Here is a 110816-nt window from a genome sequence, read left to right on the forward strand (position 1 = left end):
GTGAGGCGGGCAGAGGCGACGTAAGCACCGCAGGAGCGAGTGAAACGAGCGACGAGGAGCGCAGAGAGCGTCTGCCCGCCTCACGGCTGGGGCTTCGGAGGCGTTCGCCGCCGATTGGCGGGCAGCTATTCACTACAGAACGGCGACATCACTGGGGACGGTTCCCTCCCTAGAAACGTATTAGTCCGCGATCGCTTCCGACTCGGCGGTCATCGCAGACGGGTCCTTCACCCAGAGATCGCCGAACAGGTCGTCCTGCTGGAGGCGGACCGAGCCGCGGTGGGCCATGAACAGCAGCGCGAGGTACGTCATGAACGGGCGGCCGCCGGCGCTCTCGATCTCCGCGAACAGCACTTCCGTGCGCCCGCGGTCGAAGTGCGTCCGAAGGACGCTGTCGATCTCCACGATCACCTCCTCGATGTCCTCGTCGTGGGTGCGGTCGGTCGCCTCGCCCGCGGTCGGCTCGCCGTCCTGCCGGAACTCGTCGCCGGCGCGGTAGTCGAGCGTCTGCGTGCCGCGGGCGTGGCCGTGCGGCGACTCCGAGGTGTCGTACTCCCGGGAGTCCTTCCACCACGAGCCGCGCTCGGCCTCGCGCAGTTCCCGCACGAGCTCGTCGAGCGTCTCCGGCGACCCGCGAGTGTTCTTCCGGTCGAGCCGGCGGTCGATCTCGGCCTCCAGCTTGTCGACCGGGTCGAACCCGTCGGCGGCCGGGTCGGGCGCGCCGCCCTCCATCGCGACCTCCCACGGCTCTGGCTCCGGCTCCTCGTCCTCGTCGTCGTCCGCCAGCATGCCGTCGCTTTTCATCCGGAGGAGGACGCTGGCGTAGAACAGCGCCCGGCCGGTCGTTCGGAGGTCCGTCTCGTCGAGTTTCTCCAAGAAGGCGTCCGTCACTTGGACGATGTCGATGTCCCACGGTTCGATCTCGCCCTCCTCCGCGAGCTGGACGAGGAGCTCGACTGGCTCGACCTCGTCGTCGTCGGTCTCGTCCGGCGGTGCGACATCGGGCACGTCCGACGGTGAGACGTCGGGCACGTCCAAATCGGGCGCGCCGGTCGACTCCGCCTCGTCTCCGGACGCGTCGTCCGTGAACGGGGCCGCGCCGTCGCGGTCGCTCGTCAGGTCGAGGTCCGGGACGCCGCCGGCGGCCCCGTCGCCCTTCTCAGTCATCCGCACTCACCTCCTCGTCGGCGTCGTCGCCGAACTGCATCCCGGTCACCGCCGAGAGGTTGTCGCCCTGCATCGTGACGCCGATGGCGCGGTCTGAGCGCTCCAACAGCGCCGCGCGGTGGCCGACGACGACGAACTGCGCCTCCTCGGCCAGCTCCTCTATCATCTCGCCGACGCGCTCGGCGTTGACGGCGTCGAGGAAGGCGTCGATCTCGTCAAGCGCGTAGAACGGCGCGGGGTTGTGGCGCTGAACGGCGAAGATGAAGGACAGGGCGGTGAGCGACTTCTCCCCGCCGCTCATCGCATCGAGCCGCTGGACCGGCTTGTCCGCGGGCTGGGCCTTCATCGTCAGCCCCTCCTCGAACGGGTCCTCGGGGTTCTCCAAGACGAGCTCCCCCGTCCCGGCCGAGAGGCGTGCGAAGATGTCCTCGAAGTGGTCGTTGATCGACTCGAACGTCTCCATGAACGTCTCCTTCTTCGCCGCCTCGTACCCCTCGATGCGTTCCTCGATGGCGTCGCGCTCCTCGACGAGCACGTCCCGGCGCTCCCGGAGCTCGTCGAGCGCGGCCTCGACCTCCTCGTACTCGTCGATCGCGAGCATGTTCACCGGCTCTAACGCCTCCATCTCGGTCTCCAGCTCCTCGATCCGCGACTCGACCTCGTCGAGGTCGGGGATCTCGTCGGCCTCGTAGGCGCCGACCTGCGACTCTAACTCGTCGATCTCCCACTCCAAGCGGTCGCGGCGGTCGGTGAGGTCCGACAGGTCCGACTCGGCCTCGGCGACGAGCGACCGCTGCTCGTCGCGCGCCTGCGTCGCCTCGCGGATCTCCTCGCGGAGTTCCTCGCGGTCGCTTTTCAGCGCCGAGAGCTCTTCTTCGAGGTCGGCGATCGCCTCCTTCTTCGCTTCGAGCTCCGCCTCCCTCTCCTCGATCGCCGCCTCGTGGTCGGCGATCGCCTCCTCGGCCTCCGCCTTCGCGTTTTGGGCCTCCTCGACGTCGTCGTGGAGGTCGTCGAGCGCGTCCTCGGCGTACCCCTTCTCTAACTCCAGTTCGTTGATCCGGCCGTCGAGCGAGCTCATGCGGTCGTCGAGGTCGCCGATCTCGGCGCGGATCTCGTCGGCGCGCTCGGAGAGCTCGGGGATCTTCGAGTCGGCGAGTTCGGCCTCGATCTCGTCGATCTCGGCCGCGAGCTCGTCGATCTCCGCGTCCGTCTCCGCCAGCTCCTCGTCTAACGCGGTCATTTCCGCGTCGACCGACTCGCGTTCCGCCTCCAGCTCCTCCAGTTCGGCCTCTAGCTCCTCGATCCGGGCTTCCGCCTCCGCGAGGTCGTCTTCTGCGCGCTCGACGTCCGCCTCCAGCGACCGGACGCGCTCGGCCGCGTCGGCCTTCCGGTCGCGCGCGTCCTCGATGTCGTCGTCGAGCGCGTCGATCTCGGACTGGACCGACCGGCGCTCGTCTTCGAGTTCCGAGATCTCCGTCGCGAGCCGTTCGATCTTGCCGCCGCCGGACTTCGTGAACGAGTAGCGGGAGCCGCCGCCGGAGCCGCCGGTCATCGCGCCCGACTTCTCGACGAGGTCGCCGTCGAGGGTGACCATCCGGTAGTCGCCCATCAGATCGCGGGCGGTCGCCATGTCCTCGACGACGAGCGTCGAGCCGAGCACGTACGAGAAGATCGACTCGTACTCGGCGTCGTAGTCGACGAGGTTCCGCGCGAAATCGACGACGCCCGGCAGCGAGGGTTTCCGCGGCAGGCTCCGGTCGTCCATCTCCGTGACGGGGAGGAACGTCGCCCGGCCCGCGTTGCGCCGCTTGAGGTAGTCGATACAGGTCGAGCCGACGCCGTCGTCGTCGACGACGACGTTCGCCAGCCGCCCGCCGGCCGCGGTCTCGCAGGCTTCGGCGTACTGGGCTTCGACAGAGGCGAGTTCGCCGACCGCGCCGTGGACGCCGTCGATGCCGCCGTTCTTCACCTCGGTGACCGCCCGGGGCCACGAGGCGTCGCCGCGCTGGTCGGCCGCCGCCTCCAGCTTGGCGTACTCGTTCTGCTTCTCGCGGAGGGTGTCCTCGATCGCCTCGAGGCGCTCCTCTGCTTCCGCCTTCTCGGCGAACAGGTCGGCGACCGCGTCCTCGATGGTCGCCTGATTCTTCTCGGCCTTGTCGAGCTCCCCTTTCAGCTCGGAGATCCGCGCTTTGTGTTCCGGGAGCGACTCCCGGGCCTCCTCCAGCTCCTCGCGAGCCTCGCTCACCGCGTTCGAGCGGCGGCGGGCCTCGTCGAGCAGCCGGTCTTTCTCGCGTTGCGTCTCGTTTTTTTCCGCGCGGAGCGACTCGATCGCCTCCTTCTTCTCCGACAGCTCGGCCTTCAGCTCGTCGAACTCGGTGTCGGCACCCTCGATCTCCGCCTCGACGTCGGCCAACTCGGAGCGCTTCGTCGCCAACTCCGATTTCACCGAGGCCTTCTCCACTTTCGTCTCGCGGATCTCGCCTTCCAACTCCTCGATTGTCTCCTCCTTGCGGTCGATCTGGACGAACGCCTGCCGGCGGTCGTTCTCGGCGGACTCGGCGCGCGACTCCGCCGACTCGATCCTGTCTTCCAGCCGCGAGATCCCGCCTTTGATCTCCTCGATCTCCGAGCGGATCTCGATCTGCTCGTCTTCGCCCTTCGTCTCGATCTCGTGGTTGAGGTCTTCGAGGTCCTCCTCCAGCCGGGTGAGCTTCCCCTGTCTGGCGTCGAGTTCCGCGCGGAGCTCACCGAGGTCCGCCTCGGCCTCGTCGATGTCGGCCTCGACGGTCGCGAGCGCGTCGCGCTTCTCCTCCAGCTCGGAGGCCTTGCGGAACCCGCGGTACTCCTCTAACTCGTCGCGGAGCTCCTGGTACTGGAGGGCGGTCTCGCGCTCGTCGGAGAGCCGGTCGAGCCGGTCCTCCTTCTCGCCGATCCGGAGGTCCGCCTCGCCGATGCGGTCCTCGACGGTGTCGAGCTCCTCGTAGGCGGCCTCCTTCTTTTCGTCGAACTCGGCGACGCCCGCGATCTCGTCGATTATTCCCCGCCGCTGGTAGGGGGTCATGTTGATGATCTCGGTGACGTCGCCCTGCATGACGACGTTGTACCCCTCCGGCGTCACGCCCGCGGCCGCGAGCAGATCCTGAACGTCCGAGAGGTTCACCGAACGGCCGTTGAGGTAGTAGTACGAGTAGTAGTTGTCCTCGGTCTCCTTGACGCGCCGCTTGATCGTGATCTCGGAGACGTCGCCGACGTTCTCCGTGCCGGCCGCGGAGACGACCTGCGACCGGTCGAGGGTCCCGTCCTCGTTGGAGAGAACCACCGTCACCGAGGCCTCGTTCGGCCCGTCGGCGGCCTCGCCGTCGTCGTGGCCGGGGTTGTAGATGAGGTCGGTGAGCTTCTTGGCGCGGATCCCGCGAGTGCGGGCGAGGCCGAGCGCGAACAGCACGCCGTCGATGATGTTCGACTTCCCCGAGCCGTTCGGGCCGGTGACGACCGTGAAGTCCTCGTAGAAGGGGATTCTCGTCGTTCGCCCGAAGCTCTTGAACCCGTCCAGAACGACTTCAGTGATGTGCATGTGGTCGGAGGCGACCGGTTACGCGACGATGATGTCGTCGCCCTCACTCGACTCGCCCTCGTCGTCCTCGGCGGGCTCCTCGGCCGCCGCGTCGGCGTCGGGCGTCGTCGCCGACTGCTCGGGCACGATGACGTCCTCACCGTCGCTCGCGGCGTCCGCGCTGGCCGCGTCCGCCCCGTCGGACGACTCCTCGACGGACTCGAAGACGTCGACGTGGTCGTCGGAGTGGGTCGTCCGCTCGCCGCCGGACGCCGAGTCGTCCCCGGCCTCCTCGGCCGCGGGGTCGTCTCCCGCCGAGCGATCGGCCGCGGGCTCGGCGTCGGACGCACTCGCCTCGGCGCCGGCCGCCGGGCCGGCGGCGTCGGCCTCGACCGCGACCGACCGCTCGTCTTCGAGCTGTCGGACGCGTTCCTTCATCTCGACGAGCTCCTCGGTGAGCCCGTTGACCGCCGCCTGTAGCTCCGCGACCTGCCGTTCGAGGTCCTCGACGCGGTTACTCATTATATTCACGCATGCTCGCGCGACGCGTATAAATCTGCGTCAGACACATGTGTGACCAAATACCACGATCGGGGGCGAACGCCGCGGCGTATCGACGTTCGGCCAAACATTTCGGATTCGGTAAACGTGTCAGACAACGGGGGAAGATACTTGTACCGACCGGCGGTACGAGTCCGGTATGAGCAAGATCACCTTCCGGGCGGACGACGACCTCGTCGACCGGCTGGAAGCGTGTGACGCCTCCAAGAGCGAGGTGATGCGGGAGGCGCTCCGGACGCACCTCGACGAGGTCGACGCGGAGGACGGCGCGTCCGACACGTCCGACGCCGCGGCCGGGAGCGTCGACGACGCCCTCGCGGACCGCGTCGACGAGCTGATCGCGGAGCGGCTCGACACGGCGCTCGACGAGCGGCTCGGCTCGGCGGACAGCGCCGGTCTACCCGCGTACGCGCCCGGCGGCGCCGGCGGCGCCGGCGACGTCAACGTAAACGTCACGCTCGACGCGCCGTCAGCCGGGTCGAGCGAGCCGGCGGAGGCCGTCAGTGTGGCGCGTGAGACGGCCGAGGCGGCGGACTCGGGCGGACGTAAGACGGAGGATAGCGTCGGTGCCCGGAACCGTGAGGCGCAGACGGGCGAAAGTGCTTGCGGTGGCTGCGGCGAGGTCGTCCCGCGAGAGCACGTGTACTGCCCGAACTGCGGAGAAAAGCAGTCGCACAGAGCGTTCTGCGAGTGCGGTGACGAGATCCGGACGGACTGGGCGTTCTGCCCTGGCTGCGGTCGGCGGACCCCGGCCGCAGACGTATTGAAAGACAGGTAACAGGTTGTAAGCGCTCAAATCCGTCGAAATCGACCGACTCAGCGGTCTGTCTTACAACGTCCGATAGTTTTATATTGGTAGCCTCGGTGATTTGAGTTGCGTAAGACGGTCGTCTTACAACGGGCGTCCGGCTCGGGGCACGGCCCCCTGCCCGGGCGGCTCCGAACTGTAAGACACACGCGTCGCGTGTTCGCCGTCTTACCGGGGGAATACAATGGAGCGTGTGACACTACGAATCCCGAAACAGCAGATCGACGAGGTCGAACAGATGGTGGAAACGGGCGAGTTCCCGAACCGGAGCGAGGCGATCCGGTCGGCCGTCCGAGACATGTTGAACGAACAGGACGGCGAGCGCGACGAGCGCGGCCGCAACCGCAGCTGGGCGAAGGTGTAAACTGATGCAAGATCTCGTTCAGGACGCCCTCGACAACGCGGAAGCGGAGAAACGCGACATGGACGTCGACATGGACGACGACGAGTTCGGGGACCCCCGGATCGTCATCGTCGGTGCCGGCGGCGCCGGGAACAACACGGTCAACCGGCTGTACAACATCGGCGTCGACGGCGCCGACACCGTCGCCATCAACACGGACAAACAGCACCTCAAGATGATCGAGGCCGACACCAAGATCCTCGTGGGCAAGTCGCTCACGCAGGGGCTCGGTGCCGGCGGCGACCCCAAGATGGGCGAGCGCGCCACGGAGATGGCGCAGGGGACGATCAAAGAGGTGCTCGGCGACGCGGACCTCGTCTTCGTCACCGCCGGCATGGGCGGCGGCACGGGCACCGGCGCCGCGCCCGTCGTCTCGAAGATCGCCAAAGAGCAGGGCGCCATCGTCGTCGGGATGGTGTCGACCCCGTTCAACGTCGAGCGCGCCCGCACGGTGAAAGCCGAAGAGGGGCTCGAAGACCTCCGGAACGAGGCCGACTCGATCATCGTCCTCGACAACAACCGCCTGCTCGATTACGTCCCGAACCTGCCGATCGGGAAGGCGTTCTCCGTGATGGACCAGATCATCGCGGAGACGGTGAAGGGGATCTCCGAGACGATCACCCAACCGAGCCTCATCAACCTCGACTACGCGGACATGTCGACGATCATGAACCAAGGCGGCGTCGCGGTCATGCTCGTCGGCGAGACGCAGGACAAGAACAAGACCCAAGAGGTGGTCAACGACGCGATGAACCACCCGCTGCTCGACGTCGACTACCGCGGCGCCTCCGGCGGGCTCGTCCACATCACTGGCGGCCCGGACCTCACGCTGAAGGAGGCCGAGGGAATCGCGAACAACATCACCGAGCGGCTGGAGGCGAGCGCCAACGTGATCTGGGGCGCACGCATCCAGGAGGAGTACAAGGGGAAGGTGCGCGTCATGGCGATCATGACGGGCGTCCAGAGCGCGCAGGTACTCGGCCCCTCCACCCAGAAGCAGGCCGACAAGTCACGGGCGGCGGTCAACGCCGACGACCTCGGCGACTCGCGCTCCCGGGCCGCCGAGGCGAACGAGGCAGCAGGCGGTGCGGGCGGCGCAGGCGGCGCGGGCAACAGGGGCGAGCCGGCGGTCTCCGGCGGCACCGACCGCGGCTGGGAGTCCGACGGCGGCAGCGACCAGATCGAGAAGAACAACGGACTCGACGTCATCCGCTGACCCTCGGTCGTCCGGGGATCGACCGCGGTCGACTTTTTCCGACGCGCCGGCGCGCGTCTTCCGCGCTCAGACGGCTTCGATCGATTCTAGCAGCCGGCACTTCCGACAGACGTCGCGACTCGTCTGCGAGCCGCAACGCTCGCACTCGCGGAGAGCGGAGCTCTCGCCGTCGGCGTCGTCTCCCTTCTCGCCGTCCCCGCGGTAGGCGTCGGCCGCGAGCGCGGACAGTTCCTCGTAGCCGGCCATGATCGAGTGGCGCGCGCCTGGGTGGTTCTCCTCTAAGGCGTGGATCGTCGACTGGATCTCGCCGCGGTACGCCTCCTCGGCGTGGGGGCACTCCGCCATGTGCGTGGGGAGGTCGCGGACGTGGCAGTACAGCGCGATCTCCTTTTCGGGCACGTCGCGGAGCGGCTTGGCACGCGGGACGAACGCGTCGGTGTCCCCGCGCTCGTCGAAGGGCCCGAGCGAGGCGTCGAAGTGTTTCGCGACCTGCCGCACGTCGCCTTCGAGGAAGTTCATCATGGCGGTCTGCGCCTCGTCGTCGAGGTTGTGTCCGGTGAGCAGCTTGTCCGCGTCGAACTCGGCGGCGTAGTTCTCCAGCAGGTCGCGGCGGAACACGCCGCAGTACGCGCAGGCCGCCATATTCTCGGGGTCGTCTTCGACCACATCGTCCATCCGCACGTCGAACTCCTCCTCGTAAGACACGAGTTCGTGGCGCATGGAGAGGTCGTCGGCCAGCTCCACGCAGGCGTCCACGCTCGCGTCGCGGTACCCCTCGATCCCCTCGTGGATCGTTAAGGCGAGCATCTCCACGCGGGGGTCCTTCCCGAACACGTCGTCCAGGATCGTCGTCAGGGCGACGCTGTCTTTCCCGCCGGAGAGGCCGATCACCCAGCGGTCGGGGTCGTCGGGGGTCGCGTCCGGGTCGAGGAGGCCGTCCTCGCGGACCCGACGCTTCACGCGCTTCTCGACCGACTGCCGGAGGTGTTCGCCGCAGAGGTGCGCCCCGGAGTAGGCGGCGTGGTGGATCGCGTCGGCCCCGCACTTGTCGCACTCCATCGGTGTCGGGTTGCGGTCGCGCGGGGATACCCGTTTCGGGCCAGCTACGCGAAGAGAGTAGTGAGACGGGGCGGCGGCGACGCCGGCGCAAACGATTCCGAGAGCCCGACCGTTCGCTCGGGAGTGGCGGAACACGGATTGGTCGAAACCGCCTCCGAAGCCCCAACCGCGAGGCCCCGCACCTCACGCCTCCCCAGCCTCGTCGCCGGCTGCCAGAGGCGCGTCGCGCCTCGCTCCCGCTCACGCCCCGCGGGCGTTCGCGGCGTCCCTCGGGCGTGCTCCTCGCGGCCTGTCGGCCGCTCGCAGGCACGCGCCGTCGAGATCCGCGTAAACGCGTGTTAGACGCCAGTGATCCACGACTGAAGCCGTGGGATTCCTCCCTGTTCCTCTGTGAAACCCCGGACGCGTTGTCGCCGGTTCCGACACCGGTTTGTCGGCGGAACCCCCCGAATCGGCGTGACCGATTCCCCGACCGGGGTCGACCGCGATCCCGACCCGCGACCGCTTCGCGAGGACCCGCCGGCGGAGAGCCGCCGGACCCGGCTCTGGCGGTACGGGTTCAACCTCCTGCCCGCGTACCGGGGGACCGGGGCGCGCGTCGACCACATCGCCGCCGGGTGGCGGTACGTCCGGATTCGGGTTCCGCTGAACTGGCGCACCCGGAACGCGGTCGGCACAATCTTTGGCGGCAGTATCTACGCCGCGATCGACCCGGTGTACATGATGATGCTCCGCCGCGTCCTCGGCGACGGGTTCACCGTGTGGGACAAGTCGGCGGCGCTGGAGTTCATCGAGCCGGGTCGCGACACGCTGTACGCGGAGTTCGAACTGCCGTCCAACGAAACCGAGGCGATCCGCGAGGAACTCGACCCGGGCGAGTCGACCGACCGCGAGTACCTCGTCTCGCTCGTCGACGAGGACGGGGGGGTCCACGCGGCCTGCGAGAAGACGCTGTACGTCCGCCGCGACGAGTGAGGAGCCGTCGCGAGGACTGCGAAGGCGTCAGTGAGAAGTCGTTGCGAGCCGGCGGCGGGTCGGCTCAGTCGTCGGCGGCGCGTCCGACGGCGTCGAGCGGCGACACCGAGATGACCAACCGGTCGTCCGCGGTGGTGCTCACCATCTTCGACTCGGCGAACCGGCTGCCGTCCGCCCGGAGCCCCGTGCTCGTCCCGCTCCACCGCTCGCCGCCGGTTACGGCCGGGATGATGTGGGTGCGGATGTGCTCGACTTCGTCGGCGGGGTGGAGCCGCTGCCACGGCTCACCTTCGAGCTCCTCGGGGTCGTACCCGTACAGTTCGCCGTACTCCTCGCCGACGAACTCGAAGGTGCCGTCCGGTCCCACGGTACAGACGCCGTCGAGCGCGACGTCCGAGGGACGGCCGTCGTCGAAGCCGGCGTCGAGGCGCCCGCGCTCGCCCGCCTCGGCGCGTTTGACGCGGCGGAGCAGTGCGGTGTAACCGTCCGCGCCCCCGTGTTTCGAGACGTAGTCGCTGACGCCTGCGCGGACCATCTCGGCCGCGATCTCGTCGGGACCGGTCGCCGAGAACAGCAGGAACGGGAGCTCCGGCTCGGCCTCGCGCGCCGCCGAGAGCAGTTCGACGCCGGTGAGGCCGGGCATGTCGTAGTCGCTGACGACGCAGTCGAACGACTCGCGCTCGACGCGGCGGAGCGCCTCGCGGGGGTCCGTCTCGGTCGCCGTCTCGCAGCCGAGGTCGTCGTCTCGTTCGAGGTGCGTCGCCACGAGCCGGGCCAGCCCCGGTTCGTCGTCGACGCACAGGAGGCGAAACGTGTCCGTCATTGCGAGTCCTCGGGGAGTGGCGTACTTATCCGTGACCGTTCGATATTCAGGGCTGAGAATCGCGGACGAGACCGGTCGTTACGCGGTCGCGCCGGCGACGAGCGCCTCCTCGACCGTCTCGACGAAGCGGTCGGGGTGTTCGACGTGCGGGAGCAGCCGCGCGCGGTCGAAGACGACGAGGCGCGCGTCGGCCGCGTCCGCGAGTTCGCGGCCGTCCGTCAGGGGGCTCACGGTCGCCTCTCGGCCCCAGACGATCGTCGGGGGCACGTCGAGGTCGGCGAGCGCGGCCGCGAGGTCGATCTCGCTGTTGAGCGTCCCGGAGACGAACGACGCGGGCGCGAAGCGCGCGTTCTCGACGTGGGTCGTGCGCCACTCGTAGTCGGTCCACTCCGCGCTCGGGTTCGCCGGGTCGTCGTAGCCGTGGTCGGCGTTGAAGTACCGTATCGACGGCTTCGCCGTGATGGCGTTGAACAGCGCCCGGCCGACGAGCGGCGCGCGGAGCAGTTCGCGGAGCCACCCCTTCGCCGGACTCGGCCCCGCGGTCGCGGTGGGACAGACGGCGAGGAAGCCGCTCAGCTCGACCCCGCCGTCCGCGTCGCCGTCGTCGACCGCGGCGGCCGCGTACGCCGCCGACAGCGAGGAGGCGACGACCGCGGGCTCGTCGAACTCGGCGAGGAAGTCGTGAACGAAGTCCTCGTACAGCGCCGCGGAGTACCGGAGCGGCGGCCGGTCGGAGCGGCCGTACCCCGGGAAGTCGGGCGCGACGACGTGGTACTCGTCGGCCAGGTCGTCGAACACCGCGCGCCACTCGCCGGAGGAACCGGCGGCGTTGATCCCGTGGAGCAACACGAGGTCGGGGTCGTCCGGATCGCCCGCCTCGGTGTACGCGACGTCCATCCCGCGCCAGCGGAAGAGGCCGTCGTCGCCGTCGAGCGGGGGCTCCAGTTCGCCCTCGTAGCGGAGGCCGGTGTTGAGCGCGGCGAGCGCGCCGACGCCGAGGACGGCGCCGCCGAGGAGGTTCCTGAGCTTCATACAAACTGTTGGTTCGCTGGCGACTTATACTCGTGGGACGCGGCGGAACGCCGCCCCTCGGAGCGGGCCGGGCGTTCGGGGAACCGCCCGTCAGTCGCCGGCGTCGCCGTCCGCGGCCTCGTCGACGCAGTCGGCGATCGGACCGACGATCGCCTCGGCGACCGCGTACGGGTCCGTCTCCCGGTCGCGGACGCGCTCCGCGAGCCGGTCGATCCCGCCGTGCCGTTCGATCTCGGCGGTCGCGAGCGACCCCACGTCCGCCCGCACGAGCGTGCGGATCTCCTCGGCGTACCGGCGCCGCTCCGTCGCCGCGATCCGACCGGACTCCCGGAGGTAGGCCGCGTGCGCGTCGAACGTCTCGATCAGCGCCGCCACGCCCTCGCCGGTGTTCGCGACGGTCTCTAACACGTCGGGCGTCCACGACCCGTCGGAATCGTCCGCGTGCGGATCGGACCCGCTGTGTCCGGACCCACCCGCGCGGTCGCCGTCGCCGTGATCGGACGACGAGCCCCCGGCGCCGGTCGGGGCCGTCGAGGTCGCGCCGTGGTGGCCGGCGTCGCGTCCGGTCGTACCGCCCTCGCGGCGGTGGACCATCTCCTCTAGCTCGGCGACGGTCCGCTGTGCGCCGTCCATGTCGGCCTTGTTGACGACGAACACGTCGCCGATCTCGAGGATGCCGGCCTTCAGCGTCTGGACGTCGTCGCCGGAGCCGGGCTGGACGAGCACCGCGACCGTGTCGGCCGTGCGGACCACGTCCACCTCGTTCTGTCCGGCGCCGACGGTCTCTAACACGACCAAGTCCTTCCCGAAGGCGTCGAGCGCCTTCACGGCGTCCGCGGTCGCCGTCGAGAGTCCCCCGAGCTGACCGCGCGCGCTCATCGACCGGAAGAACACGTCCATGTCGCCGACGTTCGACCCCATCCGGATACGGTCGCCGAGGACGGCGCCGCCGGTGTACGGCGAAGAGGGGTCGACCGCGATCACGCCGACCGTGTCGCCGCGCTCGCGGTAGGCGGCGGCGAGCTTGTCGACGAGCGTCGACTTCCCGGCGCCGGGCGAGCCCGTGATCCCGACCACGTCCGCGCCGCCGGTGTGCTCGTGGAGCGCGGAGACGATCGCCCGGTAGCCCGGCGTCCGGTTCTCGATCTTGGTGATCACGCGGGCGAGGGCGCGGTGGCTCCCCGCGAGGAGGTCCTCGACGAGCGCGGCGTCCGCCTCGGAGAGCGTCGGCGCGTCGGCGACCGCGGATGCGTCCGGCCCGGCCATCTACGCGCGCTCCGGAACGTTGTTCCGGATGAACTCGATCGTCTCCTCCATCGGCGTCCCGGGGCCGAACACCTCGGCGACGCCGAGCTCCTTCAGGTCGTCCTCGTCCTCGTCCGGAATGATCCCGCCGACGAGGACGAGGGTGTCGTCGAACGCGTCGTACTCCTCGAGCCCCTCGATCACCTTCGGGACCAAGGTGTTGTGCGCGCCCGAGAGAATCGAGATGCCGAGCACGTCCACGTCCTCCTGAACCGCCGCCTGAACGATGTCCTCGGGCGCCCGGTGGAGCCCGGAGTAGACGACCTCGAAGCCGGCGTCGCGGAACGCCCGCGCGATCACGTGTGCGCCCCGGTCGTGGCCGTCGAGCCCCACCTTCGCGACCAGACACCGGACGGCCCGCTCCTGCTGTTCGGCACTCATGCCCCATGGTGGGTCACGTGCCCGCTTGATTCTAACGGAAGATAGGGAAGGTCCGAGCGGGGGACCCCCTCCGGTCCGGATCCGCCACCGACGCGTTGAACGCGCGGACGACCGTAGATCGTCTCGTGACCGACACCAACGACGGCGATTCCGCTACCGCCGCGAGCGACCGCGGAGGCGGCCTTCCGCCCGAAACGCGGATCGGCCGCGGGGCGCTCCGGGTCGCCGACCTCGACGAGGCAGTCGCGTTCTACCGCGACGTGGTCGGGCTCTCCGTCCTCGACCGCAACGACGGGCGCGCGACGCTCGGGGCGGGAGGGGCCCCGCTGCTCGTGTTGGAACGCGACGCCGACGCGCCGGACCGAGAGCGGAGCGACGCCGGGCTCTTCCACACCGCGTTTCGTGTTCCCTCGCGGGCCGCGCTCGGCGAGGCGCTGGCGCGCGTCCGGGAGGGGTGGCGCCTCGACGGCGCCTCCGACCACCTCGTCAGCGAGGCGCTGTACCTCGACGACCCGGAGGGAAACGGGGTAGAGATATACCGCGATCGGCCGCGGGAGGAGTGGCCCCGCACCGGGAGCGGAACGGCGCAGATGGCGACCGAACCGCTCGATATCGAAGGAGTCGCCGAGGCCGCCGGCGACGGGAGCGACGGCGGCGGAGTCGGCTCCGCCGCCCTCGTCGATCGCGCTCCCGCCGACACCGATCTGGGTCACGTACACCTCGAAGTGACCTCGCTGTCGGCGTTCGAGGCGGTGTACGTCGACGGACTCGGCTTCGCGACGGGGATGAGCGGCCCTGACGTCCGGTTCGTCGCGGCCGGCGGCTACCACCACCACCTCGGCGCGAACACGTGGCGAGGGCGGACGACGCCGGCCGGCGGGCGCGGGCTGGCGTGGTTCGAGGTGGTCGTTCCGGGCGTGGCCGCGCTGGACGCGGTCCGAACGCGGCTCGACGCGGTCGCGGCCGAGGGCGACGCCGAGTTTGCGGTCGCCGAGCGCGACGACGGGATCGTAGTCACCGACACCGACGGCATCGAGGTCCGCGTTCTGACTGAGTAGTCGGTCCCGCGGGTCCGCTCAGTGGCCGGCCTCGGACCGGCTCACGAACCGCTCACCCGACGATCGTCCGGAGCGTCGACTCGGTCAGGAAGGCGGTGACCCCGAGCGCCTCGGTCGTCATCCACCCGAGGAACACCGCGTACATCGCGAGGAAGACGTACCCCTCCTCGGTCGATATCTCGAAGTCCGTCGCGGACAGCACCACGACGACGAGCGTCGTGTAAAACAGGAACAAAAGCAGCGGGACGGAGGTGAGGAAGCCGATCGACACCCCGCCGGCGAGGATGACGCCGATCGGCAGCGCCGCGACGAGGTTGAACGTGTTCGTCCCGAAGACGTTCGCGACCGCCGCCCGCTTGTCGCCCGCCTGCCCCATCTTCACGCCGACGAGGAGGTCCGGGAACGAGCTCATCACCGAGAGCACGGTCACGGAGATCAGGAACGGCGGCGCGCCGAGCGCGTCGGCGACCTGAAGCGTCATGCCGATCATCGACTCGACGCCGACGAGCACGACGGCCAGCCCGCCCGCGAACAGGCCGAGCTGCTTCGGGACGTTCGTCGACTCGGCCCGTTTCCGATCCGACGCGCCGCTCTTGCCGCCGACGAGCAGGATGACGTACACGCCGTACAGTACCAACAGCCCGACGCCCATCTGCGGGGAGATCCGGGCGAGCTCCCGCCCGTCGGTCCCGAGGACGCCCAAGGCGATCACGCCGAAGAGGGCGAGGACCGCGACCGTGTAGAAGATGGCGTCGCGGTAGACGATCCCTTGCGTCGTCGCCGTGTCGCCGCTCGTGATGGCGACCGCGGCCGGGATGACCAAGATGTTGAACACCGCCGTACCGATGAGCGCCCCGGCGCCGACGCCGAACTCGCCGAGGACCAAGACGGAGATCACGATGATCGCGAGCTCGGGGAACGACGTGGCGGCCGCGACGATCAGCCCGCCCTGTACCGCCTGCGAGACGCCAAAGTGGTCGCTGATCTTCGAGGTCGTGGACTCGACGACGTTCGCGCCCTTCCACGTCAGGAGGAACCCGATCACGCCGAGCGCGATCCAGACGGCGAGCGGCTGGTCGCCGATGAGCTCGTAGAGTATCGTCACCGTGCGATCGGTACGCACGGAGCCGATTAGTGATTCCGGAAGCGCTCGGGTGGTCCGGCCGTCGGTGCGTCAGTCCGCCGGACGGCGCCCGCCGCGCGCGGCGACCGCACCGCGTCGGCGGCCGTTCCGGATCCCCGGGCGAATTTCGAGGAACGTTATCCGAACTTGCCCGTGATGTAGTCCTCGACGCGCTGCGCTTCGGGGTCCTCGAAGATCTTCGCCGTGTCGTCGTACTCGACCAGCTCGCCGCCGGTGAGGAACACGGCCGTCCGGTCGGAGATCCGGGCCGCCTGCTGCATGTTGTGCGTGACGATGATGACCGTGTACTCCTCCGCGAGGTCGTCGATCAGGTCCTCTATCTTCGAGGCCGCGACGGGGTCCAACGCGGAGGTCGGCTCGTCCATCAGGATGACCTCCGGGTCGGGTGCGATGGCCCGGGCGATACAGAGGCGCTGCTGTTGCCCGCCGGAGAGTTCGAGGCCCGAGGAGTCCAGCTGGTCTTTCACCTCGTCCCACAGCGCGGCGCCCTTCAGCGACTCCTCGACGCGCTCGTCGACGTCGCCGTCGAACCCCTGGATCTTCAGCCCGTACGCGACGTTGTCGCGGATCGACTTCGGGAACGGGTTCGGCTTCTGGAACACCATCCCGATCTTCCGGCGCAGGGCGACGGGGTCGACGTCGGCGTCGTACACGTTTTTGCCGCCGAACTCCACGTCCCCCTCGACGCGGCAGATCTCGATCATGTCGTTCATCCGGTTAATACACCGGAGGAACGTCGACTTCCCGCAGCCCGAGGGGCCGATGAGCGCGGTGACGCGCTCTTCGGGGATCTCCATCGTCACGTCGTCGATGGCCTGCTCGTCGCCGTAGTAGACGTTCAGGTTCCGCGCCGCCACCGCGGTGCCCGCGGCGGGCGCCGCGCTGTCGTCGTTCGAGTCCGCCTGTACCTCCGTCGTGATGAGCGAGTCGTCTGATGTGGTGTTACTCATGTTAGCTCCCCCGTTCCGCGCGGTTCCGCAGCAGAATCGCCGTCCCGTTCATGCCGACGAGGATGAGAAGTAGCGTGATAACGCCTGCGGCGACGACGCCGTAACGGAAGTCGGCCTGCGGGAAGCCGGCCCACGTGTAGATCTGCATCGGCATGGCGCTGAACCGACTGAACAGGCTGTCCGGCGCCCTGAACACGGTCGTCGCCGCGCCGATCATGATCAGCGGCGCCGTCTCGCCGATCGCGCGGCCGAGCGCGAGGATCGTCCCGGTGAGGATGCCCGGCATCGCCTCGGGCAGCACCACGTTCTTCGTCGTCTGCCAGCGCGTCGCGCCCATGGCGTCGGAGCCGCGCCGGAGGTCGTCCGGCACCGACCGGATCGCCTCCTGCGCGGAGATGATCGTGATCGGGAGGATGAGCAGCGACAGCGTCAGCGCCGCGGTCACCGCCGTCCCGATGCCGAGCCCGAGGAGGTTCGCGAACAGTCCCAGCCCGAGGAGCCCGTAGACGACCGACGGCACCGCCGCGAGGTTCGCGATGTTGACCTGGAGGATCCGCGTCAGCGTCCCGAGCGGCCCGGTCCCCGGCGTGTATTCCTCCAGGAAGACGGACGTGCCGACCCCGAGCGCGAACGACAGCACGGCGACCAGCGCGATGATGATGACGGACCCGACGATGGCCGGATAGAGTCCGGCGTCCGACGGCGTCCGAGAGGGTGCCGCCGTGAGGAACGACCCGTCGAGCCACGGGTCGGGGGCCGGGAAGCCAAGTGCTCCGACGATCAGCGCGCCCAGGACCGCGCCCGCGGCGAGGAGCAGCGGGAGCCCGAGGCCGGCGAGACCCTCGCCGGCGTCGACGACGCGAGAGACGTACACCGCGGTCGGCACGCCGATCGAGACGAGCACGAGGAGGACCGTCGGGGAGGGCAGCCCGGCGCCGGGCGCCAGGAACCCCCCGGCAGTCGCGGCGGCGAGCGGGACGCCGCCGACGGCGGCCGCGGCGACGCGCCCCCGGCGGTCGGCGACGAGGAGCGCCCCCGCGACCGCGACCGGGACGGCGACCGTCCAGAGGTAGATGATCAGGTCCGACGGGTACGTCGGGATCACCTCGCGGAGGAACACCGCGGCGACCAGTCCGCCGAGGCCGACCGGCGCCGCCGCGGTCCGCGCTCGGGGCGTCGACCGTCGCCGCCCGAACGCGTACAGCCCGACGGCCGGGAGGACCCCGAGCGTGTACGCGAGGAACCACAGCAGCGGGTCGAACACGAGGAACAGCGTGCCGACCGCGAGCCCGACGGCGGCTCCGCCGACCAGCCGCCCGAGGAGTCCGAAGCCGACCGCGCCGACGCGGCCGCCGCTGCCGACGTACGCGAGGTACGCGGTGACCGGGGCCGCGACGACGAAGAGGTACGCGAGCTGCCAGTTGAGCCGCGGAATCGGCACGACGAGCGCCTCGATGGCGGTGAACAGCGCGGCGACGGCGACGAGGCCGCCGCCGAGCGCGCCGAGCGCGCGTCGGGTCACGGTCGGGTCGCTCGCGCTGTACAGGCAGAACGCGAGGAACGGGACGACGAGCGTGAGGAAGTACGTCAGCAGCCACTCCGGGCTCGCGTTCGCGAGATCGAAGGCGTCGATGGCGACGTACACGAGGAGCACGCCGAGCGCGACGAGGCCGAACACGCTCGCGCCCAGGGACAGGTACTCGAAGACGATTCCCCGGACTCGACTGACCTCGCCGAAGCCGTTCGCGTTCGCGTTGTCGGTCGCCATCAGTACTCCTCCCGGTAGCGTTGCGCGATGATATCACTGATCACGTTCATGACGAGCGTTACCGCGAACAGCGCGAGGCCGAGCGCGAACATGGAGTTGTACGGGAGCGTCCCGCCGGTGAGGTCGCCGCCGGTGATCTGGACCATCGCGACGGTGATGGTCATCCCGGACTCCAAGAGCACGTCGGCCGGGTTGACGAAGGGGATACCGAAGAGCGCCTCCCGGACCGCGGGCATCCGCGCCTGCGCGCCCATGGCGACGACGACGATCATCGTCTCGCCGATAGCGCGGGAGACGGCGAGGATGTACGAGGAGGCGATCCCGGAGATCGACGCCGGGACGACGATGCCGGTCGACACCTCGAACTTGGTCGCGCCGAGCCCGTAGCCGGCCTGCCGCAGCTCGTCGGGCACGGCGCTCATGGCGTCCTCGGAGATCGACGACACCATCGGGATCGTCATGATCCCGACCATGATCGACGCGGACAGGGCGTTGAACGTGCTCATCTCCGGGAACAGCGTCGCCTTCAGCGCCGGAGTGACGTACACGAGCGCGAAGTACCCGTACACGACCGTCGGGATCCCCGCGAGGATCTCCAACAGCGGTTTCAGGATCGACCGGGCGTTCGGGGTCGCGTACTCGCTGAGATAGATTGCCGTGAGCGTCCCGATCGGGATCGAGATGAACGCCGCGGTGATCGTCACCGTGATCGTCCCGATGAGAAGCGGGATGATGCCGAACGCCTGCCCGCCGCCGGCCGGGTTCGGGCTCCAGTTGGTGCCGGTGAGGAACTCGGCGATCGAGATCGAGCGGAAGAACACCACCGCGTCCGACAGGAGCGTGACGAAGATTGCGGCCGTGGTGAGCAGGGTTATCGCCGCACACGCCGCGAACAGGCCGCCGTAGGTTCCCTCTTTCAGTCGTGTGAGCCCGCCCCGCCGCGACAGGTCGGGACTCTCTGTGCTGTCAGTCACGAACGGTGGGGTATCGAACGCTGTCGTAAATCAATACACCGGTTCATCGCGCCGGCTCAGCCCTGCGCCTGCTCGATCGCGTCTTCGAGCGTCTGCATCTGTTCCTCCTGCGTCTCCTCGGTGGCGGGCACGTAGCCGACGTCGTTGGCGACGAGCTCCTCGTTCGTCGTCTGTTCGACGAAGTAGCGGGCGAACTCGGCGATGTGCTCCTCGCCGAGCGACTCGATCGACGGGTAGGTGAAGAGGGGCCGCGAGAGCGGCGTGTACTCGCCCGACGAGGCGGTTTCGAGGCTCGGCTCGACCGGCCCGTCGCCGTCGTCGATGCCGAGGGCCTTCAGCTGGTCGGGGTTCTGGAAGTAGTACGCGAAGCCGAAGTAGCCGATTGCGTACGGGTCGCCGGAGACGCCCTGGGCGATCGTGTTGTCCTGCTCAGTCGCCTGATAGTCGCTGGTGTGGCCCTCCTCTTCGAGGATCGCCTCGATGAAGTAGTCGTACGTGCCGGAGGTGTCGGCGGCGCCGAAGCGGTTTATCTCCTCGTTCGGGAACTCGTCGCGGACCTCGTCCCACGTCTGGACGGGGTCGGACTTCCAGATCTGGGCGAGCTCCTCGGTCGTGAGCGAGTCGATCCAGTCGGCGTCGGGGTTGACGACGACCGTGAGCGCGTCGGTCGCCGCGATCAGCTCGACGTACTCGACGCCGTTCTCCTCGCATAGCTCCTCCTCCTCGGGCTGGATCGGGCGGCTCGCGTTGTTGAAGTCGGTGTCGCCCGTACAGAAGAAGTTCGAGAATCCGCCGCCGGACCCCGTCGAGCTGATGTCGGGGTCGACGCCGGGGTGCTGCTCGGCGAAGTCCTCCATGACCGCGCTCATCAGCGGGAACACCGTGCTCGAACCGGCGATGTTGATCGGACCGGAGAGCTCGTCGCCGCTCGAGCCGCCGTCTCCGCTCTGCGTACAGCCGGCGAGACCGAGCGCCCCGGCGCCGGCGATCGCCGCGAGCGATTTCCGCCGCGTGATTCCCGTTGCGTCCGCGTCGTGACTGGACTCCATTACGTGTGGGTGGACGAGTTCCGGTTAAGTAGTATGCTATGAACGGTACGTGGTGTCGCATACTCCCCAGTACGGCTATATGCTTCCACATATTCTATATAGTAGTATATACTCCCGAAGAGCGACGGTCGGCGGGGAGAGACGGCGGCGCGCGGCTCCTCGGCGCCGGATCGGGGCGAAACCGGGACGTGGTTTTAAGTCCTCGTACCGGGAGAACCCGGACGAATGACGCCTCCCACGACCGACGGGCCGCCGGCGCCGACGACCTCCCGGGAGGAGGCGTGGGTGGCTCACGCCGCACTGCTCGACGCCGCGCGGAGCGCGACCGACGACGAGGCACCGTACCACCGCCCGATCGAGTCGTTAGAGCGGGGCGCGGCGCTCGACGACGAGGGCGTCGCCCTGCTCCGCGACGCGCTCGTCGACTACCTCGGCGACGCGCCGGTCCGCGACCGCGCCCCCGGGCGAGCGCTGTTGCGGCGCACGGACGAGGCGACGGACCGGCGGTCGCGGCGAGCGTAGTGACGGCGGTCGCGGCGAGCGTCTCGGTCCGGCGGCTCCGACGGACCGAGTCCCCACGCTACGATCCGACCTCCACCGCCTCGATCAGCAGCTCCGCCACGTCGACGATCTCGATCTGGTCCTCGAAGTCCCCCGTCTTCCGCCCGTCCTCGAACATCGTTGTACACATCGGACAGGCCACGACGAACTTCTCGATCGACGCCCCCGCGTCGGTGTCCTCGACGGCCTCACGGAGGCGCTCCTCGCTCGGCTTGACTTCCTCCTCGTGTTCGGTCCAGAGCCCGCCGCCGCCGCCGCCGCAGCAGAACGAGTCGTCCCGCGACCGGGGCATCTCGTGGAGGTCGGCGCCGGTCGCCCGGATGAGCTCGCGGGGCGCCTCGTACTCGTCGTTGTACCGGCCGAGGTGACAGGGGTCGTGGTAGGTGACGGTGTAGTCCAGCTCGTCGCCCGAGAGGCCGAGCCGGCCCGCCTCGACCAGCTCCTCGACCACCTGCGTCCAGTGGAACACGTCGACCGCGCCGTCAGCGTTCCACGGCTCCTCGCGCTCGAACGGCATCATCGGGTCGTCCGCGAACTCCGCGAAGTCGACCTCGGGGTACTCGTTTTTGATCGTGTTGTAGGAGTGCGGATCGGTACAGACGATGTTCTCGAACTCGCAGTCGGCGAACGTCTCGACGTGGTGGCCGGCGAGTTCGAGGTAGAGGAACTCCTCGCCGATCCGGCGGATGTCGTTGCCGTCCGTCTTCTCGTCGTCAAAGAGGATGCCGAACGACACGTCCGCCTCGTCGAAGAGGCGGGCGAGCGCACGCGCGACCTTCTTGTTCCGATCGTCGAAGCTCGGGTAGTCGCCGACGTACCAGAGGTACTCCACCTCGGTCTCGCGGGCGTCCGGGACCTCGACGCCGTCGAGGTCGTCGGCCCAGTCGCCGCGGGTCGCCTGGGAGTCGCCGAAGGTGTTCCCCTTCTGCATCACGTCTTGGAACACGTCTTGGAGGTTCGAGTCGACCGCCCCCTCGTCGACGAGCTGGCGGTTCATTTTCGTGAAGGAGGTGAGGTGCTCGATGTCGACCGGGCAGGCGTCCATACACGCCATACAGGACATACAGGACTCCATCGACTCGGCGTCGATGACGCCGCCCTCGTCGGCGACGATGGGGACCGTGCCGCCGTCGGTCGCCGCGGGACCGCCTCCGCCGCCCGAGCCGGCCACCGGGTCGTCGCTCACCGACTCGCGGTACGACTTCAGATCGAGGATGACGTTCCGCGGGTCGAGGTTGCGCCCGACCGTGTCGGCGGGGCAGGCGTCAGTACACCGGCCGCACTTCGTACAGGCGTCGCCGTCCATCAGCTCCTTCCAGGTGAAGTCGTCGAGCGACTCCGCGTTCGTGTGGTCGAGGTCCGCGGGGACGTTCGGGAGCCGCGCGCCCGCCTTCTCGTCGCGGGCGACGACGTTGGCGAACGACGAGATCATGTGGAACGGCTTCGCGTAGGGGATCCACGCCACGAACGCGAACGCCAGCAGCGAGTGGCTCCACCAGAGGACGCCGTATATCGCCTCGGCGCCCGCGGCCGTGAGCCCGGCCGACTCCAGCCCGGTCGCGAGCGCCATCCCGACGAAGCTCACCGTCTCGGTCGCCCGCCCCGGCTGGCCGACCATACTCACGCCCTCGACGACGAAGCCGCCGACGCCGAGCAGGAACAGCGTCCACACGAACGCGTCGTCCTCGAAGGAGGTGTGTTTGCCCCACAGCCGCCCCTCGCGCTGCCGGTAGCGGCGGTACGCGGCCATGCCGACGCCGACGACGAACAGCAGGCCGAACGCGTCGACGGCGAACTGGTACGCGAGGTAGAAGTCGCCGACCCAGAAGGACTCGCCCGTGAGCGGACGGTAGAGGTCGATGTCGATCCCGAGGATGGTCGTCGCGACGAGCAGGACGAGGAACCCCCACAGCACGAACGTGTGCATCACGCCGGTGTAGAGGTCCCCGTCGAACTGGTTCTCGTTCGCGAGGACGGTCTTCGTCGCCCCGATCACCCGTCCGGGGAGGTCCGACAGCCGGTCTCGCGGGTCTTCGCTCCCGCGCGCGTACGCCGCGAACCGCGCGTACACGCCGTACAGGAAGACGAGGATCGCGACGACGGCGAGCCAGTAGAACGCGGCCTTCCCCACCGGACCGATGGTCCAGAAGGTTTCGCGGGTGGCCGCCTGTAAGGGAGTCATGATCGATCACCGGGATACGGCCGGGTTAAAACTTGCCACAGCGCAGCGGTCGCCGCGCGGCGTTCGCGCGAATCGAAGGACTCCCGCCGCGGAGGAGATCCCGGTCCGCGCAAGCGACGACGGCTCAGACGGCCCGAAACAGCGCCGCCGCCAGCAGCGCTCCCGCGAGCGCCAGCGCCGGCGCGTCGATTCGGGTGAGCGTCAGCCGCGGCAGCGTCGGGTTCCACGCGAAACAGCGGGCCGAGAGCGCCGTGGAGAGGCGGTCCGCGCGCCCCAGCGTCCGGGTCGCGCCCGCGACGGCGACGCGCTCGATCCGGTCGACGAGCGGGCGTTCGGTGCCGAGCCGGGCCGCCGACGCCTCCCTGACCGCCGTGATCTCCCGCCGGAGAACCGGGAGGAACCGGAAGACGAGCGAGACGCCGACGCCGAGGAACACGCCGGGGCGACCCGGGACGGTCCGCTGGATCGCCGCGCGCGACTCCCGGACCGTCGTGGTACGGACGTACGCCGCGCTGACGACGACGACGAGCAGCACGCGGTAGCTCGACAGCGCCGGGTAGACGGCCGCTCCCGGGTCTATCGCCGGCGGAGACAGCTCGATCGTCGCGACGAGCGGCGCGGCGACGAGGAAGGGGAGGATGACCCTGAACGAGCGGACGACGCCGGCGAGCGACAGCGACGCGAGCCGGGCGACCGCGAGCGCGAGGACGGACAGGACGGCGAGCCCGCGGGGGGTCGTGTACGCGAACGCCGCGGCGGCGAACGCGACCTGAACGGCGATCTTCGCCCGGGGGTCGAGCCGGTGCGCGACAGTCGAGCCGGGGACGTAGCCGATCATCGCGTGTCGGACTCGCCCTCGAGGCGCTCGCTCGCCGGGACGTGGACGTCGAGCGCGGGGAGTTCGGCGCGCGCCGCCTCGGGCGGGGCGTCCAACGCGATCGACCCGTCGGCGAGCGCGATCACCCGGTCACACCGGTCGATCAGGCCGCGCAGGTCGTGAGTGACGACGACGATCCCCGTTCCGTCGGCCGAGAGCGACGCGAGGTGAGACAGCAGCGAGCGACGGGCGGGCTCGTCGAGCCCCGAGAACGGCTCGTCGAGGACGAGGTGGTCCGGCTCCATCGCCAGCGCGCCGGCGACCGCGACACGGGCCTTCTCGCCGCCGGAGAGCGCGTCGATCCGCTCGTCGCCCCGCCCGGCGAGGTTGACCGCGTCGAGGGCGGTCGCCACGCGTCGGTCGATCTCGTCGTGGGACAGACCGAGGTTCTCGGGGCCGAACGCCACGTCGGCCGCGATCGTCGCGGCGACGAAGCTGTCCGCCGGGCGTTGGAACACCATCCCGACCGCCGTCCGCGCCGCGACGAGGTCCGCCTCGGCCGGGACGCCGTTGATCCGGACCTCTCCCTCGGTGGGCGAGAGCAGGCCGTTGAAGTGACGGACGAGCGTCGTCTTGCCGGAGCCGTTCGGGCCGGTGACGAGGAGGAACTCGCCGTCGTCGACGGAGAGCGAGACCGAGTCGAGCGCGACCGCCCCGTCGAACGCGTGCGTGAGGTCGCTGACGGCGATCACGCCGGGTCAGGCAGCCGCGATCGCGTCGTTCTTGACGATGCCGACGGCGGCGGCGATCTTGACCGCCTCGACGGGGACGAAGGCGAGCGAAGAGACGAGGAACGCCTGCCACAGCGACGCGTACCACGGGTCGTACTGTATCACCGCGAAGCCGACCGTGCCGAACCCGTAGATGATCGCGGTCCCGGCGACCATCGCTCCCACGAGGACCGGCGTCGGGACCGCGTCGACCTCGGAGAGGCTCGTCCCGCGGTGGGCGACGAGCCCGATCACTCCCGCGGCGAAGGGGTACGACCAGAGGAACCCGAGCGTCGGGCTGGCGATCAGGTAGCTGATCCCCGCGGTGCCGCCGGAGAAGACCGGCGCGCCGACCGCGCCGGCGGCGAGGTACAGGACCATCGAGAGCGACCCCCACACCGGGCCGAGCATGATCCCCGCGAGGAACACGCCGAGGACTTGGAGCGTGATCGGTACCCCTGCCGAGAGCGGGTTCGGGAAGGAGACGTACGCGAACGCCCCGACGAGCGCCGCGAACAGCGCGGCGCGAGCGAGGTTCGTCGCCGCCTCGTCGCCGACGAGATCGACGGACTCCGTGTTCGTTGCCATGACTCAACGGACTCGTAAACCCACTTCAACGTAGCGGTTTACGAGCTCTGGGCGGGCGGGCAGCGCAGCCGGACGTCGAGTCGAGCACTTCGGGACTCTCTCGATAATCTCCGGATAATAACGTTCATCCCTACCCGGCGTCCACGACGCGAGTATGCCGAAGATAAGCGTCGAGATCCCGGCGGAGCTGCTCGCCGACCTCGACGACCACGTGGGCGACGACGGGAAGTTCGTGAACCGCAGCGACGCGGTGCGCGCGTCGATCCGGAAGACCCTCGACCTGCTCGACGAGATCGACGCCCGCCACGACCGGCTCGACGACGACCCGGGGACGGCGGCGGGGTTGGAGAGGAGCGAGTCAACGGAGGAGACCGATGAGTAGTCGGACGGCGGCCGGCGAGAACGGGCCCTTCCGGACCGACCCGCTGGACCGGACGGCGGTCGCGGCGGTGGCGCTTATCACGCTGTTCACGGTCGCGCTCGGGACCGCGCAGCTCACCGCAGCGAAGGTGCTCGCGCTGCCGCTCCCGTTCGCGCTGCCGGTGGTCGGCGCGGAGATCCTGCTGCCCGGCGCCGCGCTCGCGTACGCGCTCACGTTCCTCGCCTCCGACTGCTACGCGGAGCTGTACGGCCGGCGCGCGACGCAGGTGGTCGTCAACGTCGCGTTCCTCGCGAACTTCCTCGTGTTAGCGCTGGTGTGGTCGACGCTCGCGGCGCCCGGTGTCGACCCCGAGGTGTCCGCCGCCTTCCAGGCGGCGCTCGGACCGGCGGCGAACATCGTCGCGGGCAGCCTGCTGGCGTACGTCGTGAGCCAGAACTGGGACGTGTTCGTGTTCCACGCGATCCGCGACCGCACGGGCGAGGGAATGCTGTGGCTCCGCAACATCGGCTCGACCGCCACGAGCCAAGCGATAGACACCGCCATCTTCGTCGGCGTCGCCTTCTACGCCGCCCCGCTCTTGCTCGGGGTCGGGCCGGTGTTCGACCCGCCGGCGCTGCTCGCGCTCGGACTGGGTCAGTACCTGCTGAAGCTCGCGATCGCCGTCCTCGACACGCCGGTCGTCTACCTGATCGTCGGCGCGGTCCGAGACTGACTGCTTTCGACGGCGTTCGACCGCATTTCGTCGCTTTTCGCCTCGCTCGCTGCTCAAGCGACCGCCAGCGCCCGCGCCGGGCGGTCGGGGAGATCGACCGGGACCTGCTCGAAGGAGTCGCCGGCGTCGCGGGTCACGAAGAGCCCGCGGTTCGAGAGCGCCCAGATCTCGCCGCCGGACCGCCCGGCCGCGAGGACCGCTCGATACGTCCCCTCCCCGGTCGGAACGCCGCGGTCGTCGAGGCGCTCGAACGCGCCCGCGTCGCCCGTCGCCCCCGTCCCCTCGTCCTCCTCTTCCCCGCCGCGACGGTAGCGGTACAGGTGCGCCTCGCCGCGGCGGTGGGCGGCCGTCGCGCCCCGGGCCGCGCTGACCACGGCGGTGTCCGGGTCCCCGGGGTCGACCGCGAGCCCCCAGACGTAGCCGTGGTCGAGGCCGGCGTCGCGGACGCGCCACGAGTCGCCGCGGTCGTCGCTCTCGGCGAAGCCGTCGCCGGCGGCGGCGTAGACGCGGTCGGGGGCGTCCGGGTGCGTCGCCATCGCGTGGGTGTCGCGGCGCGACCCCGGCGGGCGGTCGGTCCACGTCGCGCCGCCGTCGGCCGTCACGGCGAGCGCACCCGCCTCGATCCCGAGGAGCCAGCGGTCCGGATCGGCGGGACAGGGTTCGATCCACCGGACGTGGTGCGTGTCGGGTCGCGGCGGGAACGACCACTCGGACGCCGAGGGGAGGTCGGTCAGCCCGCCGACCAGTGCCGCCGTCTCGCCGCCGTCGACGGAGCGGTACGCGCGCGAGGGCTCCGTGCCGATCCAGACGACCGAGGGGTCGTGCGGGCTCGTCGCGACCGCGGTGACCGCGTCCGGGCCGGACCCCTCGGGACCGAGCGTCGATGCGGCCGCGCCCGCGAACCGCTCGCCGCCGTCGACGGAGCGGAACAGCCCCGCATCGAAGGTCCCGGCGAGGACGCGCGGACCGCGGGTTCCGGCTCCCGCCGCGCCGTCGCCGGGGTCCGCGACGGAGAGACAGTCGACGCGCTGGCCGGAGAGGCGAGTCTCGACCGCGCCGGTCGCGGGGTCGACGATCCGGAGCCCGTCGTCGTACGCCGCGTAGATGCGCATGGTTCGACGTTCGCCGGGAGGGCTCAAAAGCGTACGCCGGTCGCCGAGAGGAACGAGTCGCCTAGGGAGGGCGAGAGTCGTCGTCGGAACCGGGCGCCGGCGCGCCGCGAACCGGGTCCGCGAGCGCAAGAGACTTACCGCCGCCACCCGTGTGAACTGTACGCATGGATCTTCGCGTTCAGGGGGACGTTCCTCCCGACCCGTTTCTCGGCGCCGCGGACCTCTTCGAAACCGAGCGCTCCGTGGAGGCGCCGGTCCGCGTCGTGGTCCGCGAGGACCCCGACGAGCGGACGTGGGCCGGCCACTACGACGACCACCACGTCCTGAACGTCTCCCGGCGGGCCGCCACGAGCGCGATGGCGCGCGAACTGGCGATCCACGAGCTCGCGCACATGGCCCGGTACGAGGAGGGACACCCCTCGCACCTTCAGTCCACGGAGGAGGCGTTGTACCTCGGTCTCTCCGGTGAGAAGGTCGAGCGCCGCAAGCTCGCGCACTGCTACCAGATCGCGAACCACATGAAAGACATCTACGCCGACGACATCACGCTCTCGGTGGCGCCCGCGAACAAGCTCCTCGGCTTCCTCGAATCGACGCTGGCGGCCGCGGTCGCGGACCGCCCCGACGTGTCTCGTACCGGTTCACCGCCGGTGACGGCGGGCGCCGACCCGGAGATCACCGCCGTCAACGCCGCATTCGCGCTCGCCCTCGTGGAGCGACACGACATCGCTGGTCCCGACCACCGCATCTACGACCTCGCGCGCGCGGCCGGCAGCGACACCGACGCCGTCGACGTGGACGCGTTCAAAGCACGGTTCCTGGACCTCGGTCACGACCCCTCGGAGAGCGACTACCGGAAGGCGCTCGTCGCGGCCGCCCGCGCCTACGCCGTTTGAAAGCCGGGGAGGCGTGGGGCTGTGGTGCGGCAGGAGGTTTGGCGGCGGTCTTCGCCGCTTCGGTGATGGCTGTTTATAAGTGAACGGCTGGATATTCTGACGTTCGTACTGACAATCGCGGTCAGCTACCCACAGACAATCGCATCGAACTCCGAAGATGTCGTAGGCCGCGACTATTCCGCGTCGTTCCGAGCGGGCCCGCCCTCGCCGTCCGTCTCCGCCGCCTCGGTCTCGTCGGTCAAGTCGGTGGCCTCGACCGGGGCGCTCGAGTCCGCCGCCCCCGCGTCGCCGTCGAGGACCGTCACGCGCGCGGACATGATGCGGGTGTTGTCGACGCGCTCGATACGGATCCGGATCTCGTCGAACTCGATCTCTTCGCCCTCCTCGACGAGGCGCCCGGCGCGGTTGAACACGAAGCCCGCGAGCGTCTCGAACTCCTCGCCCTCCGGGAGATCGATCCCGAGGATCTCGTTGACCTCGTCGATGTTCACCTCGCCCTGAACGACCGCGACGTTGTCGTCGACGAACTCCACCGGCGCCTCCTCGTCGCCCTCGAGGATCTCGCCGACGATCTCCTCGACCATGTCCTCTAAGGTGATGATCCCCTCCGTGGTGCCGAACTCGTCGATGACCGTCACCATCTGAAGGCGGTTCTCCTGCATCTCCGCGAGCAGCTCGTCCGCGTTCTTCGACTCCGGGACGTGGAGCGTGGGCTTGACGACGCGCTCGAGGGAGGGCTGGCCCTCGGAGTAGCGCAGTTCGCGGACCAGATCGCGCACCGTCACCACGCCGATGATGTTGTCGAGGTTCCCCTCGTAGACGGGGACGCGCTCGTGGTCGGCCTGGATACACGTCTCGATCGCCTCCTCGACGGAGTCCTCCTTCGCGACCGCGGTGACGTCGAGCCGCGGCGTCATCACCTCCTTGGCGATGGTGTTGTTGAACCGGAAGATGCGGTCGAGCATCTCCCGCTCCTCCTCCTCGATGACGCCCTCGCGCTCGCCCGTCTCGATGATGTCCTGGATCTCGTCGCGGGTGACGTACGTCGACTCGATGGCCGCCGAGCCGCCGATGACGCTGTTGACGCCCTTGACGATGTAGTCGAAGAGGACGACGAGCGGGTAGAGGGCGTACTCGGAGGCCTTCAGCGGGCGGGCGATCCGCAGCGCCCACGACTCGGTGTTCTCGACGGCGTACGACTTGGGCGCGCTCTCGCCGAAGATCAGCACGAGCGTCGTGATCCCGAAGGTCGTCGCCAGCACCGACTGCCCCCGCGAGAGGTAGATCCCGAACAGCGCGGTGGCGATGGAGGTCATCGCCACGTTGACGATGTTGTTCCCGACGAGGATCGTCACCAGCAGGCGGTGGGGGTTCTGTTTCATGTCGCGGATCGTCTTCGCCCCCGTCACCCCCTCGTCGACGAGGCTATCGATGCGGTGTTGCTGCAGCGAGAACATCGCGATCTCGGACGAGGAAAAGAACGCCGAGAGCCCGATGAGAAGCATAATCGCAACGACACCGAGGGCGGTCACGACCTCTTGACCCGGCATCGGTATCTGGAGGACATCGACCACCGGCGCACTAGACGACAAGCCCATGTTCGTTTGTCATCCGTCGGCCCGCGATTAAAGCGTTCCCTTCGACTAACCCGGAAGCGACCCGACCGCCGCGGAAACGGTCGCCGTGCCGCACACCCGAGCGCGCCCACCGGTGCGCGCGGTGCCCCGAATCGTCGCCGACTCGGATCCGCCGACACCGAGGGTGCCGCTGCCGACACGATTACCCGTCTCGCGGGCGAATCGCGAGGCATGACCGAGCCACAGATCACCCTGTACCGGCTCCAAGCGTGTCCGTACTGCGAGCGCGTGGTCCGGACGCTGAACGAACTCGACGTGGCGTACCGCTCCCGATACGTCGAGCCGATGCACTCGGAGCGCAACGTCGTCAAGCGCGTCTCCGGCGCGCGGAGCGTCCCGGCGATCGTCGACCGCGAGACGGGCGTGACGATGTCCGAGAGCGCGAACATCGTCGAGTACCTCCGCGGCACGTACGGCGACGCGGCGGCCGACGGCGGCCGCGCGGTCGACGCCGAGGGAGGTGCCTGAGATGCCCGACTTCGACGTCGTCTCTCTCCCGGAGACCGACCACGTCGAGGAGGGCGACGCGGCGCCCGACTTCACCCGCCCGCTCGTGAACGGCGAGTACTGGGAGGACCGCTCGCTCGCCGACGTCGTCGACGGGCCGACGCTCCTCCTCTTCCACCCGATGGACGGCGCGTTTCAGGGGACGTACCTCTACAACACGGTCGACGACCACGGGTGGAGCGACGAGGTCGACGTCCTCGGCGTCTCGATCTCGACGCCGTACGCCCACAAGCGCCTGCTCGCCGACCGCGGCGACGGCGTCCGCATCTTCTCTGACCCGGGCGCGGGCGTGATCGAGGAGTACGGCCTCGCGCACGACATCGACGGCATGACGGGGGTCACGGAGAGTCGTCCCGCCGTCTTCCTCCTCGACGCCGACCGAACCGTCGAGTACGCGTGGGTCGCGGGCGAACACCCCGCGTTCCCCGACGCCGAGGCGATCGACGACGCGGTCGCGAACCTCGTCGACTGATACCCTCGCGCTCCGCGGCCGCGTCGTCTCCCGGCGGGCGTCGGTGGGGGCGGCAACGTCCACTCGTCACGCTTTTTCAACTCGGCACCGAATAGCCGCACGTGACCGCCGATACGAGCGACGACGGACCGGACCGATCCGACGAGCTGCGCGCGGCGGCCGCCGCCGTCGACCGCGGCGACCTCGTCGTCTACCCGACCGAGACGGTGTACGGGCTCGGCGCGGACGCGCTCGATCCCGACGCCGTCGAGCGCGTCTTCGACCTGAAGGGCCGCGACCGGTCGAATCCGCTCTCGCTCGGCGTCGCGAGCGTCGACGACGCCCTCCGCCACACCCGCCCGACGGAGCGGGCGGTGGCGTTCGCCCGGGCGTTCCTCCCGGGGCCGGTGACCGTCGTCGTCGAGCGCGGCGACGGCGTGCCGGACGCGCTCACCGCCGGCCGCGACCGCGTCGGGATCCGCGTGCCGGACCACGACCTCGCGCGGGCGCTCATGGCCGAGACCGGTCCCCTCACGGCGACGAGCGCCAACGTCTCCGGGACCGGCAGCGTCACCGACCTCGGCGACCTCGACGACCGGGTCCGCGACGGGGTCGCCGCCGTGATCGACGGCGGCGAGACGCCCGGCACCGAGAGCACGGTCGTCGACCCCGAGGCGGGGACGATCCACCGCCGCGGGGCGATGGCGGGCGCCATCGAGGCGTGGCTGGCGGACCCGCCGGTAGACGGGTAGAAGCGCCGGCGAGAAGCGGTCGGCGCGTTAGACGGAGAGGTCGCCCTTCGCCTTGATCACGTCGAGGTCCCCGGCGTCGACCGTCTCGACGTCGAGCCAGTGGGGGACGTACTCGCGTTTGTCGTAGGCGTCGCGCTCGTCCTCGGTGCCGACGGTACACCATAGCTGGGGCTCGTCCGGGCCGTGCCAGCCCCCCTGGACGTTGATGCCGAAACAGACCAGCTCCTCGCCGTCGTGCTCGATCACCGCGTCCTTCCGGATGTCGGGGTCGCCGCGGATGATGAGGTGTTTCATGTGCCGGCGTTTGCGTGTTCCGGGCTTAATCGCTTCGATACCGCGAATCGACGGGCGTCGGGGCGCGACCGCGAACGTCGATTCCGATCAGCCGGAGTAGTAGTACTCGCCGTCGCGCTTCTGCTGGCTGTCGAGCTGTGAGCCCGGCTTATTGATCCGGGGGCGTCCGGTGCGCTCGTCGCGGCGGAAGGTGATCTCGAGGTCGGCGAGGAACTCGTTCATGCCGTCGCGCATGTCCTGCGGCGGCGCCGCGCGGCCGCGCTCGGCCGGCTCGCCGTCGAACACCATCAGCCGGTCGGCCAGCAGGTCGATCATGTAGATGTCGTGGTCGATCACCATCACCGTCGCGTCGTGGTTCTCGGCGTACCGGCGGATCGCCGTCGTCGCCCGGACGCGCTGCTCCACGTCGAGGTGGGCCGAGGGCTCGTCGAGCAGGTAGAGATCGGCGTCGTCGGAGAGACAGGCCGCGATGGCGACGCGCTGACGTTCCCCGCCAGAGAGATCCGAGAGGTTCTGCTCCATCACGCGCTCCAACTGGAGGGGCTGGGCGATCTCGGTGTTCCAGTAGGAGGAGCCGAACTCGTCGGTGATCGACGAGAGGAACGCGTCGACCCGCATGTGCTGGTCGATGTCGATGTACTGCGGCTTATAGGAGATGTCGAGCGCGAAGTCGAGCTCGCCCTCGTCGGGCTCCAAGTCACCCGTGAACAGCTGCGCGAGCGTGGACTTCCCGATCCCGTTCGGGCCGACGACGCCCAACACCTCGGAGCGGTTGATCTCGCCGCCCTCGACGCGGAGCTCGAACTCGCCGTCGCCGTACGACTTCCGCAGGTCCGGGTACTCGATCAGCGTCTCGCTCCGGGAGGCGACCCGCGGCGCGTGCTCCTCGAAGGTGATCGCCGACGGGCGGATCCGCATGTTCTCGTTGTCGAGGTACCCCTTCAGGTACTCGTTGATCCCCTTCCGCACCGACTTCGGGTCGGTGATGACCCCGTACGCGCCGGGCTCCCCGTACGCGACGTGGAGGGTGTCGGCGAGGAGGTCGAGGATGGCGAGGTCGTGTTCGACGACGAGCATCGACCGGTCGGCCGCGTCGTCGTCGGCGAGCTCGCGGATGAGCCGGGCGACGATCATCCGCTGGCCGATGTCGAGGTACGGCGTGATCTCGTCGAGGAAGTAGAAGTCGGCGTCACGTGCGAGGCACGCCGCGATGGCGACGCGCTGGAGCTCGCCGCCCGAGATGGAGTCGATATCCTGGTCCATCACCGGGCGGATGTTGAGGCGGTCGACGAGATCGTCGAGCGCGCCGCGCTCGTCGGTCCGCTCCAGGAGTTCGCGGGTGTTCCCGTCGAACTGGTTCGGGATCTGGTCGACGTACTGCGGCTTGCGCGCGACCGTCACGTCGCCGTCGCGGAGCGATTCGAGGTAGCTCTGGATCCCGGTGCCGCGGAAGCGGTCGAGGACGCGCTCCCAGTCGCCGTCGGCGGCGTGGTCGCCGAGGTTCGGGACCATCTCGCCGGCGAGCGCGTGGACGGCCGTGGACTTCCCGATCCCGTTCGGACCGAGGATACCGGTGACGCTGCCCGGCTCCGGCGTGGGGAGGCCGTACAGCGAGAAGGCGTTGTCGCCGTAGCGGTGGACCGGGTCGTCGTCGAGTTCGGAGGGGAGGTTGATGATCTCGATGGCGTCGAACGGGCAGGAGTTGACGCAGATGCCGCACGTCTCGCCGAGACAGATCTCCTCGGAGATGTGGATCTGGTCCGGATCGCCTTCTTCGGCGTCCTCGCCGCGCTCCGTGATACACTCCTTGCCCGTCCGGTTAGGCGGGCAGTCCTTCATACACTCGTAGTTACAGCGGTCGGGCTGACACCGGTCGAGGTCCACGACCGCGATACTGTCGTCCGCCATCTCAGACCCCCAGTTCGACGCCGGACGTCAGGAAGACGGTGTAGCTGATGAACCAGAGGGTGAACGTGAGAAACGCGACGTAGAGGTTGTCTTTGACGCCGAAGTCCCCGACGCCGACCGCTTTAAATATCGGGTACTGCGCGATGACGAACGCCCCGAGCACGAACACCGCGGTCGTGCTCGCGGCGGAGGCCGGATCGGTGCCGACGTAGACGGCCGAAACGACGCCGGCGGCGATCCCGGCGAGACAGCAGATGGTCGTGACGACCACGCCGCGCGCGTGGTCGGAGAGGCCCGAGTCGTCGCTCATGCCTTCGGATCCGCGAGCGCCCGTGAAAAGCCGTTCGTTCCCGCCGCCGGCCGCGACCGCGACGGGAGTACCGCGGGGACATCCGCCGGGTCGGTCCGGCGCGCGTCGCCCCGGCCGAGGCGCGCGCGAGCCGAATCGCTGACTGACTGGTCAGTCCAGCGGGGAGAAATAGGGCCATATTGCCGGTTTGTACCGCGAAAAGCGGCGTATATCTCCGGTATGCGGCGGTTCAGCGGCAATGCTCCATCAACATTTATGAGCGTGTGCGGTTTCGAATCGTAACGATGGAAGGAACTCAAACGGAGGGCCTCGACGACCTCCCGCCGAGCGCCAAACTCGTCTTCAAGGTGCTCGAGTACAACGGACCGTTGACCCAGAAGGGGATCGTCCAAGAGTCGATGCTGTCGGCCCGCACCGTCCGGTACGCGCTCGAACGGCTCGAGGGGATCGGCGTCGTCGACGAGGACGTCTACTTCGCGGACGCCAGGCAGAACCTCTACAAGCTCACGGAGCCGGCTCAGGAGTTCACCGCCGACGAGAGCGAGGCCTCCTGTACGGCCGACTGACGGGATCTTCCGATCGTCGGTGCGGTTCCGATCGCCCCCCTTCTCGCGGCGGCCCGATGCGGTCCCTATGACTCCGGACGCTCCGCGCCACGTGCGCCGCTGACGGCGGTCGCGATCGTGAGGACGACCGCGACCGACAGCGCCGAGGTCGCCGCCAGCACGAACGCCAGCAGGAGGAACCAGACGTCCGGTCCGAAAAGCGGGTACTCGCGCGTGTCGATCACGGGGCCGAGCAGTTCGAGGGTCCTGACGAGGTACAGCAGGACCGCGAGCAGCGCGCCAGCCGCCGCCCCCACTCGGACGTTGCGGTAGAACGACAGCGACTCAAGGAGAACCAGCATCGGGGGCTTCGAACTGTCCTCGCTCACGGGTAGCCGTACGGTCGGCGGCCGCAAAGAGTCATCGGAACGCGACCGAGGCCCCCGGAAGCGGGGGGCGACGAGGCCGATTCGAAGCGGACGGGCGGCCCGTTGACCGAGCCTCGACGACACGGGGAGAGGATATCCTACACGATCGAAACGGACGTATGAAGGCCTGACAGCGTCAGTGACAGTCGTAAAGTGGATCGGCGGGAGAGGAGGCGTATGGCCAAACTGGTGCTGTCCGCGTTCCCGATGATAGACCCGGAGACGTACCGCGAGGTGCTCGCGGACGCGGTCGACGAGCCGGTCGAGATCGAAGTCGCGGAGCTGGGCTCGACCGAGCGGCTGATCGACGCGGCCTCGGGGGCCGACGCTGTCGTCACCGACATCAACACGCCCGTCACGGAGGCGGCGCTCGACGCCACGGACCTCGACGTCGTGGTCCGGTCGGCGGTCGGCGTCGACAACATCAACGTGGAGGCGGCCGCGGAGCGCGGCGTCACCGTCACCCGCGTCCCGGACTACTGTACCGACGAGGTCGCGACGCACTCGGTGACGCTGCTCCTCGCGTGCCTGCGGTCGCTGAAGCCGTACGACGACGCCGTCGCGGGCGGCGGGTGGAGCTGGGAGGCCGGCGCGCCGATCCGGCGCGTGAGCGCGTCGACCATCGGGCTGCTCTCGTTCGGGCCGATCGCGCAGCGCGCCGCCGAGCAGCTCTCCGGGTTCGACGCGGACCTCGTCGCGTACGACCCGTTCGTCGGTGCCGACGAGATGGCCGAGTACGGCGTCGAGGAGGTCGATTTCGAGGCGCTGTTCGACCGGGCCGACCACGTCGGTGTCTACGCCCCCCTGACGGACGCGACCCGGGGAATCGTCGACGCTGACGCGCTGGCGCGCCTCGACGAGGACTCGGTCGTCGTCAACGTGAGTCGCGGTCCGGTCGTCGACGCCGACGCGCTGCTCGACGCCCTGGAGGCGGACGAGATCAAGGCCGCCGGCCTCGACGTGCTCGCCGAGGAACCGCCAGAGGACGACCCACTCGTCGGGCGCGACGACACGGTCGTCACGCCGCACGCGGCGTGGTACAGCGAGGAGGCGAAGGACGACCTCAACCGGAGCGGCGCGGCGGACGTGGCGGCCGTCCTCAACGGCGAGACGCCGGCCGGCCGGGTCGACCCCGACGCGGACTGGCTGTAGTTCGGCGCCGTCGACGGCGCAGGTGCTCCGTCTACAGGCGGTCGAGGGCGTCGAAGTCGTCGTCGTCCGAGTCGCCCGCCTCGTCGAGAACCGGCGAGTCGCTCCCGCCGTCACCGTCGGGGTAGTTCGCGTCGAGCCCCGCAGCCAAGCCGACCCCGAGGTCGTAGGTGTCGCGGACCGTCTGCGCGAGGACGCCGTCGCGGTCGAAGACGACGTAGACGGCGACGAACTCGTACTCCGCGGGGCGCAGCACGAACACCTCCCGCGGGTCGTCGTCGTCCCGCGAGTCGTTCACCCGCGCGACGAGCGGTTCGATCGGGAGCCGCCCGGTTCGGACCTCCTCGAAGGTGTCGCTGCCGGGCGCATCGGCGAAGAGGTAGAGCGCGCCGTTCGGATCGCCGTCGTTCGACCGGGTCGTGATCGAGCCGACGGGCTCGCCGTCCGCGCGGATCTGTCGCCACGTCTCGACGGCCGCCTCGAACATCCCCTCCACGTCGTCGGCGAAGCGGAACCGGGTCTCGCGGACGACCTCGACCTCGCGGAATCGCGCGGAGCCGTCGGTCCACGCCAGCGTCGCGTCGACGACGAAGCCGGGACGGAGCGCGTCGACGGCGTCCGCGAGGTCGCCGTCGTATCCCTCGGCCGTGGCGTACAGCGGGTCGTACCGGTCCGCGGCGTCGGGGTCCGTCGGATCGACCGGCTCGTCGGCGAGTTCGACGAGGACGAACTCCTCGGCGTCGTCGACGCCGCTCCGAGCCGCGTCGTCGTCGATGTCCGGCCGCTGGCGCCGGTCGTGGACGCGGAACCGGCCGCTCGTCGTCGGGTTCATGCCCGAGGGAACGGGTGGCGGGCGGAAAAGACGGTCGGAAGCGGGCGCCGAAACCGGCGTCGGCCGACCGCGGATCCGTGTCGTTATGGGGCGGGCGGCCCAATGAACCGGTAAATGGGGATCCTCGAGGACAAGTCGAACGCCCGGCTCTTCTACAAGTACCTCTCGAAGGTGTACGACCAGATCAACCGCTTCAACTGGAACGAGGAGATGCGCGCCGAGGCGCTCTCGTGGCTGGAGTTCGGCGACGACCCGACGGTGCTCGACGTCGGCTGCGGCACCGGGTTCGGCACCGAGGGACTGTTAGAGCACGCCGACGACGTCCACGGCCTCGACCAGAGCGTCCACCAGATGGAGAAGGCGTTCGAGAAGTTCGGGAAACACGACCGCGTCGACTTCTATCGCGGCGACGCCGAGCGGCTCCCGTTCCGCGACGACGCGTTCGACGTGGTCTGGTCGTCCGGCTCGATCGAGTACTGGCCGAATCCCGTCGAGGGGCTCCGCGAGCTCCGCCGCGTCGCGAAGCCCGGCGGACAGGTGCTCGTCGTCGGTCCGGACTACCCGAACAACCCGATCCTCCAGCGGGTGGCCGACGCGATCATGCTGTTCTACGACGCCGACGAGGCCGACCGGATGTTCGAGGCCGCCGGCTACGAGGAGTACGAACACCACATCCAGCAGGCGACGCCGCAGAGTCCGCGAGCGATCACGACCGTCGCTCGCGTTCCCGGCGGCGACGGAACGGACGACGGGTCGGGTTCGACCGCCGCCAACGCGGAACCCTCGGCGCCCGACGCCGAGTGAGAGCGCGGTTCCCGCGTCGCGCTCGCTTCAGCCCGCTTCGACGGACGCCTCCAGCGACGCGACCGGCTGCCCGTCGGCCGTGATGTCGACGGTGACCGTCCGGCCGGGTTCGAGCGTCGGATCGTTGGTGTCCGCGACGCGGAACGTCGCCGTCTCCCCGACGCGCAGCGTGTCGTCGCCGGCGGCGTTGAACGGACCGGTCGGCCCGGGGTGAAACCCGGCGGCCGAAAAGAACGGGAGCGGCGGCTGTTCGTCGAGCGGTTCGCCGTCGATGCTGACGCGGATCGTCACGGCCGAGACGTCGATCGGGTCGCCGCCGCGGTGATCGATCGCGATCCGATCGTCGGTCGCCGACAGCGACAGCACCGCCGACGGCGGCACCGTCGCGCTGGGACCGTCGAGCGCGGCGGCCGCGACACCGCCGGCCAGCACGACCGTGATCGCGATGAGCAGCACGCCCGCGACGGGCGCCATTCCCCGGCGGCGACGAGCGGCTGGTGGCACGGCGGTCCTGCGGCGGTTCCGTACAAAAGGGTCGGCCCGGGCGGCGGCGAGCGGGGGCGGAAACGCGGGCCGGAACGGGCGGTCCGGACCGGCGGAGACGATCCGGCCGACCGGTCACTCGTCGCCGACCGGCCTCGGGGTCGTCAGGGGTTCGATGTCGTCGAGAACGACGACGTACGGCTCGTCGACGACCGTGATCCGGTACGGCTCGGCGGGCGAGAGCGTCCGAACGACGCCGGCCCCGTCGGTGGTGCCGATCGCCCGACTGTCTCCCCCGCCGACGGACTTCGTGACGGTGACATCGGGGACCGGTTCGCCCGTCTCGTCGTCGAGGACGGTGACGGTCACCGGGCCGCCGGGGTAGGTCCGCTCGACGGTGACGTTGAACCCGTCGCCGGATGCGGTGACCGGTTCGCTGTCGGGGAACGCTGTCAGGCCGACCCGCTGGTGTTCGACGAACACCTGTTCCGTCCCGCCGCTGACGAACGTCTGGAGGGTGCCGAACTCGTGCGGGATCGTGATACGCTGGACCGAGCCCGCGCCGAACGCGTCGGGCTGGCGGAGCGCGGCCGTCTCAGGGTAGGCCGCCTCGGTCATCTCGATGGCCGCGTCGTTCGAGATGTCGCTGCCGCCGCGGTCCCAGCGGCCCGTGCGGAAGACCTCGCGGACGTACTCGTCCTCGACGACGGTCGCGAGCACGACGGCGCCCTGGCTCGACGCGACGTAGATGTCGCTCGGGGCGGACTGCCCGCGGGCGATGGCGAGGGCGCGGTCGCGGACCGGCCCCTCGTACACCTGTAGCGCCACCTGAAGCTCGTCGAGCCGACCGGGAGAGCTGAAGTCCTCCGTCGCGTCGGCGAGCGCGTCGATCGCGTCGAGCCGCTCGTCGTACTCCTTAGCGGTCGCCGCCACACGGACGAGTTCGTCGAGCAGTTCGCGGTCGGTGATCTCGCCGTCGGCGTGCGAGCTGAAGGCCTCCGACTGGCGGCTGTACAGCGCCACCTCGGCGCGCTCGACGCGGTTGATCTCCGCGAGGATCTGCTGTTGGCGCTCGACGTTCGTCTCGGTGCGCTCGATCCGGTCGACGACGGCCGCCGTCTCGAAGGCGGCGTCGGCGTCGGCGGTCGCGAACCCGAGCGACGATCCGAGGTCGGGGCCCCGGGTGGACGTGCTGACGCGCGTCGCCGCGCCCGACGGCGTCGAGAGCGTCCGGAGCGTGAGGTTCGCCGTTTCGATCTGCGGCGCGAGTTGGCTGGGGGTCGACGGGGAATCCGCCGAGGAGGCGAGATCGACGGACCGTGACGGGGATGTGGAGGGCGAGACGGGATCAACGGACTGCGCCGGGCCGGAAGGCGGGACGGAGGCGGCGGGCCGCGCCGGCTCTGAGGCGGGCGAAGCGCCGTCGGAGGCGGCGACGCCGGGGCCGGCGACGCCGGCGACCGGCGCCACGAGCAGCAGGACCGCGACCGCGGCGATCGGGAGGGCTCTCATCGTCTGCTGGTTCGCCCCGCGATACAAAAAATCCACCCACTGCGGTCGGTCACCGGCGCCGTGCGGGTCGGTGTCGCGGTCGACGGCGCGTCCGGCCGCGGACGTGAGTGGGAGTTCGACCGCGTTTCCCGTCGAAAAACAGCGTATGGAAAGCGTTTTGCCCGGCGCGCGAGTGGCCGGAGACGTATGCGGAACCCCGCCCTGCGCGCGTTCTTGGTCGCGATCGTCGCGCTCGCGTTGCTCGCGAGCGCCGGCGGCGCGGTCACCGGCGCGACGACGGCCCCCTCTCCCCTCGACGCGGAGGTCGCCCCGAACCACGCCGGGCCGCTCGACGGCTCGACCGACGTTCGGGGGTCTCTCGGCGGGGAATCAGCGGTTCGCCAACAGACCGACGACGCGATCACCTCGCCGTCGACGACCCGTATCCGACTCGCGTTGAACCCGGACCGGAGCGCCGACTGGACCGTCGCGGTGCGGTACTCGCTGGCCGACGAGAACGAGACCGACGTGTTCCGCACGGCCGGCGAGCGCTTCCGCGGCGGCGAGATCGGGCCGAACGCCGCGCTGTTCGAGGGATTCCGTCGGGAGGCGAGCCGCACCGTCGACCGGTCGATGTCTATCGAGGGCGTCGAGCGGGAGGTCGAGGTGTACGAGGACCCGAGCGAGTTCGACGTCGCCACCGAAGACGCCGTCGCCGTCGGTGAGTTCCGCCTGCGGTTCACCTGGACCGAGTTCCTCGCACAGGACGGCGAGAGCCTGATCCTCGGGGACGCGCTGACGACGCCGGGCAACGAGACGTGGCTGCGTAGCCTCGAGGCGAGCCAGACCCTGGAGGTGGCGACGCCGGAGGGGTACGCCGTCACCGGAACGCCGAGCACCGCCGTGACGCAGCTCTCCGACGGCGACGTGATAATCGAGGGCCCCCAGACGTTCGAGAGCGGCGACCCGGTACGGATCGTGTACGAGCCCGCCGGGGCGGGCGCTCCGTGGGGAATGCTGGCGGCCGCGATACTGCTCGGGGCCACGCTCATCGCCGGCAGCGTCGTCGGGTACCGCCGGATCACCGCCGAGGAGGACATCTCGGACGAGTCAGCCGCGACCTCCGAGACCGCGGACCCCGGCGGCGCCGACCGGAAGCCGATCGGTGCCGGCGACGGCGGTCCGGAAGACGACGGTTCGGGGGACGACCCCGGCGATTCCGTCGGAAAGGGGGAGGACGGCGACGACGGGCCGGACCTCTCGCTGCTCTCGGACGAGGAACGCGTCGAGCGGCTCCTCGACGAGAACGGCGGCCGGATGCGGCAGGCAGACATCGTCGCCGAGACCGGGTGGTCGGACGCGAAGGTCTCGCAGCTGCTCTCGGCGATGGCCGACGAGGGGCGCGTCGAGAAGCTCCGACTCGGCCGCGAGAACCTCATTTCGCTGCCCGACGGCGAGGACGAGACGGGCGGCGACGGCGAGGAGTAGGCGGAAGCGGCGACACCGAGGAGACAGCGACGGCGGCGACAGCGCCCGTTCGAGCGCCGAGCGCTGACCCGCGGAAGCGGAAACCGCCGGTCCGTCCTCGCCCGTTCCGAAAACCATTACAGGGCGAGCGACCGAGTAACGATCATGAAAGTTCTGGTGACCGTCAAGGAGGTCGCGGAGGCGGACGACGACTTCGCGATCGAGGGGACCGACATCGCCGAGTCCGACCTCGAGTACGATCTCAACGAGTGGGACGACTACGCCGTCGAGGCGGCGGTCCAGCTGGCCGAGGCCGGGATCGCGGACGAGGTCGTGACCGTCACCGTCGGGCCGGAGCGCTCGGAGGAGACAATCCGGATGGCGCTCGCGAAGGGCGCCGACCGCGCGGTCCGCGTCTGGGACGACGCGCTGGACGGCGGGTTCGCCGACGTCGCCTCGAAGGTCGAGCTGTTCGAGGCGGTCGTCGCGGAGGAGGAGCCGGACCTGATCCTCGGGGGGGTCCAGGCGGCCGACACCGGGTTCGGCGCGACCGGCGTCGCGCTCGCGGAGCGGATCGGCTTCGAGCACGCCGCGGTCGTCAACGACCTCGACGTCGACGCGGACGCGGGGGTGGCCCACGTCCACCGCGAGCTGGAGGGCGGGGTCGAGGAGCTGACCGACGTCGACCTCCCGGCGGTGTTGACCGTCCAGACCGGGCTCAACGAGCCGCGGTACGCGAGCCTCCGCGGGATCCGGCAGGCACAGCGGAAGGAGATAGCGGTGAAGGCGCTGTCCGACCTCGGGCTGACGGCCGAGGACGTCGAGAGCGCGCTGACGCTCACCTCGATGTACGAGCCGGAGAGCGAGTCGGACGCGGAGATCATCGAGGGGGACGCCGGGGAGTCCGCGGGTCGCCTTGCCGAGGTCCTCCGTGACAAGGGGGTGAGCGCGTAATGAGCGTGCTCGTCGCCGCCGAACACCGCCGGGGAGAGCTCCGCGACGTCTCGTACGAGGCGATCACCGCCGGCCGAGAGCTCGCCGACGCGCGGGGAGTCGACCTCCACGTGGCGGTCGTCGCGGGCGACGTCGACGCCTTCGCGGAGGAGCTGAACCGCGAGGGGGTCGACGCGATCCACGCCGTCGCCGACGGCGAGGAGTTCGACCACAACGCCTACCGAGCGGCGGCCTCGACGCTGGCCGACCGCGTCGACGCCGGGGCGGTGGTGCTGCCGAACTCCGTCAACGGGCTCGACTACGCGCCCGCCCTCGCCGAGAGCCTCGGCGTCCCGCTGGTGACCGACGCGGTCGGGATCGAGTACGACGACGGGCTCACCGTCACCCGCGAGATGTACGGCTCGAAGGTCGAGACGACGGTCGACGTCGAGGGCGACCGGTTCGTCCTCACGGTCCGGGGCGGCGAGTGGCCGCCCGCGGAGGGCGTCGGAGACGCGACGGTCGAGACGGCCGACATCGACCTCCCCGAGTCGGGAGCCCGCGTCACCGGCTTCGAGGAGGTCGGCGGCGGCGACGTCGACATCGCGGACGCCGACGTGCTCGTCTCGGTCGGCCGCGGCATCGAGGAGGAGGAGAACATCGAGCTCATCGAGGACCTCGCGGACGCGCTCGGCGCGACGCTGTCCGCCTCTCGACCGATCGTCGACAACGGTTGGCTGCCGAAGAACCGGCAGGTCGGACAGAGCGGGAAGGTCGTCACGCCGGACGTGTACATCGCGGTCGGCATCTCCGGCGCAGTCCAGCACGTCGCCGGCATGAAGGGGTCGGACACGATCGTCGCGATCAACACCGACCCGAACGCGCCGATATTCGACATCGCCGACTACGGGATCGTCGGCGACCTCTTCGACGTGGTGCCCGAACTCATCGACGAGTTCGCGTAGGCGGACCCCGGAGCCGGCGGCAACGCTCTTGTATCGCGGCGGAGTACCGAACGTTCTGACGGCGTTCGCCGTCCCGTCACGATGATCCCGATCCGCACCAGCGTTCCGACCGTCGACGAAGCGGAGGCGCTGCTCGCCGGAATCCGACGGACAGTCGACATCGAGGCGGACGGCGCGGCCGCGGCCCTAGCCGACGAGGAGCCGGATCCGGGCCTCCTCGAGATCGTCTCGGGCCCGTTCGCGTCCGTCGCCGATGTCGACGAGCGGCTGGCGCGGACCGAGTCGTACCTCCGCGAGCGCGGCGACCGGCGCGCGGTGTTTCTCACGGTGTACAGCCGGATGACGGCGACCGTCCGGACCGCGATCGACGACGGCGCGTTCGTCGACCCGGAGTGGGCCGCGTCGTACCTCGTCGCCTTCGCGGAGCGCTACCGCCGGGCGCTGGCGGCGTTCGAGCGCCGCGCGTTCGAGTCGCTCCCGCGACCGTGGCTGATCGCCTTCACCGCCGCGGTCCGCGGCGAGTCGCTCGTCGCGCAGGACGCCCTGCTCGCGATCAACGCGCACATCACCTACGACCTCACGTACACGCTCGGTGAGGTCGAAATCGACCCGGACCGCGATGTCAAGCGCGAGGACCACGACCGCATAAACGCGATCCTCGCCCGGCTCGTCCAGACCGTACAGGACGTCCTCGTCGAGGCGTACGCTGCGGTCGGGATCGCCGGGGTCGACCGGCTGCTCGATCCCCTCGACGACCGGTTGGCCCTGCTCGGCCTGAAGGGCGCTCGGGAGTTCGCCTGGCGGAACGCCGTGTTACGCGCCGACCTCCCAGCGTGGCTCGGGGAGCGATACGTCGACTGGCGCGCCGAGACCGTCGCGACTGGCGCCGCGGCGGCCGTCCTCGCGCCGGATGTAGACGCCGACGCGACGGGGCGCCTGCGAGAGGCGGAGGACGGCGGCGACGCGGCGAGCGCGTTCCGCGAGGCGGTCCGACGGCGGATGTAGCGACGAGAGAAACACTGATGACGGTCCTCGCGGATATGACGACTATGCCACATATCCGGGGGACGGTCCACGGCGTCGCCGCGATGGTGACCCTCGTCGTCGGGTCGATGCTGACGGACGCGATCCGCGAGGAGTACGAGCTGTTCGCGCAGATCGCGGCGACGACGACGCACCTGCTCATCGACGTCGCGGAACTGCCGGTGTCGCGAGAGATCGCGGCGGTGGTCGTCCCCGTCGGCGTGCTGATGGGAGTCTGGGTGTTCGCGTACGAGCTCCAGCGGCTGCTGCGGGCGGAGTGAGAGCCCGGTCTCGGTTCGTTTATCACCCCGCCGACCCTCGGATCGGGCAATGAGCGAGGCCGACGAGCAGCCGGCTGCGACCGCGACGGGCCGGGAGATCTGGATCGAGAAGTACCGGCCGCAGACGCTCGACGACATCCACGGGCAATCGGAGATCGTCGAGCGGCTCCAGAGCTACATCGCGCAGGACGACGTGCCGCACCTGCTCTTCTCGGGGCCCGCGGGCGTCGGGAAGACGACCGCGGCCACCGCCATCGCCCGCGAGATCTACGGCGAGGACAACTGGCGCGGCAACTTCCTCGAACTGAACGCCTCCGACCAACGCGGCATCGACGTCGTCCGCGACCGGATCAAGGGGTTCGCGCGCTCGTCGTTCGGCGGCGACTTCCGGATCGTGTTCCTCGACGAGTCCGACAGCCTTACAGATGATGCACAGGCGGCGCTCCGCCGCACGATGGAGCAGTTCTCCGACAACACCCGGTTCATCCTCTCGTGTAACTACTCGTCGAAGATCATCGACCCGATCCAGTCGCGCTGCGCCGTCTTCCGGTTCTCGCCGCTGTCGGACGAGGCGGTCGGCGGGATGGTCCGCGAGATCGCGTCCGCGGAGTCGATCGAGGTGACCGACGCCGGAGTCGACGCCTTGGTGTACGCGGCCGACGGCGACATGCGCCGCGCGATCAACTCGCTTCAGGCGGCGGCGACGACGGGCGACGTGGTCGACGAGGAGGCGGTGTACGCGATCACGGCGACCGCCCGCCCGGAGGAGATCGAGTCGATGGTGACCGACGCGCTGGAGGGCGACTTCGCTCGCGCGCGCTCGACGCTCGACACGCTGCTCACGGAGACGGGGATGGCCGGCGGCGACGTGATCGACCAGCTCCACCGCTCAGTCTGGGAGTTCGACCTGAACGAACGCGAGGCGGTGCGGCTCATGGAGCGCATCGGCGAGGCCGACTACCGGATCGCCGAGGGCGCCAACGAACAGGTCCAGTTGGAGTCGCTGCTCGCGGCGCTCTCGCTGGACGAGTAGCGATAGACCGGTTTCGAGTCTCCGGGCGCTTGTTTATCCGGTACCGACGACCCAGCGACGGCGAACACTTCCAAAGCCCAGCCGCTCGGTTACATGTCGTTGAGTCCGGGGCGACGACGGACACCCCCGAAGCCCCGCCCCGCACGGCAACCGCGCCTCACGCCTCCCCAGCCTCGTCGGTCGCCCTCCGCGCTGCTCCGGGCGACCGGCTCCCTCGCGCGTGCTCCTCGCGGCCGCCTTCGGCTGCCACTCGGAGGCACGCACCACCGTGGCGAGCGCGCTTTTTAACTCACGCCGGCGCGGACTCCCGGTATGCTCGTCGTCGTCTCCGACACGCACGCACGCGAGGAGTCGAGGCTTCAGGGGCGGACCGCGGAGGCGGTCCGCGAGGCGGATCTGGTGATCCACGCGGGCGACTTCTACCGCGAGCCGGTCTTAGACGCTTTTCAGTCGACCACCGCCGCCCTCCGGGCGGTCTACGGCAACAACGACGACGCCGCGATCCGCGACCGCGTCCCGGAGGTTCGGACCGTCGAATACGCGGGGGTCAGGTTCGCGGTCACGCACCGACACCGCAGCGGCGACACGGGGCTCGTCATGCTCGGTCGCGGCCGCGACGCCGACGCCGTGATCTGCGGCCACAGCCACCGGCCGCGGTTCGACGACTCAGGCGGGCTCCCGATACTGAATCCGGGCAGCCACGCCCAACCGCGCGGGAACCGGCCGGCGCACGCGGAATTGCGTCCGGTGGACGACGGGGCCGGAGACGGTCTGGACGGGCGACTGGTGACGCCGGACGGGGAGGATTTCGAGACGTTCCGGATCGGGGCCGAGAGCCGCGAGTAAGGGAGCGAATCACGAGAAGCGGATCGGGCTCGCCGTCGCGTCGGCAGAGACCGATCGCGACGCCCCGCCGACGGCCGGGCCGGCCGACGGTCGTGTCAGCGGTGGAGGACCCGGATCGACGCGGATGTGGGCGCCGGCTGTCGGTCGCTGGTCGGCCGGGGAGGGGGATACCGGACTGGGTAGGGAGCGGGTGCGAGTCCGACCAGCCGGCGGTCGGCCGGCGGGTTCGAGCGTGAGGGCCGAAGCGGGGGGTCGCGATTACACGTAGTCGGGGTATCGACATATACGTGGCTGAGGGACAAAAACGCGTTTTAGTTACCGGGATCCGATCGCCCGAACGCGTCGGAATCGTCCGGGTCACGCGACCGTTCGGCTCGAAACTTATAACCGCGTGCCGACGGATTCAGGCGTATGCTCCCGGTCCAACCGCTGTTCGTACTCCTGTTGGTGGGTCTTCTCGGGCTGTTCTTCTTCGGGTTCCTCCTCGTCCGGCGCACGGTGGCGGGGCTGAACGAGGGGTACAACGACGGGCGACGCTGATGGTCGTCGCCACCGCCGCGACCCTCCTCGTCGCCGCCGCCGCCAGCCTCTTCATGGCGTGGTCGATCGGCGCGGGGTCGTCGGGCTCGACCCCGTTCGCGCCCGCGGTCGGGGCGAACGCAATCTCCGTGATGCGGGCCGGGCTCGTCGTCGGCGTCCTCGGGCTCCTCGGCGCGATCCTCCAGGGCGCGAACGTGACCGAGGCGGTCGGCACCGAACTGATCGGCGGGGTGACGCTCACCGCCGTGGCGGCCATCGTCGCGCTCGTCACGGCCGCCGCGCTGGTCGCAGTCGGCGTGTTCGCCGGCTACCCGATCGCGACGGCGTTCACCGTCACCGGCGCAGTCGTCGGCGTCGGCCTCGCGCTCGGCGGCGACCCGGCGTGGCCGAAGTACGCCGAGATCGCGACGCTGTGGGTGCTCACGCCGTTCGTCGGCGGCGGCGTCGCCTACGGCGTCGCGCGCATGCTCATCGGCGAGTCGCTGCCCGAGCGACCGCTCACGGCCGCGCTCGCCGGCGTCGTCGGCGCGATCCTCGCGAACGTCGGGTTCGCGCTGCTCGGTCCCGCCGGCCAGCAGGCGTCGGTGGCGAGCGTCCTCGGGGCGGGGCTGGGCGGCAGCGGCGCGGGTCCCGCCGCGGTGAGCGTCGCGATCGCCGCGCTCGTTTCGGTCGCCGTGTACGCGGACCTCGGCCGCGACCGCGAGGGGGCACAGCGGCGGTTCCTGCTCGCGATGGGCGGGCTCGTCGCGTTCTCGGCCGGCGGGTCGCAGGTCGGCCTCGCGATCGGCCCGCTCGTCCCGATCTTCAGCGAGGTCGGCGTCCCGCTGTGGGCGCTACTCGTCGGCGGCGGCGTCGGGCTGTTGGCCGGGTCGTGGACCGGCGCGCCGCGGATGATCAAGGCGCTCGCGCAGGACTACGCCTCGATGGGGCCGCGACGGTCGATATCGGCGCTCATCCCGTCGTTCGCGATCGCGCAGACCGCCGTCGCGTTCGGGATCCCCGTGTCGTTCAACGAGATCATCGTCTCGGCGATCGTCGGCGCGGGCTACGCCGCGGGCGACGCCGGCGTGAGCCGGAAGAAGATGGGGTACACGGTCCTCGCGTGGATCGGGTCGCTCGTCGGCGCGTTCGTGCTCGGGTTCGGCCTCTACTCGGCGGTCGACTTCGTCGCGTGACGGGCGGCGCCGCTCCGCTTCACCCTCAGGCGCGTCCCTCGGGGTACGTCGGCAGCCGCGCGGACCGCGCGCTCCCGTCGACGAACGGGAGGTCGACGGCGGTGGCCGGACTCTCCTCGCCGTCGACGCGGACAGCGACCTCGCCGAGGGCGGCGTCGAACCCGACGAGCGCCAGCGCGACTGGCACGTCCGTCGCGGGGCCGACGGCCGCCCGCGTCACCTCGCCGATCGCCTCGTCACCGTCGAAGACGGCCGCACCGGACGCGGGGAGCGCGGCGTCGATCCCCTGCGGGTCCGCGTTCGGGTCGACGCCGTCGACCGCCTCGGCGACGCCGTCGAGTTCGAGGCCGACGAGCCGTCGGCTCGGTCGCCCCTGATTCTCCACGCGCGAGACGACCTCCTGCCCGACGTAACACCCCTTCTCGAAGTCGAGCGCGTTCCGGAGGCCGAGGACGTTCGGGACCGTGCCCGCCAGTTCGTACTCGAAGAGGGGCGTTCCGGCCTCGGTCGCGAGCGCGTCCCACGTTCGGTACCCGAACGGCGCGGCGTTGAGCCCGCGGTTGATCAGGGTGTCGAACACGTCGCCCGCGTCGGCGGCGGCGCAGACGATCTCGTACCCCTCCTCGCCGAGCGGCGCGTCCGTCGCGATCACGGTGACGCCGGCGTCGACCATCGACCCGCGGACGAACGAGAGGGGCCCCTCCGGCGCGCCCGGTCCGCCGAGGACGGAGGCGACCTTCTCGGTCGACTTCGGGCCGTGAACCCCGAACACGCCGAACTCGTCGGACACGTCGTCGATCGCGACGTCCTGAATGAACACGTTCTCCGCCCAGTCGGCGGCGACCGACTCGACCCGTTCCGGGGGGAGGAAGACGAGCAGCCGCTCGTCGGCGTTGTACACGTACATGTCCGTCTCGATCCCGCCTTGAGGATCGAGCAGGAGGGCGTACGTTCCCTCGCCGTCCTCGGCGGGGACGCGGTTCGAGACGGCGTTGTCCACGAACTCGACGCGGTCGCTCCCCCTGACGGCGAGGACGCCGTACCCCATCTCGATCACGCCCGCGACGTTTCGGACCGCCTTGCCGACGCGGACGGGCTTCCCGTAGTGGTCGACGACCTCGCGACCGCCGCGGTCGCGGTACGCGGCGCCGTGCGCGTCGTGGGTACCGGAGACGAGCGTCATGGTCGAACGGTGGCGATCGAGGGGCAAAAGGCCGCCGTCTCCGACGGCTACAGTCCGAGTCGGTCCCGGATCGCGTCGACGAGGCTCTCGGAGGGGTCGTCGTCGGGCGCCTCCGGGTCCGGAACGACCTTCTCGTGGGCGTACACCCGAACGTGCTCCTCGGACTCGACGGTGATCAGCGAGTCCTCCTTCAGCGTCGAGAGGGCCTCCTCGACGGCGTCGATGTCTGCGTCGACGGCCGCGCGCAGTTCGAGGACGGTCATTCCCTCGTCGCCGCGGTCGACGAGCGCGTCGAGCAGCGCGACCTCGACGTCCGGCCGGTCGCGGTATTCCGGCTTTGCGGCCATACCCGTCCCTTGTGCGGGCCGGACTTTACGTCTACCGGCGATCGGAGAGGGATTGGCGACCGGAGAGGTATCGGGCGACAGATCGTGGGGAAGGTACGCCGGTCGCGCCGCGTCAGCGGACGATCCGCGAACAGGTGCCACAGAGGTTCTCCTCTTTCACGTCGACCTCGCGGACGGTCGGGGAAAACGACATCACGCACTTGCTGTTGTCGCAGTGCTCCAGGCCGAGAGTGTGACCGATCTCGTGGACGACCTCCTTGCGGACGCGGTCGCCAAACACGTCGACCGCGGGCTTGGTGGAGACGCCGCCGTCGGAGGAGGTGCGGAGGCGGTGCGTGGAGATGACGGAGCCGCTGCCGTTGAGGTACGCGAGGCCGAACACGTAGTTCCGGCGGCGGTAGTAGAGGTCCTCGGGCGTGATGCCGATGTTCTTCTCGCCGCCGCCGACCCGAGTGACCGTCTCGATGAGGTCCTCGGCGCGGTACTGGTCCCTATCTGCCTCGAAGGCGGAGTCGGGGATCGGCTGATCGTCGTGGACCGTCACGTCGCAGTCGTATACGGAACGCAGCGCACCGGAGGCCTCCCGTTTCACTCGGGGGGTGACCTCCCCGACCGGGACGATGTCCACGAGCATGGAACCGCTTTTGAACGCCGCGGTCATAAAGGCCGCGCCGTGGTACGACCACCCCCGTCGGAGCGGGCGCTCGTCGCCGCACTCGGGCGGTACGAACGATTGATCGAGGTCGGAGTCGGCCGCCGGCCGGGCGTCGCCCGTGCGCTCGCCGATCGGGGCCACGAGGTCGTTGCGATCGACATCGAAGTGAGCGAGGCGGCGCAGGACGCGGCGGCGGGGAGGCAGGCGCCGAGCGGGGGAACGCTCCGCGTCGTCGCCGCGGACGTGACGGCGCTCGCGGCCGACGACGAGCGGGCGGCGCAGAGCGCGCTCGGGATCGGCGCGGGCGACGAGATCGCCGGCGAGGCTCCGGACGCGCCCGGCGGCGTCGACGCCGTGTACGCTCGGAACCTCCCGGCGGAGCTACAGCGGGCGACCGTCGCGCTCGCGGAGCGACTCGGCGCCGCCTGCCTGTTCACCACGCTCGGGTTCGAGGAGCCGGTCGTGGACGTCTCTCGGAAGTCGACGGAGTCGGGAACTGTCGTGTTCGTCGCGCGGTGACGGAACGGACCGGCGGCCGGGACGCCGCACGGCTCGAACCGGCGACGCCGACCGCGAACCCGAACGTTCATTCGGGCGCCAGTCGGGGGTACCCGTATGCAGGTCGACGCAGTCGTCCTCGACATCGACGGGGTGTTGGTCGACGTGGCGGACTCCTACCGTCGGGCGATCCTCGAATCGGTCGACCGGGTCTGCGGCAAGCCGATCGACCCAGACGCGGTCCAGGCGTTCAAGGACGCCGGCGGGTTCAACAACGACTGGGAGCTGACCGACGCGGCGGCGTTGTTCGTGTTGGCCCGCCGCGAGGGGCTCCGGATGGACGTCGACGAGTTCACCGAGCGCGTCCGCGAGCTCGGGGGCGGGCTCGACGCCGCCAAGGAGGTCGTCGGCGACCTCCCGCGAGTCGCACAGGCCCGCGTCCGCGACCAGTGGGACCGGGACGCGCTCCGCGAGACGTTTCAGGCGCTGTACCTCGGCAGCGAGCTGTACCGCGAGTTAGAGGGGGGCGAGCCGCCGTTCGAGGCCGACGGGTACATCCACGACGAGCCGACGCTCGTCGACCCCGAGACGATCGCCGACCTCACCGGGCGGTTCGACGTGGGCGTCCTCACCGGGCGGCCGGCGGCCGAGGCCGACATCGCCTTGGACCGCGTCGGCCTCGACGTGCCCGAGGACCGGCGGTTCACGATGGACGACTGGGAAGAGGGGAAGCCGCACCCGCGGGCGCTCGTCGAGCTCGCCGAGCGGTTCGGCGCCGGGCGGGTCGCGTTCGCGGGCGACACCCTCGACGACGTGCGGACCGCACGCAACGCCGACGAGTCTGACGAGACGCGCGTCTACTACGGGGTTGGCGTCCTCACCGGCGGGCTCACCGGCGAGGCGGGGCGCGAGAAGTTCGCCGGTAACGGCGCGGACGCCGTGGTCGAAGACGTGAACGAACTGGTTGGGCTACTGGAGTAGTCGTCGTCGCGTCGGCTCGGGCACCGTGCGCCCCTCCCGCGTTAACCGCTCCGTGACGGATCTCGCCGGCGATCGCGGATACCGCCGGTATCCGGGACACGTCGGGTCCGGTGAGCGACGACCCCGCGAACGAGACCGCGACCGACGTGACGCTCCAGCAGGAGTAGACGGCCAGATACAGCGGGGAATCGGTGAAAAACCGGAATGGGCCTTGCCGGATTCGAACCGGCGATCAACTCGTTATGAGCGAGTCGCTTTAACCGGACTAAGCTAAAGGCCCGCCACGGATCGATTTGTCTCTCGGTTCCTCTTTATCCTATCGGGTTGGAACCAAGCGAAGCTAATGTTTCGTTGAGATGGTAATCCTCGTGCCAATTGATGTTTTTGATATGTTATGTTTGACCGCTCGTACCGGATAGTCATCTGTGTGTCACCAGCATCTTCGATAAGTATCAGTTACGATCGCTTCGGCCGCTTGGCCGCGCTTCTGTGGCTCCTCGAGTGAAGCAAATTGCTCGCTTCGATTCGGCATACTCAGTCAGAGCGGAAACGAGCAAAATAGGACTACGGTCTGGTGAGAGCATAGACGAGAAACGTACGAAGGGAGGCGCCGAAGCCAGGACTCGAACCTGGGACCGCCTCGTTAACAGCGAGGCGCTCTACCAACTGAGCTACTTCGGCCTGTTTTCGGGTACTCGCGTCCTTTTGATATGGCTTTCGTTTCCGCCCGACGGCGCGGAAGCCGACGGGCCGGACCGCGGGACGGCGGCGGCGCTCCGTCGGCCCGCCGCGCCGCCGATCCGACCGACACGTTTTCGGCCGGACCGCGAGACCGTTCGGTATGGACGATCTGGAGGCGGTGCTGTCACGGGTCCGCGAGCGCGTCCTTCCCGAGCCGGAAGAGCGGGAGCGACTGCGAGCGGCGGCCACGGCACTGACCGACCGGACCCACGAGGCGATCGCCGACCTCCCCGTCGGCGCCGACGTGGTCCAAGTCGGGTCGACGGCGCGGGGCACGTGGGTCGCGGGCGACCGCGACATCGACCTGTTCGTCCGGTTCGACGCAGATCTCGACCGCGCCGAGCTGGAGGAGTACGGGCTGGCGGTCGGGCACGCGGTCCTCCCCGACGGCCACGAGGAGTACGCCGAACACCCGTACGTGAAGGGGAACTACGAGGGGTTCGACGTGGACCTCGTCCCCTGTCACGACGTGGAGACGGCGGGGGATCTGGTCTCCGCGGTCGACCGCACCCCGTTCCACGACGCGTACCTCTCTGCGCGGCTCGACGACGACCTCGCCGCGGACGTGGTGCTCGCGAAGGCGTTCCTGAAGGGGATCGGCGCGTACGGCAGCGACCTCCGCACCGAGGGGTTCTCGGGGTACCTCACGGAGTTGCTCGTCTTGGAGCTCGGCGGGTTCGTCCCGCTCGTCGAGTCGGCGCGGAGCTGGCACCCCCCGGTGGAGTTCGACCCAGAGGGGCACGCCGAGCGCACGTTCGAGGATCCCCTCGTCGTCGTCGATCCGACGGACCCGACGCGGAACGTCGCGGCGGTCCTGTCGGCGACGAACCTCGCACGCTTCCAGCACTACGCGCGGGAGCTGCTCGCGGCCCCGAGCGAGGCGCTCTTCGAGCCTGACGAACCGGAACCGCTCGACCCCGAGGAAGTGCGAGCGCATCTCGACCGACGGGGAACGACGCCGGTCGCGGTCGTGTTCGACGCGCCGGACGTGGTCGACGACCAGCTGTGGCCGCAGCTCCGCCGATCGCTGGACGGGATCGTCGGCGGGCTCAACGATCACGGGTTCGACGTGCTCCGAGCGCGCGCCATGACCGACGCAGCGGGAACGAGGAACGGCGGCGGGGGGAGCGACGCCGACGGGGGGAGCGGCGACCGGGAGGTGCCCGAGCGCGCCGCAGCCGTCGAGTCGACGCGGGCCGCGCTGTACGCGGAACTGGAGGTGACCGAGCGACCGGCGGTCGCGCGCCACGACGGGCCGCCGGTCGCGGTGCGGAAGCACGCCGCGAACTTCTACGAGTCGTACGTCGACGACGTCGACCCGGACACCTACGGGCCGTTCATCGACGGCGACCGGTACGTCGTCGAGCGCGAGCGGGAGTTCGTCACCGTCCGCGGGTACCTAGAGAGCGACGCCGCGGGCGACGTGGCGCTCGGCGCGCAGGTGGAACCGGCGTTCGCCGACCGCGACGTGTTGGTCGGCGAGGCGGTGGCGACGCTCGCCCCCGCGTTCGGTCGACCGCTCCGCGGGTTCTACGAGCCGCGGCCGTGAGACCGTCGAGGGGAGCCGTTCCCAATGAAACGGGCGAAAGCGATCCGGGCGAGGGGCCGCTCAGCGGGAGAGGCGGTCGAGGAGCCAGTAGACGGCCGCGGCGACGACGACGACGATCAGCGCGATCGCGGTGAGGAGTCCGGCGGCGCCGGGGAACGACAGCCAGAACGCGGCGTAGAAGGCGAGCGCGAACACGAAGAGGCCGACGACCAGCAGCCCGCGCGAGGGGTTCTGCGCGGCGGCGACGAACCCGCGCTGGAGGATCGAGAGGTCGCCGAAGTCGGGGACGTCCTCGGGGGTAACGTCGTCAGCGGGACCACCCGAGTCGGCCGGAGCGGTCGACTCGCCGTCGACGGAGCGGTCGGTGTCGGTCACGCACTCGCATAGGAACCGGGGGAGCCTGTACTTGTCGCTTGTCGGGGAGGAACGGCCCGGCCGCCGTGAGCCTCCGTCAGCCGGCGACCGCGACGGCGAGAGACGAACCGAGGACAAACGCGGCCAGCGCGGCCGCGAGGTTCGAGGCCGCGAGCGTCGCGGCGGCGCGAACACCGGTCTCGCTCGCCGTCCGGACGGCCCCGACCGCGAACGAGGAGAACGTCGTGAACGCGCCACAGAAGCCGACGCCGAACAGCAGCGTCGCCGCCGATCCGATCGGCGCGGCGGAGACGGCTCCGAGGGCGAGGCTCCCGAGGGTGTTGACGAGGAGGACCGACCGGCGCCCCTCGATACGGAGCCCGACGGCGTGACGGCCGGCCGCGCCGAGCGCACCGCCGACGCCGACGAGCGCCGTCGCGAGGAGCGGCGAGACGCTCATCGCCGGCGCCTCCCGACGGCGAGCCCCAGTGCGGCCGCGGCGAATCCGGCCGCGTAGCTACCGGCGACGTATCCCGCGCCGGCGGTCGTTCCGAGCGCGACGGCGTCGGCGACGAACGTGCTGTACGTCGTGAACGAGGAGAGCGCGCCCGTCCCGACGAGCAGCCGGACCCGGTCGCTCGACGCGCGAGTCAGGAGGAGACCGAGGGCGAACGAGCCGACGACGTTCGCGACCAGCGTCCCCGCGCCGGGCGGGACGCCGCCGAGAGCGATGAGGCGGTCGCCGGACGAGGCCGCGGTGAGGACGCCGGCGACTCCCGCGTCGACGGCGTGTCTGGCGACCGCACCGAGGAAGCCCCCGGCCGCGACGAGGAGAAATCCGTACGGCGTTCGGTCCATGCGCTAGCGTATTTCCGGGGCGGCTTGTGCGTTCTGGACCCGTCAGTGCGGTTCGGGGTCCGATAGCCGGCTCGCGCGCGGACTCTCGCCTTCGTGCGGCGTCCGGCGTTCCCGTATCCGGACCGTGTGGGCCGTCTCTGTGGCGTCGTCGACGACGAGCGCCTCGCCGACGCCCTCGGGAAGCCGCGATGCGAGGTTGCCGGCGAGGTACGTCGCCTCCGCCGCCGCCAGTCGCTCGACGTCGCGCGCCGCCGTGAGCCGGTGGGAGACGAGCAGGTCGGACTGCGAGACGGCGACGCTCGGGAGCGCGGCCGGACGCTGGGTCGCACAGACCAGCGAGACGCCCGGCGCGCGGCCCCGCGTGAGGAGCGTCCGGAGCGCGGGGTCGGCCACCCCGTCGAAGAAGGCGTGCGCCTCGTCGACGAGCAGCCACGGGAGCCGGGAGAGATCGCCCGCGATCCGCGCGTCGTAGAGCCCGCGAGCGACAGCGCGGACCACGGCCGCCGCGGCGGCGTCGGGCACGCCGGCGAGATCGAGGACCGCGGGGTCGCCGTCGGCCGCCAGCGACGCGACCGGCGGCGCATCGGCGTCGAAGACTCCCCACGAGGCCGCCAGCCGGAGGTGGTTCGCGGCGGCGCGACGCGTCTCCGCCGGGGCGTCGGCCGCGTCGACCGCCTCGCGGAGCGCCGCGAGCGACGGCGAGGGGGTCGTTCCGCTCGCGGCGTTACGGTCCGTCGCCTCTCCAGATCCGTCGTCGACCGCGTCCGCGACGACTTGCCAGACGAGGGTTCCGGGGCCGCTCGCCGGGGCGAGGCCGAGGAGGTTCGGCCAAGCCGACGGCGGTATCGAGGCGGGACGGACCGCGGGGTCGACGGTCCGTCCGCCGGCCGCTTCGAGGCCGGCGAAGACGCCCATCGGGTCGACGACGACCGGGGCGACACCGCCTGCGTCCGCCAGCTCCTCGGCGAGGACGCCGAGGGTGTACGACTTCCCGGTGCCGCGCTTCCCGAACACGACGCCCGCGTGTGGGCGGTCGAGGTCGACGCCGACCGGAGCGCCGGCGCTGCCGTCGCGGGCGAGGAAAGAGCCGATCCGAGCGGTGTGAGGCGGACGGTCACCGTCGCGGTGAGCACTGTCACGGAGGTCGGCGCAGTCGCCGCGGTCAGCCCCCTCAGTACGGTCGGTCCCGTCGTCGCGGCCGAGTACGTACACGCGGCCGGGTGGCCTCGGCATCAGACAAAAAGCGCCGGGAGCCGGATCGGGTCCCGGTCGTCGGGCGCGTCTCTCGGGCGTCCGCCGCGGCGCCGCCCGGATCGTCCGATCGTTTATATCAGATACCGCGGCCAGCGCGGCGTATGTCCGATCGAACACACGACTCGCGCACCGCGAACCGCCGGACGTTCAGCACCGATACCCGCGCGATCGAGGGGCTCCCGGTCCGCCTCGTCATCGCGCTCGTCGTCGGCGTCGCCAGCCTCAGCGTGATGATGGGGATGATCGGCGACATCGACGGGCTGGCCGCGACGGAGCTCGACGCGCAGCCCCAGCCGGAGGTGACCACGCCCGGCGAGCAGTCGGTCGACGTCGCCGTCGTCGACCCCGACGGCTCTCGGATCGCGGACGCGACGGTCATCGTCCGGGGCGGCTCTGCGCAGATCGACGGCGTCGTCACCGCGAAGACGAACGAGGACGGGGTCGCGACCGTCGACGTCGAGCCGGAACTCGGGCCGAATCAGGCCGACGGGACGCTCGCGATCGACATCAAGCCGCCGGCGGAGGGCGACTACGTCGACGAGCGGGGGAACACCGAGGTGCTCGTCGTCGAGGAGTGACGCCGCGAGCGGCGGAGGAGAGTCGGTTAAAGCCGGCTGTCCCAGTCGATCCAGTCCTGTTCCCAGCCGTGCCGTCGCTGCCGGCTGCGCTCGGCGCGCTCCGCGTCCTCCCGCCGAGTTCGGTTCCGTTCCGTTCCGGGCTGTTCGCCGTCGACGAGCATCGGTTGGAGCCGCGCCGGCCCGTGCGTCTCGACCGTTTCGAAGCCGTCAGGCGCCGGATCGTCGTCCGTACCGGCGCCGGACGCGATGGCGTCGCCCGCGTCGGGACCCCCGGCGGACGGCTCGATCGCGGCGACCGTCTGGACGCCGGCGCCGCGCGGGTAGGCGATTCGCCCGTCGGGCGCGAGCTGGTCCCTGAGGGAACGCGGCGGCTCGACGACGGCGGTTTCGAGGAGGATCCGGTCGTACGGCGCGTACGCGGGGAGTCCGTCGGCGCCGTCCGCGCGGTCGACGAGGACCGCCCCGTAACCGGCCGCGTCGAGGTTCGACCGCGCGGCGGCGACGGCGGCGCGGTCGATGTCGACCGCGTGGACGCGCCGCGCGCCGGCGATCTCGGCGAGCATCGCGACCGAGTAGCCGATCCCCGCACCGACGACGAGGACCGAGTCGCCCTCGGCGGCGTCGAGCGCGGTGACGAGACGGACCAGCGTCGGGAGCGAGAGCGAGTGCGGGTCGTCGCCGTCGACGGCGCCGCCGCGAGGCGAGTCGTCGACGAAGGGATCGCGCGGGACGCGCTGAAGCGCGGTCAGCACGGGCGGCTCGATCGGCTCGCCGATCTGGTGTTCGAGCCCCTCGATCATGTCCGCCCTGAGCGACGCGTCGTCCATGCGCAGTCTCGGGACTCGGTCCTCTAAAACCGTGCGTTCGGCGGGCCGACTATCGCATCGGGACGAACCGCACGCCGCCGTGGTCCTCGCGGTCGATCCCGCCTTCGCGGAGCGTCAGTCGGACGAGCCGCTGGCGACCACCCTCGCGAACGGGGGCGACCACGCGGCCGCCCGCCCGGACACGGTCGACAACCGCGTCCGGAACCGCCTCGGGCGCCGCGCAGGTGAGGTAAGCGGCGTCGAACGGAGCCTCGTCGAGGAACGCCTCTCGGCCGTCGGCGGCCGCGACGGCCACGTCGTAGCCGAGACGGGCAAGGCGCTCGCGGGCGGCGGCGGCCAGTTCCGGGACCCGCTCGGCGGAGAGGACGTTCCCCGGGCCGACGACCTCGGCGACGACCGCGGCGTGGTAGCCGCAGCCAGTCCCCACCTCGAAGACGCGGTCGCCGCGCTCGACGTCGAGGAGATCCGTCATCAGTGCGACCATGTGCGGCGCGCTGATCGTCTGGTCGTGGCCGATCGGGAGCGGCCGGTCGGCGTACGCCGACTCGCGATGCGCCTCGGGAACGAACTCGTGGCGGGGGACGGCTCCGATCGCCGAGAGCGTCTGCTCGCTCACGTCGAGACGCCGTCGGAGCGCGCTCACGAGGTCGCGTCGTTCGGCCGTGCGGTCGCCGTCGTTCATGTGAGTCGATAGCACGGTGTACGTGGAGAAAGCATCGGCGGAGAGGCAGGGGTCGAGCCGGGCGGATCAGTTCACGTCGATCCGGCGTCCCTCGTCCGCGTCGAGGACATCGAGCGGGACCGTTACAGTGAGGACACCGTGCCGGTACGTCGCGGTGGCGTCGTCAAGACGGGCGTTCGTCGGCAGGCCGACGGTCCGAGTGACGGACTCGTGGCGCCGCTCGCGTCGGATGTATCGCCGGTCTGCGTCCTCGCGTTCCGCGTCGCGCTCGGCGGCGATGGCGAGCCGGTCGTCGCGGACTCGGACATCGATCTCGTCGCGATCGAACCCCGGGAGGTCGGCCATCACGACGAACTCGTCGGCGTACTCGGCGACGTCGATGTCGGCGGTCCGGAGGTCGCGGCCCCGAGCCCGCTCGCCCCCGAGGGGGGTGCGGCCGAGGAACTGCTCGATCTCGTCGAAGGGATTCGTCGTGTTCATACCGACAGAGAGGAGCCGTGAGGTGTTAAATAGCGACTGACGCGTGCTATCTCGCGGCGGTGGCGGATCCCGGTATCCCGGCCGCGGCGCACCCCCTGTCACACCCGACGACGCGAGCGCGGCTCAGCTGACGTCGATCGTGTGCCCGCGGTCGTCGTCGGGCGAGCGCTTGGGGAGCGTGACGGTGAGGACGCCGGCGTCGAAGGAGGCCGCCGCCGCGTCGGCCTCGACGGGTTCGGGGATCGGAACCCGACGGGAGACGGAGCTGCGCCGGCGCTCGCGCCGGTGGTAGCGGACGTCGGCCGGACCGCTCTCGCCGTCGTCCGGATCGTCGGCACCGTCCTCTTCGGCGATATCGAACTCGCTCGACTCCTCGCGGGACCCGCTGATAACGAGCGCGTCGTCGCGCAGTTCGACATCCACGTCGTCGGCGTCGAATCCGGGGAGGTCGGCGACGACGGTGATCGCCTCGTCGTCTTCGACCACGTCGACGTCGACGTCGCGGGCCCCCGGGAACCGCGGGACCTCGGGGCCGGTGCCCTCCAGCGTGCCGCCGAGTTCCTCGAACTCGCGGCCCATCCGCTCGAACAGTTCCTCTATCTCGTCGAAGGGATCGCGTCGGGTCATACAGGTCAGGATTCGTGACGGAGCGTCTTGAACGTACTGGCGGAGGCGGGGACGGCGGCGCGCCGAGACGCCGGCGACAGACACTATCCGCTGGCGCCCTTGGAGATCGTATGCGCCTGTTCTGGCACCGAGGAGACGCTCGAACGCGGGACAACGCCGGGCTCGCCGCCGCGGCTCGGGACGGTGAAGTCGTGCCGGTGTTCGTGTACGACGCCGACCTGCTCGGAACGGTCGGCGCGCGGCAGCGCGCGTTCTTCCTCCGCCACGTGAAGCGACTAGAGGAGCGGTACCGCGAACTCGGGAGCGACCTGATCGTCCGCGCCGGCGACCCGGAAGCGGTCTTCGTCGACCTCGCCGCGGAATACGACGCGGAGGCGGTGTTCTACAACGAACAGTACCGAGCGGCCCGTCGGAACCGACAGCGGGCGGTCGAGGACGCGCTCGCCGGCGAAGGCGTCGACACCGACTCGCGGACCGACATCGTGCTGGTCGACCCCGGTCGGCTAGAGGCGCGCTATCCGAACCACAGCCAGTTCCACGGCGACTGGGAGGCCGTGCCGAAGCGCGGGCCGTACGCGGAGCCGGACGCGGCCGCGCTGGCCGACGTGCGCGACGGGAAGACCGTCCCCGAGCCCGACGCCGACATCGACCTCCCCGACGCGGGGTACGAGGCCGCCCGCGAGCGGTTCGACGAGTTCCTCGACTACGGGATCACCTCGTACAACGACACCCGCGACGACCTCGCGCGGGCCGTCGAGGCCCCGACGCACGCGGTCTCGCGGATGTCTCCGTACCTCGCGACCGGCGCAATCGGGGTCCGCGAGCTGTGGGCGGGCGCGAGCGACGTGTACGACGCCGTGACCGGCGGGGAGCGCCGCAACGTCGACAAGTACCGGTACGAGCTGTCGTGGCGCGAGCAGATGTACCACCTGCTGTATTACAACCCGGACCTCGCCGTGTCGAACTACAAGTCGTTCCCAAACGAGATCGCGTGGCGCGACGACGACGACGCCTTCGAGGCGTGGACGCGCGGCGAGACCGGCTACCCGCTCGTCGACGCCGGAATGCGACAGCTGAACGAGGAGGGGTACATCCACAACCGGCCGCGGCAGGTGGTCGCGAGCTTCCTCACGAAGCACCTCCTGATCGACTGGCGGCGCGGCGCGCGCTACTTCACGAAGCAGCTGATCGACCACGACTACGCCTCGAACCACGGCGCGTGGCAGTGGACCGCCTCCACCGGCACCGACTCCGTCGACGTGCGCATCTTCGACCCGGTGAGCCAAATGTCGAAGTACGACGACGGCGCCCGATTCGTGAAGGCGTACGTCCCGGAGCTCTCGGACGTGCCGTCCGGGAAGGTGGTCGACTGGCCGACCCTCTCGCGGGCGGAGCGCGAGGAGCTCGCGCCCGACTACGCGCACCCGATCGTCGACCGGAACGAAGGGTACGAGCGCGCGCAGCGCGTCTTCGAGGAGGCGCTCGGGAAGCGATAGCGGGCGCGGGTCGGCGCGAAGCGGTGCGGACCCGTGGGTGGTACCGGCGTTCCGTAACCGAGTCCTTTTCGTGGGGCCCCGAGAACGGCTCCGCTATGTCCCCAGTCGCGATCGACGACGTCGAGGCCGCCGCCGAGCGGCTCGCCGGCACCGACATCGTCCAGCGGACGCCCGTCGAGCGGAGTCGCTCGCTGAGCGATCGGTGCGGCGCCGACGTGCGTCTCAAGATGGAACACCTCCAGCGCACCGGCTCGTTCAAGACGCGCGGCGCGTACAACGCGATCTCGCTGGCGATAGACGGGTCCGGAGAGCGCGCCGCGGAGGTCCCGATCGAGCGCGTCGTGGCCGCGAGCGCGGGCAACCACGCACAGGGGGTCGCGCTCGCGGCGGCCGACGCCGGGATCGAAGCGACGATCGTGATGCCGGAGGCAGCGCCCGCGGCGAAGATCGAGGCGACCCGCGCCTACGGCGCCGAGGTCGTCCTCCGGGGCAGCGCGTTCCCCGAGGCGATGGCGCACGCTCGGACGCTGACCGACGACCCCGGGACGCGGTTCGTCCACGCGTTCGACGACCCCGACGTGGTCGCGGGACAGGGGACGCTCGGCCTGGAAGTGCTCGACCAGGTGCCCGACGTCGACACCGTCCTCGTCCCCGTAGGGGGCGGCGGGCTCGCGGGCGGGGTCGCAACCGCGGTCAAGGCCCGGTCGCCCGAGACGCGGGTCGTCGGCGTTCAGACCGAGGGCGCGTCGACGCTCTCGGAGAGCCTCGCGGCCGGCGAACTCGTGACGCGCGACGAACCCGACACGATCGCGGACGGGATCGCGACCGGCGGGCTGAGCGACCTCACCTTCGAACTCCTCGACGAACACCTCGACGAGGCGGTCGTCGTGAGCGACGACGACGTGGCGAACGCGATCCTCCTGCTCTTGGAGCGCGCGAAGCAGATGGTCGAGGGCGCGGGCGCGACCGCCGCGGCCGCCCTGTTGAACGACGAGGCGGTCGACGATCTCGACCTCGGCGGCGAGACCGTCGTCCCGCTTCTCTGCGGCGGCAACATCGACGTGACGACGCTGAAGGAGGTGGTGACGCACGCCCTCGTCGACCGCCACCAGCTGATCGAGCTCTCCGTCCGGATCGACGACACGCCCGGGACGATGGGGGAGATCAGCACCCTGATCGGCGCGGAGCGCGCGAACATCCGGACCGTGCGCCACGAGCGCAGCCGACCTGACCTGCCGGTCGGCGACGCCGACCTCGTCTTCGAGGTGGAGACGAACGGCCCTGCCCACGTCGACCGCGTCCTCAAGGCGGTACGCGAGGCGGGGTACGAGGTGGAGTGGACGACGCGGGAGGCGTGAGGGAGAATGTCGTCGATGTATAAATTGAACTACGGTGGCGCGCGCCTCCGAGCGGCCGCCTGCGGCGGCCGTGAGGAGCGCGTGCGAGGGAGTCGGCCGACCGCAGGGAGGCCGACGAGGCTGGGGAGGCGTGAGGTGCGGTTGCGGTGTGGGGCGGGACTCAAAGGGGCAGTCGCGAGGCCGCCGTAGGCGACGCAAGCACCGGAACGAGGGAGCGGAGCGACCGAGTGAGGAGCACAGCGAGCGTACTTCGGCCTCGCGACTGGGGCTTTGGAGGTGTTCACCGCCAAGTCACCGAAGGCGTCCACGATCGACCCGCCGACCGCGTCGGGCGGGTGGTCGTCGTCTCGCGCGATCCGACGATTTGAAACGCTCACCTCGGCAACCGTCTCGTAATGAGTCTCGTCGTTACCGACACCCTGGAAGACGAGCGCGTCGAGTTCACGGCCGACGGCGACGTCACGCTGTACGTCTGCGGCCTGACGGTGTCGGACGACCCGCACCTCGGGCACGCCCGCCTGTGGTTCCACGCGGACGTGCTCCACCGGTGGCTCGAACACCTCGGCTACGACGTACGCCACGTCGAGAACGTCACCGACGTCAACGAGAAGATCACGGCCCGCGTCGGCGAGCGCGACGACTGGACCGAGGAACGCGACGTGGCCGAGGCGTTCACCGCCACGACGTTCGACGCGATGCGCGGACTCAACCTCAGGCGGGCGGAGGTGTACCCCCGCGTCACCGAGCACGTGCCGGAGATCGTCGACCTCGTCGAGACCCTGATCGAGGAGGGGTACGCCTACGAGTCGAACGGCTCCGTCTACTTCGACGTGACCCGCTTCGACGAGTACGGGAAGCTCTCGAACCAGGAGTTGGACGCGCTCGAAGCGCAGGGCGAGCCGGACGAGCGCTCGGAGAAGCGGAATCCGGCCGACTTCGCGCTGTGGAAGGCCGACGGCGTGAGCGAGACCGCGGCGCGCGAACACGCGAAACACGACCACGGCGCGGAGACGCCCGAGGGCGAGACGTGGGCGTCGCCGTGGAGCGAGGGGCGGCCCGGGTGGCACGTGGAGTGCTCGGCGATGTCGACGACGCACCTCGGGGACACCCTCGACATCCACATGGGCGGGCGCGACCTCGTCTTCCCGCACCACGAGAACGAGATCGCGCAGTCCGAGGCGGCGACCGGCGAGGCGTTCGCGCGCCACTGGCTCCACGTCGGCCTGCTGGAGATGGACGGCGAGAAGATGTCCTCGTCGATCGGCAACTTCTGGACCGTTCCGGACGCCCTCGACGAACTCGGCGTCAACGTCGTCCGCACGTTCTACGCCGGCGCCGCCTACCGCTCCGAGCAGGCGCTCACCGAGGAGACGATCGGGGAGGCCGAGGAGCGCTGGGAGCGGCTCTCCCGCACGTACGACCGCGCCGTCGAGGCGCTCGACTCGACCGAGGCCCGAGCGAAAGCCGAAGACGACGACCTCCGCGAGGCGGTTGCGACCGCGCGCGACGACTTCGCGGCCGCGATGAACGACGACCTCAATCTCCGGGAGGCGACCGCGGCGCTCCTCGATCTCACCGACGCGGTGAACCGGCACGTGGACGCGGTCGACGAGGGGGACGATGACGGGAACGAGACCCGTGACGTAGACGCCGCCTACGACTACCGGGGCCTCCGCGAGGCGGTCGAAGCGTTCGAAGAGCTCGGCGGCGACGTGTTGGGCCTCCAGTTCGAGTCGCCGAGCGACGGCGACGTCGACCTCGCCGGCGAGCTGGTCGAACTCGTGTTGAACGTCCGTGAGGCCGAGCGCGAGGCGGGCAACTACGAGCGCGCGGACGAGCTCCGCGACGCGCTCGGCGAGGTCGGCGTCGAGATCGAGGACGGCCCGGACGGCGCGACGTACCGGTTCGAGTAATACGGAACCGCGCGTTTCACCGGAGGGATCGTCAGTGTGGCGATAGCGGTGGGTGGCTCGGTCGCTCGTTTATAAACAGCTGCCGACGGAACCGCGGATAACATCTCCAAAGCCCCAGTCGTGAGGGCTCGCGCGGCTCGCTGTGTTCCTCGGTCGGTCGCTACCGCCCCTTCGCTGCGGTGTCGCCGGTGGCTTCGCCGCCGGCTTCCCGCGGCGCGTAGCGCCCCGCTACTTGCGTCTCCGTGCTTCGCACTCAGGGCTGCCCCTTTGAGTCCCGCACCGCACAGCACCGCACCTCGCGCCTCCCCAGCCTCGTCGCTGGCGCCCTCCGCTTCGCTCCGGGAGCCAGCGACTCCAACGAGGGACCGAAGGTCCCTCTGGCAGCCGGCGCGTGGCGCCGGCGACCTCGCACGCGCTCCTCACGGCCGCCGCAGGCGGCCGCTCGGAGGCGCGCGCCACCGCACCGCCGCGTTCATCGGTAAATAGTCGTCACCGTTAGGTCTGGTCGTTTAAATAACGGAGTAGCGGGCCGCAGTCTTCCGAAGTTCAGGTCTCAGTCGAGCACGTGCTCGGTGTCGTACGATCCGAGCACCTTCACCCACCCCTTGTCCGCGATGCCCTCGACGTCGTCGACCGCCTTCGCCATGTGGTCCTCGTAGAGCCCGGCGTCCACGTCGAAGTGGAACAGGTAGTCGCCGAGGCGCTCGCCGCTCGGGCGCGACTCGATCCGCGAGAGGTTGAGGTTGCGGTCGGCGAACGCCTCCAGCAGCTCCAGCAGGAGGCCGGGGTAGTTCGCGTTCGGGTAGACGATCAGCGTGGTCTTCCCGCCGGCGTCGGCCCTCGCGGACTCGGGCGCGACGACGAGGAACCGCGTCGCGTTCGACGTCCGGTCCTGGATGTCTTCCGCGAGGATAGAGAGGTCGGCGCCGGCGTTGTCCGGGTGCCCGATCCCGGCGACGCGGGCGTCCTCGCGGGCGCGCTCGACGCCGCGGGCCGTGGAAGCGACCGCTTCGAGGCCGGCGTCCGGGTAGTTCGACTCCAGCCAGTTACGACACTGCGCGAGCGCCTGCGAGTGGCTCGCGACGACCTCGAACGAGTCGTCCTGCGAGAGGAGGGCGTGGCGGATCGGCGTGACGACCTCGCGGGTGACGGACACGTCGTAGTCGGCGAGCGCGTCGAGGCTCTCCGTGACCGACCCCTCGATGCTGTTCTCGATGGGGACGACGCCGCGCTCGAACTCGCCGTCCGCGACGGCGTCGACGATTGCGGTGACCGATTCGCGGAACGACACCTCGGCGGCGACGGCGCGCGCGGCGCGGTGCGAGTACGTGCCGGCGGGACCCAACGTGACGGCGTTCATTGCCCCACCGTTTCAGGGGAGCCGAGAAAAGCCTGCGGGGCGCGGCGATGTTTCCGGTGCGTCCGATCGGGGTCGGGCTACGGAGCCGGTCACTCCTCGGCCGATTCGGTCGGCACGCCGCCGAGGTTCCCCTCGTCGTCGAACAGCTTGGCGCGGAGGAAGCGCGCCCGGTACCGGTTCGCCCCCTCCTTCGTGTCCGCCTCGCGGATCTCGTCGGTCCGGCCGTCCGCGACCGCGTCGATGATGTCCTCGACCTGCTCCTTCTCGCTCGGGGTCAGGTCGAACTCGTACGTCCGCGGCTGCTCGCTCTCCAGTCGCGTCCACTTCCGCGCGGCCGACACCACGACTGAACACGGCTCGCGGCAGGGGAACGCGCCGTCGCCGCCGTCGACGTCGAGGTCCGTCTCGTCGTCGTACTGCCACTCGCGGCGCTTGAGACACTGCGAGTCGTCGCAACAGGCCTCCGCCACCCAGTTGACGTGCTCGTACCCCTCGCCGCGGTCCCACGTCTTCACGACGCCGTAGATGCCCGACTGGCGCTCCATCGTCTCGCGCCAGTGAGTCACGTCGAGCTCCCCCTCGCGCTCGCGGTGCCAGTTGGCGACGGTCGCGGGGTAGATCGTCTCGACCGCCTCGTAGAGGTCGCGCGGGCCGAGGTCGGGGAACACCCAGCCGCCAGCGAGCGACGGGGCCGTCTTGAGCGGGCGGTACCGCCCCTGTTCGTCGAACGTCACCAGATCGCGGGCGTTGAGCGGGTCGTCGTACGCGTCCAGATCGTCGACCGGGACGCCGGCGTCGTCGGCGTGGCGCACGTCGTAGCGGCGCTCCCCGCGGTCGGTGACCGTCGCCGTGATCTTCAGTTCGCCCCACGCGCGTTCGATGCCCTCGGCGAGCGCGGCGTACCGGGTCGCGACGGTATCGCCGTCCGCGTCCTCGATCCAGCGGAGGAACGCGCGACGCGGCCCGAACTCGCCGACGACGCGCTCGAAGGTGTACCAGTCGGTGACGGCCGCGGCGCGCTCGGAGAGCGCCTCGTGGAGCTCGCGCTCGCTCAGCCCGACCGGGCGGTCGCCGTCGGCGAGGACGTACTCGCCGGGGGCGTCCTCGACGGGAGCGTCCTCGTCGTCTTCGTCGGCGCCGCGCGCCACGCTGAACCCCTCGAACCGGACGGGCTCCCCCGGCTCGCGGTCGGCGAGCGCGTCGAGGACCGCGTCGAACGCCTCGCTCGGGAGGTCGATCTCTGGCGCGTCGGGCTCGCCACCGGCGTCTTCGGATCCGTCGTCGGCCGCGTCAGCCTCCGCGGAGGTCGGGTCGCTCACGCTCAGTCCCCCGTGGCGACGCGGGTAGTCTCTCGCACGTCGTCGAGCGCCGTCCCAAGGTCGGCGCCGGCGTCGTCGGCGCGCTCTAAGACCACGTCGGCCATGAGTGGCTCCGTTCCCACCGCGCCCGCGTACCAGATCCGCGTGCCGTCGACCGTCTCGGGCACGTCGTATCCCTCGGTGTGGTCCTCACAGAGGCCCACGTCCTCCGGGATGTCCTCCTGCGTGTGGTAGCCGTCGGCGATGAAGAGGGGAACTAAGACGACGTCGTCGCTCTCGAAGTGCTCGGGGAGGTCGTCGACCTCCGGGTCCTCGTCCATGTACAGCGGCTTCACCTCGTCGAATCGGTCGCGCTCGGCGATCCGGTCGGCGTGGTACTCGATCGCCTTCGCCGAGTTCTCGTTGCGCTCGGTGCCGTGGCCGACGACCGCGAGGCCGAACCCGTCGCCCACGTCGGCGTCGTTCGTCACGGACTCCGCGCGGCGGACGATCACGTCGGTCATCGCGCGGTGGGTCCCCACCGGCCCGCAGTAGTGGACCTCCTTGTCGATGTCCTCGGCGACGAGCGTCGCCTGGTCCGCCGAGAGGCCGTCGGAGTCCCACTCCGAGACGTCCCAGCCGGCGAGGCGGAGCTCGCGGGGGATCACCTGCTCGGTGAAGTAGCCCTCCGAAATGAACAGCGGGACGACGTACACCTCGTCGCCCTCGACGGTGCGGAGCACCTCTCGGAAGTGCGGCTCCTCCTTCCAGAAGCCGGTGCGGACCTCGTCGAAGGCACCGGTGGCGCGGATCGTGTCGGCGTGGTCGTACGTCGGCGCGCTCGACTCGGGGTTGAGGTGCGAGCCGTGCGCGACGATGACGAGCGACTGCATACCCGTACTGGGGCCGCGCCGCTCTTAGGGACTTCGGAGGCTGCGGGAGTGCGAAAACGGTGCGACGCCGGGGTTCGGGGTCGACCCGCAAAGCGGCGTTGACCGCGCGACAGGCCGGAGCTGTCGTTGAACGCGCGTCAAGGCGGAGCCGGCCATCGACCGCGCGTCAAGGCGGAGCCGGCCATCGACCGCGCGTCAAGGCGGAGCCGGCCATCGACCGCGCGTCAAGGCGGAGCCGGCCATCGACCGCGCGTCAGGTCGAGTCGGTCGTCGGCACCGCATCGAGCGCGGCCTCGACGATCCGGACCGCGTCCGGACCGTCGCGCCGCCCGACGACGCAGACGAGCGTATTCTCCGCGACGCCGGCAGCCGGGACCTCGATGTCCCGAACGGCCAACCGGCGGAGCGACGCCCCGAGCGCCGCGGCGTCGACATCGCCGGTCGCGACGATCGCCGTGCGGTCGCCCTCCGGAGCGACGGCCGCGTCGCCGACGCGGAGGAGCGGCTCGCCGGCGTCGCCCTCGGCCGCGCCGTCGGCCGCCGAGAGCCCGACGCCGCTGCGCATCGAGACGGTCGTCCCTCGCGATTCCGTCGCGTACGCGGGCAGGTCCTCGCGGAAGCGCCGGAGAGCGGCCGCGACCGCGTCCGGCTCGCCGTCGAGGGCGGCGGCCTCGGCGAGCCACGCGGCCGCGGCGCTGTGGTTCAGGAGGCCGGCGCGGAGCGCGTCGAAGACGAACGGCCGCGAGCGGACGGCCTCGCGGGTGTCGGCTGCCAGCGACATGGACCGACTTGCGCGCGCGTCGATCAAGCCGGTTTCGATCGCCGCGTCGTCAGGGTCGGTCCGGCGTCGTCCGCGGGGGCCGGCGGTCCCGCGCGGTCAGTCGTCGTCCTCGGCGAGGCTCGCCGACGCGGGCGGCACCGGGTCGGACTCCGGCCGGGGATCGTCCGCGGCGACCGGCTCGTCGGACCGCGACAGCCAGCGCAGGAACCCGCCCATGGCGACGAGACAGACGAGCGCGAACGGGGCGCCCGTGACGATCACCGACGACCGGAGCGCGGTCGCGCCGCCGACGACCACGAGCACGGAGGCGATCGCACCCTGGAGGATCCCCCAGAAGACCCGGTTCGCGCCCGACGGCTTCCGGCTGCCGCCGGTCGTGAGCATGCCGACCGCGAGCGTCGAGGAGTCGGCGGAGGTGAGGAAGAACGTCGTCACCAGCACTAAGAACAGCAGCTGCCACAGCTCGCCGCCGGGGAACGCCCCGAAGATGACGTAGCCGGAGACGCCGTCGCCGAACTCGCCGACCGCGCCGAGCACGTCGGCCGCGCCGGACTGCTGGATCCGGATCGACGTCCCCCCGACGACGGTGAACCACAGCGCCGAGACCGCGGTCATCGTCCCGAAGGCGGTGCCGACCACCGACCGGATCGTCCGGCCGCGGGAGATCCGCGCGAGGAACAGCCCGACGAACGGCGCCCACGCGATCCACCACGACCAGTAGAAGACGGTCCACGCCGCCGTCCAGCTCGCGCCGCCCTCCACGCCGCTCCCCGTGAACAGGCTCATCTCGAAGAAGGAGGTCGCGTACGTACCGAGCGCCGCCACGCCGATGTTCAACACGTCGACCGTCGGCCCGGCGAGGAGCGCCACGCCGAGGAGCAGGGCCATGACCGCGATGTTGAACACGGACAGCCGGCGGATCCCGCGGCTCACGCCCGCGACGAGCGAGAGCGTGAAGAGGACGGTGATGCCGACGATGACGGCGACCGTCTCGGCGTCGCCGAACGCGACTCCGGTCCGGAACGTGACGCCGGTGAGCAGCTGGGTGGCGATGAAGCCGAGCCCGGTCGCGATCCCACCGATGGTGGCGACGACAGCGAGGGTGTCGACCGTCCGGGCGACGAGGCCGTCGAGCCGGTCGGGGCCGAGGACGGGATACAGCGCGGTGGAGACGCGGAACGGAGCGTCGTGCCGGTAGGCGAAGTACGCGACCGGAATGCCGATCGCGAGGTACCCGCCCCAGGCGCTGACGCCGTAGTGGAAGACCGTGTACGCGACCGCGGGCACCGCCGCCGCGCTCGACTCCGCGGCCACCTCGCCCGCGAACAGCGGCGGGACGGTCTGGTAGTGTAACAGCGCCTCCACGGGACCGAAGAAGACGATGCCGGCCGACAGCCCGGCCGAGAAGAACATCGCCACGTACGACGCCGTCCCGTACTCGGGGTCGCCCTCGCCGAGGCGGACGCGTCCGTAGCGACTGACGAGGAGGTAGCCGGCGGCCCCGACCAGCGCGAGCACCGTGCCGAGGTAGAGCCACGCGAGCCCCTGGCCGAACGTGACGAACGCCGCGTCGATCGCGGCGGCGGCGCCTTCCGTGTCGGCCGCCGTGTACGCGAGGAACGCGAACGTTGCCAGCGCGCCGGCGGCGAAGGGCACGGGATCGACCTCGGATCTGAACGAGCGTATCGACTCGACGACGGAGCGTCCATTCATAAACGAGTGGGTATCGATCAGCAGGGCCTCAACCGGATTAAACCTGTTTCCGAGTGCGTGTACGTCCGTTTTCGTCCGCGCACCGTGGTCGGAAATCGACGGCGGACCGTCACCGTCGTCGGCCGCGCCGATCCGGCGGCGCGCGGGCGGCAGAGATTCGTGTTGCCAGCCCGTATCCGCGGCCGTGAACCACGTCCCGAACGAGGCGCTGGCCGCGATCGACGCGTTCGGCGAGGGGCACCTTCGCGGCGACCCGCCGCCGGTCCGCGAGCGGCTGCGCTCGGACCTCCGGGTCCGGATCGAGGTCAACGACGACGGGCGAACGGCGCGGTGTCGGTTCGAGACGGAGTACACCCGGACGCCGCCGACGCTCCGCGACCGGGATTCGTTCCTCGTCACGTATGTGGACGGCGTCGACGAGCGCCTCCGCGAGTGGGGGATCGAGCCCCCGCCCGCGTACGAGTACCGCGAGACTGTCGACGGCACGCACCGGTACGAGGGGACGCTGACGCTGCCGTGACGCGGAGCTCTCGGAACGCGACGGCGCGGCCTGATTATGCCGTCGTTAGCCGGACGGAACGGTGTGCTGCTCACGACCGCCTTCGTCTTCCACGTGGTCTCCGGCGCGCTGTGGACCGGCGCGACGCTGTACGTCGTCTACGCGACCCTGCCGCGGGCGACCGACGGGACGCTCGGCCGCGAGGCGTTCGTCGACGCCGCGTTGCTCGCCGGCGGGGTTCCGGGGTGACGCGGCGGCGAGAGCGAGATATATAAACGGCGTCGGATAGCCGAATTCGTCCCACCAGAGATCAATGCTAACTCTCCGCACGATCCGGGAAGAAACGGTCCGGTGTCGTGCGGTTTTCGACGGCGGCTCCCGACGGCGTCCGTCCGTGTCCGTCCGGCCGTCAACGAGACATTTATATAGAATCACAATCAATCAAACGCTGTATGAGTCAGCGAATGCAGCAGGGTCAGCCGATGATAATCATGGGCGATGACGCCCAGCGCGTCCAGGACAAGGACGCACAGGAGTACAACATCTCCGCGGCGCGCGGCGTCGCCGAGTCCGTCCGGTCGACGCTCGGACCGAAGGGGATGGACAAGATGCTCGTCAACTCGATGGGCGACGTCACCATCACCAACGACGGCGTCACCATCCTCCAGGAGATGGACATCGACAACCCGACCGCCGAGATGGTCGTCGAGGTCGCCGAGACCCAGGAGGACGAGGCCGGCGACGGGACGACCAGCGCGGTCGCCATCGCGGGCGAGCTGCTGAAGAACGCCGAGGACCTGCTTGAACAGGACATCCACCCGACAGCGGTGATCAAGGGGTTCAACCTCGCGAGCGAGTACGCCCGCGAGCAGGTCGACGAGGTCGCGACCGCGGTTGACCCCGACGACACTGAGACGCTCCAGAACGTCGCCGAGACGTCCATGACCGGCAAGGGCGCCGAGCTCGACAAGGACGTGCTCGCCGACCTCGTCGTCCGCGCCGTACAGGGCGTCACGGTCGAGGCCGACGACGGCTCCCACGTGGTCGACCTGGCGAACCTGAACATCGAGACGCGCACCGGTCGCGCGGCGGGCGAGTCCCGCCTGCTCACCGGTGCGGCGATCGACAAGGACCCGGTCCACGACGACATGCCGACCGACTTCGAGTCGGCGAACGTCCTGCTCCTCAACGACCCGATCGAGGTCGAGGAGGCCGACGTGGACACCTCCGTCAACGTCGACTCGCCGGACCAGCTCCAGAAGTTCCTCGATCAGGAGGAGGAGCAGCTCCGCGAGAAGGTCGACCAGATCGTCGACTCCGGCGCCGACGTCGTCTTCTGTCAGAAGGGCATCGACGACCTCGCGCAGCACTACCTCGCCAAGGAGGGCGTGCTGGCGGTCCGCCGCACGAAGAAGTCCGACCTGACGTTCCTGAAGAACGTCCTCGGCGCGCCGATCGTCACCGACCTCGACTCCCTCACCGCGGACGACCTCGCGGTCGGCTCGGTCGAGCGCGACGGCGACGAGGAGCTGTTCTACGTCGAGGGCGAGGACGCCCACGGCGTCACGCTCCTCCTGTACGGCACGACCGACCACGTTGTCGACGAGCTCGAACGCGGCATCCAGGACGCGCTCGACGTGGTCTCGACGACCGTCTCCGACGGGCGCACGCTGCCCGGCGGCGGCGCGGTCGAGGTCGAGATCGCGCGCCGCCTGCGCGACTACGCCGACTCCGTCGAGGGGCGCGAGCAGCTCGCGGTCGAGGCGTTCGCCGACTCCCTCGAACTGATCCCGCGCGTGCTCGCCGAGAACGCGGGCCTCGACGCGATCGACCTGCTGGTCGACCTCCGCGCGGCCCACGAGGCGGGCGACCAGCACGCCGGGCTCGACGTGTTCGCCGGCGAGGTCGTCGACACGGCCGAGGCGGGCGTCGTCGAGACGGCCCACGCGAAGGAGCAGGCGATCGCCTCCGCGGCCGAGGCGGCGAACCTGGTCCTGAAAATCGACGACATCATTTCGGCGGGCGACCTCTCGACGGCGGGCGGCGACGACGAGGGCGGCGCCCCCGGCGGCGGCATGGGCGGCATGGGCGGCATGGGCGGCGCGATGTGAAGTCGGCCGAGAACTGACTTCCACCGTTCCCACCGTTTCGTCCGACGAACGCACCGTTTTCCCCCGTTTCAACCGAGACCAGCCGAACGGCCGCCGAAGTCGGCTGGCGAGGGGCCGATCCCCGCCCGCTCGCCTTTTGCCCGCCCGTGCGCGCCGCGCACATCGGCGGCCGCACCTCTTTACGGATCCGCGCCCTACGGGGGGGCGATGGCAGATCTCACGCTCTACGAGCTCGAAGGCTGTCCGTACTGCGCGAAGGTGAAGACGAAGCTGTCCGACCTCGGCTTGGAGTACGACTCGATCATGGTCCCGCGCTCGCACAGCGACCGCACCGAGGTCGAGGAGGTCTCCGGACAGACCGGCGTGCCCGTCCTCGTCGACGAGGAGCACGGGATCGAGGGGATGCCCGAGAGCGACGACATCGTCGAGTACCTCGAAGAGACGTACGGCGGCGCGAGCTAACGCTCGGACGCGGGGACGCGAGCCACCGTCGAACGAGAGCCTATTTATTCGCCCGCGGCGAGGTGACCCGCGTGCGACTCGTACACCGTCCCGACGCGTCGGGCGACCGGACCGAGACCGTCCTCGCGAGCGACGTCGACGTCGCCCGCTCGACGCTCGAACAGGCCCGCGGGCTGATGTTCCGGCGGTCGGTCCCCGACGACTACGCCCTCGTCTTCCCCTTCGACGAGCCCGAGACGCAGTGGCTCCATATGCTGTTCGTGCCATTCGCGATCGACGCGGTGTGGCTCGTCGACGGCGAGGTGACGGCGGAGAAGCGGCTCGCGCCGTTCGTGGGACTGGGCCGCGGCCGCGCCGACACCGTCGTCGAGCTGCCGGCCGGCGCGGCGGAGTCGGTGACGGTGGGCGACGAGCTCCGGCTCGCGGAGTGAGGCGCGCGCCGTCTCGCGGAGTCGTGAGCGCCGGAGCGACCTCGGCGTCGACGGGGCGACCGCGTCACCCCCGTCCGGCTCAGTCGTCCGGGCTGAACAGTTCGGTGTCGTCGATCGGCGGCGCATCGGCGACGCGCAGGGACAGCTCGATCCGGCTTCCGCCGGCCTTGCTCTCGGCGATGTCGAGGCTCCCGCCGCCGGCGGTGGCGATCCAGTTCACGTACCAGAGCCCGAGCCCGCTCGCGTGTTCGAGCGGCGTCTCTTCGCCGGTGAGGACGGCGCGCTCGGCCGGGGGGATCCCCGGCCCGTCGTCCGCGACGACGAGGGAGGCCCACGACTCGCTCGGGAGCTCCGCGGCCGAGACCCGAACCCGCGGCTCGTCGGCGTCGTTGTGGCGGATCGCGTTGTCGACGAGCTCGGTGATCGCCTCCGGGAGGAACGCGACCGCCGAGACGACGATGTCGTCCGGGATGTCGACATCGACGGTGGCCCCGTCGAGGACCGCCGGGTCGACCGATTCGAGGGCGGCGTCGACCGCGGGCGCGAGCGCGATCGGTCGCGCCGACGGGCGCTGGGAGAGCAGCCGCTCGACCTTGCGAGAGGTCTCGCCGAGGCGCAACAGCCGCTCGGCGGTGGCGACGACCCGTTCGAGCTGCTCGGTGAGCTCGGGGTCGTCGACGGCCTCGATGGCCTGTCCGGTGAACCCCGTGACCACGTTGAGGTCGTTCCGGAAGTTGTGCCGCAGCACGCGCGTCAACACGGCGAGCCGCTCCTCCCTGAGGGACGCCTCGGTGACGTCCTCGCCGACGCCGACGGCCCCCACGACGCGGTCGCCGTCGGTCACCGGACCGACGGAGAGCCGATAGGGGACGCGTTCGCCGGAGCGGGTGAGGAGGCGCGCCTCGCGGGAGACCGCCTCGCCGTCGCGATACACCCGAGTGAGGGCCTCGCTGATCGCGTCGCGCGTCGCCTCGTCGAACAGCGACGTGAGCGCCCGTCCGGAGAGCGCGTCGGGTGCGTACCCCGTGTCGGCCGCGAGCTCGTCGTTCCACCGCGAGAGCGTTCCCTCCTCGGTACAGCGGAACAGCGCGAGCGGGACGGTGTCGGCGAGCGCGTCGACCAGTCGGCGCTCGGTGTCCCGCTCGGACTCGGCGGCGACGCGGGCGGTGGCGTCGGAGAGTCCGACGACCAGCCACTCGGACCCGGCGATCGTCGCCGTGTGGAGCGCCGCGTCGACCCGGAGCCTCGGATCGCCGAGACGGAGGTCCCACTCGAACCGCTCGGCCGCGTCGGTCGCGCCGTCGGAGCCGGCCGTCTGGGAGGCCGCCGCGGCGGCGACGTCAGCGATCGGCTCGCCGGAGACGGTGACATCGGTCTCGCCGAGGTCCGGGAGGCCCATCAGCGTCAGCGTGCCGCGGTCGTGGCCGACGAGGTCGGCCGCCGGCGCGTTCGCGGCGCGGACGGCCAGCGTGTCCGGATCGCAGGCGAGCGTCGGGGTCGGAACCGCCTCAACGAAGGCTCGGAGGATCCCCGACGGAGCGGCGTCGCCGCTCGACGGCGATCGGTCCTCGGCCGACGAGTCCGGGTCGGGGTCACCCATCTGTCGGTAATCGAGACACTCCGCGCATATGTGTTTGTGGATTTATGAATTGCGGCGGAATCGAACCGGGCGCGGCGCGCCGGCGGTCAGTCCGCTCTGGCCTGCCAGTCGCGAACGGTGTCGGGCCCAACGCCGTCGACGTCGGCCGCCAGACTGTCGGGATCGGCGGACTTGAGCTCGTCGACGCCGTCGACGCCGGCGTCTTTCAGCTTCGCGGCGGTCTTCTCTCCGATCCCCTCGACGGCTTGGAGCTCCGACCCCTCCTGCCGGGCCGTGAACTCGCGGTAGTTACAGATCGGACAGCCCAACTCCCACGGCTCGTCGCCGGAGTGGACGCGGAGGTGCGGGAGGTCGTGTTCCTCGCAGGTCTCGTCGGTGACCTCGATCTCGCCGCGCCGGGGGAGCGGCAGCGAGTAGTCGCAGTCGGGGTAGCGCGTACAGCCCACGAGCCGCGAGCCGGAGCGGAGCCGCTTGACCGCGAGCTCGCCTCCGTGTTCCGCCCCGCAGTCGGGACACGTCCCGATCACCTCGTCCTCCTGCTCGTCGGCCTCGTCCGCCTTACACTGCGGACAGCCGTGGACGAACGTCTTCCGGCCGGCGAGCATCTTCACGTGACGGAGGTCGTGTTCGTCGCAGGTCTCGTCCAAGAGGAGCGGCTTTCCGGTCGACGGGAGCGGGAGGGTGTACTCGCAGTCGGGATAGCCGTCGCAGCCGACGAAGTACGACCCCTGCCGCGACTTGCGGACGAGGAGATCGGACCCGCACTCCGGACACGGGCCGAGGGTCTTGTCCGCCTTCAGCGAGGTCTGGAGGTGGTCGCCGACCGCCTCGCGGGAGTCGGTGAGGTCGTCGAACACGCGCGAGAGCAGCTCGCGGGACTCCGCGGTCACCTCGTCGTACTCCTTCTCGCCGGCCGCGATGGCCGCCATGTCCTGTTCGAGCTGGGCGGTCATCTCCTCGCTCACGATCCGGTCGGCGAACTCCTCCGCGGCCTCGACGACCGCCTCGGCGAGCCGCGTCGGGCGGGGCGGGTCGCTCTCGACGTAGTTGCGGTCGTACAGCTTCTCGATCGTGCGGTGCCGGGTCGCCTTCGTGCCGAGCTGCCGCTTCTCCATCTCCTCGATGAGCCGGGACTGCCCGTAGCGGCGCGGGGGTTGGGTCTCCTTCCCCTCGGTGGAACGGTCCGACAGCGATAGCGTCTCGCCGACCTCGACGTCCGGGACGATCCGCTCGTCGCTGGAGCGGTACGGATACACCTCGTGGTAGCCCGCCTCCAGCAGCCGCTTCCCGTTGGCCTTCAGCCGCAGCCCACCGTCGGCGGCGAGGTCGGCCGGCTTCGCCGCATCGTCGGTGTCGCGGAGCGCGGCGAGCCCGTCGGCGCCCGCGGCGATCGGCGTCGCCTCGCCGTTCGCGAGCGCGACCACGCGCAACCGCTCCCACGTCGCGGGGTCGGCGCAGGTCGCCAGGAACCGGCGGACGATCAGCTCGTACACCTCCCACTCGTCGTCCGAGAGGTCGGCGGCGGCGGGCAGCTCACCCGTGGGGTGGATCGGCGGGTGGTCCGTCGTCTCCTCGTCGCCCTCGGTCGGTTCGATCTCGCGGTCCTCGTCGAGCAGACTCGCGGCGTCCTCGCCGAATGTCGGCGAGTCGCCGAGGTCCGCGATCAGCTCCTCGGGCTCCAAGTCCTCCGGGTACACCGTGTTGTCGGTCCGCGGGTAGGTGACGTAGCCGGCCGTGTAGAGGTCCTCCGCGAGCGACATGGCGCGCTGCGCGGAGTAGCCGAGCGACCCCGCGGCGCGGATGAACGCGGTGGTGTTGAACGGCGTCGGCGGGTCGTCGGTCTGTGTCCGCCGGGTGACGTCGTCGACGGTCGCCCCGTCGGCCGCGTCGAGCGCCTCGGTGAGCGTCTCCGCGACCGCCTCGTCCCAGACGCGCTCGCGCTCGTTGCCCTCGTCGTTCAGGTAGAAGTAGCGCGCCTCGAACGGGTCGCCGCTCGACTTCGCCAGCTCGCCCGTCAGCTCCCAGTACGACTCGGGGTCGAACGCCTGGATCTCCCGCTCGCGGTCGACGATCAGCTTGAGGGTCGGCCCCTGGACCCGACCGACGGAGATGAAGTCGTCTCCAAGCTGGCGCGCGGACAGCGAGAGGAACCGGGTGAGCGCCGCGCCCCAGGTGAGGTCGATTGTCTGTCGCGCCTCGCCCGCGGCCGCCAGCTCGAAGTCGAGGTCGTCGGGGTTCGCGAACGCCTCCTGCACCTCGTTCTCCGTGATCGAGGAGAAGCGGACGCGGTCGACGGGCACGTCCTCGTTCACCTCGCGGACGAGCTCGTACGCCTCTTTGCCGATCAGTTCGCCCTCGCGGTCGTAGTCGGTCGCGATGACGACCCGCGAGGCGTTGCGGGCGAGCCGGCGGAGCGCGGCGACGATCCCCTCCTGCGTCGGCGTCTTGGTGACGGGCGCGTCGATGAGTTCGACCGGCTCCACGTCGCGCCAGTCGTTGTACTCGGCGGGGAAGTCGACGCCGACGACGTGGCCGGAGAGCCCGATACACCGCTTGCCGCCCCACTCGTAGACGTTGACGTCGTTCATCCGCTCCGCGGTCGCGGACTCGCCGCTCAGGATGTCGGCGATACGCCGCGCCGCGTTGTCTTTCTCCGTGATGATTAGTTCGGGGCCGCGACTCATTGCGGCGAGATACGCCGCTCCCGGGTCTAAAGCTTTCGCGACGCGAAATCAGCGGCAGGCGAGGGGTCGAACGACCGGTGAGAAGGGATCGGGACGCGACCGGTCACCGGGCCGCGTCGTCGGACTCGGCGAGGAACTCCGCGTCTGTCGCCTCCCCGTACGGTTCCGGCGGTTCGTCGTCCGCGTCGAGTTCGCGCCGTGCGAGGTGGTTCTCGAGTTGGCGGCGCTTGTTCCTCCCTTTCCGCTCGCGACCCGATTTCGTGTCTGGCATCGTCACCCGTGTCAACAATACCCACACATATGAATCTTGTGTCGGTGTGCGGACGTGTCGAGGCGGGCCGAACCGGACGCTTTCGAAGCAGATTCGGCCGACAGCAGCGGTGTGATAATCAAACACCCACTATATCTGCCAGAGGCTCTCACGAGTTAGTTGCGGTGGCGCGTGCCGACGAGCGCCCGGAGGGCGCGATGTCGCACGCGCGAGGGACGCGGTGAGCGACGGGCGACCGAAGGGAGCCCGGAGTGAACCGCGAGGCTGGGGCGGTGTGAGGTGCGGTGCTGTGTGGTCGCGGCCGCCCCTGTGGAGGTAATCGTCGGCGAGCAATAGGTGTCTGCGTAGAGCCGAGCGGCTGGGGCTTTGGAGGTGATCGTCGCGGCCAGACCCGCCCGTCGCTGTCGCTCCTCGCTCGTTATTGCGACAGTGGAGCGCCAAGAGAGGGATTTGAACCTCAGTCGTTCCGCTCGCTCTGCTCGCTTCACTCCCTGGTTCAAATCCCTCCGTCAGGCTTTTCGACGAACGGGTCGCTTCGCTCGCCGTGTCGTTCGTCGAAAACGCCAGGAGAGGGATTTGAACCCCCGATCCCGGATGGGAACACGCTTTCCAGGCGTGCGCCTTACCACTCGGCCATCCTGGCTCACTCCGTGCTACTCCGGTGCGACTGTTAAGTCCTTCTTTTCGCTCGCAGTCGGGCCTCGGCGAGGTAGGAGAGACCGGCCGACGCGGCCGCGACCCCGAGCGCGACGAGCGCCAGTCCGCCGATCCCGACCGGCAGCGACCCGGGGCCGACGAGCCGGTACCCCTGCGCGAGCACGAGGAAGGCGAACCCGCCGACGGCGCCCCACAGCGCCGCGGACCGCAGGCGAGCGCGCGGCGTGGCCGGGGCGCCGGGCGCGCGGCCGCCGCCGCCGGAACCGGAGGGGTCGTCCCGGTCCGTCTCGGCCCCGCGCCCGCCCTCGCCGTCGGACATCTACTCGACGACGGCGACGGCCTCGATCTCGACGCCGGCCCCCTTGGGGAGCGCGCCCGCTTGGACCGCCGAGCGGGCGGGAGGCGCCTCGTCAAAGTAGTCGGCGTACGTCTCGTTCATCGCGTCGAAGTCGTCGATGTCGGCGAGGAACACCGTCGTCTTGAGCACGTCCTCGGGCCCGGCCCCCGCCTCGTCGAGCACCGCGAGGAGGTTGTCCAGCGCCTGCTCCGTCTGGTCCGCGATCGACGCGTCGGCGAGGAGTTCGCCGTCGGGCGTCAGGGGGATCTGCCCGGCCGTGAACACGAGGTCGCCGTCCGTCGTCGCCTGGCTGTACGCGCCCACCGCCGCCGGGGCGTCGTCCGTGTGGATCGTCTCCTTCATGCGGGTGCGCCTTCGACCGGCGGCCTCAAGAGTACTCTGGAGCGGCCCGCCGACGGGCCCGTCGGAGCGCGGCCGGTGGACTCACCGTCAGACACAAGACTCCGGGATGGTAACATGACACGTATGACGGGTGATCAGCTCGTGCCCCTCGCCGCGATATTCGTCGGCGTGGCGGCGCTCAACCTCGCGGTGACGTGGCTGCTCGTCCGCCGGAACCGCGACCCCGCGGAGCTCTTCGGCTCGGTCGCGGCCCGTTCGTCGGAGCCCGACGGCGACGGGGAAGCGGCCGGTTCGGCGGTCGCACGCGACCGCGGCGCGGCCGGGGGTCCGACGGTCGAGTCAGCCGACGCCGGTGACCCGCCGCCGCTCGACGCCGACGGGGAGACGGTCGTCTGCCGGCACTGCGGCGCTGAGAACCGCGCCGGCTACCGGTACTGCCGGTGGTGCGTGCGGTCGGGATTCGTCGACGACGGCGCCGGCGTCACCGCGGGAACAGCGATGACCGACCGGTCGCTATAAGCTGTCGCGACGGGCGCCCCGACCGCGACGACGAGGAACGGGCCACGTAGACGGCGTCGATCCGGAGTGGACCGCTCAGGCCGCGTCGATCCGACAGCCAGCGGCGTAGTCGATCCCGTCAAGCGTGTCGATTCCGTCGTCGCCGCACACCGGGCAGTCCGGGTTACGCGCGTACGGGACCGTCTCGAACGAGAGGTCCATGGCGTCGTAAAACAGCATGCGACCGACGAGCGGGTCGCCGACGTCTATGATCAGTTTCACCGCCTCCGTCGCCTGGAGACACCCGACCGTCCCGGGGAGGACGCCGAGGACGCCGGTGCTGGCGCAGTCCGGTACCGTTCCCGGCTCCGGCGGCTCCGGGAACAGACAGCGGTAGCAGGGGCCGTCGGGCGAGAGCGTCGTCACCTGCCCCTCGAACTTGTAGATGGCACCGTGCGAGACGGGGACGCCCTCGATTCGGGCGGCGTCGTTCACCACGTACCGGGTTGCGAAGTTGTCCGAGCAGTCGACGACGACATCGTAGTCCGAGATCAGTTCGCGGGCGTTACCCGCGTCGAGTCGCAGGTGGTGGCGCTCGACATCCACGTCGGGGTTGAGGTCGGCGACGAAGTCGGCGGCCGAGTCGACCTTCTGGCGTCCCACGTCGCCGTCGCCGTGGATGACCTGTCGCTGGAGGTTCGAGCGCTCGACGGCGTCGTCGTCGGCGATCCCGATCGCGCCGACGCCCGCCGCCGCGAGGTACTGGACGACGGGCGCGCCGAGCCCGCCCGCGCCGACGACGAGGACACGGGCGTCGAGCAGTCGCTTCTGCCCCTCCGGACCGACGCCGTCCAAGATGACGTGTCTGGAGTAGCGGTCGAGTTGGGTCGCGTCGAGCGAGAGGCTCATGACTTCGACCAGTGCTGGCGCGAATATAATCGTGTTCCCGGCGGCGACAAAGACGCGACGCGGCCGACACTCGCTCCGTCGGCGACGGCTCTGGACCCGACGCCGACGCTTACTCCCCCGACGCGGTCACGGCGTCGGTCATCCAACAGTCGTCGACGCTGCCCAGCGAACTGTTCGTGGTCGCGCTCCCGCCGCCGACCCGGACGAGGCGGAACTCGTAGCGCCCGGTCACGGTGCCGTCCTCGCGCGTGACGACTTCGACTGCGGCGGTCCCGTCGGCGGTCTCCGGCACCGAGTACTCCGCGGTATCGTACGTGAGCATCGGGCCGTACCGGGCGGTCTCGAACAGCTCGACGTACTCGCCGACGGGTCCGACGACCTGCCTGTTCTCCGGCGACGCGAACGCCCGGAGGGTCCGGATGCCGTCGTTCGTCGCGTTGTCGTTGTACCGGAGCGCGTTCATCTGGATCTGGACGACCTGAAGCGCGGACCGCTCGCAGGTCGGGGACAACGCCGTGTTCCGCGCGGCCTCACCGGTCGGGTCGCCGTCGGCGGCCGACACGGTGTTCCCGCCGTCCGAGTCCGTGCCGCTCGCGTCGCCGCCGTCGTCCGTCGACCCTCCCACGTCGGACGGCGAGTCGATCGCCCCGTCGTCGCCGGCGATCCCGCCCGGCCCGCCGATCCCGGCGGCGCCGGCGGCGAACCCGGCCCCGGCCGCCGCGACGAGGAGCGCGACGACCGCGATCGCGGCGACGACGGTCCGGCGGGACGGTCGATCGCTCGCGGCGTCGGCGGTCGAACCGTCGCCCGGCTCACCGCTCTGGGGTGGATCGGGGTCGGAGTCGCTCGGCCGGTCGTCAGCTCGCGACGCGCCGGGCGAGTCGGCGACGTTCCGATCGGTGCGATCGGCGTCGCTGCGGCCTACCGGTCCCGACGCGCCGGCGGCCGTCGCCCCGCCGGCGGGATCACTCGCGTCGCCATCGCCCGAGGCGTCGTCGCCGCTCGCGCTGTCGACGGTCCGGACATCGTCGGTCGCCTCGTCGTCGGTGGCTAGCGATCCGTCGCCGGAATCGGTCGCAGCGCCGGGCTCGGGAGCGACCGCGTCGTACGATGCGGACCGAACGGGGACACCGAGAATCCGGTCCGCGATCTCGTCCGCCGCCGCCGGCGGGACGGCGTACAGGAGCCGCCGTCGGAGGTCCGCCGGAGAGACGACCGTCGAGTCGTCGAGCGTCCCGTCGTCAAGCAGTGAGTCACTCGCGACGACGACGGCGTCGGCCGGGCCGTCGGGGACGCGGCCGTCGGCGGCCGAGGCGACGAGCAGTTCGGTCCGCTGGTCCCCGTTTCGCACGGTCACTCGGGGCGGATCGGCGTCGGCCGCGTCGGCGGTCGCCGCGTACGCGTCGGCGACGAGCGTCGCGAGCGCGTCCGTGTCGAGCGACCTGAGCGCGGTCGCGAACGCGTCGGGCGGAATCGGGGTGGTCCCGGTCACGTGGCGATCGCCATGACTACAGTTGGTATGTGACGCGGTATCTTTGCTCTTGCGCCGCCGGCGTCCGGGGCGCGACGGCGGAGAGCGTCGGGAGCGTTAGACGACGAGCCCGTCGGGGGACGGGGGCGACGAGCGGCGCGTCCGCTCGGCGACGCGGTCGGTGAAAAACGAGAACCGAACGTCGACGGCGGCGTTACTTGCCCTGCCGGTCGTTCGAGGTGACGCTCGGGCGCGTCTTCTCGGTGCCCTTGCCGCGCTTGCGCTGGCCGCGGCCCTTGGTGCCGGCGGAGGTGAGCCCGCGGTACGCGCGACCCTTGTGGTCGTCCGAGCAGATCCAGTTCAGGTCGTCGTCGTTCTCGATTGCGGGGTGGGCGGGGTCCACGAGGATGACCTCGTGCCACTTCTGCGAGCCGTCCTCGCCGACCCAGTAGGAGTTGAGCACGCGGAGGTTGCGGTACTTCCGCGAGGCGCGCTCCTCGGCGATGCGCTGGATCGACTTGCGCCGCGAGACGCGGTTGACGCCCTGGCGCTTCGAGCGGCGGCCGGCCTTGAAGCGCTGCTTGCGCGAACCGCCCTTGCGGACGCTCACGCGGGCGACGATGACGCCCTGCTTGGCCTTGTAGCCCAGCTCGCGGGCCTTGTCCAGCCGGGTGGGGCGCTCGATGCGCTCGATGGCGCCCTGGTCGCGCCACTCCTGTTTGCGCTGCCACTGCAGCTCAGCTAGTTTCCCCTCCTTGGGGGACCGCCACGCCTCCTTGATGTGCGAGTAGAAGCTTCGTGCCATTGTTGTCCGCGGACGGTTGCGATTCAGCCGCGAGGGGCCACATGTCGTCTCGTCCCGGGGCGCGCGGCGGTCGGTCCGACCGCGGCCCCGGCGGCGAGTGCCCGCTGTGTCCGCACCAGCGAGTTGACGGAAATATCCGCGGTTCACTCTTAACCGCTTCGCTCCGCGGGTCGCGTGGGTTGCGGTCGCACGGGTTCGGCGAGACGTTCGGTCCGAACTGACGGGCGAGATATTCGGTCGGGACGCACAGTCGACGGGCGCGGTCGGAACGCTCGAACCGGCCGCCGCTCGTCGATCGATTAAAGTTCAATTGTATCGATGAACCGCTAGTGGTACACATCGACGCCGCGCCGGCGGCACGCGGGCGCGACGGAGGGAGGTACCGGTGGGAGGTATGAGACTCCTCGTCGTCGCGGGAACGACCGCGACCGCCGCCATCGACGGAATCAGCGCTGCGGGCGCCGACCCGGAGCTACGCGTTCACACGCCGAGCGCCGACCTCGAAATCGTCGAGGCGGGGCGCCCCGCGCCCGACTCGCCCGTGCCGATGAGTCCGACGGGCTGCGCGACGCCCGCGGTCGTCACCCGCGCGGTCCGCGAGCTGCTCGGCCCGGAGACCCTTCCCGTCGAGTTCGTCGACGCCGGACTCGGCGCGCCGACCGCGGCGAGCGTCCGCGAGGTCGGCGCGTCCCCGGGCGGCGACGTCCGCGACCCCGAGCCGGTCCCGGAGGCGGCGACCGTCTTCGAGCGCGCGCGCTCGCTGGCGCCCGACCTCGCCGTGTCCGGTGAGGGAGCCGGCCCCGAACGCGACGGCGACGGACCCGCCGAGCTGCTCGTCGCCGAGACGATTCCCGGCGGGACGACCACCGCGCTCGGAGTCCTGACCGCGCTCGGCGAGCGCGCCGCCGTTTCCTCGTCGCTACCGGCGAATCCGATCGAGCGCAAGCGGCGCGTCGTCGCCGAGGGGCTGGACGCGAGCGGCCTCGACCCGGTCGGCGCGGCGGACGACCCGATCGAGGCGGTCCGGCTGGCCGGCGACCCCGTCCTCGCCGGCGTTTCGGGGCTGATCGTCGGCGCGGCCGACGCCGGGATCGACGTGACCCTCGCGGGCGGCACACAGCTCGCGGCCGCGGCGGCGCTCGCCCGGCACGCGGGCGTCGAGCGACCGCTCCCGTTGGCGACCACGTCGCTCGTCGCGGACGACCCCACCGCGGACCTCCCGGCGCTCGCCGGCGACCTCGACCTGACGCTCGCGGCGGCCGATCCCGGGTTCGGCGAGAGCGACCACCCGGCGGTGGCGGCGTACGCCCGCGGCGAGGCGAAGGAGGGCGTCGGCATGGGCGGGGCGCTCGCGCTCGCGGAGCGCGCCGGGGTCGGCGACGACGCCGTCCGCGAGCGGGTCGCCGCCGTGGCCGACCGCCTGCTCGCGGAGCGGACGGAGTCCGACGGGGGAGACGGGACTACCCCCGCGAACGGAGGCGACCGACGGTGAGGGGACTCGTCCTCGCCGGCACGGCGTCGGGCGTCGGCAAGACGGTGGCGACCCTCGCGACGATCCGCGCGTTCGAGAACGCCGGCCGGACCGTCCGGCCCGCGAAAGCGGGGCCGGACTTCATCGACCCGAGCCACCACGCCCGGGTCGCCGGGCGGCCGTCGCGCACCCTCGACCCGTGGCTTCAGGGGAACGACGGCCTCCGACGGAACTACGCCCGCGGCGACGGTGACGTCTGCGTCGTCGAGGGAATGATGGGGCTGTACGACGGCAGCGCCGCGAGCACGGCCGAGGTGGCCGCCGCGCTCGACCTCCCGGTCGTCCTCGTCGTCGACGCGAGCGCCGGGATGGAGAGCGTCGCGGCGACCGCGCTCGGCTTCGCGACGTACGCCGACCGGACCGACCACGACCTCGACGTGGCGGGCGTCGTCGCACAGCGCGCGCACGGCGGCCGTCACGAGTCGGGGATCCGCGAGGCGCTCCCAAACTCGCTCGCCTACTGCGGCCGGATCCCACCCCGCGAGGATCTGGAGATCCCCGACCGCCACCTCGGACTACGGATGGGCGAGGAGGCACCGCTCGACTCGGCGGCGCTCGACGCCGCCGCCGAGACGCTCCGGACCGACCGGCTGCTCGATGTCGCGGGCGAACCGACGCTCCCCGCGACGGGCCCGGAGGCGAGACCGGCGGGCGGCGACAGCCGAGCGAACCCCGGAGACGGCGACGACCGCCCGCGGGTCGCGGTCGCGGACGACGCCGCCTTCCGGTTTGTCTACCCGGCCACCCGCGATCGGCTCGCCGAGCGCGCGACCGTAGTCCCCTTCGCGCCCGCGGCCGGCGACGACCTCCCGCCCTGCGACGGCGTCTACCTCCCCGGCGGCTACCCGGAGCTCCACGCCGCGGCGCTCGCCGACGGGCCCGCGCTTGCGTCGGTCGCGGACGCCGCGGCCGAGGGGACGCCCGTCCTCGGCGAGTGCGGCGGGCTGATGGCCCTCGCGGAGACGCTGACGACCGCCGACGGCGACAGCCACGAGATGGCGGGCGTCCTCCCCGCGAGCGTCGAGCGCCGGGAGCGGTATCAGGCGCTCGACCACGTCGAACTCCGCGCCCGCCGTGGCGCGCTCACGGCGGCCGCCGGGGATCGGCTCCGCGGCCACGAGTTCCACTACTCCGCGGCCGAGGTCGCCCCCGACGCCCGGTTCGCGTTCGACGTGGAGCGCGGGACCGGCATCGACGGCGACCGGGAGGGGCTGACCGAACACCGCACGCTCGGGACGTACTGTCACGTCCACCCCGAGAGCGGGGCGTTCGACGCGTTCCTCGACGAGGTGACGGGATGACGGGAGCCGCCGCGCCCGTCGGGGCCACCGAGCCGGCCGTCGCCGCGCAGGTCGCTGAACCCGCCGCCGCGCTGATCGCTCCGGCTGCCACGCTCCTCGCGCCGGTCGCGCTCGCCCTCGCGCTGGATCTCGCGGCCGCGGAGCCGCCGCACCGCGCCCACCCGGTCGCGCTGTTCGGGACCCTCGTCGGCCGGTTCGACCGGGAGTGGGGCCGCCCTCGGCTCGTCGGCGTCGCGGTCGCGGCCGGCCTCCCTCTCGCCGCGGCCGCACTCTGCGGCGGGGTCGTCTGGCTGGCCGCCGCGCACGGCCCGCGACCCGGCGGCGTCCCGGTCGCCGCCGTCGCCGCTGCGGCGGGCGTCTGCTTCTCGGTCGCGAGCCTCCGCATGCTGCTCGACGTGACCGGCGAGGTCGTCGCCGAGACCGAGACCGATCCCGACGCCGCCCGGGAGTCGGTCCGGGCGCTCGTCGGGCGCGACCCGGCCGACCTCTCTCCGGCCGCGCTCCGTAGCGCTGCGGTCGAGAGCGCCGCGGAGAACCTCGCGGACGGGTTCGTCGCACCGCTCGTCTGGTTCGCCGCCGGCGCGACCGGCGCCGTCGCGGTCGCGGCGGTCGGTGGGAGTCCCGGGGCCGGCACGACCGGCGTGACGGCCACGGTCGCCGGGAGCGCCGCGACCGTCGAGAGCGCGCTGGCGGCGGGGGTCGCGGCCGCGGCCTGGGTGAAGGCGGTGAACACGCTCGACTCGATGCTCGGCTACCGGTCGAAGCCGGTCGGCTGGGCCAGCGCCCGGCTCGACGACGCCGCGATGTTCCTGCCGGCGCGGGTCGCGGCGTGCTGTCTCGCCGTCGCGGCCCGGTCGCCCGGGAGCCTGCGGCGCGCCCGGTCGCTGGCCCGCGAGCCGGCGTCGCCGAACTCAGGCTGGCCGATGGCGACGGCCGCCGCCGCGCTCGGCGTCCGCCTAGAGAAGCCGGGGGCGTACGTCCTCGACGGCGGTCCGGAGGCGCCGTCGCCCGCGGCCGCCCGCGACGCCGTGCGGCTCGTCGGCGTCGCCGGCGGGGTCACCGTCGCGGCCGCGGCGGCGTGGGTCCTCGCGCTCGCGGGGGTGGTCGCGTGGTCCTGACCAGACCGGTCGCGGCGCTCCGCGGCGCGCTCGGGTTCCTCTCCCGGATCCCCGTCGGCCGCACCGACCGCGCCTGGGAGGCGTTCCGGCGGACGCCAGCGGCGATGCCGGCGGTCGGGTACGCGATCGGGGCGCTCGTCTCGCTCCCGGTCGTCGCGGCCGCGCTGGTGCCGGTTCGGGTGCCGCCGCTCACGGTCGGCGTCGCGTTCGCCGCGTGGCTCCCCCTCGTCACCGGGATCACCCACCTCGACGGCGTCGCGGACCTCGGCGACGCGGCGGTCGTCCACGGCGACGCCGAGCGGCGGCGGGCGGTCCTGAAAGACTCCGCGCTCGGCGTGGGCGGGACGGTCGCGCTCGCGCTCGTCGTCGCCGGGCTCGTCGCCGCGGGGGCGGCGGTCACGGGCGTCGCGGCCCGCTCGCTCGGCGACGCGGTCGCCCTCGTCGTCCTCGCGGAGGTGGGCGCGAAGGCCGCGACGGCGGCGCTCGTCTGCGTCGGCGACGCCCCGCACGAAGGGCTCGGGTCGGCGCTGACGGCGGCCTCCGGCCCGCGGGCGCTCGCCGGCGTCGCACTCGTGACGACGCCCGCGGCGCTGGGCGCGCGGGCGGGCCTCAGCTCCGGGGGCGCCGGCGTCGTCGCGGCCGCGCTCACCGCCGCGGTCGTCGTCGCCGCGCTCGCCTTCGCGTGGGCGCGCTCGCGGCTCGGCGGGGTCAGCGGCGACGTGCTCGGCGCGACGAACGAGCTCGCCCGCGTCGTCGGGCTACACGCGGGGGTGATCGCGTGGACGCTCTCGTGATGTGCGGCGGCCGCGGCACGCGACTCGACCGCGAGGGCGAGAAGCCGCTCGCGCCGGTGGCCGGGCGGTCGATGGTCGACCGGACGCTCGACGCCCTCGCCGCGAGCCGGGTCGAGACCGCGTACGCGGCCGTCTCGCCACACACGCCGCGGACCCGCGAGCGACTGGGCGAGCGGGCGAGCGGGGGCAGACGGGTCGCCGACGGCGCCGAACGAGGGGCGGGATCGGTCGAGGTGACCGTCGTCGACACGCCGGGCGACGGGTACGTCGCGGATCTTCAGGCGGCGCTGGCCGAGGGTCCGGAACCGCCGGTCCTCACGGTCGCGGTCGACCTCCCGCTGCTTGACGGGCCGGCGGTCGACGCCGTCCTCAACGCCCACGCCGCGGCCGGGGGCGAATCGTTGTCGATCCGCGTCCCCGCCGCACGCAAGCGCGGGCTGGGCGCGAGCGCCGACGCCGCGACCCGGTACGACGACGGCGACGGCGACGAAGCGGCTGGCGAAGCCGTGGACCCGCCCGACGAGCGCGTCCCGGCCGGCGTCAACGTCGTCGGCGCACTCGACGGCGGAGGCGACGAGGCCGTCCGCGCGACGCGCGACGCGCGCCTCGCGCTCAACGTCAACCGCCCCGGAGACCGTCGGCTCGCCGAGCGGATCCTCGCCGGCGACCGGGATGCCCCTACCCTCCCGAGCGGCGGAGTCGACTGGCTCGGCAAACCGGAGCCCGCCGAGGGGGGTGACCGGCCGTGAATCGCGAGCGGGCGGCGGCGCTCGGACGCGAACCCCACGGGAGCACCGACGACCCGGACCTGCTGGATTTCAGCGCGAACACGAACCCCGAGGTCCCGACGGGCGTCGAGCGCGTCTACCGCGCGGCCTTCGAGACGGCGCGGACGTACCCGCCGGAGCCGCCGGGGGCGTTCCGGGCGGCCGCGGCCGACTACGTCGGCTGCGAGCCCGAGAATGTGGTCCCGACGCCCGGCGGGCTGGCCGCGATCCGGACGGCGATCGCGCTCGCGGTCGACCCGGGCGACTCGGCCCTGCTCCCCGCGCCGAGTTTCGGCGAGTACGCCCGCGAGGTCCGACTTCGGGGCGGCGATCCCTCGTTCGTCGACGCCGAGCGCGTCCTTGACGCCGACCCGCGCGGCCACGCCCTGGCGGTCGTCTGTACACCGAACAACCCGACCGGGGCCGGCTACGACCGCGAGGCGCTGCTCGCGTTCGCGGAGCGTTGCCGCGCGGCCGACACCGTGCTGCTCGTCGACGAGGCGTTCCTCGGGTTCACCGAGCGCGAGTCGCTCGCGGGCACCGACGGCGTCGTCGTCGCGCGGGCGCTCACCAAGCTGTTCGGGCTTCCCGGGATCCGGGCCGGATTCGCGGTCGCGACGGGCGACCTCGGCGCGGCGATGCGGGGCGCGCGCCGGGCGTGGAACGTGAGCGCCCCGGCGCTCGCGACCGGGGAGTACTGCCTCCGGCAGACGGAGTTCGTCCGCGAGACCCGCGACCGCGTCCGCCGCGAGCGCGGGCGGCTGCGGACCGGCCTCGGCGAGCGGTACGACGTGGCGCCCTCCGCGGCCCCGTTCCTGCTCGTCGACGTCGGCGACCGCGACGTGGACCGCGTCGTCGCGCGCGCCCGGGAGCGGGGCGTCGCCGTCCGCGACGCGCGGACGTTCCGGGGCCTCGACTCGCACGTCAGGGTCGCGGTCCGCCGCCCGGCGGAGAACGACCGACTCCTCGCGGCGCTCGGCGTCGACGGCGAGGAAGACGACGACGAAGCGGACGCCGAGACGGGAGACGGCGGCGGAGGTGGGGACGCCGATGTTTGAGGCGACCGTCAGCGAGGGCGTCCTCCGGCTCCGGCGGCCGGGGACGCGCTGGCTCTCGACCGGGTGGGACGGCGGGCGGTCGCGGGCGGCGACCGCGTACAACGTCACCGTCCCGAAGGGGTTCGCCCGGACCGACCTCGGGACCTACCGCGACGAGCGGCTGGCGCGAGCGGGGTTCGCCGCCGAAGCGGACGGGCGGAGCGCCGAGGGGAGCGACGGCGACCGCGACGCGCCGCCGACGCTGTTCACGGGCGTCTCGATGGAGCACGCCCGCGGCGCGCGGCTCGGGCCGGTCGTCGCGTACGCGACGGTCGGCCTCTCGAACCCCGCGATGCTGCCGATGGAGCCGACGGACGAGGGCGAGCCGGTCGATTCGGGCGCCGACGCCGCCGGCTCGCCGGTCGACCCCCCCGGAACGGTGAACCTGATCGTCGGAGCGACGCGGCGGCTCGCCCCCGGGGCCGCGGCGAACCTCGTCGCGGTCGCGGCCGAGGCGAAGACGGCGACGCTGCTCGCGGGGGCGGGGATTCCGGGGACGACGAGCGACGCCGTCGTCGTCGCCGACGATCCGGAGGGCGAGCCGGCGGAGTTCTCCGGGAGCGCCACGGCGGTCGGCGGGGCGGCCCGCGCCTGCGTCCGGGACGCGGTCCGCGCGAGCCTGCGGTCGCGGTACCCGGACGGCGACGTGCCCGGACCGGCGGCCGACGCCGAACACGGCGTCGTCACCGGCGACCGGGCGGAGGTTTTCGACCCATGACCACGAACCACGACGACACCGACGACGAGGAACCGACCGACGCGCACGAGGAAACACCGACCGACGCCGGCGAGGGAGCCGCAGGCGACCGCGCCCGCACCCCGGGCGGCGGCGCGGCCCCGGAGCCGGAGCCGATCGAGCCGGCCGCCCCCGAGGAGTTCGGACTGGTCCAGGCGTTCTGGGGCGACGGCAAGGGGAAGACCACCGCGGCGATGGGGATGGGCTTCCGGGCCGCGGGCCACGGCTACCGCGTCCACATGCTCCAGTTCATGAAGGGCGGCGCGGACAGCGTCGAGGGCGTCAGGGGCGAGTACAACGCGATCGCGGCCGTTCCGGGCTTCACCTACGAGAACGCCGGTCACTACGGCTGGCACGGCCTGCTCGACGGGTCGGCCGACGACAAGCACGAGGCGAAGGCGGCGGCCGCCTTCGACCGCGCGGAGGCGCTCGTCATGGGCGCTGCGGAGGCAGACCTGACCGAGCCGCTCGCACTCGACGGGGCGCCCGAGGCGGGCGTCCACCTGCTGATACTCGACGAGCTGCTGTACGCGGCCGACCGCGGGCTCGTCGCCCCCGACGAGGTCGTCCGCCTCGCCGAGTCGAAGCCCGAGGACCTCGAACTCGTCCTCACCGGAAGCCACGCCGAACCGGACTATCTTGACGGCGTCGCCGATCTGATCTCGAACGTCCGCAAGGTCGCCCACCCGTTCGACGACGGTCAGCGGGCGCGCAGGGGGACGGAGTACTGACGATGAGGGCCGCGCGACCGTGACCGACGCCGGCGCGGACGAGGGCGGCGGGGCCGAGGCGGACCCGGAGAGTGACGCCGACACGGTGCTGATCGCGGGTACCGCGAGCCACGTCGGCAAGAGCACGCTGGCGGCCGGGCTCTGCCGACTGCTCGCGCGGCGCGGCGTCTCGGTCGCACCGTACAAGGCCCAGAACATGAGCAACAACGCGCGGGTCGCGCTCGCCCCGGACGGCGAGTGGGGCGAGGTCGGCGTCTCCCAACACGTCCAGGCCCGGGCGGCCGAGACCGTGCCGACGACCGACGTGAACCCCGTCCTGCTCAAGCCGCGCGGCGGCGGCGAGAGCCAGGTGATCGTCGACGGCGAGGCGGTCGCGAACGCTCCGGCGTCGACGTACTACGACGACCACTGGGCGACCGCCCGCGACGCCGCGGTCGCCGCCCACGAGCGCCTCGCGGCCGACCACGACGTGATCGTCGCCGAAGGCGCGGGGAGCATCGCCGAGATCAACCTCCACGACCGCGACCTCGCGAACGTCGAGTGCGCGCGGTTCGCGGACGCGGCGATCCTGATCGCGGTCGACATCGAGCGCGGCGGCGCGTTCGCGAGCCTCTACGGGACCCTCGAACTGCTCCCCGACGACCTCCGCGAGCGCGTGTGCGGCGCCGTGATCACGAAGTTCCGTGGCGACCCGGCCCTCCTCGAACCCGGGATCGACGAGATCGAGGCCCGAACCGGCGTGCCCGTCGTCGGCGTCGTCCCGCACGACGACCCGGGGCTCCCGGCGGAGGACAGCCTCTCGCTGCCCGACGCGGCGACCGCCGAGGACGGAAGCGGTGGCGGCGGGACCGGCAGCGGCGGCGTCCTCGGCACCGACGACGGCGTTCCGGACGACGAGGCCGTCCGGGTCGGGGTCCCGCGGCTGCCGCGCATCTCGAACTTCACCGACCTGGAGCCGCTCGCGCGCGAGCCGGGAGTCCGCGTCGCCTACCTCCCGCTCGACGCCGCGCTCGACGGGGTCGACGCGGTGGTCCTCCCGGGGTCGAAGAACACCGTCGACGACCTGCTCGCACTCCGCGAGGCCGGCTTCGACGGCGCGCTGCGCGCGTTCGACGCCCCCGTGGTCGGCGTCTGCGGCGGGTACCAGCTGCTCGGCGAACGGCTCCTCGACGCGGCCGTCGAGGGCGTCGGCGACCGCGAAGCGGTTCCGGGGGTCGGCCTCCTGCCAGTCGAGACGCGGTTCTCGACGGAGAAGCGCGTCGAGCGCGTCACCCGGGCGGTCGACGGCGTCGGCCCGATCGCCGGCGCCGAGGGGCGCGCGACGGGCTACGAGATCCGCGCCGGGCGGACGCGGGTCCTCGACGACGGGGAGCGGGAGGCCGCGCCGACGCTGCTCGCGACCGAGCCGCTCGGTGCCGAGGGCGTCGCCACCGACCGCGTCCTCGGGACGTACCTCCACGGACTCTTCGAGACGGCGGCCGTGCGCGACGCCTTCGTCGAGACGGTCTTCGCGAGCGCGGGCCGGACGCGCCCGGACGCGACGACCGCCGACCGGTCGCCGTACGAGCGCGCGGCCGACCTCGTCGCGGACCACGTGGACCTGGCCGCCGCCGGGCTCGACGAGCTCCTCGGGTCCGCGGAGTGAGGCGACGGGGGATCCGAAGGCGGAAATTATATTGTCCTAAACACCCAATACTGGCGCATGAGCGACGCAGCCGAAGCGAACGAATCGACGGGAGACGACGCGAAGACCGAGCGCGAGCGGATTCGCGAGCAGAAGCGCCGAGAGCTGGAAGCGCGCCTCGGCGACGGCGACGCGCTCGACGAGGGCGCCGGAACCGAGACGGGCGACAGCGGGGCGGCGACCCCGGACGAGCCGATCCACGTGAACGGACCGGACGAACTCCAGCGCACGGTCGACGAGCACGACGTCGTCCTCGTGGACTGTTACGCCGACTGGTGTGGCCCTTGTCAGATGATGGAGCCCACGATCGAGGCGCTCGCGGCCGAAAGCGACGCCGCGATCGCCAAGGTCGACGTCGACGCGAACCAAGCGGTCGCCCAGCAGCTGGGCGCGCGCAGCATCCCGACGCTCGTCCTGTTCGCCGGCGGCGAGGCGGTCGACCGGTTCGTCGGCGCGCAGGACCGGGCGACGCTCGAATCCGCGATCAACGAACACGCCGCCTGACGCGGCGGGGGAGCAGAGCCCTCAGTTCTCCGCGAGCGTCTCCTCCAAGAGCTTCCGCTGTGCGGTCGCGAGGTGCTCGGCGAACGTCGAGGGAGAGATGTCGAGCGCGTCGGCGACCGCGCTCGCGTTGGCGTCGCGGGGGCGTTCGAAGTAGCCCATGCGGTAGGCGGTCCGCAACACCTCGCACTGGCGATCGGTGAGGCGGCCGCGGTCGACGAGGGTCCGGTCCGACACCTCGTCGCCGCGCGCCGACCCCTCGACGAGGTAGCGGACCTCGACGCGCTCCGCCGTCCCGTCGAGCGCCGAGACGATGTCGCGCAGGCGTTCGAGGTCGGGGAGGTGGAGCGTCAGGAGGAGGACGCCGTCCTCGGCGCGGGCGTCCGCGATCGGGCAGTCGAGCTCCTCGATTATCCGGCAGGCGCACGCCCCGTCGCGCGGGCGGTCGTACCGGTACACCCGCTCGTCGCCGAGGTCGACGACCGAGGTGGGCGTCGGGACCCCCTCCGCGCGGTCGACCGCGTCCGGGTCGCGGGCGCGGAACTCCTCGGTGTGCGTGTCACCCACGTGCGTCCAGTTGACGCCGGTTATCGGTCCGTCGTGGACGGTCGACGCGGCGACGACCGGACACCCCTCGGTCCCGTGGATCGCGACGCCGGCGCGAACGCCCCCGTGCGCGGCCGCGACACCGTCGTCCGCCGGCTTCCCTCCGGTTCCCATCAGATCGGGGTTAGCACGACGGGTACAAATGCCTGATCCACGATACACCGGTCCCGTGACCGGGTCTCGCAGAGAACACCCGCAATACTGAGGGCCGGTCGGTATCGGTCCGCGCCCCGGAGTCGCAGCCGTGACACGAGCGATCCACGCACTCGGAGCGATCGCCCTGGCCGGCGCCGGGGGCGGAATGAGCGTCGCGGCGGCCGCGGGGTTGGCCGGCGGCGCCGGAGGCGGACCGAACCTGCTGGCCGGCGCGGTCGTCCTCGCGGTCGGCGCGGTGAGCCTCGGCGCCACCGTCGCGAGGGAGACCCGGGACGCGCTGCGGACGGACGGCTTCGGCGTCACGCGGACCGACCTCGGCAACGCGACCGCCGTCGCCGCCGCGGCGCCGATCACGTACGCCCTCTCCGTGCGGGTGGGCGTCGGCGCGGTCGTCGCGTCCGCACTCGTTGGGCTCTGCGCGCACCTCCTGACCGAGACGTACGGCGCCCCCGCCTACTGCGGTTCGTTCGTCGGGATGGCGACCCCCGCGGCCGACGCCGAACTCGGGTCGGTGGCCGCCGCCGGCCTCGTCGCCGCCGGCGTCTTCGTCGCCGCCAAGCGCGCGTTCAACGGGTTCGGCGGGAAGCTCGGCACGACGGCGTTCGTCGGCTGCCTGTCGGTGGCGGCGCTCGGCGGGCTGACTCCCGGCGCGGGGACGGTCCCGGAGCCGGCCGTCGCGACGGGGCTCGTCGCCGCGGCGGCCGTCGCCGCGCCCGTCACGTACCTCGTGAGCGTTCAGCTCGACCACGGCCCGGTCGTCGCCTCCGCCGTCGTCGGGCTCGCGGCCGGCCTCGTCTGTCCGCCGCTGTTCGCCGCGGGCGACGCGGTCGCTGCGGTCGCCTTCTGCGCGTCGTTCGCCGGGATGGCCACCCCGGAGCGGATCCCAGGGCCCGGCGCGATGCTGTTGGCCGGCGGGACAGCCGGCGTGGCGTTCGTCGGCGCGGCGCCGTACTTCGTCGGATTCGGCGGGAAGCTCGGCACGATCGCGTTCGCCGCCTGCCTCGTGACCGCGGGCGCCCTGTCGCTCGGCCGCCTGCTCGCGCCGGCGGGGAGCGACGCCGTGACCGGGTGACTCGCCGCCGCGTCGGGAGCGCGAAGACGGCGGACGAACACCGTCGACCGGCGCGAGAGGCGGGCGGACATCGAGGCGAGGGGACGGGTACCGAGACGGGAGGGCCGGCACCGAGACGAGAGGGTAATTAAAACACCACGCTACGCCGGGGGTGTTCGGAGGGTGCTGGGGCTCCTACGTGGGACCGATGCCCGATCCGACCGAACGGAGCTTCGAGTCGAGCCCCACCGTCTGTCCGTTCTGCGGCGTCGGCTGCCAGATCGAGTACGCCGACCGCGGCGGCGCGACCGGCGTCGAGGGGGCGGTGAACGCCAAGGGAGAGATCTGCCCGAAGGGGGCGGCCGCGTTCGACGTGGTCGACCACGAGGACCGCCTGACGGAGCCGCTGGTCCGACACGACGGGCACTTCGTCACCGCGCCGTGGGGGGAGGCGCTCGACCGCGTCGCGAGCGGAATCGGGCGCGTGGTCGACGAGCACGGCCCCGACGCCGTCCAGTTCTTCGCGTCGTCGAACTGTACGAACGAGGAGAACTACGTCCTCCAGAAGCTCGCGCGCGTCCTCGGGACCAACAACGTCGACAACTGCGCGCGGCTCTGTCACTCCTCGACCGTCGCGGCGATGAGCGAGCGGTTCGGGGCCGGCGCGATGACGAACACGCTCGACGACCTCCGGGAGACGGACTGCCTGTTCGTCAACGGGGCCAACCCGGCCGAGCAACACCCCGTGGCGTTCCGGTCGTACCTCCTCCCGGCGATCCGCGACGGCGCGACGCTGGTCCACGTCGACCCGCGCGCGAACGACACCACCGAGGCGGCGGACGTCCACCTGCCGCTGCGCCCCGGCACCGACATCGAGGTGGCGAACGCGGTCGCGGCGGTCCTCGTCGAGGAGGACCTCGTCGACGAGTCGTTCCTCGACGAGCGCACGACCGGGTTCGACCGCCTTCGCGGCCACCTCGCCGGCGTGGACGTCGCCGCGAACGCCGAGGCGGCCGGCGTCGACCCGGAGGCGATCCGGGAGGCCGCCCGGGCGTACGGCGAGGCCGACCGCGCCGCGATCGTGACGGGGATGGGGACGAGCCAGCACCGCTGCGGCACCGACAACGTCCACGCCCTGCTCAACCTCGCGCTGCTGACCGGCAACGTCGGCCGCCCCGGGACGGGCGTGAACCCGCTGCGGGGCCAAAACAACGTTCAGGGCACGAGTGACGTTGGAGGACTGCCAGGCGTGCTCCCCGGGTACGAGCCCGTGACGGACGCGGCCGCCCGCGAGCGCGTCGCCGAGGTGTGGGGGGTCGAGCCGCCGGCGGAGCCCGGCCTCACCGAGGTGGAGGCGACCCACCGGTTCGGCGACGAGGTGCGCGCGGCGGTCGTCTTCGGCGAGAACCCGGCCGTCACCGAGCCGAACGCGACGGCGGTCGCGTCGGCGTTCGACGACCTCGACTTCTGCGTCGTCATCGACCTGTTCGAGACGGCGACGGCCAAGCACGCGGACGTGGTCCTCCCCGGGAGCGCGTGGGCCGAGAAGGCCGGGACCGTGACGAACACCGACCGGCGCGTGATGCGGATGCGGCCGAACGCGGACCTGCCGGGGAACGCGCGACGGGACTTCGAGATCCTCACCGACCTCGGCCAGCGGCTGACCGACCGGCCGGACGCGTTCGACCACGACGGCCCGGAAGCGGCCTTCGAGGAGCTGACCCGCGTCGCCCCGATCTACGAGGGGATGAGCTACGCGGAGATCGGCGGCGCCTACCAGCGGTGGCCGTTCTCGGCGAGCGACGGGGCCGGCACCGACGTGTTACACGCGGAGACGTTCGCGACGGGCGAGCGCACCGCCCCGCTCGCGGTCGTCGACCCGGTCCCGCCCGCGGACGAACTCGACGCCGGCGAGCTGACGCTGACGACCGGTCGCGTGATGCAGCAGTTCAACAGCGGGGCGCTCAGCCGGCGCTCCGACCGACTCGTGGCGATGCGGGGCGAGGACGCGCTCCAGATCCACCCGGCGGACGCCGCCGATCACGAGATCGAGGACGGCGACCGAGTGACCGTCTCGAACGAGCGCGGGAGCGTCGAGGTCGCCGCCGAGGTCACGCCGGCGGTCCGCGAGGGCGTCGTGTTCTGTACGTTCCACTACCCGGACCCGCTCGCGAACGCGCTGACGGGCGACGCGCTCGACCCGGCGGCGAAGATCCCCGAGTTCAAGCACTCGGCGGTCGCGGTCGAGCCGGTCGCCGACGGGGACGCGCCCGCGGAAGGCGACGCGGCCGGCGCCGACTGAACGGGCGCCGACGCGGGGTCGGCCGTCCGTCGCGGATAGGCGGCACGAATCGCCGGTATCAGCCGTGAGACCTGGGGGTGGCCGTTTATATAACCCAAGCGGAGAGGTCTCAGCATGGCTACATCGGGAGAGTACGGCCGGCACGACTTCGGTCAGGGCGGCTTGAACGACGGGCTCGACGTGGGTGAGCTGGTCGACGAGATCGGTCTCGACGGGGACGAGATCGCGTGGCGAAAGGAGTTCGTCGGCTTCGACGCAGAAGACGAGCGGCGACTGAGCCGGTACGAGGACGCGTTCGCGGAGAACGCGGAGCAGATCGCGGACGACTTCTACGAGAACCTCACCGAGCACGAGCAGACGACCGCGGTGATCGGCCGGTCCGACAAGGGACTCGAACAGCTCAAGCGGACCCAGTCGGCGTACCTCGTGACGCTCGCGGGGGGCGAGTACGGGACGGAGTACTTCGAGGACCGGGCGCGGATCGGCAAGATCCACGACATGCTGGAAATGCCGATGAAACACTACATCGGGCAGTACGGCGTCTACTACGACCTGATCCTCCCGCTTATCGGCGACCGGCTCGTCGACTCGCTCACCGACCGGCTGGCCCCCGACGACGGCGGGACGGTCGACGACGAGACCGCGGCGGCGGTCGAGGCGGAGGTCGACGACGCGATCGAGGACCTGCTCTCCGTCCTCCGGATCGTCAACCTCGACATGCAGGTCGTCACGGACACGTACATCCACTCGTACAGCGAGAAGCTCTCGGCGGCCGTCGAGCGGAACGAGGAGCTGATGGCGGAGGTGGAGGCGGAGGTCGAAGACCCGATCAGCGACCTCCGCGAGTCGGCGGGCGACGTCGCCGAGAGCGCCGCCGAGGTGGGCGACGCGGCCGAGGAACAGTCGCGGCGGGTCGCCGAGGTCTCCTCCGAGGTCGCGAACCTCTCGGCGACCGTCGAGGAGGTGGCGTCGACGGCCGACGAGGTCGATCGGACGAGCAGCCGGGCAGAGGCCCTCGCGGAGGACGGCCGTGACGCGGCCGACGACGCCGCGTCGGCCATGGACGACATCGGCGACGCGGTCGACGAGGTGGCGGCCGACGTGGAGGCGCTCCAAGAGCGGGTCGAGGAGATCGACGAGTTCGTCGACGCGATCGACGGGATCGCCGACCAGACGAACCTGCTCGCGCTCAACGCCTCGATCGAGGCGGCCCGGGCCGGCGAGGCGGGTGCCGGGTTCGGCGTCGTCGCCGACGAGATCAAGTCGCTCGCGGAGGAGTCGCAGGGGCACGCGAGCGACATCGAGTCGATGGTCGACGGCATCCGCGCCGACACCGAGGAGACGGTCGAGAGCCTCTCGGAGACGACGGTGCGAGTCGACGAGGGGAGCGAGCGCGTCGGCGACGCGGCGGAGAGCCTCACCGACATCGCCGAGGCAGTCACCGAGACGGCCGACGGGATCGACGAGGTCTCCGACGTGACCGACGAGCAGGCCGCGGCCGCCGAGGAGATCGCCGCGACGATCGACGGGGTGGTCGAGCAGTCGAATCAGATCTCGGAGCGGATGGGAGAGCTCGCGGAGGAGAGCGAGTGCCAGTCCGCGGCGGTCGAGGAGGTCGAACGCAGCGTGCGCCGGCTGTCCGCCGACGGCGGCGACGACGGATTCCAAGCGGCGTCGGTGACGGACGGCGGCCGGTCGATCCCGGCGGGGCTACCGGAAGGGATGCCGGAGTTCGTGATCGACCGCCTCTCCGACGAGGAGTTACAGGCGATCGCGGCCGGCGACCTAGAGATGGACGACCTCCGGTGAGCCGGTCGGCGTGACCGGCGCGTCGGAGGCGCAGGAGCCGCGGCCCGAGCGGTCGGACTCAGGGGACGAAGTACGCGTCCGGTCCTCGAACGCCGGAGAGCTCGCGGAGCGCGGGGGCGCCGCACCGGTCGCAGGCGTCCGGCTCCGCAGCGGCGTCGGCCCGGGCGAACACCGTCTCGCAGGCGTCGCAGGCGACGTAGCGGAGCGCGAGCGACGGGGTGTCGGTCATGGGCGGGGTAGGCGGCCGACGCACTTGAACCGACGCCCGGGGCGGGTCGGTCTCGCCCGGACCCGGCATCGCCGGTCGGGTCACTATTGCCCGGACCCGGCGTCGCCGGAGGACGCGATCCGCGCCTCGTACTTCGCCAGCGACTCGTCGAGCGCCTCGGCGGCGTCGGCGTCCGCCGCCTCGGCGAGCGCGAGCAGCGCGAACAGCGCGTCGCCGATCTCGTCGGTCGCGATCGCGGCGGCGTCCGGCTCGCTTCCGTAGTCGGTCGAGGTCGCCACCTCCTTGGCGATCTCGCCGACCTCGCTCTCGAGGTCGAGGACCCGGTGCGCGAGGTCGGTCTCTAACCCGTGCTCGGCGACGAAGGCGGCGACGCGGTCCTGATCGTCCATACGCGTGGCCTCCCTCGCCTCGGTAAAGAATCCTCCCGCTTCGGTCGCCCCGAGACCGCGGGCTTCGGTGGTGGCGAGGACGGCCGGTCGCGCAACCCCTAAGACGCGAGCGACCCCAGTGTTCGTATGCGAATCGCGATACTCGGCGGCACCGGCGACATCGGCGAGGGGCTCGCGCTCCGGCTGGCGGCGGACACCCCGCACCGGATCGCGGTCGGGTCGCGGGAGGCCGAGAAGGCCGAGACCAAGGCCGAGGAGTACACGACCGAACTGGAGAGCCGCGGGCTCGACGCCGCGGTGACCGGCGGGGAGAACGCCGCTGTCGCCGCCGACGCCCGCGTCGTCGTCCTCGCGGTGCCGCCGTATCACGTCGGCGACACCGTGGAGGCGGTGGCGGGGTCGCTGGACGACGGCGACGTGCTCGTCTCGCCCGCCACGGGGATGAAACGCGACGACGAGGGGTTCCACTACCACAAGCCCGGCGCGGGCTCAGTGACCGCGATCGTCGCCGACGCGGCGCCGGAGGGCGTCGCCGTCGTCGGCGCGTTCCACAACCTCGCCGCCGCGCGGCTGGCGAACCTCGACGCCGACCTCGGCGTCGACACGCTCGTCATCGGCGACGACGAGGACGCGAAGCGAACGGTCGCGGACGTCGCCGAGGGGATCGAGGGGCTCCGCGCGCTCGACGCGGGCGGGATCGCCAACGCACCCGAGATCGAGGCGCTGACGCCGCTTCTGATCAACGTCGCCTCGAACAACGACGGGCTCAACGACCTAGGCGTCCGGTTCCAGTAGGACCGGAGGCGGACCGTCACCGAGCGCTATGACGAACGGATGACCGCCCGCGGATCGGCGGCGAACGCCGCCGGAGTCCCGGCTCGGCGGTGAGGTTCCGGGGCCGCGAACCACGGGAGAGATCCCCGGGCGAGCGTCGGCGCAGTCGTCCGGATCTCCGCCGGCACGGCGTTCCGTTAGGCCTTTGCGCGCCGGGGCCCTCCGGTCGGTAGATGGAGTACTTGCAGCGTCGGGTCGGGCTGGTCGAAGACCGGATCGAGTCGGTCATCGACGACGTCGAGCCCGAGGAGCTGTCCGGTGAGGTGGGGCACGTCGTCCTCGCGGGCGGCAAGCGCGTCCGCCCCGCGGTGACCGTCCTCGCCTGCGAGGCGTTCGACGGCGACCCCGAGGAGGCGGTCGACTTCGCGGCCGGTATCGAGTTCGTCCACAACGCCTCGCTCGTGATCGACGACATCATCGACCGCTCCGAGGTCCGCCGCGGCACCCCCGCCGCGTGGGCGGAGTTCGGCTACGGCCCGGCGATCATCGCGAGTGACGGCCTGCTCGGCGAGGCGTTCGCGCTGTTCTCCGCCGAGCCGCGCGCGATGCGCACCGTCGCCGAGGCGATGGTCGAACTCGGCGAGGGCGAGGCGACCGAGCTCGCCGCGCGCCCGACCAACGAGGCCGAGTACATGGATCTGGCGCGCCGGAAGACGGGCGCGCTGTTCCGCGCCGCCGCCGAGTTGGGCGCGGTCGCGGGCGGCGCCGACCCCCACGCGATCGACTCGTTCGGCGAGTACGCGGAGCGCGTCGGCGTCGCCTTCCAGATGCGCGACGACGTGTTGGACGCCACCGCCGACGCCGACGACCTCGGCAAACCGACCGGACAGGACGCTGAGATGGACCGCCCGAGCGTCCTCCAGGTCACGTCGCTGTCGCCCGAGGAGATCAACGAGCGTGCCCGCGCCGAGTCGGAGCGCGCGCTCGCCGCCCTCGACGACGCCGATCCGCCCGAGACCGAGGCGATCGAGTACCTGCGCGACCTCGCAGAGTTCGTCGTCGTCCGCGAACGGTGATCGGAAGAGAGCGTTCGTGCGGTCAGATCCCGGCGCTCAGATCTCGTACTCCGCTTTCTCCATGAGGTCCGCGAACACCTCGGTCCCCATCGCCTCCTCGTAGACGATGGCAGTGAGCATCCCGCCGGGGTAGACGCCGCCGTTCTGGACGTGGTCCACCTTGTGGCAGTGCATCGGGTAGATGCCGGGGTCCGCGTCCGCCGCGAACTCGACGGTGTACCGCTCCGCGGGCGCGACGTTCACCACGTCCTCAGGTAATTGCAGTACCTCGGGGTACGGCGCGCCGTCCTTCTCCACCGTGCGGAACCGGTGGTTGTGCGTGTGCATCGGGTGCGACATGAACCCCGCGTTGACCAGGTGGAGCCGCACCGTGTCGCCCTCGCTGACGACGACCGGCGAGCCGTGGTCGGGGTTGAGCGTGTACGGCGCGACGCGGCCGTTGATCGTGAACGCGTCGGGGCGACGGTCCTGAACGTCGTAGCTGACGTCCGCGCCGCCGTACGACCGTGAGAGCCGCGTGTCCCAGTCTTTCAGCGTCATGAACTGCTCGACGTCGGCTTCCTCGTACCCCTCGGGGTCGATCCGGAGGATCCCGTACATCCCCATGTCCATGTGCATCGGGGTGTTGAAGTGGCAGTGGTAGAGGTGGGTGCCGGGCACGTCCGCGCCGATCTGGTAGGTGTGCTCCTCGCCAGGCATCACGGTGATCCCCGTCGTGGACGGGACCCCGTCGTCCTTCCATGACTTCGAGACGCCGTGGAAGTGGAGCGTGTGCGGCATCTCCCCGCCGGTGTTGTCGAGGGTGATCGAGAGGTCGTCGCCCTCGGTCGCCCGGAGCACCGGGCCGGGGACGCTCGGCGTCCCGTCGTCGGCCTGGAACGCCCACGTCACCGGCATCTCGACCGGCCCGCCCAGCGATCTCCCGGGGTGGGCCGCGTGTCGGGCGTGGACCGAGCGCAGCGTCACCTCGCGGCCGCGCTCGTCGAGGTCGACGACCTCCGGCGACCCCGTCTCCGGGAGCGTCGGCCCGTCGTCGGTCGCCGGCGGGTCCGCGTCGTCGCCGGCGCTCGCGGTGGTGGTGGCCTCGTTCAGACAGCCCGCCAGCCCGGCGACGCCCGAGAGCCCCGCGGCCTGAAGGATCGTTCGTCGCGCGAAGCCGCCGTCGGAGACGGAGTCGTTCTGCGACATGTCTCAAGCGAGGGGGTGGGGGGAGATAACCCGGACGCGGCTTCCCGGTTCGAGACACGACGAGCGAACCAGTTCGTCCGCGAGCACATAAATGCGGCAGCGACCGCGGCGACCGGATCGCTCAGTCGTCCGCCGGCTCCTCGGCGGCCGCGTTCTCGCCGATGGGCTCGCTGTCCCAGTAGGCGTGGTCGTCGTCCGTCCGGAAGCAGGTCGCCGTGCGCTCCTCGCCGAGGTCGTACCCCGGGGGGGTCGACTCCCGGCAGGCGGCCCGCGCCTCCGGACATCGGGTGTGGAACCGACACCCGCTCGGCGGGTTCCGCGGCGAGGGCACGTCGCCGCGGAGCGTGGTGAACTCCTCGTCTCGCGCGTCCGTGCTCGCTCGCGGGACGCTCGACAGGAGCGCCTTCGTGTACGGGTGGGCGGGGTCGTCGAAGATCTCCTCGACCGGCCCGATCTCGACGATCTCGCCGAGGTACATCACCGCGACGCGGTCGCAGACGTGGCGGACCACGCCGAGGTTGTGCGCGATGAAGAGGAACGTGAGCCCGAAGTCGTCCTGAAGGTCTTCGAGCAGGTTCAGGATCTGGGCCTGAACGCTCACGTCGAGGGCGGACACCGGCTCGTCGAGGACGACGAAGTCGGGGTCCAAAGCGAGCGCGCGGGCGATCCCGATCCGCTGTCGCTGCCCGCCGGAGAATTCGTGGGGGTACCGGTCCATCTGGTCGGCGGACAGCCCGACGCGTTCGAGCAGGTCGCGGGCCGTCTCGCGCCGCTCAGCCCGGTCGGCCACGTCGTGGATCCGCAACCCCTCAGTGACGATGTCGCCGGTGGTCATCCGCGGGTCGAGACTGGAGAACGGGTCCTGGAACACGATCTGGGCGCGCCGGCGGAACTCCGTCAGCTCCCGCGACCCCATGCCCCGCACGTCCTCGCCGTCGAAGGTGATCTCGCCGGCGGTGGGCTCGCGGAGCCGCAACACCGTCTCGCCGGTCGTCGACTTCCCGCAGCCGGACTCGCCGACGAGCCCGAGCGTCTCGCCCTCGCGCACGTCGAAGGAGACGCCGTCGACCGCCTTCACGCTCTCCGACTCCTGTCCGAGCAGGCGGTCGACGAGCGACGGGTCGTCCGCGTAGTACTTTTTCAGCCCGTCGACGGAGAGCAGCGAGTCGCTCACTCGCCGTCACCTCCGTCGGCCGCGACCCCGTCGTCGGGATCGGCGGCGTCGCCCCCGTCGAAGTAGCCGTCGGGGAGCGCGTCGGCCGGGTCGTACTCGCGGTCCGCGAGGACGCACTTGGCGCCGTGGTCGGCGGCGGCCTCGACCGTCGCCTCGGGCGGCTTGTCGAGGCACGCCTCCATCGCCTTCGGGCACCGGTCCGCGAAGTAACACCGGTCGCCCATCTCGGCGTCGATCAGGCTCGGGACGTTGCCCGCGATCGGTTCGAGCCGCGCCCGCGGGTCGTCCACGTCCGGGATGGAGCCGAGCAGCCCCCGCGTGTACGGGTGAACGGTGTCCTCGAAGACGGAGTCGAGCGTGCCGCGCTCGACGATCTCGCCGGCGTACATCACGCAGACGCGGTCGCACATCTCGGCGATGACACCGAGGTCGTGGGTGATGAGCACGATGCTCATCCCGCGGTCCGCTTGGATCTCTTTCAGCAGGTTCAGGATCTGCGCCTGGATCGTCACGTCGAGGGCGGTCGTCGGCTCGTCGGCGATCAGCACGTCCGGCTCGCCGGCGAGCGCCTGCGCGATCATCGCGCGCTGGAGCATCCCGCCCGAGAACTGGCCGGGGTACTCGTCGACGCGCTCCTCGGGGTCGGGGATCCCGACCTGCCCGAGCAGCTCGACCGCCCGGTCCATGCTCTCCTCGCTCGTGTAATCTCGACCGGGGACGATCCCGTCGAGGAGGTACTTCCCGAGCCCGTACCCCTGCGTCCGCGAGCGCGTCGAGCGGGGGTTCGCCCGCGCCCGCCGCTGCACCTCGACCGCCTCGGCGATCTGTTCGCCGACGGTGATCGAGGGGTTGAAGCTGCTCATCGGGTCCTGGAAGATGACGCTAAACGAGGGGCCGCGCAGCGACCGCCGGACGCTGGGCGGCACGGTCCGGAGGTCGACGTGGTCGCCGTCGACCCCGACCCCCTCGGTCCCGCGGAACTCCTCGGCGAGGTCGGGGTCGCGGTACCACACCTCGCCGGCGGTGATCCGGCCCGGGGTCTCGACGAGGTCGACGAGCGACAGCGCCGTCACGGACTTGCCGGAGCCGGACTCGCCGACCACGCCGAGGATCTCGTCCTCGCGGAGGTCGAACGACGCCGACTCCACCGCGTTGATCTGCCCCTCTTCGGTGAAGAAGCGGGTCGAGAGGTCCCGGACCGACAGCACGTCGCCGGGCGCGGGCGCCCCGCTCGGCGTCGCCGCGCCGAGGCGTCCGGCGTCGGCGGTCGCGGCGGGGTCGCTCGCCCCGCCGTCGGTCGCCGCGGTCGGCTCGCTCCCCGCCGGGTCGTCGTCCGGCCGCTCGGCGTCCCTCATGCGGCACCCCCTTCGCCCTCGATACCGGGGTCCAAGGCGTCACGCAGCCAGTCGCCGAGCAGATTGATCCCGATCACCGACAGCATGATCGCGAGCCCGGGGATGGAGGCGATCCACCACTGGCCGGAGGAGACGTAGTCGCGCCCCTGCGCGATGTCGAAGCCCCACGACAGCGTGGTCCCGGAGAAGCCGAGGAACGACAGCGAGCTCTCCAAGAGGATGATCGCCGCCACCTGCACCGTCCCGAGGACGATGATCGGCGTGATCGCGTTCGGGAGGACGTGCCGGAGGATGATCGTGTTGTCGCCGGCGCCGAGCGCGCGCGACGCCTTCACGTACTCCTGCCCGCGCAGGGAGAGCGCCTCCCCGCGGGCGACGCGGGCGAACCACACCCAGTTGACGAGGCCGACGACGATCACCACCGTTATCGGCAATACGAAGCTGCTCGGCATCTCCGGCGCGAGGCCAGCGACGACGAACGGGTCGGGGACGTTCACCGCCGCGCGGCCCCACAGCCCGATCAGCGCGACCGCCAACACGAGCGAGGGGAACGCGAGGCTGATGTCCGCGATCCGCATCAGCGCGTCGTCGACCCGTCCGCGGTGGTAGCCGGCGAGCAGGCCGACCGGCACCCCGATCGACGCCGCCAAGAGCGTCCCGAGGACGCCGACGACGAGCGAGGTCCGGGCGCCGTACACCACTCGCGAGAACATGTCGCGACCGAGCCCGTCGGTGCCGAACACGTGGGCCGGGTCCGCGGTGATCTCGACCTCCTCGGTGACGGTCTGGATCTCGCCGTCGACCATCTGCGAGGAGGTCCGCTCCTCCGTCTGCGAGAAGCCGATCGGCGGCAGCTCGCTCTGGTTGAGCTGTTGGTCGTTCGGGTTGTGGGGCGCGATGAACGGGGCGAACACGGCGGCCAACACGATGATCACCACCAGCGCCAGCCCGAGCTTCGCGAGCCCGCTCTGTCTGAACTCCTTCTTGAGATTGCGAATGACACGTGAAGAGACCATGTTAGTCGGTCACCACCTCCGGGTCGAGGTAGGCGTACACAACGTCGACGAGGATGTTGACGAGGACGAAACTCGTCCCGATGACGATGAGGCTCCCCTGGAGCGCGGGCCAGTCCCGCTGGTTGATGCTCTCGATGACCAGCGTGCCGAGCCCGGGCCAGGAGAACACCGCCTCGGTGATCACGGCGCCGCCGATCAGCGTCCCGAGCTGGAGTCCGAGGACGGTGATCACGGGGATGAGGGTGTTCCGGAGCGCGTGTTTGTATCGGATCAGCGTCCGCGGGAGCCCCTTGGCGCGCGCGGCCTGAACGTAGCCCTGGCTGAGTTCGTCCAGCATCCCGGACCGCGTCAGCCGGGTGATGAGCGCCATGAAGTAGGTCCCCAAGGCGATCGCGGGCAGCGTGATGTACGCGAGCCACGTCAGCAGCGTCCCGACGAACGGCTCGGCGTTGACGACCGAGAGGGCGACGTCGCCGACGTCGACCCCACGGCCGCTGGTGTTGAAGATGTTGAACTCCACCGCGAAGATCAGGATGAGCATGATCCCGAGCCAGAAGTTCGGCGTCGAGATGCCGCCGAGCGACAGCAGTGTCGCGCCGTAGTCGACCGGGTCGTTCCGGTTCGTGGCGCTGATCACGCCGAGCGGGATCGCCAAGACGATCGCCACGACGCTCGCGGCGACGGCGAGTTCCACGGTGGCGGGGAGGCGTTCGAAGACGAGGGTCGTGACCTCCTGTCCGCGGATGTAGGACCGGCCCATGTCGCCCTGGAGCAGCTCGAAGACGTACCGTCCGTACTGGACGTACAGCGGCTGGTCGAGCCCCAGTTCGGCGGCGATCGCCTGCCGCGTCTCCTGTGACGCGTCGAGCGGCGCGACCGCGTTGATCGGGCTCCCGGGGGTGACGAACCGGAGCGCGAACACGACCGTGATGACGCCCCAGACGACGCCGATCCCCTGGAGGCTTCTTTTGAGTGCGAATCTGCCGAGTGACATTACTAACGATATGGAGAGGTGAGTCGCGTTACTGCTGGGTCGCCGTGTCCGGGTCGATGAACTCGTCGGCCCGCGGTTCCCAGGAGATGTCGCTGGAGACGCCGTAGACGCTGAACTGCTGGTGCATGAACACCCACGGCGCGAGGTCGTGGGCGAGCTGGTTCGCCTCCTGGAGGATGTCGACGCGCTCGTCGGGGTCCTCGGTCGCCTCGGCGTCCGTGAGCAGCCCGTCGAGCTCGTCGTTTTTCAGCACCGTCAGCGCGCCCTCGGAGGAGAGCAGCGGCGTCAGCGTCTGGCTGCCGTCGAACTCCGCGTTCCCCCACCCGAGGAGGTTGAAGTGCGGGCGGTCCTCGATGTTCGGCGCAGTGACGTCCTGAACGAGCGAAGAGAACTCACGCTGTTCGACCTCACAGGAGACGTTCGACAGCGAGTCGATCTGGCTGGCGGCCGCCTGCGCGATCTGGACGTCGCGGAGGTACCGGCCGATCGGCGTCTCGAGCGTGATTTCGACGCCCGCGTGCCCCGACTCCTCGACGAGCCGCTCGGCCTCGTCGGGGTCGTACGGGTACGGGTCGATGTCGGGGTTGTAGCCGACGTGGCCGTCGAGGGTCGGCTGGGAGGTGATGTTGCCGAAGCCGTTGAGCACGTTCTCGATGATACTCTCGACATCGACCGCGTGGTTCATCGCCTGCCGGAACTGCTGGCTGGAGAACGGCTCCACGTCGTAGCGCATCTGGAGGAAGATGATCCGCGCGCTCGCGACGGAGTTGATCGTCGCCACGTCGGAGCTGTTCACCCGCGACACCTCGTTCGGCGGTACGTTCGTCACGATGTCCGTCTCCTCCGCGAGCAGCTGGTTGACCCGCGTGCTCGACTCGCTGGAGGCGGTCATGGTGAGCTCGTCGACCTCGGGCGCGCCGTCCCAGTACTCCTCGTTGGGCTCGTAGACGACTTGGTTCCCCGACTCGTAGTTCGTGAGGCGGAACGGCCCCGTCCCGTTGGCGTTCCGGTTGATGTAGTCGCCGCCGTTCTCCTCGACCCACGACTGCTGCATGATCGGGCCGTTCGTCGCGAACAGCTGGAAGGCGATCGGGTTGAACCCCTCGAAGGAGACCGTCACCTGCCCGTCGCCGGTCGTCACCTCGTCGACCAGGCCGAGGTCGTTGGACTGCGGGCTGACGATCCCGACGTCCTCGAAGACGATCCGGCGGATGCTGTACCGGACGTCCTGCGGCGTGACCTCGTCGCCGTTGTGGAAAGTGATCCCGTCGCGCAGCATGAACTGGACGCTGCCGTCCTCGGTGCGCTCCCACTCGTTGGCGAGGCCGGCGATGATGCCGCCCTCCTTGTCGCGGTCGAGGAGGCCCTCGTACAGCTGGCCGACGATGATCTCGGTGTTCGTCTCGGCGTGGTCCTGCGGGTCGAGCCCGGAGTCCATCTGGCCCATGGTGACGCCGAGTTCGAAGCTGTCGCCGCCGCCGTCGCCACCGTCACCGCCGTCGCCGCCACCGTCGCCGCCGTCGCCGCCGTCGCCGCCTCCGGAACAGCCTGCGAGACCGACAGCACCGGCCGTTCCGGCGTACTTGAGCACCGTCCGCCTGTCGACATGATCGTCGTTGTCAGTAGGCATAGGCGATCCCATACGATAGAGAGTTATGAACCTACCGGCAGACCCGGCCCCTTTCGGCCCGACTGCCAACGGTCCGTCGACGGTAGCGCAGACGGGTCGGGGGCGAGCGCGGGTACGCGGGACAGGCACGATACGAGTCGGAAACCGACGCTTATGTACGGACGTGGGCGATAGCCGCGCGACATGGACGTACCCGATCCCGGACCGCGGTGGGGAGCGGTCGAGGAGGACGCGGAGTCGACGGCAGCGGCGTACCGAGAGCGCGGCTGGACCGCCGTCGCCGGACACCCCGGACAAGTGAACCCGGTCGCCGACGCGGCCCGCGTCGACGTGTTGTTACCGGAGTCGGAGTTCGAGGCGGCGCTCGAGGCGGTCGACGAGGCCGCGATCGACGGCGTCGACGTGTACGCGGGCGCCGCAGACGGCGTCGCGTACCGGCTGGTGGTCGCGACCGACGAGGCGGCGGAGGTGGCGCTCTGTATTCCGACGTACATCGGCGACGAAGACCTCGCCTCGCTGCGCGCGGCCGCGGCGGCGGACGGCGCGCTCACGGTCCGGCTGCGCCCGCTCGACGACCGCGACCACGTCGCGATCGCGATCGACGACCCCGCGGTGTTCTTCGACGCGCCCGAGTCGTGAGAACCACACTCGTGGGGTGTTCTTCCCGCGTGTGACTTCGACATGTTCATACTTGTGCGATCGCGATCATTAGTATGAACCGCGCAGAGAAGGCGGCCCTCCAGCTACAGGCGGTCGCCGTGTTGCGGATGCTGAAGGAGACGCGAACGTACGAGGAGCTGTCCGCGGTGACCGGGCTGCCCGCTGGCGACCTGAACCGGTACGTGAACGGGCACGTCCTGCCCGGCACCGACCGCGCGAGCGAGGTGGTCGAGTCGGTCGGGCGCGAGGCGCTCGCCGACGAGCTGGTCGCGCGCGTCGAGTTCGACGACGAGGGCTACGTCGACAACTCCGGCGTCGTCTTCGACCAGTCGTTCCTCGACCTCGTGGCGCCTGTGGCGGCGGAGACGTTCGAGTTCGAGTCGCCGGACGTGGTGTTGACGGCCGCGACGGACGGGATCACGCTCGGCGCGGCGATGGCCTCCTTCTTCGACGCGCGCCTGGCGTACGCGAAGAAGTCGAAGGAGACCGCCGTCGAGGAGTTCATCGAGTCGCGCCAGCGGCT

The 110816-nt window shown here is 71.0% G+C and carries 112 protein-coding genes, 3 tRNA genes and 1 pseudogene (1 of these 116 running past the window's edge); 54 read left to right on the forward strand and 62 right to left on the reverse strand.

Annotation, left to right across the window (positions count from 1 at the left end; genetic code table 11):
* Positions 1–180: 180 nt before the first annotated feature.
* From EXE52_RS07275 to EXE52_RS07285, 3 genes are read right to left on the reverse strand one after another with little or no spacing between them, the layout of a single operon-like run.
* A complete protein-coding gene (locus EXE52_RS07275) occupies positions 181–1167 on the reverse strand; it encodes a ScpA family protein (protein ID WP_049931494.1) in 987 nt (328 codons plus the stop codon).
* The gene (gene smc / locus EXE52_RS07280; RefSeq protein WP_089308002.1) at positions 1160–4741 is read right to left on the reverse strand and encodes a chromosome segregation protein SMC; all 3582 of its coding nucleotides are present in this window, start codon (positions 4739–4741) and stop codon (positions 1160–1162) included. The genes EXE52_RS07275 and smc overlap by 8 nt, the downstream gene beginning before the upstream one ends.
* An 18-nt stretch (positions 4742–4759) precedes the next feature.
* On the reverse strand, positions 4760–5242 hold the full coding sequence (locus tag EXE52_RS07285; RefSeq protein ID WP_049931492.1) for a hypothetical protein: 483 nt from the start codon (positions 5240–5242) through the stop codon (positions 4760–4762).
* Positions 5243–5420: 178 nt separating this feature from the next.
* Here EXE52_RS07285 and EXE52_RS07290 point away from each other — a divergent pair, with 178 nt between their 5' ends.
* The 3 genes from EXE52_RS07290 (at position 5421) to ftsZ (ending at position 7708) form a co-directional block, all read left to right on the forward strand.
* Entirely contained in the window at positions 5421–6059 is a 639-nt protein-coding gene (locus EXE52_RS07290) for a zinc ribbon domain-containing protein (RefSeq protein WP_089308003.1), read from the forward strand.
* Between the two features lie 214 nt (positions 6060–6273).
* Positions 6274–6453: a ribbon-helix-helix domain-containing protein gene (locus tag EXE52_RS07295; RefSeq protein WP_006111915.1), complete on the forward strand. Its 180-nt coding sequence runs from the start codon at positions 6274–6276 to the stop codon at positions 6451–6453.
* A 4-nt stretch (positions 6454–6457) separates the two neighbouring features.
* Positions 6458–7708 carry a cell division protein FtsZ gene (gene ftsZ / locus EXE52_RS07300; RefSeq protein WP_049931490.1) on the forward strand — a complete coding sequence of 417 codons (1251 nt, stop codon included), beginning with the start codon at positions 6458–6460 and terminating at the stop codon, positions 7706–7708.
* Positions 7709–7774: 66 nt separating this feature from the next.
* Here ftsZ and EXE52_RS07305 read toward each other — a convergent pair whose 3' ends face one another.
* Complete coding sequence (locus EXE52_RS07305) at positions 7775–8767, reverse strand: TIGR00269 family protein (protein ID WP_086215900.1); 993 nt, start codon at positions 8765–8767, stop codon at positions 7775–7777.
* 456 nt (positions 8768–9223) lie between these two features.
* Here EXE52_RS07305 and EXE52_RS07310 point away from each other — a divergent pair, with 456 nt between their 5' ends.
* A complete protein-coding gene (locus EXE52_RS07310; RefSeq protein ID WP_049931488.1) occupies positions 9224–9742 on the forward strand; it encodes a DUF4442 domain-containing protein in 519 nt (172 codons plus the stop codon).
* A gap of 64 nt (positions 9743–9806) precedes the next feature.
* Here EXE52_RS07310 and EXE52_RS07315 read toward each other — a convergent pair whose 3' ends face one another.
* The 4 genes from EXE52_RS07315 to EXE52_RS07330 form a co-directional block, all read right to left on the reverse strand.
* Entirely contained in the window at positions 9807–10565 is a 759-nt protein-coding gene (locus tag EXE52_RS07315) for a response regulator (protein WP_089308004.1), read from the reverse strand.
* Between the two features lie 78 nt (positions 10566–10643).
* On the reverse strand, positions 10644–11597 hold the full coding sequence (locus EXE52_RS07320; protein ID WP_086215902.1) for an alpha/beta fold hydrolase: 954 nt from the start codon (positions 11595–11597) through the stop codon (positions 10644–10646).
* A 90-nt stretch (positions 11598–11687) separates the two neighbouring features.
* Positions 11688–12863, reverse strand: coding sequence for a methylmalonyl Co-A mutase-associated GTPase MeaB (gene meaB, locus EXE52_RS07325; protein WP_089308005.1), 1176 nt, complete (start codon positions 12861–12863; stop codon positions 11688–11690).
* Positions 12864–13283, reverse strand: coding sequence for a cobalamin B12-binding domain-containing protein (locus EXE52_RS07330; protein ID WP_049931484.1), 420 nt, complete (start codon positions 13281–13283; stop codon positions 12864–12866).
* A 125-nt stretch (positions 13284–13408) separates the two neighbouring features.
* Here EXE52_RS07330 and EXE52_RS07335 point away from each other — a divergent pair, with 125 nt between their 5' ends.
* On the forward strand, positions 13409–14341 hold the full coding sequence (locus EXE52_RS07335; protein ID WP_089308006.1) for a VOC family protein: 933 nt from the start codon (positions 13409–13411) through the stop codon (positions 14339–14341).
* A 52-nt stretch (positions 14342–14393) separates the two neighbouring features.
* Here EXE52_RS07335 and EXE52_RS07340 read toward each other — a convergent pair whose 3' ends face one another.
* From EXE52_RS07340 to EXE52_RS07360, 5 genes are all read right to left on the reverse strand, one after another.
* The gene (locus tag EXE52_RS07340) at positions 14394–15446 is read right to left on the reverse strand and encodes a sodium:calcium antiporter (RefSeq protein ID WP_086215904.1); all 1053 of its coding nucleotides are present in this window, start codon (positions 15444–15446) and stop codon (positions 14394–14396) included.
* Between the two features lie 155 nt (positions 15447–15601).
* On the reverse strand, positions 15602–16435 hold the full coding sequence (pstB, locus tag EXE52_RS07345; RefSeq protein WP_086215905.1) for a phosphate ABC transporter ATP-binding protein PstB: 834 nt from the start codon (positions 16433–16435) through the stop codon (positions 15602–15604).
* A gap of 1 nt (position 16436) precedes the next feature.
* Positions 16437–18203, reverse strand: coding sequence for a phosphate ABC transporter permease PstA (gene pstA / locus EXE52_RS07350; RefSeq protein ID WP_049931480.1), 1767 nt, complete (start codon positions 18201–18203; stop codon positions 16437–16439).
* Complete coding sequence (gene pstC, locus EXE52_RS07355; RefSeq protein ID WP_089308007.1) at positions 18203–19177, reverse strand: phosphate ABC transporter permease subunit PstC; 975 nt, start codon at positions 19175–19177, stop codon at positions 18203–18205. The genes pstA and pstC overlap by 1 nt, the downstream gene beginning before the upstream one ends.
* Before the next feature lie 56 nt (positions 19178–19233).
* A complete protein-coding gene (locus tag EXE52_RS07360; protein WP_089308008.1) occupies positions 19234–20226 on the reverse strand; it encodes a PstS family phosphate ABC transporter substrate-binding protein in 993 nt (330 codons plus the stop codon).
* A 225-nt stretch (positions 20227–20451) separates the two neighbouring features.
* Here EXE52_RS07360 and EXE52_RS07365 point away from each other — a divergent pair, with 225 nt between their 5' ends.
* The gene (locus EXE52_RS07365; protein WP_049931477.1) at positions 20452–20748 is read left to right on the forward strand and encodes a hypothetical protein; all 297 of its coding nucleotides are present in this window, start codon (positions 20452–20454) and stop codon (positions 20746–20748) included.
* A gap of 58 nt (positions 20749–20806) precedes the next feature.
* On the opposite strand, the gene EXE52_RS07370 is transcribed toward EXE52_RS07365, so the two are convergent.
* The 4 genes from EXE52_RS07370 to EXE52_RS07385 all read right to left on the reverse strand — a co-directional run bounded on the left by EXE52_RS07370 (position 20807) and on the right by EXE52_RS07385 (position 25144).
* Entirely contained in the window at positions 20807–22969 is a 2163-nt protein-coding gene (locus EXE52_RS07370) for a (Fe-S)-binding protein (RefSeq protein WP_089308009.1), read from the reverse strand.
* A gap of 124 nt (positions 22970–23093) precedes the next feature.
* On the reverse strand, positions 23094–23807 hold the full coding sequence (locus EXE52_RS07375) for an energy-coupling factor transporter transmembrane protein EcfT (RefSeq protein ID WP_049931475.1): 714 nt from the start codon (positions 23805–23807) through the stop codon (positions 23094–23096).
* Positions 23804–24538, reverse strand: coding sequence for an energy-coupling factor ABC transporter ATP-binding protein (locus EXE52_RS07380; protein ID WP_089308010.1), 735 nt, complete (start codon positions 24536–24538; stop codon positions 23804–23806). Before EXE52_RS07380 ends, EXE52_RS07375 begins: the two co-directional genes overlap by 4 nt.
* 6 nt (positions 24539–24544) lie before the next feature.
* Positions 24545–25144: a biotin transporter BioY gene (locus EXE52_RS07385; RefSeq protein ID WP_049931473.1), complete on the reverse strand. Its 600-nt coding sequence runs from the start codon at positions 25142–25144 to the stop codon at positions 24545–24547.
* 154 nt (positions 25145–25298) lie between these two features.
* Here EXE52_RS07385 and EXE52_RS07390 point away from each other — a divergent pair, with 154 nt between their 5' ends.
* On the forward strand, positions 25299–25526 hold the full coding sequence (locus EXE52_RS07390) for a type II toxin-antitoxin system ParD family antitoxin (protein ID WP_089308011.1): 228 nt from the start codon (positions 25299–25301) through the stop codon (positions 25524–25526).
* Positions 25519–26238, forward strand: a complete 720-nt coding sequence (locus EXE52_RS07395; protein ID WP_089308012.1) for a queuosine precursor transporter — start codon at positions 25519–25521, stop codon at positions 26236–26238. Before EXE52_RS07390 ends, EXE52_RS07395 begins: the two co-directional genes overlap by 8 nt.
* Before the next feature lie 53 nt (positions 26239–26291).
* Here EXE52_RS07395 and EXE52_RS07400 read toward each other — a convergent pair whose 3' ends face one another.
* Entirely contained in the window at positions 26292–27350 is a 1059-nt protein-coding gene (locus EXE52_RS07400; protein WP_089308013.1) for a hypothetical protein, read from the reverse strand.
* A gap of 164 nt (positions 27351–27514) precedes the next feature.
* Here EXE52_RS07400 and EXE52_RS07405 point away from each other — a divergent pair, with 164 nt between their 5' ends.
* Entirely contained in the window at positions 27515–28246 is a 732-nt protein-coding gene (locus EXE52_RS07405; RefSeq protein WP_086215909.1) for a DUF5781 family protein, read from the forward strand.
* 173 nt (positions 28247–28419) lie between these two features.
* Here EXE52_RS07405 and EXE52_RS07410 read toward each other — a convergent pair whose 3' ends face one another.
* Positions 28420–29844, reverse strand: a complete 1425-nt coding sequence (locus EXE52_RS07410; RefSeq protein WP_049931468.1) for a hemolysin family protein — start codon at positions 29842–29844, stop codon at positions 28420–28422.
* Positions 29845–30054: 210 nt separating this feature from the next.
* Between EXE52_RS07410 and EXE52_RS07415 the strand changes: the two genes are divergently transcribed.
* The 3 genes from EXE52_RS07415 to EXE52_RS07425 all read left to right on the forward strand — a co-directional run bounded on the left by EXE52_RS07415 (position 30055) and on the right by EXE52_RS07425 (position 31593).
* Entirely contained in the window at positions 30055–30351 is a 297-nt protein-coding gene (locus EXE52_RS07415; protein ID WP_089308014.1) for a glutathione S-transferase N-terminal domain-containing protein, read from the forward strand.
* 1 nt (position 30352) lies between these two features.
* Positions 30353–30862, forward strand: a complete 510-nt coding sequence (locus EXE52_RS07420; RefSeq protein WP_086215912.1) for a redoxin domain-containing protein — start codon at positions 30353–30355, stop codon at positions 30860–30862.
* A 101-nt stretch (positions 30863–30963) separates the two neighbouring features.
* The gene (locus EXE52_RS07425; RefSeq protein WP_049931465.1) at positions 30964–31593 is read left to right on the forward strand and encodes an L-threonylcarbamoyladenylate synthase; all 630 of its coding nucleotides are present in this window, start codon (positions 30964–30966) and stop codon (positions 31591–31593) included.
* A 27-nt stretch (positions 31594–31620) separates the two neighbouring features.
* On the opposite strand, the gene EXE52_RS07430 is transcribed toward EXE52_RS07425, so the two are convergent.
* The 3 genes from EXE52_RS07430 to EXE52_RS07440 all read right to left on the reverse strand — a co-directional run bounded on the left by EXE52_RS07430 (position 31621) and on the right by EXE52_RS07440 (position 34105).
* A complete protein-coding gene (locus tag EXE52_RS07430; protein ID WP_049931464.1) occupies positions 31621–31887 on the reverse strand; it encodes an HAH_0734 family protein in 267 nt (88 codons plus the stop codon).
* An 87-nt stretch (positions 31888–31974) separates the two neighbouring features.
* Positions 31975–33795 (reverse strand): ribosome biogenesis/translation initiation ATPase RLI, encoded by a 1821-nt coding sequence (locus tag EXE52_RS07435; RefSeq protein WP_049931463.1) that lies wholly within the window; start codon positions 33793–33795, stop codon positions 31975–31977.
* 1 nt (position 33796) lies between these two features.
* A complete protein-coding gene (locus EXE52_RS07440; RefSeq protein ID WP_089308015.1) occupies positions 33797–34105 on the reverse strand; it encodes a hypothetical protein in 309 nt (102 codons plus the stop codon).
* 284 nt (positions 34106–34389) lie between these two features.
* On the opposite strand from EXE52_RS07440, the gene EXE52_RS07445 reads away from it, so the two are divergent.
* Positions 34390–34671, forward strand: a complete 282-nt coding sequence (locus EXE52_RS07445) for a helix-turn-helix domain-containing protein (RefSeq protein WP_004598013.1) — start codon at positions 34390–34392, stop codon at positions 34669–34671.
* Positions 34672–34736: 65 nt separating this feature from the next.
* On the opposite strand, the gene EXE52_RS07450 is transcribed toward EXE52_RS07445, so the two are convergent.
* Positions 34737–35012 carry a hypothetical protein gene (locus EXE52_RS07450; RefSeq protein ID WP_049931522.1) on the reverse strand — a complete coding sequence of 92 codons (276 nt, stop codon included), beginning with the start codon at positions 35010–35012 and terminating at the stop codon, positions 34737–34739.
* A 243-nt stretch (positions 35013–35255) separates the two neighbouring features.
* Here EXE52_RS07450 and EXE52_RS07455 point away from each other — a divergent pair, with 243 nt between their 5' ends.
* The gene (locus EXE52_RS07455; protein WP_089308016.1) at positions 35256–36230 is read left to right on the forward strand and encodes a C-terminal binding protein; all 975 of its coding nucleotides are present in this window, start codon (positions 35256–35258) and stop codon (positions 36228–36230) included.
* Between the two features lie 31 nt (positions 36231–36261).
* Here EXE52_RS07455 and EXE52_RS07460 read toward each other — a convergent pair whose 3' ends face one another.
* Entirely contained in the window at positions 36262–37059 is a 798-nt protein-coding gene (locus tag EXE52_RS07460; RefSeq protein WP_089308017.1) for a DUF6663 family protein, read from the reverse strand.
* Between the two features lie 114 nt (positions 37060–37173).
* On the opposite strand from EXE52_RS07460, the gene EXE52_RS07465 reads away from it, so the two are divergent.
* Complete coding sequence (locus tag EXE52_RS07465) at positions 37174–37863, forward strand: methyltransferase domain-containing protein (RefSeq protein ID WP_049931458.1); 690 nt, start codon at positions 37174–37176, stop codon at positions 37861–37863.
* A gap of 27 nt (positions 37864–37890) precedes the next feature.
* Here EXE52_RS07465 and EXE52_RS07470 read toward each other — a convergent pair whose 3' ends face one another.
* Together EXE52_RS07470 and EXE52_RS07475 are read right to left on the reverse strand one after the other, a co-directional pair.
* Complete coding sequence (locus EXE52_RS07470; RefSeq protein WP_086215919.1) at positions 37891–38337, reverse strand: type IV pilin; 447 nt, start codon at positions 38335–38337, stop codon at positions 37891–37893.
* A gap of 144 nt (positions 38338–38481) precedes the next feature.
* Complete coding sequence (locus EXE52_RS07475; protein ID WP_049931456.1) at positions 38482–39858, reverse strand: hypothetical protein; 1377 nt, start codon at positions 39856–39858, stop codon at positions 38482–38484.
* A 186-nt stretch (positions 39859–40044) separates the two neighbouring features.
* Between EXE52_RS07475 and EXE52_RS07480 the strand changes: the two genes are divergently transcribed.
* The 9 genes from EXE52_RS07480 (at position 40045) to EXE52_RS07515 (ending at position 48100) form a co-directional block, all read left to right on the forward strand.
* Positions 40045–41325, forward strand: coding sequence for a hypothetical protein (locus tag EXE52_RS07480; protein WP_089308018.1), 1281 nt, complete (start codon positions 40045–40047; stop codon positions 41323–41325).
* 144 nt (positions 41326–41469) lie between these two features.
* Complete coding sequence (locus tag EXE52_RS07485; protein WP_049931454.1) at positions 41470–42258, forward strand: electron transfer flavoprotein subunit beta/FixA family protein; 789 nt, start codon at positions 41470–41472, stop codon at positions 42256–42258.
* Positions 42258–43202, forward strand: a complete 945-nt coding sequence (locus EXE52_RS07490; RefSeq protein WP_086215921.1) for an electron transfer flavoprotein subunit alpha/FixB family protein — start codon at positions 42258–42260, stop codon at positions 43200–43202. The genes EXE52_RS07485 and EXE52_RS07490 overlap by 1 nt, the downstream gene beginning before the upstream one ends.
* Positions 43203–43283: 81 nt before the next feature.
* Positions 43284–44207 (forward strand): DUF5995 family protein, encoded by a 924-nt coding sequence (locus EXE52_RS07495; RefSeq protein ID WP_089308019.1) that lies wholly within the window; start codon positions 43284–43286, stop codon positions 44205–44207.
* A 44-nt stretch (positions 44208–44251) separates the two neighbouring features.
* Positions 44252–44506 carry a hypothetical protein gene (locus tag EXE52_RS07500; protein ID WP_176450635.1) on the forward strand — a complete coding sequence of 85 codons (255 nt, stop codon included), beginning with the start codon at positions 44252–44254 and terminating at the stop codon, positions 44504–44506.
* Between the two features lie 49 nt (positions 44507–44555).
* Positions 44556–45539 (forward strand): replication factor C small subunit, encoded by a 984-nt coding sequence (locus EXE52_RS07505; RefSeq protein WP_086219969.1) that lies wholly within the window; start codon positions 44556–44558, stop codon positions 45537–45539.
* Between the two features lie 312 nt (positions 45540–45851).
* Entirely contained in the window at positions 45852–46385 is a 534-nt protein-coding gene (locus tag EXE52_RS07510; RefSeq protein WP_089308020.1) for a metallophosphoesterase, read from the forward strand.
* A gap of 411 nt (positions 46386–46796) precedes the next feature.
* A complete protein-coding gene (locus tag EXE52_RS19005) occupies positions 46797–46925 on the forward strand; it encodes a hypothetical protein (protein ID WP_254921732.1) in 129 nt (42 codons plus the stop codon).
* Positions 46925–48100 carry an inorganic phosphate transporter gene (locus tag EXE52_RS07515; RefSeq protein WP_049931449.1) on the forward strand — a complete coding sequence of 392 codons (1176 nt, stop codon included), beginning with the start codon at positions 46925–46927 and terminating at the stop codon, positions 48098–48100. Before EXE52_RS19005 ends, EXE52_RS07515 begins: the two co-directional genes overlap by 1 nt.
* 25 nt (positions 48101–48125) lie before the next feature.
* On the opposite strand, the gene EXE52_RS07520 is transcribed toward EXE52_RS07515, so the two are convergent.
* The 3 genes from EXE52_RS07520 to EXE52_RS07530 form a co-directional block, all read right to left on the reverse strand.
* Positions 48126–49283 carry an aminomethyltransferase family protein gene (locus EXE52_RS07520; protein ID WP_049931448.1) on the reverse strand — a complete coding sequence of 386 codons (1158 nt, stop codon included), beginning with the start codon at positions 49281–49283 and terminating at the stop codon, positions 48126–48128.
* A 47-nt stretch (positions 49284–49330) separates the two neighbouring features.
* Positions 49331–49630, reverse strand: a complete 300-nt coding sequence (locus EXE52_RS07525) for a DUF6432 family protein (RefSeq protein WP_049931447.1) — start codon at positions 49628–49630, stop codon at positions 49331–49333.
* Between the two features lie 112 nt (positions 49631–49742).
* A complete protein-coding gene (locus EXE52_RS07530) occupies positions 49743–50264 on the reverse strand; it encodes an archaemetzincin family Zn-dependent metalloprotease (protein WP_049931446.1) in 522 nt (173 codons plus the stop codon).
* A gap of 39 nt (positions 50265–50303) precedes the next feature.
* Here EXE52_RS07530 and EXE52_RS07535 point away from each other — a divergent pair, with 39 nt between their 5' ends.
* A complete protein-coding gene (locus EXE52_RS07535; protein ID WP_089308021.1) occupies positions 50304–50804 on the forward strand; it encodes a UPF0146 family protein in 501 nt (166 codons plus the stop codon).
* A gap of 96 nt (positions 50805–50900) precedes the next feature.
* Positions 50901–51764 carry a TIGR01548 family HAD-type hydrolase gene (locus EXE52_RS07540; protein ID WP_089308022.1) on the forward strand — a complete coding sequence of 288 codons (864 nt, stop codon included), beginning with the start codon at positions 50901–50903 and terminating at the stop codon, positions 51762–51764.
* Between the two features lie 205 nt (positions 51765–51969).
* Here the strand turns inward: EXE52_RS07540 and EXE52_RS07545 are convergent.
* Positions 51970–52044 (reverse strand) — tRNA-Ile (locus tag EXE52_RS07545).
* Positions 52045–52372: 328 nt separating this feature from the next.
* A tRNA-Asn gene (locus EXE52_RS07550) sits at positions 52373–52445 on the reverse strand.
* Positions 52446–52605: 160 nt separating this feature from the next.
* Here EXE52_RS07550 and cca point away from each other — a divergent pair.
* Positions 52606–54054 (forward strand): CCA tRNA nucleotidyltransferase, encoded by a 1449-nt coding sequence (cca, locus tag EXE52_RS07555; RefSeq protein WP_086216291.1) that lies wholly within the window; start codon positions 52606–52608, stop codon positions 54052–54054.
* A gap of 60 nt (positions 54055–54114) precedes the next feature.
* Here the strand turns inward: cca and EXE52_RS07560 are convergent, their stop codons facing one another.
* The 4 genes from EXE52_RS07560 to EXE52_RS07575 form a co-directional block, all read right to left on the reverse strand.
* Positions 54115–54429, reverse strand: a complete 315-nt coding sequence (locus tag EXE52_RS07560; protein ID WP_049931442.1) for a hypothetical protein — start codon at positions 54427–54429, stop codon at positions 54115–54117.
* Positions 54430–54505: 76 nt separating this feature from the next.
* The gene (locus EXE52_RS07565) at positions 54506–54868 is read right to left on the reverse strand and encodes a CrcB family protein (protein WP_089308023.1); all 363 of its coding nucleotides are present in this window, start codon (positions 54866–54868) and stop codon (positions 54506–54508) included.
* Positions 54865–55266, reverse strand: a complete 402-nt coding sequence (locus EXE52_RS07570; protein WP_089308024.1) for a CrcB family protein — start codon at positions 55264–55266, stop codon at positions 54865–54867. The genes EXE52_RS07565 and EXE52_RS07570 overlap by 4 nt, the downstream gene beginning before the upstream one ends.
* Positions 55267–55308: 42 nt before the next feature.
* Entirely contained in the window at positions 55309–56478 is a 1170-nt protein-coding gene (locus tag EXE52_RS07575; RefSeq protein ID WP_394338095.1) for an ATP-binding protein, read from the reverse strand.
* Between the two features lie 143 nt (positions 56479–56621).
* Here EXE52_RS07575 and EXE52_RS07580 point away from each other — a divergent pair, with 143 nt between their 5' ends.
* Positions 56622–57098 (forward strand): Ig domain-containing protein group 1 domain-containing protein, encoded by a 477-nt coding sequence (locus EXE52_RS07580; protein ID WP_089308026.1) that lies wholly within the window; start codon positions 56622–56624, stop codon positions 57096–57098.
* Positions 57099–57124: 26 nt separating this feature from the next.
* On the opposite strand, the gene EXE52_RS07585 is transcribed toward EXE52_RS07580, so the two are convergent.
* The 4 genes from EXE52_RS07585 to EXE52_RS07600 all read right to left on the reverse strand — a co-directional run bounded on the left by EXE52_RS07585 (position 57125) and on the right by EXE52_RS07600 (position 59714).
* Positions 57125–57925, reverse strand: coding sequence for a protein-L-isoaspartate O-methyltransferase (locus EXE52_RS07585; RefSeq protein WP_089308027.1), 801 nt, complete (start codon positions 57923–57925; stop codon positions 57125–57127).
* Between the two features lie 49 nt (positions 57926–57974).
* A complete protein-coding gene (locus EXE52_RS07590) occupies positions 57975–58607 on the reverse strand; it encodes a protein-L-isoaspartate(D-aspartate) O-methyltransferase (RefSeq protein WP_049931436.1) in 633 nt (210 codons plus the stop codon).
* A 66-nt stretch (positions 58608–58673) separates the two neighbouring features.
* Positions 58674–59087 carry an Hsp20/alpha crystallin family protein gene (locus tag EXE52_RS07595; protein WP_089308028.1) on the reverse strand — a complete coding sequence of 138 codons (414 nt, stop codon included), beginning with the start codon at positions 59085–59087 and terminating at the stop codon, positions 58674–58676.
* A 123-nt stretch (positions 59088–59210) separates the two neighbouring features.
* Positions 59211–59714, reverse strand: coding sequence for an Hsp20 family protein (locus EXE52_RS07600; RefSeq protein ID WP_086220424.1), 504 nt, complete (start codon positions 59712–59714; stop codon positions 59211–59213).
* Positions 59715–59824: 110 nt separating this feature from the next.
* Between EXE52_RS07600 and EXE52_RS07605 the strand changes: the two genes are divergently transcribed.
* The 3 genes from EXE52_RS07605 to cysS all read left to right on the forward strand — a co-directional run bounded on the left by EXE52_RS07605 (position 59825) and on the right by cysS (position 64481).
* Positions 59825–61210: a deoxyribodipyrimidine photo-lyase gene (locus EXE52_RS07605; RefSeq protein WP_089308029.1), complete on the forward strand. Its 1386-nt coding sequence runs from the start codon at positions 59825–59827 to the stop codon at positions 61208–61210.
* Between the two features lie 95 nt (positions 61211–61305).
* A complete protein-coding gene (gene ilvA, locus EXE52_RS07610; RefSeq protein WP_049931432.1) occupies positions 61306–62568 on the forward strand; it encodes a threonine ammonia-lyase in 1263 nt (420 codons plus the stop codon).
* Between the two features lie 395 nt (positions 62569–62963).
* Positions 62964–64481, forward strand: coding sequence for a cysteine--tRNA ligase (gene cysS / locus EXE52_RS07615; protein WP_089308030.1), 1518 nt, complete (start codon positions 62964–62966; stop codon positions 64479–64481).
* Between the two features lie 553 nt (positions 64482–65034).
* Here cysS and pheA read toward each other — a convergent pair.
* The 5 genes from pheA to EXE52_RS07640 all read right to left on the reverse strand — a co-directional run bounded on the left by pheA (position 65035) and on the right by EXE52_RS07640 (position 70526).
* Complete coding sequence (gene pheA, locus EXE52_RS07620) at positions 65035–65841, reverse strand: prephenate dehydratase (protein WP_089308031.1); 807 nt, start codon at positions 65839–65841, stop codon at positions 65035–65037.
* Between the two features lie 89 nt (positions 65842–65930).
* Positions 65931–67160, reverse strand: coding sequence for a DR2241 family protein (locus EXE52_RS07625; RefSeq protein ID WP_089308032.1), 1230 nt, complete (start codon positions 67158–67160; stop codon positions 65931–65933).
* Positions 67161–67162: 2 nt separating this feature from the next.
* Positions 67163–68032, reverse strand: a complete 870-nt coding sequence (locus EXE52_RS07630) for a CbiX/SirB N-terminal domain-containing protein (protein ID WP_049931428.1) — start codon at positions 68030–68032, stop codon at positions 67163–67165.
* Between the two features lie 253 nt (positions 68033–68285).
* Positions 68286–68813: a hypothetical protein gene (locus EXE52_RS07635; protein WP_049931427.1), complete on the reverse strand. Its 528-nt coding sequence runs from the start codon at positions 68811–68813 to the stop codon at positions 68286–68288.
* Positions 68814–68909: 96 nt separating this feature from the next.
* Positions 68910–70526, reverse strand: coding sequence for a BCCT family transporter (locus tag EXE52_RS07640; RefSeq protein WP_089308033.1), 1617 nt, complete (start codon positions 70524–70526; stop codon positions 68910–68912).
* 184 nt (positions 70527–70710) lie between these two features.
* On the opposite strand from EXE52_RS07640, the gene EXE52_RS07645 reads away from it, so the two are divergent.
* The 5 genes and pseudogenes from EXE52_RS07645 to EXE52_RS07665 all read left to right on the forward strand — a co-directional run bounded on the left by EXE52_RS07645 (position 70711) and on the right by EXE52_RS07665 (position 74029).
* Positions 70711–71046 carry a hypothetical protein gene (locus EXE52_RS07645; RefSeq protein ID WP_049931425.1) on the forward strand — a complete coding sequence of 112 codons (336 nt, stop codon included), beginning with the start codon at positions 70711–70713 and terminating at the stop codon, positions 71044–71046.
* 63 nt (positions 71047–71109) lie between these two features.
* A pseudogene (locus tag EXE52_RS07650) lies at positions 71110–71247 on the forward strand (copper resistance protein CopD); the annotation flags it as partial.
* A 242-nt stretch (positions 71248–71489) separates the two neighbouring features.
* Entirely contained in the window at positions 71490–73136 is a 1647-nt protein-coding gene (gene thsB, locus EXE52_RS07655) for a thermosome subunit beta (protein ID WP_049931518.1), read from the forward strand.
* A gap of 207 nt (positions 73137–73343) precedes the next feature.
* Entirely contained in the window at positions 73344–73598 is a 255-nt protein-coding gene (locus EXE52_RS07660; RefSeq protein WP_049931424.1) for a glutathione S-transferase N-terminal domain-containing protein, read from the forward strand.
* Positions 73599–73660: 62 nt separating this feature from the next.
* Positions 73661–74029 (forward strand): DUF192 domain-containing protein, encoded by a 369-nt coding sequence (locus EXE52_RS07665; RefSeq protein ID WP_086219665.1) that lies wholly within the window; start codon positions 73661–73663, stop codon positions 74027–74029.
* 79 nt (positions 74030–74108) lie between these two features.
* On the opposite strand, the gene EXE52_RS07670 is transcribed toward EXE52_RS07665, so the two are convergent.
* From EXE52_RS07670 to EXE52_RS07690, 6 genes are all read right to left on the reverse strand, one after another.
* Positions 74109–75629, reverse strand: a complete 1521-nt coding sequence (locus EXE52_RS07670; protein WP_089308034.1) for a PAS domain S-box protein — start codon at positions 75627–75629, stop codon at positions 74109–74111.
* Between the two features lie 86 nt (positions 75630–75715).
* Positions 75716–78313: a DNA topoisomerase gene (locus EXE52_RS07675; RefSeq protein WP_089308035.1), complete on the reverse strand. Its 2598-nt coding sequence runs from the start codon at positions 78311–78313 to the stop codon at positions 75716–75718.
* 103 nt (positions 78314–78416) lie between these two features.
* Entirely contained in the window at positions 78417–78584 is a 168-nt protein-coding gene (locus EXE52_RS18485; RefSeq protein ID WP_167373069.1) for a hypothetical protein, read from the reverse strand.
* Between the two features lie 561 nt (positions 78585–79145).
* Positions 79146–79227 (reverse strand) — tRNA-Ser (locus tag EXE52_RS07680).
* Between the two features lie 27 nt (positions 79228–79254).
* Positions 79255–79560, reverse strand: a complete 306-nt coding sequence (locus tag EXE52_RS07685) for a hypothetical protein (protein WP_086216841.1) — start codon at positions 79558–79560, stop codon at positions 79255–79257.
* Positions 79561–79941 carry a Rid family detoxifying hydrolase gene (locus EXE52_RS07690; protein ID WP_089308036.1) on the reverse strand — a complete coding sequence of 127 codons (381 nt, stop codon included), beginning with the start codon at positions 79939–79941 and terminating at the stop codon, positions 79561–79563.
* A gap of 123 nt (positions 79942–80064) precedes the next feature.
* On the opposite strand from EXE52_RS07690, the gene EXE52_RS07695 reads away from it, so the two are divergent.
* Positions 80065–80460: a zinc ribbon domain-containing protein gene (locus tag EXE52_RS07695; protein WP_086219669.1), complete on the forward strand. Its 396-nt coding sequence runs from the start codon at positions 80065–80067 to the stop codon at positions 80458–80460.
* Between the two features lie 75 nt (positions 80461–80535).
* Here EXE52_RS07695 and EXE52_RS07700 read toward each other — a convergent pair whose 3' ends face one another.
* The 3 genes from EXE52_RS07700 to EXE52_RS07710 form a co-directional block, all read right to left on the reverse strand.
* Complete coding sequence (locus EXE52_RS07700; RefSeq protein ID WP_086216838.1) at positions 80536–81348, reverse strand: molybdopterin-synthase adenylyltransferase MoeB; 813 nt, start codon at positions 81346–81348, stop codon at positions 80536–80538.
* Positions 81349–81457: 109 nt separating this feature from the next.
* Entirely contained in the window at positions 81458–82840 is a 1383-nt protein-coding gene (locus EXE52_RS07705) for a hypothetical protein (protein WP_086219670.1), read from the reverse strand.
* A gap of 193 nt (positions 82841–83033) precedes the next feature.
* Complete coding sequence (locus tag EXE52_RS07710; protein WP_049931415.1) at positions 83034–83624, reverse strand: 50S ribosomal protein L15e; 591 nt, start codon at positions 83622–83624, stop codon at positions 83034–83036.
* Positions 83625–84009: 385 nt separating this feature from the next.
* Here EXE52_RS07710 and EXE52_RS07715 point away from each other — a divergent pair, with 385 nt between their 5' ends.
* Genes EXE52_RS07715 through trxA form a run of 10 tightly spaced genes read left to right on the forward strand, consistent with a single transcriptional unit; the run spans position 84010 to position 93887 of the window.
* Positions 84010–85116, forward strand: coding sequence for a nicotinate-nucleotide--dimethylbenzimidazole phosphoribosyltransferase (locus EXE52_RS07715; protein WP_137703604.1), 1107 nt, complete (start codon positions 84010–84012; stop codon positions 85114–85116).
* Positions 85113–86456 carry a cobyrinic acid a,c-diamide synthase gene (locus EXE52_RS07720; protein ID WP_089308038.1) on the forward strand — a complete coding sequence of 448 codons (1344 nt, stop codon included), beginning with the start codon at positions 85113–85115 and terminating at the stop codon, positions 86454–86456. Before EXE52_RS07715 ends, EXE52_RS07720 begins: the two co-directional genes overlap by 4 nt.
* Positions 86453–87574: a CobD/CbiB family cobalamin biosynthesis protein gene (locus EXE52_RS07725; RefSeq protein WP_089308039.1), complete on the forward strand. Its 1122-nt coding sequence runs from the start codon at positions 86453–86455 to the stop codon at positions 87572–87574. Before EXE52_RS07720 ends, EXE52_RS07725 begins: the two co-directional genes overlap by 4 nt.
* Complete coding sequence (gene cobS / locus EXE52_RS07730; RefSeq protein ID WP_089308040.1) at positions 87565–88368, forward strand: adenosylcobinamide-GDP ribazoletransferase; 804 nt, start codon at positions 87565–87567, stop codon at positions 88366–88368. Before EXE52_RS07725 ends, cobS begins: the two co-directional genes overlap by 10 nt.
* Entirely contained in the window at positions 88368–89117 is a 750-nt protein-coding gene (locus EXE52_RS07735) for an NTP transferase domain-containing protein (protein ID WP_089308104.1), read from the forward strand. The genes cobS and EXE52_RS07735 overlap by 1 nt, the downstream gene beginning before the upstream one ends.
* Positions 89114–90193 carry an aminotransferase class I/II-fold pyridoxal phosphate-dependent enzyme gene (locus tag EXE52_RS07740; RefSeq protein ID WP_089308041.1) on the forward strand — a complete coding sequence of 360 codons (1080 nt, stop codon included), beginning with the start codon at positions 89114–89116 and terminating at the stop codon, positions 90191–90193. Before EXE52_RS07735 ends, EXE52_RS07740 begins: the two co-directional genes overlap by 4 nt.
* Positions 90186–90950, forward strand: a complete 765-nt coding sequence (locus EXE52_RS07745; protein WP_086216799.1) for an adenosylcobinamide amidohydrolase — start codon at positions 90186–90188, stop codon at positions 90948–90950. The genes EXE52_RS07740 and EXE52_RS07745 overlap by 8 nt, the downstream gene beginning before the upstream one ends.
* Complete coding sequence (locus EXE52_RS07750; protein ID WP_089308042.1) at positions 90947–91699, forward strand: cob(I)yrinic acid a,c-diamide adenosyltransferase; 753 nt, start codon at positions 90947–90949, stop codon at positions 91697–91699. The genes EXE52_RS07745 and EXE52_RS07750 overlap by 4 nt, the downstream gene beginning before the upstream one ends.
* A 19-nt stretch (positions 91700–91718) precedes the next feature.
* On the forward strand, positions 91719–93344 hold the full coding sequence (locus EXE52_RS07755; RefSeq protein ID WP_089308043.1) for a cobyric acid synthase: 1626 nt from the start codon (positions 91719–91721) through the stop codon (positions 93342–93344).
* A gap of 57 nt (positions 93345–93401) precedes the next feature.
* A complete protein-coding gene (gene trxA / locus EXE52_RS07760) occupies positions 93402–93887 on the forward strand; it encodes a thioredoxin (protein WP_137703605.1) in 486 nt (161 codons plus the stop codon).
* 21 nt (positions 93888–93908) lie between these two features.
* Here trxA and EXE52_RS07765 read toward each other — a convergent pair whose 3' ends face one another.
* Positions 93909–94604 (reverse strand): helix-turn-helix domain-containing protein, encoded by a 696-nt coding sequence (locus EXE52_RS07765; RefSeq protein WP_086216790.1) that lies wholly within the window; start codon positions 94602–94604, stop codon positions 93909–93911.
* Between the two features lie 187 nt (positions 94605–94791).
* On the opposite strand from EXE52_RS07765, the gene EXE52_RS07770 reads away from it, so the two are divergent.
* From EXE52_RS07770 to EXE52_RS07780, 3 genes are all read left to right on the forward strand, one after another.
* Complete coding sequence (locus EXE52_RS07770) at positions 94792–95718, forward strand: hypothetical protein (protein WP_086219809.1); 927 nt, start codon at positions 94792–94794, stop codon at positions 95716–95718.
* Positions 95719–95905: 187 nt separating this feature from the next.
* Positions 95906–97999 carry a formate dehydrogenase subunit alpha gene (gene fdhF, locus EXE52_RS07775; protein ID WP_089308044.1) on the forward strand — a complete coding sequence of 698 codons (2094 nt, stop codon included), beginning with the start codon at positions 95906–95908 and terminating at the stop codon, positions 97997–97999.
* Between the two features lie 114 nt (positions 98000–98113).
* Positions 98114–99808, forward strand: a complete 1695-nt coding sequence (locus EXE52_RS07780; RefSeq protein ID WP_241988218.1) for a globin-coupled sensor protein — start codon at positions 98114–98116, stop codon at positions 99806–99808.
* 58 nt (positions 99809–99866) lie between these two features.
* Here the strand turns inward: EXE52_RS07780 and EXE52_RS18275 are convergent, their stop codons facing one another.
* Positions 99867–100037: a hypothetical protein gene (locus EXE52_RS18275; protein WP_155120035.1), complete on the reverse strand. Its 171-nt coding sequence runs from the start codon at positions 100035–100037 to the stop codon at positions 99867–99869.
* 83 nt (positions 100038–100120) lie between these two features.
* Positions 100121–100426 carry a MazG-like family protein gene (locus EXE52_RS07785; protein ID WP_089308045.1) on the reverse strand — a complete coding sequence of 102 codons (306 nt, stop codon included), beginning with the start codon at positions 100424–100426 and terminating at the stop codon, positions 100121–100123.
* Between the two features lie 126 nt (positions 100427–100552).
* Between EXE52_RS07785 and npdG the strand changes: the two genes are divergently transcribed.
* Both npdG and EXE52_RS07795 read left to right on the forward strand, forming a co-directional pair.
* Complete coding sequence (gene npdG, locus EXE52_RS07790) at positions 100553–101221, forward strand: NADPH-dependent F420 reductase (RefSeq protein WP_049931404.1); 669 nt, start codon at positions 100553–100555, stop codon at positions 101219–101221.
* A gap of 212 nt (positions 101222–101433) precedes the next feature.
* Complete coding sequence (locus EXE52_RS07795) at positions 101434–102276, forward strand: polyprenyl synthetase family protein (RefSeq protein ID WP_049931403.1); 843 nt, start codon at positions 101434–101436, stop codon at positions 102274–102276.
* A gap of 36 nt (positions 102277–102312) precedes the next feature.
* Here the strand turns inward: EXE52_RS07795 and EXE52_RS07800 are convergent, their stop codons facing one another.
* The 6 genes from EXE52_RS07800 to EXE52_RS07825 all read right to left on the reverse strand — a co-directional run bounded on the left by EXE52_RS07800 (position 102313) and on the right by EXE52_RS07825 (position 109633).
* Positions 102313–103464 (reverse strand): multicopper oxidase domain-containing protein, encoded by a 1152-nt coding sequence (locus EXE52_RS07800; protein WP_089308046.1) that lies wholly within the window; start codon positions 103462–103464, stop codon positions 102313–102315.
* Positions 103465–103585: 121 nt separating this feature from the next.
* Complete coding sequence (locus EXE52_RS07805) at positions 103586–104638, reverse strand: ABC transporter ATP-binding protein (protein ID WP_049931402.1); 1053 nt, start codon at positions 104636–104638, stop codon at positions 103586–103588.
* The gene (locus tag EXE52_RS07810; protein WP_241988219.1) at positions 104635–105993 is read right to left on the reverse strand and encodes an ABC transporter ATP-binding protein; all 1359 of its coding nucleotides are present in this window, start codon (positions 105991–105993) and stop codon (positions 104635–104637) included. The genes EXE52_RS07805 and EXE52_RS07810 overlap by 4 nt, the downstream gene beginning before the upstream one ends.
* Positions 105990–107009: an ABC transporter permease gene (locus EXE52_RS07815; RefSeq protein ID WP_049931401.1), complete on the reverse strand. Its 1020-nt coding sequence runs from the start codon at positions 107007–107009 to the stop codon at positions 105990–105992. Before EXE52_RS07815 ends, EXE52_RS07810 begins: the two co-directional genes overlap by 4 nt.
* A 1-nt stretch (position 107010) precedes the next feature.
* Positions 107011–108003 (reverse strand): ABC transporter permease, encoded by a 993-nt coding sequence (locus EXE52_RS07820; protein WP_049931400.1) that lies wholly within the window; start codon positions 108001–108003, stop codon positions 107011–107013.
* 28 nt (positions 108004–108031) lie between these two features.
* Positions 108032–109633, reverse strand: a complete 1602-nt coding sequence (locus tag EXE52_RS07825) for an ABC transporter substrate-binding protein (protein WP_086216183.1) — start codon at positions 109631–109633, stop codon at positions 108032–108034.
* Between the two features lie 183 nt (positions 109634–109816).
* Between EXE52_RS07825 and EXE52_RS07830 the strand changes: the two genes are divergently transcribed.
* Positions 109817–110272, forward strand: a complete 456-nt coding sequence (locus EXE52_RS07830) for a hypothetical protein (RefSeq protein WP_089308047.1) — start codon at positions 109817–109819, stop codon at positions 110270–110272.
* Between the two features lie 74 nt (positions 110273–110346).
* A protein-coding gene (locus EXE52_RS07835; RefSeq protein WP_004598137.1) for a phosphoribosyltransferase family protein crosses the window boundary here: on the forward strand, positions 110347–110816 show its 5' portion. It continues 244 nt past the right edge of the window; only the first 470 of its 714 coding nucleotides appear in the window; it begins with the start codon at positions 110347–110349; the stop codon falls past the right edge of the window.

This window comes from Halorubrum sp. CGM4_25_10-8A (assembly GCF_005435025.1).
GTDB lineage: Archaea > Halobacteriota > Halobacteria > Halobacteriales > Haloferacaceae > Halorubrum > Halorubrum ezzemoulense.

Excerpts from the sequence above, each read along its gene's own strand:
- EXE52_RS07635 (WP_049931427.1), bottom strand. The coding sequence starts at position 68,813 with ATGTCGCTGGCAGCCGACACCCGCGAGGCCGTCCGCTCGCGGCCGTTC.
- EXE52_RS07440 (WP_089308015.1), bottom strand. The coding sequence starts at position 34,105 with ATGAGCGACGACTCGGGCCTCTCCGACCACGCGCGCGGCGTGGTCGTC.
- EXE52_RS07595 (WP_089308028.1), bottom strand. The coding sequence starts at position 59,087 with ATGAACACGACGAATCCCTTCGACGAGATCGAGCAGTTCCTCGGCCGC.
- EXE52_RS07640 (WP_089308033.1), bottom strand. The coding sequence starts at position 70,526 with ATGAATGGACGCTCCGTCGTCGAGTCGATACGCTCGTTCAGATCCGAG.
- cysS (WP_089308030.1), top strand. The coding sequence starts at position 62,964 with ATGAGTCTCGTCGTTACCGACACCCTGGAAGACGAGCGCGTCGAGTTC.
- EXE52_RS07455 (WP_089308016.1), top strand. The coding sequence starts at position 35,256 with ATGGCCAAACTGGTGCTGTCCGCGTTCCCGATGATAGACCCGGAGACG.
- EXE52_RS07695 (WP_086219669.1), top strand. The coding sequence starts at position 80,065 with ATGACGGGTGATCAGCTCGTGCCCCTCGCCGCGATATTCGTCGGCGTG.
- thsB (WP_049931518.1), top strand. The coding sequence starts at position 71,490 with ATGCAGCAGGGTCAGCCGATGATAATCATGGGCGATGACGCCCAGCGC.
- pstB (WP_086215905.1), bottom strand. The coding sequence starts at position 16,435 with ATGAGTAACACCACATCAGACGACTCGCTCATCACGACGGAGGTACAG.
- EXE52_RS07745 (WP_086216799.1), top strand. The coding sequence starts at position 90,186 with ATGTTTGAGGCGACCGTCAGCGAGGGCGTCCTCCGGCTCCGGCGGCCG.
- EXE52_RS07400 (WP_089308013.1), bottom strand. The coding sequence starts at position 27,350 with ATGCGCATCTACGCGGCGTACGACGACGGGCTCCGGATCGTCGACCCC.
- EXE52_RS19005 (WP_254921732.1), top strand. The coding sequence starts at position 46,797 with ATGCTCCCGGTCCAACCGCTGTTCGTACTCCTGTTGGTGGGTCTTCTC.
- EXE52_RS07435 (WP_049931463.1), bottom strand. The coding sequence starts at position 33,795 with ATGGCGGACGACAGTATCGCGGTCGTGGACCTCGACCGGTGTCAGCCC.
- EXE52_RS07320 (WP_086215902.1), bottom strand. The coding sequence starts at position 11,597 with ATGAAGCTCAGGAACCTCCTCGGCGGCGCCGTCCTCGGCGTCGGCGCG.
- EXE52_RS07330 (WP_049931484.1), bottom strand. The coding sequence starts at position 13,283 with ATGAGTGCCGAACAGCAGGAGCGGGCCGTCCGGTGTCTGGTCGCGAAG.
- EXE52_RS07510 (WP_089308020.1), top strand. The coding sequence starts at position 45,852 with ATGCTCGTCGTCGTCTCCGACACGCACGCACGCGAGGAGTCGAGGCTT.
- trxA (WP_137703605.1), top strand. The coding sequence starts at position 93,402 with ATGAGCGACGCAGCCGAAGCGAACGAATCGACGGGAGACGACGCGAAG.
- EXE52_RS07825 (WP_086216183.1), bottom strand. The coding sequence starts at position 109,633 with ATGCCTACTGACAACGACGATCATGTCGACAGGCGGACGGTGCTCAAG.
- EXE52_RS07290 (WP_089308003.1), top strand. The coding sequence starts at position 5,421 with ATGAGCAAGATCACCTTCCGGGCGGACGACGACCTCGTCGACCGGCTG.
- EXE52_RS07750 (WP_089308042.1), top strand. The coding sequence starts at position 90,947 with ATGACCACGAACCACGACGACACCGACGACGAGGAACCGACCGACGCG.
- EXE52_RS07780 (WP_241988218.1), top strand. The coding sequence starts at position 98,114 with ATGGCTACATCGGGAGAGTACGGCCGGCACGACTTCGGTCAGGGCGGC.
- EXE52_RS07800 (WP_089308046.1), bottom strand. The coding sequence starts at position 103,464 with ATGTCGCAGAACGACTCCGTCTCCGACGGCGGCTTCGCGCGACGAACG.
- EXE52_RS07820 (WP_049931400.1), bottom strand. The coding sequence starts at position 108,003 with ATGTCACTCGGCAGATTCGCACTCAAAAGAAGCCTCCAGGGGATCGGC.
- EXE52_RS07405 (WP_086215909.1), top strand. The coding sequence starts at position 27,515 with ATGGATCTTCGCGTTCAGGGGGACGTTCCTCCCGACCCGTTTCTCGGC.
- EXE52_RS07420 (WP_086215912.1), top strand. The coding sequence starts at position 30,353 with ATGCCCGACTTCGACGTCGTCTCTCTCCCGGAGACCGACCACGTCGAG.
- EXE52_RS07660 (WP_049931424.1), top strand. The coding sequence starts at position 73,344 with ATGGCAGATCTCACGCTCTACGAGCTCGAAGGCTGTCCGTACTGCGCG.
- EXE52_RS07795 (WP_049931403.1), top strand. The coding sequence starts at position 101,434 with ATGGAGTACTTGCAGCGTCGGGTCGGGCTGGTCGAAGACCGGATCGAG.
- EXE52_RS07670 (WP_089308034.1), bottom strand. The coding sequence starts at position 75,629 with ATGGGTGACCCCGACCCGGACTCGTCGGCCGAGGACCGATCGCCGTCG.
- EXE52_RS07395 (WP_089308012.1), top strand. The coding sequence starts at position 25,519 with ATGAGTAGTCGGACGGCGGCCGGCGAGAACGGGCCCTTCCGGACCGAC.
- EXE52_RS07710 (WP_049931415.1), bottom strand. The coding sequence starts at position 83,624 with ATGGCACGAAGCTTCTACTCGCACATCAAGGAGGCGTGGCGGTCCCCC.
- EXE52_RS07770 (WP_086219809.1), top strand. The coding sequence starts at position 94,792 with ATGAGCGTCGCGGCGGCCGCGGGGTTGGCCGGCGGCGCCGGAGGCGGA.
- EXE52_RS07305 (WP_086215900.1), bottom strand. The coding sequence starts at position 8,767 with ATGGAGTGCGACAAGTGCGGGGCCGACGCGATCCACCACGCCGCCTAC.
- ilvA (WP_049931432.1), top strand. The coding sequence starts at position 61,306 with ATGTCCCCAGTCGCGATCGACGACGTCGAGGCCGCCGCCGAGCGGCTC.
- EXE52_RS07580 (WP_089308026.1), top strand. The coding sequence starts at position 56,622 with ATGTCCGATCGAACACACGACTCGCGCACCGCGAACCGCCGGACGTTC.
- fdhF (WP_089308044.1), top strand. The coding sequence starts at position 95,906 with ATGCCCGATCCGACCGAACGGAGCTTCGAGTCGAGCCCCACCGTCTGT.
- npdG (WP_049931404.1), top strand. The coding sequence starts at position 100,553 with ATGCGAATCGCGATACTCGGCGGCACCGGCGACATCGGCGAGGGGCTC.
- EXE52_RS07810 (WP_241988219.1), bottom strand. The coding sequence starts at position 105,993 with ATGAGGGACGCCGAGCGGCCGGACGACGACCCGGCGGGGAGCGAGCCG.
- EXE52_RS07495 (WP_089308019.1), top strand. The coding sequence starts at position 43,284 with ATGATCCCGATCCGCACCAGCGTTCCGACCGTCGACGAAGCGGAGGCG.
- meaB (WP_089308005.1), bottom strand. The coding sequence starts at position 12,863 with ATGGCCGGGCCGGACGCATCCGCGGTCGCCGACGCGCCGACGCTCTCC.
- EXE52_RS07370 (WP_089308009.1), bottom strand. The coding sequence starts at position 22,969 with ATGACTCCCTTACAGGCGGCCACCCGCGAAACCTTCTGGACCATCGGT.
- EXE52_RS07430 (WP_049931464.1), bottom strand. The coding sequence starts at position 31,887 with ATGAAACACCTCATCATCCGCGGCGACCCCGACATCCGGAAGGACGCG.
- EXE52_RS07490 (WP_086215921.1), top strand. The coding sequence starts at position 42,258 with ATGAGCGTGCTCGTCGCCGCCGAACACCGCCGGGGAGAGCTCCGCGAC.
- EXE52_RS07375 (WP_049931475.1), bottom strand. The coding sequence starts at position 23,807 with ATGATCGGCTACGTCCCCGGCTCGACTGTCGCGCACCGGCTCGACCCC.
- EXE52_RS07685 (WP_086216841.1), bottom strand. The coding sequence starts at position 79,560 with ATGTCCGACGGCGAGGGCGGGCGCGGGGCCGAGACGGACCGGGACGAC.
- EXE52_RS07275 (WP_049931494.1), bottom strand. The coding sequence starts at position 1,167 with ATGACTGAGAAGGGCGACGGGGCCGCCGGCGGCGTCCCGGACCTCGAC.
- EXE52_RS07485 (WP_049931454.1), top strand. The coding sequence starts at position 41,470 with ATGAAAGTTCTGGTGACCGTCAAGGAGGTCGCGGAGGCGGACGACGAC.
- EXE52_RS07415 (WP_089308014.1), top strand. The coding sequence starts at position 30,055 with ATGACCGAGCCACAGATCACCCTGTACCGGCTCCAAGCGTGTCCGTAC.
- EXE52_RS07725 (WP_089308039.1), top strand. The coding sequence starts at position 86,453 with ATGACGGGAGCCGCCGCGCCCGTCGGGGCCACCGAGCCGGCCGTCGCC.
- EXE52_RS07765 (WP_086216790.1), bottom strand. The coding sequence starts at position 94,604 with ATGGGAACCGGAGGGAAGCCGGCGGACGACGGTGTCGCGGCCGCGCAC.
- EXE52_RS07500 (WP_176450635.1), top strand. The coding sequence starts at position 44,252 with ATGCCACATATCCGGGGGACGGTCCACGGCGTCGCCGCGATGGTGACC.
- EXE52_RS07480 (WP_089308018.1), top strand. The coding sequence starts at position 40,045 with ATGCGGAACCCCGCCCTGCGCGCGTTCTTGGTCGCGATCGTCGCGCTC.
- EXE52_RS07700 (WP_086216838.1), bottom strand. The coding sequence starts at position 81,348 with ATGAGCCTCTCGCTCGACGCGACCCAACTCGACCGCTACTCCAGACAC.
- EXE52_RS07525 (WP_049931447.1), bottom strand. The coding sequence starts at position 49,630 with ATGGCCGCAAAGCCGGAATACCGCGACCGGCCGGACGTCGAGGTCGCG.
- EXE52_RS07505 (WP_086219969.1), top strand. The coding sequence starts at position 44,556 with ATGAGCGAGGCCGACGAGCAGCCGGCTGCGACCGCGACGGGCCGGGAG.
- EXE52_RS07785 (WP_089308045.1), bottom strand. The coding sequence starts at position 100,426 with ATGGACGATCAGGACCGCGTCGCCGCCTTCGTCGCCGAGCACGGGTTA.
- EXE52_RS07450 (WP_049931522.1), bottom strand. The coding sequence starts at position 35,012 with ATGCTGGTTCTCCTTGAGTCGCTGTCGTTCTACCGCAACGTCCGAGTG.
- EXE52_RS07445 (WP_004598013.1), top strand. The coding sequence starts at position 34,390 with ATGGAAGGAACTCAAACGGAGGGCCTCGACGACCTCCCGCCGAGCGCC.
- EXE52_RS07585 (WP_089308027.1), bottom strand. The coding sequence starts at position 57,925 with ATGGACGACGCGTCGCTCAGGGCGGACATGATCGAGGGGCTCGAACAC.
- pstA (WP_049931480.1), bottom strand. The coding sequence starts at position 18,203 with ATGGCGACCGACAACGCGAACGCGAACGGCTTCGGCGAGGTCAGTCGA.
- EXE52_RS07460 (WP_089308017.1), bottom strand. The coding sequence starts at position 37,059 with ATGAACCCGACGACGAGCGGCCGGTTCCGCGTCCACGACCGGCGCCAG.
- EXE52_RS07590 (WP_049931436.1), bottom strand. The coding sequence starts at position 58,607 with ATGAACGACGGCGACCGCACGGCCGAACGACGCGACCTCGTGAGCGCG.
- EXE52_RS07360 (WP_089308008.1), bottom strand. The coding sequence starts at position 20,226 with ATGGAGTCCAGTCACGACGCGGACGCAACGGGAATCACGCGGCGGAAA.
- smc (WP_089308002.1), bottom strand. The coding sequence starts at position 4,741 with ATGCACATCACTGAAGTCGTTCTGGACGGGTTCAAGAGCTTCGGGCGA.
- EXE52_RS07315 (WP_089308004.1), bottom strand. The coding sequence starts at position 10,565 with ATGACGGACACGTTTCGCCTCCTGTGCGTCGACGACGAACCGGGGCTG.
- EXE52_RS07410 (WP_049931468.1), bottom strand. The coding sequence starts at position 29,844 with ATGGGCTTGTCGTCTAGTGCGCCGGTGGTCGATGTCCTCCAGATACCG.
- EXE52_RS07365 (WP_049931477.1), top strand. The coding sequence starts at position 20,452 with ATGACGCCTCCCACGACCGACGGGCCGCCGGCGCCGACGACCTCCCGG.
- EXE52_RS07630 (WP_049931428.1), bottom strand. The coding sequence starts at position 68,032 with ATGCAGTCGCTCGTCATCGTCGCGCACGGCTCGCACCTCAACCCCGAG.
- EXE52_RS07815 (WP_049931401.1), bottom strand. The coding sequence starts at position 107,009 with ATGGTCTCTTCACGTGTCATTCGCAATCTCAAGAAGGAGTTCAGACAG.
- EXE52_RS07600 (WP_086220424.1), bottom strand. The coding sequence starts at position 59,714 with ATGACCCGACGCGATCCCTTCGACGAGATAGAGGAACTGTTCGAGCGG.
- pheA (WP_089308031.1), bottom strand. The coding sequence starts at position 65,841 with ATGAACGCCGTCACGTTGGGTCCCGCCGGCACGTACTCGCACCGCGCC.
- EXE52_RS07830 (WP_089308047.1), top strand. The coding sequence starts at position 109,817 with ATGGACGTACCCGATCCCGGACCGCGGTGGGGAGCGGTCGAGGAGGAC.
- EXE52_RS07605 (WP_089308029.1), top strand. The coding sequence starts at position 59,825 with ATGCGCCTGTTCTGGCACCGAGGAGACGCTCGAACGCGGGACAACGCC.
- EXE52_RS07470 (WP_086215919.1), bottom strand. The coding sequence starts at position 38,337 with ATGGCGCCCGTCGCGGGCGTGCTGCTCATCGCGATCACGGTCGTGCTG.
- cca (WP_086216291.1), top strand. The coding sequence starts at position 52,606 with ATGGACGATCTGGAGGCGGTGCTGTCACGGGTCCGCGAGCGCGTCCTT.
- EXE52_RS07465 (WP_049931458.1), top strand. The coding sequence starts at position 37,174 with ATGGGGATCCTCGAGGACAAGTCGAACGCCCGGCTCTTCTACAAGTAC.
- EXE52_RS07385 (WP_049931473.1), bottom strand. The coding sequence starts at position 25,144 with ATGGCAACGAACACGGAGTCCGTCGATCTCGTCGGCGACGAGGCGGCG.
- EXE52_RS07285 (WP_049931492.1), bottom strand. The coding sequence starts at position 5,242 with ATGAGTAACCGCGTCGAGGACCTCGAACGGCAGGTCGCGGAGCTACAG.
- EXE52_RS07390 (WP_089308011.1), top strand. The coding sequence starts at position 25,299 with ATGCCGAAGATAAGCGTCGAGATCCCGGCGGAGCTGCTCGCCGACCTC.
- EXE52_RS07735 (WP_089308104.1), top strand. The coding sequence starts at position 88,368 with ATGTGCGGCGGCCGCGGCACGCGACTCGACCGCGAGGGCGAGAAGCCG.
- EXE52_RS07565 (WP_089308023.1), bottom strand. The coding sequence starts at position 54,868 with ATGAGCGTCTCGCCGCTCCTCGCGACGGCGCTCGTCGGCGTCGGCGGT.
- EXE52_RS07675 (WP_089308035.1), bottom strand. The coding sequence starts at position 78,313 with ATGAGTCGCGGCCCCGAACTAATCATCACGGAGAAAGACAACGCGGCG.
- EXE52_RS07520 (WP_049931448.1), bottom strand. The coding sequence starts at position 49,283 with ATGACGCTCGTCTCCGGTACCCACGACGCGCACGGCGCCGCGTACCGC.
- EXE52_RS07530 (WP_049931446.1), bottom strand. The coding sequence starts at position 50,264 with ATGCTCGTGGACATCGTCCCGGTCGGGGAGGTCACCCCCCGAGTGAAA.
- EXE52_RS07570 (WP_089308024.1), bottom strand. The coding sequence starts at position 55,266 with ATGGACCGAACGCCGTACGGATTTCTCCTCGTCGCGGCCGGGGGCTTC.
- EXE52_RS07540 (WP_089308022.1), top strand. The coding sequence starts at position 50,901 with ATGCAGGTCGACGCAGTCGTCCTCGACATCGACGGGGTGTTGGTCGAC.
- EXE52_RS07475 (WP_049931456.1), bottom strand. The coding sequence starts at position 39,858 with ATGAGAGCCCTCCCGATCGCCGCGGTCGCGGTCCTGCTGCTCGTGGCG.
- EXE52_RS18275 (WP_155120035.1), bottom strand. The coding sequence starts at position 100,037 with ATGACCGACACCCCGTCGCTCGCGCTCCGCTACGTCGCCTGCGACGCC.
- EXE52_RS07690 (WP_089308036.1), bottom strand. The coding sequence starts at position 79,941 with ATGAAGGAGACGATCCACACGGACGACGCCCCGGCGGCGGTGGGCGCG.
- EXE52_RS18485 (WP_167373069.1), bottom strand. The coding sequence starts at position 78,584 with ATGCCAGACACGAAATCGGGTCGCGAGCGGAAAGGGAGGAACAAGCGC.
- EXE52_RS07515 (WP_049931449.1), top strand. The coding sequence starts at position 46,925 with ATGGTCGTCGCCACCGCCGCGACCCTCCTCGTCGCCGCCGCCGCCAGC.
- ftsZ (WP_049931490.1), top strand. The coding sequence starts at position 6,458 with ATGCAAGATCTCGTTCAGGACGCCCTCGACAACGCGGAAGCGGAGAAA.
- EXE52_RS07295 (WP_006111915.1), top strand. The coding sequence starts at position 6,274 with ATGGAGCGTGTGACACTACGAATCCCGAAACAGCAGATCGACGAGGTC.